Annotated in this window: 91 protein-coding genes and 4 tRNA genes (2 of these 95 only partly in view); 50 read left to right on the top strand and 45 right to left on the bottom strand. The window is 57.4% G+C overall.

Annotated elements, in window-relative coordinates:
- Positions 1-104, bottom strand: the start of a protein-coding gene (pfkB, locus tag BT119_RS24565; protein ID WP_003430696.1) for a 1-phosphofructokinase. It extends 838 nt beyond the left edge of the window; only the first 104 of its 942 coding nucleotides appear in the window; its start codon is at positions 102-104; the stop codon falls past the left edge of the window.
- Positions 104-2,974 carry a phosphoenolpyruvate--protein phosphotransferase gene (gene ptsP / locus BT119_RS24560; RefSeq protein WP_003430698.1) on the bottom strand — a complete coding sequence of 957 codons (2,871 nt, stop codon included), beginning with the start codon at positions 2,972-2,974 and terminating at the stop codon, positions 104-106. Before ptsP ends, pfkB begins: the two co-directional genes overlap by 1 nt.
- 354 nt (positions 2,975-3,328) lie before the next feature.
- Between ptsP and cra the strand changes: the two genes are divergently transcribed.
- Positions 3,329-4,324 (top strand): catabolite repressor/activator, encoded by a 996-nt coding sequence (gene cra, locus BT119_RS24555; RefSeq protein WP_003371318.1) that lies wholly within the window; start codon positions 3,329-3,331, stop codon positions 4,322-4,324.
- Positions 4,321-5,121: a TatD family hydrolase gene (locus BT119_RS24550; protein ID WP_003371316.1), complete on the top strand. Its 801-nt coding sequence runs from the start codon at positions 4,321-4,323 to the stop codon at positions 5,119-5,121. Before cra ends, BT119_RS24550 begins: the two co-directional genes overlap by 4 nt.
- Before the next feature lie 34 nt (positions 5,122-5,155).
- Here the strand turns inward: BT119_RS24550 and ampE are convergent, their stop codons facing one another.
- From ampE to BT119_RS24535, 3 genes are all read right to left on the bottom strand, one after another.
- A complete protein-coding gene (gene ampE, locus BT119_RS24545; RefSeq protein WP_003371314.1) occupies positions 5,156-5,992 on the bottom strand; it encodes a regulatory signaling modulator protein AmpE in 837 nt (278 codons plus the stop codon).
- Positions 5,993-6,007: 15 nt separating this feature from the next.
- A complete protein-coding gene (ampD, locus tag BT119_RS24540; RefSeq protein ID WP_072367067.1) occupies positions 6,008-6,556 on the bottom strand; it encodes a 1,6-anhydro-N-acetylmuramyl-L-alanine amidase AmpD in 549 nt (182 codons plus the stop codon).
- A 222-nt stretch (positions 6,557-6,778) separates the two neighbouring features.
- Positions 6,779-9,019 carry a DUF1631 domain-containing protein gene (locus BT119_RS24535; protein ID WP_044310143.1) on the bottom strand — a complete coding sequence of 747 codons (2,241 nt, stop codon included), beginning with the start codon at positions 9,017-9,019 and terminating at the stop codon, positions 6,779-6,781.
- Positions 9,020-9,371: 352 nt separating this feature from the next.
- On the opposite strand from BT119_RS24535, the gene nadC reads away from it, so the two are divergent.
- Positions 9,372-10,220, top strand: a complete 849-nt coding sequence (gene nadC, locus BT119_RS24530) for a carboxylating nicotinate-nucleotide diphosphorylase (RefSeq protein WP_044310142.1) — start codon at positions 9,372-9,374, stop codon at positions 10,218-10,220.
- A gap of 47 nt (positions 10,221-10,267) precedes the next feature.
- Positions 10,268-11,344: a TIGR00266 family protein gene (locus BT119_RS24525; RefSeq protein ID WP_044310141.1), complete on the top strand. Its 1,077-nt coding sequence runs from the start codon at positions 10,268-10,270 to the stop codon at positions 11,342-11,344.
- A gap of 224 nt (positions 11,345-11,568) precedes the next feature.
- Here BT119_RS24525 and BT119_RS24520 read toward each other — a convergent pair whose 3' ends face one another.
- The 13 genes from BT119_RS24520 to BT119_RS24460 all read right to left on the bottom strand — a co-directional run bounded on the left by BT119_RS24520 (position 11,569) and on the right by BT119_RS24460 (position 23,124).
- Entirely contained in the window at positions 11,569-12,147 is a 579-nt protein-coding gene (locus BT119_RS24520) for a TerD family protein (protein WP_003371304.1), read from the bottom strand.
- Positions 12,148-12,184: 37 nt separating this feature from the next.
- Positions 12,185-12,760, bottom strand: coding sequence for a TerD family protein (locus BT119_RS24515; RefSeq protein ID WP_003371302.1), 576 nt, complete (start codon positions 12,758-12,760; stop codon positions 12,185-12,187).
- Between the two features lie 27 nt (positions 12,761-12,787).
- Positions 12,788-13,822, bottom strand: coding sequence for a TerC/Alx family metal homeostasis membrane protein (locus BT119_RS24510; protein WP_072367066.1), 1,035 nt, complete (start codon positions 13,820-13,822; stop codon positions 12,788-12,790).
- Positions 13,823-13,848: 26 nt separating this feature from the next.
- On the bottom strand, positions 13,849-14,298 hold the full coding sequence (locus tag BT119_RS24505; protein WP_003371299.1) for a tellurite resistance TerB family protein: 450 nt from the start codon (positions 14,296-14,298) through the stop codon (positions 13,849-13,851).
- A gap of 50 nt (positions 14,299-14,348) precedes the next feature.
- Complete coding sequence (locus tag BT119_RS24500) at positions 14,349-15,560, bottom strand: TerD family protein (RefSeq protein WP_072367065.1); 1,212 nt, start codon at positions 15,558-15,560, stop codon at positions 14,349-14,351.
- Positions 15,557-16,150: a TerD family protein gene (locus BT119_RS24495; RefSeq protein ID WP_002552034.1), complete on the bottom strand. Its 594-nt coding sequence runs from the start codon at positions 16,148-16,150 to the stop codon at positions 15,557-15,559. Before BT119_RS24495 ends, BT119_RS24500 begins: the two co-directional genes overlap by 4 nt.
- A gap of 46 nt (positions 16,151-16,196) precedes the next feature.
- Positions 16,197-16,943 (bottom strand): HAD-IB family hydrolase, encoded by a 747-nt coding sequence (locus BT119_RS24490; RefSeq protein ID WP_003371292.1) that lies wholly within the window; start codon positions 16,941-16,943, stop codon positions 16,197-16,199.
- Complete coding sequence (locus BT119_RS24485; protein WP_072367064.1) at positions 16,944-17,894, bottom strand: HpcH/HpaI aldolase/citrate lyase family protein; 951 nt, start codon at positions 17,892-17,894, stop codon at positions 16,944-16,946.
- Positions 17,894-18,988 carry a cysteine protease StiP family protein gene (locus tag BT119_RS24480; RefSeq protein WP_072367063.1) on the bottom strand — a complete coding sequence of 365 codons (1,095 nt, stop codon included), beginning with the start codon at positions 18,986-18,988 and terminating at the stop codon, positions 17,894-17,896. The genes BT119_RS24485 and BT119_RS24480 overlap by 1 nt, the downstream gene beginning before the upstream one ends.
- A complete protein-coding gene (locus tag BT119_RS24475; RefSeq protein WP_054082227.1) occupies positions 18,981-19,739 on the bottom strand; it encodes an HAD family hydrolase in 759 nt (252 codons plus the stop codon). Before BT119_RS24475 ends, BT119_RS24480 begins: the two co-directional genes overlap by 8 nt.
- Complete coding sequence (locus BT119_RS24470) at positions 19,732-20,865, bottom strand: phosphoribosyltransferase domain-containing protein (RefSeq protein ID WP_072367062.1); 1,134 nt, start codon at positions 20,863-20,865, stop codon at positions 19,732-19,734. Before BT119_RS24470 ends, BT119_RS24475 begins: the two co-directional genes overlap by 8 nt.
- Positions 20,866-20,931: 66 nt before the next feature.
- On the bottom strand, positions 20,932-22,071 hold the full coding sequence (locus BT119_RS24465) for a trypsin-like peptidase domain-containing protein (protein WP_072367061.1): 1,140 nt from the start codon (positions 22,069-22,071) through the stop codon (positions 20,932-20,934).
- Between the two features lie 54 nt (positions 22,072-22,125).
- A complete protein-coding gene (locus BT119_RS24460) occupies positions 22,126-23,124 on the bottom strand; it encodes an ATP-grasp domain-containing protein (RefSeq protein ID WP_072367060.1) in 999 nt (332 codons plus the stop codon).
- Positions 23,125-23,243: 119 nt separating this feature from the next.
- On the opposite strand from BT119_RS24460, the gene BT119_RS24455 reads away from it, so the two are divergent.
- The gene (locus tag BT119_RS24455; RefSeq protein WP_003317774.1) at positions 23,244-23,789 is read left to right on the top strand and encodes a DUF1523 family protein; all 546 of its coding nucleotides are present in this window, start codon (positions 23,244-23,246) and stop codon (positions 23,787-23,789) included.
- A 49-nt stretch (positions 23,790-23,838) separates the two neighbouring features.
- Here the strand turns inward: BT119_RS24455 and BT119_RS24450 are convergent, their stop codons facing one another.
- The 3 genes from BT119_RS24450 to BT119_RS24440 form a co-directional block, all read right to left on the bottom strand.
- Complete coding sequence (locus tag BT119_RS24450; RefSeq protein ID WP_072367059.1) at positions 23,839-25,125, bottom strand: lipopolysaccharide biosynthesis protein; 1,287 nt, start codon at positions 25,123-25,125, stop codon at positions 23,839-23,841.
- 111 nt (positions 25,126-25,236) lie between these two features.
- Positions 25,237-26,541 carry an O-antigen ligase family protein gene (locus tag BT119_RS24445; protein ID WP_072367058.1) on the bottom strand — a complete coding sequence of 435 codons (1,305 nt, stop codon included), beginning with the start codon at positions 26,539-26,541 and terminating at the stop codon, positions 25,237-25,239.
- Between the two features lie 162 nt (positions 26,542-26,703).
- The gene (locus BT119_RS24440) at positions 26,704-27,099 is read right to left on the bottom strand and encodes a pilin (protein ID WP_046719960.1); all 396 of its coding nucleotides are present in this window, start codon (positions 27,097-27,099) and stop codon (positions 26,704-26,706) included.
- Between the two features lie 225 nt (positions 27,100-27,324).
- Here BT119_RS24440 and pilB point away from each other — a divergent pair, with 225 nt between their 5' ends.
- From pilB to yacG, 5 genes are read left to right on the top strand one after another with little or no spacing between them, the layout of a single operon-like run.
- Entirely contained in the window at positions 27,325-29,019 is a 1,695-nt protein-coding gene (gene pilB, locus BT119_RS24435; RefSeq protein ID WP_072367057.1) for a type IV-A pilus assembly ATPase PilB, read from the top strand.
- Positions 29,020-29,021: 2 nt separating this feature from the next.
- Positions 29,022-30,239, top strand: a complete 1,218-nt coding sequence (locus tag BT119_RS24430) for a type II secretion system F family protein (RefSeq protein ID WP_016981137.1) — start codon at positions 29,022-29,024, stop codon at positions 30,237-30,239.
- 1 nt (position 30,240) lies between these two features.
- On the top strand, positions 30,241-31,113 hold the full coding sequence (locus tag BT119_RS24425; protein ID WP_072367056.1) for a prepilin peptidase: 873 nt from the start codon (positions 30,241-30,243) through the stop codon (positions 31,111-31,113).
- Complete coding sequence (coaE, locus tag BT119_RS24420) at positions 31,110-31,733, top strand: dephospho-CoA kinase (protein ID WP_072367055.1); 624 nt, start codon at positions 31,110-31,112, stop codon at positions 31,731-31,733. The genes BT119_RS24425 and coaE overlap by 4 nt, the downstream gene beginning before the upstream one ends.
- Positions 31,730-31,939 (top strand): DNA gyrase inhibitor YacG, encoded by a 210-nt coding sequence (gene yacG, locus BT119_RS24415; RefSeq protein WP_002552020.1) that lies wholly within the window; start codon positions 31,730-31,732, stop codon positions 31,937-31,939. The genes coaE and yacG overlap by 4 nt, the downstream gene beginning before the upstream one ends.
- Before the next feature lie 465 nt (positions 31,940-32,404).
- Here the strand turns inward: yacG and BT119_RS26410 are convergent, their stop codons facing one another.
- The 5 genes from BT119_RS26410 to BT119_RS24215 form a co-directional block, all read right to left on the bottom strand.
- Complete coding sequence (locus BT119_RS26410) at positions 32,405-48,259, bottom strand: calcium-binding protein (protein WP_083553803.1); 15,855 nt, start codon at positions 48,257-48,259, stop codon at positions 32,405-32,407.
- A complete protein-coding gene (locus tag BT119_RS24230) occupies positions 48,256-48,714 on the bottom strand; it encodes a hypothetical protein (RefSeq protein WP_083553802.1) in 459 nt (152 codons plus the stop codon). The genes BT119_RS26410 and BT119_RS24230 overlap by 4 nt, the downstream gene beginning before the upstream one ends.
- 78 nt (positions 48,715-48,792) lie before the next feature.
- A complete protein-coding gene (locus BT119_RS24225) occupies positions 48,793-50,214 on the bottom strand; it encodes an HlyD family type I secretion periplasmic adaptor subunit (protein ID WP_072367053.1) in 1,422 nt (473 codons plus the stop codon).
- A complete protein-coding gene (locus BT119_RS24220) occupies positions 50,207-52,369 on the bottom strand; it encodes a type I secretion system permease/ATPase (protein ID WP_072367052.1) in 2,163 nt (720 codons plus the stop codon). The genes BT119_RS24225 and BT119_RS24220 overlap by 8 nt, the downstream gene beginning before the upstream one ends.
- Before the next feature lie 146 nt (positions 52,370-52,515).
- On the bottom strand, positions 52,516-53,922 hold the full coding sequence (locus tag BT119_RS24215) for a TolC family outer membrane protein (protein ID WP_072367051.1): 1,407 nt from the start codon (positions 53,920-53,922) through the stop codon (positions 52,516-52,518).
- Positions 53,923-54,110: 188 nt separating this feature from the next.
- On the opposite strand from BT119_RS24215, the gene BT119_RS24210 reads away from it, so the two are divergent.
- The 12 genes from BT119_RS24210 (at position 54,111) to BT119_RS24145 (ending at position 66,038) form a co-directional block, all read left to right on the top strand.
- On the top strand, positions 54,111-54,740 hold the full coding sequence (locus tag BT119_RS24210; RefSeq protein WP_003430735.1) for a DUF1780 domain-containing protein: 630 nt from the start codon (positions 54,111-54,113) through the stop codon (positions 54,738-54,740).
- Positions 54,737-55,270 carry an MOSC domain-containing protein gene (locus tag BT119_RS24205; protein WP_003430737.1) on the top strand — a complete coding sequence of 178 codons (534 nt, stop codon included), beginning with the start codon at positions 54,737-54,739 and terminating at the stop codon, positions 55,268-55,270. The genes BT119_RS24210 and BT119_RS24205 overlap by 4 nt, the downstream gene beginning before the upstream one ends.
- Positions 55,271-55,486: 216 nt before the next feature.
- Entirely contained in the window at positions 55,487-56,785 is a 1,299-nt protein-coding gene (locus BT119_RS24195; RefSeq protein ID WP_003430739.1) for an NAD(P)/FAD-dependent oxidoreductase, read from the top strand.
- Between the two features lie 535 nt (positions 56,786-57,320).
- Complete coding sequence (locus BT119_RS24185) at positions 57,321-58,538, top strand: methyl-accepting chemotaxis protein (protein WP_072367048.1); 1,218 nt, start codon at positions 57,321-57,323, stop codon at positions 58,536-58,538.
- Between the two features lie 9 nt (positions 58,539-58,547).
- A complete protein-coding gene (locus BT119_RS24180) occupies positions 58,548-58,916 on the top strand; it encodes a response regulator (protein WP_002553206.1) in 369 nt (122 codons plus the stop codon).
- Positions 58,917-58,939: 23 nt separating this feature from the next.
- Positions 58,940-59,230 (top strand): STAS domain-containing protein, encoded by a 291-nt coding sequence (locus BT119_RS24175; RefSeq protein ID WP_003371244.1) that lies wholly within the window; start codon positions 58,940-58,942, stop codon positions 59,228-59,230.
- A 46-nt stretch (positions 59,231-59,276) separates the two neighbouring features.
- Positions 59,277-61,388 (top strand): chemotaxis protein CheA, encoded by a 2,112-nt coding sequence (locus BT119_RS24170; protein ID WP_058416302.1) that lies wholly within the window; start codon positions 59,277-59,279, stop codon positions 61,386-61,388.
- Between the two features lie 30 nt (positions 61,389-61,418).
- Positions 61,419-63,074, top strand: coding sequence for a methyl-accepting chemotaxis protein (locus BT119_RS24165; protein ID WP_072367047.1), 1,656 nt, complete (start codon positions 61,419-61,421; stop codon positions 63,072-63,074).
- Positions 63,075-63,110: 36 nt separating this feature from the next.
- Positions 63,111-63,650: a chemotaxis protein CheW gene (locus BT119_RS24160; protein WP_005745466.1), complete on the top strand. Its 540-nt coding sequence runs from the start codon at positions 63,111-63,113 to the stop codon at positions 63,648-63,650.
- A gap of 9 nt (positions 63,651-63,659) precedes the next feature.
- Positions 63,660-64,469, top strand: coding sequence for a CheR family methyltransferase (locus tag BT119_RS24155; protein ID WP_054082220.1), 810 nt, complete (start codon positions 63,660-63,662; stop codon positions 64,467-64,469).
- A complete protein-coding gene (gene cheD, locus BT119_RS24150; RefSeq protein WP_003371235.1) occupies positions 64,466-64,999 on the top strand; it encodes a chemoreceptor glutamine deamidase CheD in 534 nt (177 codons plus the stop codon). Before BT119_RS24155 ends, cheD begins: the two co-directional genes overlap by 4 nt.
- Positions 64,962-66,038, top strand: a complete 1,077-nt coding sequence (locus tag BT119_RS24145) for a protein-glutamate methylesterase/protein-glutamine glutaminase (protein ID WP_003430751.1) — start codon at positions 64,962-64,964, stop codon at positions 66,036-66,038. Before cheD ends, BT119_RS24145 begins: the two co-directional genes overlap by 38 nt.
- 94 nt (positions 66,039-66,132) lie before the next feature.
- Here the strand turns inward: BT119_RS24145 and BT119_RS24140 are convergent, their stop codons facing one another.
- From BT119_RS24140 to BT119_RS24130, 3 genes are all read right to left on the bottom strand, one after another.
- Positions 66,133-66,936 (bottom strand): type III secretion system effector phosphothreonine lyase, encoded by an 804-nt coding sequence (locus BT119_RS24140; protein WP_058416301.1) that lies wholly within the window; start codon positions 66,934-66,936, stop codon positions 66,133-66,135.
- Positions 66,937-67,101: 165 nt separating this feature from the next.
- A complete protein-coding gene (locus BT119_RS27320) occupies positions 67,102-68,379 on the bottom strand; it encodes a cellulase family glycosylhydrolase (RefSeq protein ID WP_371857188.1) in 1,278 nt (425 codons plus the stop codon).
- A gap of 114 nt (positions 68,380-68,493) precedes the next feature.
- Positions 68,494-70,599: an NUDIX hydrolase gene (locus tag BT119_RS24130; protein WP_175550607.1), complete on the bottom strand. Its 2,106-nt coding sequence runs from the start codon at positions 70,597-70,599 to the stop codon at positions 68,494-68,496.
- A 704-nt stretch (positions 70,600-71,303) separates the two neighbouring features.
- Here BT119_RS24130 and BT119_RS24120 point away from each other — a divergent pair.
- The 10 genes from BT119_RS24120 to BT119_RS24075 all read left to right on the top strand — a co-directional run bounded on the left by BT119_RS24120 (position 71,304) and on the right by BT119_RS24075 (position 79,203).
- Positions 71,304-72,317, top strand: coding sequence for a LacI family DNA-binding transcriptional regulator (locus tag BT119_RS24120; RefSeq protein WP_072367044.1), 1,014 nt, complete (start codon positions 71,304-71,306; stop codon positions 72,315-72,317).
- Between the two features lie 258 nt (positions 72,318-72,575).
- Positions 72,576-73,520 carry a substrate-binding domain-containing protein gene (locus tag BT119_RS24115; protein WP_072367043.1) on the top strand — a complete coding sequence of 315 codons (945 nt, stop codon included), beginning with the start codon at positions 72,576-72,578 and terminating at the stop codon, positions 73,518-73,520.
- A gap of 10 nt (positions 73,521-73,530) precedes the next feature.
- The gene (locus tag BT119_RS24110; protein ID WP_003371222.1) at positions 73,531-74,307 is read left to right on the top strand and encodes an ATP-binding cassette domain-containing protein; all 777 of its coding nucleotides are present in this window, start codon (positions 73,531-73,533) and stop codon (positions 74,305-74,307) included.
- 14 nt (positions 74,308-74,321) lie between these two features.
- Entirely contained in the window at positions 74,322-75,341 is a 1,020-nt protein-coding gene (locus BT119_RS24105; protein WP_003371220.1) for an ABC transporter permease, read from the top strand.
- Complete coding sequence (locus tag BT119_RS24100; protein ID WP_044310429.1) at positions 75,338-76,453, top strand: phosphotriesterase family protein; 1,116 nt, start codon at positions 75,338-75,340, stop codon at positions 76,451-76,453. The genes BT119_RS24105 and BT119_RS24100 overlap by 4 nt, the downstream gene beginning before the upstream one ends.
- Positions 76,450-77,205 carry a glutamine amidotransferase gene (locus BT119_RS24095; RefSeq protein ID WP_046719969.1) on the top strand — a complete coding sequence of 252 codons (756 nt, stop codon included), beginning with the start codon at positions 76,450-76,452 and terminating at the stop codon, positions 77,203-77,205. Before BT119_RS24100 ends, BT119_RS24095 begins: the two co-directional genes overlap by 4 nt.
- A gap of 12 nt (positions 77,206-77,217) precedes the next feature.
- Positions 77,218-78,348, top strand: coding sequence for a M20 family metallopeptidase (locus tag BT119_RS24090; protein WP_072367042.1), 1,131 nt, complete (start codon positions 77,218-77,220; stop codon positions 78,346-78,348).
- Between the two features lie 187 nt (positions 78,349-78,535).
- Positions 78,536-78,751, top strand: a complete 216-nt coding sequence (locus tag BT119_RS24085; RefSeq protein ID WP_003371213.1) for a hypothetical protein — start codon at positions 78,536-78,538, stop codon at positions 78,749-78,751.
- Positions 78,752-78,815: 64 nt separating this feature from the next.
- Positions 78,816-79,007 carry a hypothetical protein gene (locus BT119_RS24080; RefSeq protein ID WP_003430765.1) on the top strand — a complete coding sequence of 64 codons (192 nt, stop codon included), beginning with the start codon at positions 78,816-78,818 and terminating at the stop codon, positions 79,005-79,007.
- A gap of 4 nt (positions 79,008-79,011) precedes the next feature.
- Complete coding sequence (locus BT119_RS24075; protein WP_241690125.1) at positions 79,012-79,203, top strand: hypothetical protein; 192 nt, start codon at positions 79,012-79,014, stop codon at positions 79,201-79,203.
- A 22-nt stretch (positions 79,204-79,225) separates the two neighbouring features.
- On the opposite strand, the gene BT119_RS24070 is transcribed toward BT119_RS24075, so the two are convergent.
- Positions 79,226-80,839 carry an ATP-binding response regulator gene (locus BT119_RS24070; protein WP_003371205.1) on the bottom strand — a complete coding sequence of 538 codons (1,614 nt, stop codon included), beginning with the start codon at positions 80,837-80,839 and terminating at the stop codon, positions 79,226-79,228.
- 249 nt (positions 80,840-81,088) lie between these two features.
- On the opposite strand from BT119_RS24070, the gene BT119_RS24065 reads away from it, so the two are divergent.
- Complete coding sequence (locus tag BT119_RS24065; RefSeq protein ID WP_003430766.1) at positions 81,089-81,712, top strand: response regulator; 624 nt, start codon at positions 81,089-81,091, stop codon at positions 81,710-81,712.
- Between the two features lie 15 nt (positions 81,713-81,727).
- On the opposite strand, the gene BT119_RS24060 is transcribed toward BT119_RS24065, so the two are convergent.
- From BT119_RS24060 to BT119_RS24050, 3 genes are read right to left on the bottom strand one after another with little or no spacing between them, the layout of a single operon-like run.
- On the bottom strand, positions 81,728-83,089 hold the full coding sequence (locus BT119_RS24060) for a TolC family protein (protein WP_003430767.1): 1,362 nt from the start codon (positions 83,087-83,089) through the stop codon (positions 81,728-81,730).
- Positions 83,089-85,239: a peptidase domain-containing ABC transporter gene (locus BT119_RS24055; protein WP_072367040.1), complete on the bottom strand. Its 2,151-nt coding sequence runs from the start codon at positions 85,237-85,239 to the stop codon at positions 83,089-83,091. Before BT119_RS24055 ends, BT119_RS24060 begins: the two co-directional genes overlap by 1 nt.
- A complete protein-coding gene (locus BT119_RS24050) occupies positions 85,236-86,492 on the bottom strand; it encodes an HlyD family secretion protein (protein WP_003371197.1) in 1,257 nt (418 codons plus the stop codon). Before BT119_RS24050 ends, BT119_RS24055 begins: the two co-directional genes overlap by 4 nt.
- Positions 86,493-86,849: 357 nt before the next feature.
- Here BT119_RS24050 and BT119_RS24045 point away from each other — a divergent pair, with 357 nt between their 5' ends.
- From BT119_RS24045 to BT119_RS24035, 3 genes are all read left to right on the top strand, one after another.
- Positions 86,850-87,074 carry a hypothetical protein gene (locus BT119_RS24045; protein ID WP_024662187.1) on the top strand — a complete coding sequence of 75 codons (225 nt, stop codon included), beginning with the start codon at positions 86,850-86,852 and terminating at the stop codon, positions 87,072-87,074.
- Positions 87,075-87,472: 398 nt separating this feature from the next.
- The gene (locus BT119_RS24040; RefSeq protein ID WP_161429463.1) at positions 87,473-89,089 is read left to right on the top strand and encodes an ATP-binding response regulator; all 1,617 of its coding nucleotides are present in this window, start codon (positions 87,473-87,475) and stop codon (positions 89,087-89,089) included.
- 225 nt (positions 89,090-89,314) lie between these two features.
- Positions 89,315-89,821, top strand: coding sequence for a hypothetical protein (locus BT119_RS24035; protein ID WP_003371192.1), 507 nt, complete (start codon positions 89,315-89,317; stop codon positions 89,819-89,821).
- A gap of 56 nt (positions 89,822-89,877) precedes the next feature.
- On the opposite strand, the gene BT119_RS24030 is transcribed toward BT119_RS24035, so the two are convergent.
- Together BT119_RS24030 and BT119_RS24025 are read right to left on the bottom strand one after the other, a co-directional pair.
- Complete coding sequence (locus BT119_RS24030) at positions 89,878-90,378, bottom strand: hypothetical protein (protein WP_024662189.1); 501 nt, start codon at positions 90,376-90,378, stop codon at positions 89,878-89,880.
- A 284-nt stretch (positions 90,379-90,662) separates the two neighbouring features.
- Positions 90,663-91,931, bottom strand: coding sequence for an OmpP1/FadL family transporter (locus tag BT119_RS24025; RefSeq protein WP_058396831.1), 1,269 nt, complete (start codon positions 91,929-91,931; stop codon positions 90,663-90,665).
- Between the two features lie 427 nt (positions 91,932-92,358).
- Between BT119_RS24025 and BT119_RS24020 the strand changes: the two genes are divergently transcribed.
- From BT119_RS24020 to BT119_RS24010, 3 genes are all read left to right on the top strand, one after another.
- Positions 92,359-95,274, top strand: coding sequence for an autotransporter family protein (locus BT119_RS24020; protein ID WP_164989753.1), 2,916 nt, complete (start codon positions 92,359-92,361; stop codon positions 95,272-95,274).
- Between the two features lie 450 nt (positions 95,275-95,724).
- Entirely contained in the window at positions 95,725-96,252 is a 528-nt protein-coding gene (locus tag BT119_RS24015; RefSeq protein WP_003371185.1) for a hypothetical protein, read from the top strand.
- A gap of 14 nt (positions 96,253-96,266) precedes the next feature.
- Positions 96,267-96,710 (top strand): DUF421 domain-containing protein, encoded by a 444-nt coding sequence (locus BT119_RS24010; RefSeq protein WP_003371183.1) that lies wholly within the window; start codon positions 96,267-96,269, stop codon positions 96,708-96,710.
- Between the two features lie 49 nt (positions 96,711-96,759).
- Here the strand turns inward: BT119_RS24010 and BT119_RS24005 are convergent, their stop codons facing one another.
- The 3 genes from BT119_RS24005 to BT119_RS23995 form a co-directional block, all read right to left on the bottom strand.
- On the bottom strand, positions 96,760-97,431 hold the full coding sequence (locus BT119_RS24005) for a haloacid dehalogenase type II (protein ID WP_003430778.1): 672 nt from the start codon (positions 97,429-97,431) through the stop codon (positions 96,760-96,762).
- A 103-nt stretch (positions 97,432-97,534) separates the two neighbouring features.
- Positions 97,535-97,690, bottom strand: coding sequence for a hypothetical protein (locus BT119_RS24000; RefSeq protein WP_003317799.1), 156 nt, complete (start codon positions 97,688-97,690; stop codon positions 97,535-97,537).
- Positions 97,691-97,846: 156 nt separating this feature from the next.
- Positions 97,847-98,767: a LysR family transcriptional regulator gene (locus BT119_RS23995; protein WP_044310439.1), complete on the bottom strand. Its 921-nt coding sequence runs from the start codon at positions 98,765-98,767 to the stop codon at positions 97,847-97,849.
- Between the two features lie 131 nt (positions 98,768-98,898).
- Between BT119_RS23995 and BT119_RS23990 the strand changes: the two genes are divergently transcribed.
- The 3 genes from BT119_RS23990 to BT119_RS23980 are packed head-to-tail and all read left to right on the top strand — an operon-like array spanning position 98,899 to position 101,056.
- Positions 98,899-99,393, top strand: coding sequence for a YagU family protein (locus tag BT119_RS23990; RefSeq protein WP_003371176.1), 495 nt, complete (start codon positions 98,899-98,901; stop codon positions 99,391-99,393).
- A gap of 56 nt (positions 99,394-99,449) precedes the next feature.
- The gene (locus BT119_RS23985) at positions 99,450-100,019 is read left to right on the top strand and encodes a cupin domain-containing protein (RefSeq protein ID WP_003371174.1); all 570 of its coding nucleotides are present in this window, start codon (positions 99,450-99,452) and stop codon (positions 100,017-100,019) included.
- Positions 100,020-100,039: 20 nt separating this feature from the next.
- On the top strand, positions 100,040-101,056 hold the full coding sequence (locus BT119_RS23980; protein ID WP_054082213.1) for an SMP-30/gluconolactonase/LRE family protein: 1,017 nt from the start codon (positions 100,040-100,042) through the stop codon (positions 101,054-101,056).
- A gap of 81 nt (positions 101,057-101,137) precedes the next feature.
- Here BT119_RS23980 and BT119_RS23975 read toward each other — a convergent pair whose 3' ends face one another.
- Positions 101,138-102,715: a carbohydrate porin gene (locus BT119_RS23975; RefSeq protein ID WP_032609082.1), complete on the bottom strand. Its 1,578-nt coding sequence runs from the start codon at positions 102,713-102,715 to the stop codon at positions 101,138-101,140.
- Positions 102,716-102,882: 167 nt separating this feature from the next.
- Between BT119_RS23975 and BT119_RS23970 the strand changes: the two genes are divergently transcribed.
- From BT119_RS23970 to BT119_RS23940, 7 genes are all read left to right on the top strand, one after another.
- Positions 102,883-104,157: an ABC transporter substrate-binding protein gene (locus BT119_RS23970; protein WP_054082212.1), complete on the top strand. Its 1,275-nt coding sequence runs from the start codon at positions 102,883-102,885 to the stop codon at positions 104,155-104,157.
- A gap of 21 nt (positions 104,158-104,178) precedes the next feature.
- A complete protein-coding gene (locus tag BT119_RS23965) occupies positions 104,179-105,141 on the top strand; it encodes a carbohydrate ABC transporter permease (protein WP_003430789.1) in 963 nt (320 codons plus the stop codon).
- Complete coding sequence (locus BT119_RS23960; protein ID WP_003430791.1) at positions 105,138-105,980, top strand: carbohydrate ABC transporter permease; 843 nt, start codon at positions 105,138-105,140, stop codon at positions 105,978-105,980. The genes BT119_RS23965 and BT119_RS23960 overlap by 4 nt, the downstream gene beginning before the upstream one ends.
- 27 nt (positions 105,981-106,007) lie before the next feature.
- On the top strand, positions 106,008-107,153 hold the full coding sequence (locus tag BT119_RS23955; RefSeq protein WP_275087169.1) for an ABC transporter ATP-binding protein: 1,146 nt from the start codon (positions 106,008-106,010) through the stop codon (positions 107,151-107,153).
- On the top strand, positions 107,150-108,664 hold the full coding sequence (locus BT119_RS23950) for a glycoside hydrolase family 32 protein (protein ID WP_175550606.1): 1,515 nt from the start codon (positions 107,150-107,152) through the stop codon (positions 108,662-108,664). The genes BT119_RS23955 and BT119_RS23950 overlap by 4 nt, the downstream gene beginning before the upstream one ends.
- Before the next feature lie 67 nt (positions 108,665-108,731).
- Positions 108,732-109,724 carry a LacI family DNA-binding transcriptional regulator gene (locus BT119_RS23945; protein WP_003371156.1) on the top strand — a complete coding sequence of 331 codons (993 nt, stop codon included), beginning with the start codon at positions 108,732-108,734 and terminating at the stop codon, positions 109,722-109,724.
- Between the two features lie 403 nt (positions 109,725-110,127).
- On the top strand, positions 110,128-111,747 hold the full coding sequence (locus BT119_RS23940; RefSeq protein ID WP_042930956.1) for a methyl-accepting chemotaxis protein: 1,620 nt from the start codon (positions 110,128-110,130) through the stop codon (positions 111,745-111,747).
- Between the two features lie 142 nt (positions 111,748-111,889).
- Here BT119_RS23940 and trpC read toward each other — a convergent pair whose 3' ends face one another.
- The gene (gene trpC / locus BT119_RS23935) at positions 111,890-112,690 is read right to left on the bottom strand and encodes an indole-3-glycerol phosphate synthase TrpC (protein ID WP_054082209.1); all 801 of its coding nucleotides are present in this window, start codon (positions 112,688-112,690) and stop codon (positions 111,890-111,892) included.
- 647 nt (positions 112,691-113,337) lie between these two features.
- On the opposite strand from trpC, the gene BT119_RS23925 reads away from it, so the two are divergent.
- On the top strand, positions 113,338-114,237 hold the full coding sequence (locus BT119_RS23925; RefSeq protein WP_072367035.1) for a DMT family transporter: 900 nt from the start codon (positions 113,338-113,340) through the stop codon (positions 114,235-114,237).
- Between the two features lie 268 nt (positions 114,238-114,505).
- On the opposite strand, the gene BT119_RS23920 is transcribed toward BT119_RS23925, so the two are convergent.
- From BT119_RS23920 to clpB, 5 genes are all read right to left on the bottom strand, one after another.
- Positions 114,506-114,582 (bottom strand) — tRNA-Pro (locus BT119_RS23920).
- A 97-nt stretch (positions 114,583-114,679) separates the two neighbouring features.
- A tRNA-Lys gene (locus BT119_RS23915) sits at positions 114,680-114,755 on the bottom strand.
- A gap of 5 nt (positions 114,756-114,760) precedes the next feature.
- Positions 114,761-114,837 (bottom strand) — tRNA-Pro (locus tag BT119_RS23910).
- Between the two features lie 29 nt (positions 114,838-114,866).
- Positions 114,867-114,942, bottom strand: a tRNA-Asn gene (locus tag BT119_RS23905).
- Positions 114,943-115,236: 294 nt separating this feature from the next.
- Positions 115,237-115,343, bottom strand: the 3' portion of a protein-coding gene (gene clpB / locus BT119_RS23900; protein WP_072367034.1) for an ATP-dependent chaperone ClpB. 2,458 nt of this gene lie beyond the right edge of the window; 107 of the gene's 2,565 nt are visible here — the last part of the coding sequence; the start codon falls outside the window, past its right edge; its stop codon occupies positions 115,237-115,239.

Genomic DNA, 115,343 nt, shown 5'->3' with positions numbered 1-115,343 from the left:
GTGAGCATCGCCGTGCTGCGGTTGACCTGGCCCAGCTCCAACTGCCCCAACTGTACAGTCAGGTCCAGCGCCGGGTTCATGGTCAGGGTAAGAATCTTCGCCATTACACAGCCTCCACAAGCGCGCGGACTTCAGCGGCGCTGCCCGCCGTCAGCGCATTTTGCGCCAGTTGCTGAGCGCTGCTCAGGGTCAGTTCACGTACGCAGGCCTTGACCTCGCCAATGCTGCGCGCCGAAACACTCAATTCATCCACGCCCAGACCGACCAGAATCGGCACGGCCAGCGGGTCTGCAGCCAGCTCACCGCACACGCCCACCCATTTGCCGTTGGCATGCGCAGCGCGCACGGTCATGTCGATCAGTTGCAGCACCGACGGGTGCAGGCCGTCAGCCTGGGCCGACAGCGTCGGGTGGCCGCGGTCGATGGCCATGGTGTATTGCGTCAGGTCATTGGTGCCGATGCTGAAGAAGTCCACTTCCTTCGCCAGCACCGGAGCGATCAGCGCCGCCGATGGCACCTCGATCATGATCCCCAGTTGCAGGTCGCTGACCGGAATTTCCTCGCGCAGGCGCTGGGTCATGTCCCGCGCCTGACGCCACTCTTCAAGCGTGCCAATCATCGGGAACATGATGCGCAGCGGGCCGCTGTCTGCCGAACGCAACAGGGCGCGAAGCTGGCTTTCCATGACGTCAGGGCGCTGCAGGGTAAGACGGATACCGCGGACGCCGAGGAACGGGTTTTCCTCTTTGGCGATCGGCCAGTAAGGCAGCGGCTTGTCGCCACCGACGTCCAGCGTACGCACCACCAGCGGACGCCCGCCCAGATCGGTCAGCACGCGGCGGTATTCAGCTTCCTGCGTAGCTTCATCGGGCGCCTGGGAATGCGCCATGAACAGCAGTTCGGTACGCAGCAGGCCGACGCCTTCCGCGCCCTGCTCCACGGCGGCCGGTGTGCCGGTGCTGTCGCCGATATTGGCGAAGACTTCGACAGCATGACCATCGCGCGTCACGGCGGGCTCCATGCGTGCTTCGGCTGCCGCCTTGAGACGCTGCTCACGCGCGTCACGGTCCTGAACTGCGCGCTGCAGAGTCGCCTCGTCAGGCGCGACGGTCAGCCGTCCGCGCTGGCTGTCGAGCAGCAGTACGGTGCCCGGCTTGAGCAGCAACACTTCATCACCAGCCCCTACCAGTGCAGGAATGCCCAGCGCACGCGCCACGATGGCGCTGTGCGCGGTGGCACCGCCACGTGCGGTAAGAATACCGGCGACCTGCGCCGGGTCGAGACGGGCAACGTCGGACGGGCCGACTTCGTCCATCACCAGAATGTAGGGTTCGTCCGGGGCCGCAACGGTTTCGACGCCACAGATCTGCGCCAGTACGCGGCGACCGACGTCACGCAGGTCTGCGGCGCGCTCGGCCAGCAACGCGTCCTGTAGCTGTTCCTGCTGAACGGCAGCGGTCTCGATGACCGTGGCCCACGCAGCCGCCGCGCTTTCGTCGTTATTGAGGCGCACCTCGACTTCGTTGGTCAGTTCCGGGTCTTCGAGCATCTCCTGGTGGGTGATGAAGATTTCCCGGATGGCCTTTGATTTGCTGCGCTGAATGAGATTTTCGATATCGCTGCGTACTTCGCCAATCGCCTTGTGCAAGCGCTCGCGCTCGGCAGCCACCGACTCACCCCGCTGGGGATAATCGAAGCTTTGCAGCACTTGAATATGCGCCGGCCCCATGGCAATGCCCGGTGAAGCAGAAACGGCCTGCAACACGCTGCCTGCTGGCGGAGCGCTGAGCGGTTTGGCAGCCGCCGGGGCCGGCGCTGGCGCAGCCTCGGTCTGCGAGACAGCAGGCAAGGGTTCGACTTCCTCGCCCAGACCTTGCTCAACGGCAGCGATCAGGGCTGGCAACGCGTCGTCGGCGATGCTCGGCTCGGCAATGAATTCCAGCGTCTGACCACGGCGCGCACCGAGGCTGAGCAGCTTGCTCAGGCTCTTGGCCGACACGGCGGCTTCGCCGGTTTCCAGCACACGCATACGGATCTCGCCGTCAAACTCCTTGGCCAGCTGCGCCAGTATCTTCGCCGGGCGAGCGTGCAGGCCATGGGCGTTGGCCAGCTGAATCTGCCGGGTCGGCCACTCGGCGGGCAGTTCGCCGCCGAGCGCTTCCAGCACGGCGCGACTGTTCGTGGCGTGACCCAACTCGTGGCCACGGCCTTCGATCAGCAACAGACACAGACGCTCGAGCAGCGCCTGATGCGCCTCACCGAGGCTGGCCAGGCAGAACAGACCGGTCAGCGGCTGACCCAGGTAGCGCATGGGTTTGTCGGGGGTGACGAACGCCAGACCGGGACGCTTGACGGTTTGCTCGCTGTGCAGCCACCAGAGGCCATCACCCAGCGACAACGCTTCCACTTGCTGGAGCACAGCGGCAAAACCGTTACTCACGCAGTCGGCCTTGCGCAACAGGCGTGCGCCGCGCCAGACCAGTTCTTCGAAATCGTCGGCCGAAACGCCGAGGCTGATCATCTGGGCGTCGAGTGCCAGTTCCTGCGGAGCGCCCTGCAATAGCTTGAGCAGGTCTTCCGGGGTCTTCGCTTCGCGCAGCGCCTGGCCGAGGTCCTCTTCACCCAGTGCGCGCGTCAGCAGTTGCAGCAAACGCAAGTGCTCGTCGGATTTGGCAGCGATACCAATCGCCAGGTAAACCATTTGTCCGTCGCCCCAGTCCACCCCTTCGGGGAACTGCATCAGACGCACACCGGTGGTGAACACCAGGTCGCGGGTTTCGGGTGTACCGTGTGGGATGGCGATGCCCTGACCGAGAAAGGTCGAGCCTTGCTGCTCACGGTTCATCAGCCCGGTGAGGTAGCCCTCGGCAACCAGACCATCAGCGACCAGGTGGTCGGCAATCAGCTTAAGTGCGGCAGTTTTATCCACAGCCGACTGGGCCATGGATATTTGCTCCAGAGTGAGTTCGAGCATTGCCTTGACTCCTGTGCAGCGCCAAGGCGCCACCTGATTCTTGTTTTAATGACGATCACGTGATCGACAGCTTAGGGGGATGAGGGTGATATCTTTCCGAGCATCGTATCGGACATCACTTTCATCTCGATTGCAGCAGACAACAGGCGTGCTGAATCGTTTAATCTAGAATTGCCCGGCACGTTACTCGATTCTGCGGATTCATTGAAGCCCGGACGGCGCGATCACTGTGGGACAATTCCCAAAATACGTGAAGTACTTGGGAATTTCCTACGGTCTGGTGTAAAGATCAGCGCCATGAAAAAAATAACTCGATTGTCCTGAGCCGCGTACCTAATAAAAGGAAATTCCGGGGTGAAACTGAGCGATATCGCACGTCTGGCAGGTGTTTCTGTCACTACGGCCAGTTACGTGATCAATGGCAAGGCCGAAAAACAGCGCATCAGTCCGGCAACGGTCGAGCGTGTCAAAGCCGTGGTCGAGCAGCACGACTTCCGACCCAACCCGCAAGCGGCGGGCCTGCGCAGCCGTCATAGCAAGACACTGGGCTTCATCCTGCCCGACCTGGAAAACCCCAGCTATGCACGCATTGCCAAATTGCTCGAGCAAGGCGCGCGCAGCCTCGGTTATCAATTGCTGATCGCCAGCTCCGATGACGACCCCGCCAGCGAACTGCAACTGTTGCAGCTATTCCGCGCCCGCCGTTGCGACGCGCTGCTGGTGGCCAGCTGCCTGCCGACCGGTGACGACAGTTACCGGGAATTGCAGCTCAAGGGCACGCCGATCATCGCCATCGACCGGGAAATGAATCCCGAGTTTTTCTGCTCGGTGGTCAGCGATGACCATGACGCCTGCCAGCAACTGACCCACAGCCTCCTGCAAACCCGACCGCGACATATCGCCCTGATCGGCGCACGCCCTGAACTGAGCATCAGTCGCGCGCGTGCAGCCGGCTTCGAACATGCACTCGACGGGTTTACCGGCGCCACCATCATCGAGCACGGCGAAGCGTTCAGCCGCCAGTGTGGTCAGCGTTTGATGACCGAACTGCTACAGCGCCAGGGACATTTTCCGGACGCGTTGATCACAACGTCTTATGTGCTGCTGCAAGGCGTGTTCGATGTGCTGCAAAGTCAGGTGCTGCAATCGCCTCCACTGCATCTGGGCACCTTCGGCGATACGCAGTTGCTCGATTTTCTGCCGTTGCCCGTCAACGCCATGGCCCAGCAACACCAGTTGATCGCCGACAAGGCCCTGCAACTGGCGCTGGCCGCTATCGAGAAAGACGATTACCAGCCCGGCGTGCACGCGATTGCCAGGGCTTTCAAGCAACGTATTCACGAGGCGTGACTGTGACGCTGATCGATACCCATACCCATCTGGATTTTCCGGATTTCGATGCCGACCGCGCTCAGGTTCTGGACAACTGTCTGACGCTCGGCGTTGAGCGCATGGTGGTGCTCGGGGTGTATCAGCGTAACTGGCAGCGGCTCTGGGAACTGACCGAAGCCAACCCCGCCCTGCACGCAGCGTTCGGCATGCATCCGGTGTACATCGATGAGCACCGTACCGAACACCTGACCGAGCTGGGCGACTGGCTGACGCGCCTGAAAGGCCATCCGCAGTTATGTGCGGTGGGTGAGATCGGTCTGGATTATTACGTAGAGCGCCCGGACAAGGCGCGTCAGCAGACGCTCTTTGACGCGCAATTGCAGCTGGCAGCGGACTTCAACCTGCCCGCCTTGCTGCACGTGCGCCGCAGCCATGCCGATGTGATCTCGACGCTCAAGCGCCACAAACCAAAACGCAGCGGCATCATTCACGCCTTTGCCGGCAGCCGCGAAGAGGCACGCGAATACATCAAACTGGGGTTCAAACTGGGTCTGGGCGGAGCGGCGACCTGGCCGCAGGCACTGCGCATGCATCGGGTCATCGCCGAACTGCCGCTGGACAGCGTCGTGCTGGAAACCGACTCACCGGACATGGCGCCCGCCATGCATCCCTACCAGCGCAACAGCCCGCAGCACTTGCCCGACATTTGCGAGGCCATCGCGGAGCTGATGAAGATCAGCCCCCAGCGACTGGCCCAAGCGAGTACGGACAACGCCTGCGAACTGTTCGACTGGCCTCGCCTGTCACACACCTGATGTCACCTGCCTGACCCGTGCGGCCAGGATCGGATCAGAGCAGAAGGGTCCACAGCGCAAACCCTGCGTACCAGACCACCGCAGCACGTACCAGCAGCTCCCAGAGCATGTCGAGGCCGGTGACGCCCTGCGCGCCCATCATCGGCGGCGGAACCTCGCTGGCGGCGCAGCCAACGCGCGTAATCAGTTGTGCAGCGCTGATGTTCCAGTTCAGCAGTTCATGCAGCATCACCCGGGTGACCGCCACAAAATTGCCGACCAATGCGAAGCTGGCGGCGAGCAACCTGACCGGTACCCAGTCAAAGGCATGGCGCAACTGCCCTGCACGCTCGACCAGTGCTGGAGTCTTGCCGTGCTCGGCAGCAAGTGCCAATAGCCTGTAGGCCAACGCAGCCACCGGGCCGAGTACGAAGTACCAGAAAATCACGGCGAAGAAACTCTGAAACGCCTGCCAGAGCAGGTAGCCCTGCACACCCTGCAGCAATTGCTCGCTGTTGTCCGCCTGCACGCCCATGTCGCGCTCGGCCACGTGCACTGCAGCCTGCGCATCGCCGCGTCGGCAGGCATCACGAAACGGCCCGAGCACCGCGACCAGATCCACCCGGCCAAGGCTGTAGATCAACACCAGCAGGTGAATGGGCAGAACCAGCCAGCCATAGGCTACCGAGCCGATGATGGTCAGCGCCAGTTGCAGGATCAGCACGGGCACGAGCACCAGCAGCGCCAGCATCAACCAGGGACGTGTCGAGGTCCGCGGGCTGGCCTCGAGCTTTGCCAGTTCTTTCAGCCACGGCCCGTCACGCTGAACGCGCTGACGCAGGGCAGAAAACTTTTCGATAAGAACGGCCAGCAGTAGCACCAGAAAACTCATTGTTCGTCCCTCACATCAATCCAGCAAAGCCGCTCGAAACCTGGCCCAGTCAAAACAGGGCCCAGGATCAGTCTTGCGTCCCGGCGCCACGTCACTGTGACCACAGATACGCTCGGGGGTGATCGCCTCGAATGCCTGGCGCAACTGTCGCGTCAGGTCGATCAGCGCGTCGTATTGCGCATCGGTGAAAGGCTGGTCATCCGTCCCCTCCAGTTCGATGCCGACAGAAAAGTCATTACACCCTTCCCGGCCCTGAAAACAGGAAACGCCGGCGTGCCACGCACGATCAAGACAAGAGACGAACTGAATGACCTCGCCATCACGTTCAATCAGAAAATGCGCTGAAACGCGCAGATCGGCAATCCCCACAAAGTAGGGATGCTCGTCGGTGTCGAGCCGGTTCTGAAAGAAAGCCTGCACCTTGCCGGTCTTGAATTGCGCTGGCGGCAGGCTGATGTTGTGGATCACCAGCAGCGAGATTTCGCCTTCGGGTCGCGCATTGAAGTTGGGCGAGGGGCAATGCTGCACGCCGTCGCACCAGCCGCTTGCGGAGTCCAGTTGCATGAATGCTCCTTGAACGGGGGTAAATAAGTAGCGCTGATTATGCCCGTGACAGCAGCTGACGTGGGGGTTAGGGTACGGATCCGCGATGTAGGAAACACGCCGTAGATGCAGGGATCTGTGACGGAGCGTCACTGGCACGTGCCGACGCGAGGCGTCGGCACGCTGGTCAATCGGCTGCCTGACGATCAGCAGCGCAGACGAACGATAGCTTTAATCAGTCAATCAGGCGCCCTTGAGGTTGCGCAGGTTGCTGATGACGGACTCCAGAGCCCGATCGAAGAGTAGCGCGTCGTCGAGAATACGCACCGCACCGCGACGAAATTCGACGGCAAGGCCGGTGCGGGTCTTTTCCAGAACCTTCATGCCGGTACGATTGACGAACACATAACGTCCGGTAGGCTCGACAATCGCGGTCAACTTGCAACGCAGCTTGTGCTCTTCATCTTCCTGAATCTCGACCCAGCAACCGACCCGCAACTTGTCGACCATCTGCAGGCCTGCATCGTCGTCGGGTAGCTGAACCACCGGTTCATTGAGCATCTGCTCTTCAGGAGTAATCAGAACGATTTCCTCGACCACCGCCATCATCGGCGGGCCTTCGACGGCCAGGCCGTCTGCCTGAACGGTATCGCCCTCGCCTTCCTGCAAGCGCGAGAAGTGCTGGAAAGCCTGGACATGCAGCGACTCCAGCTGGCTGAAGAATTCGCTGGTGGCAAACGGGTCGAACGCGGCGCTGGTCAAGCCATCACGCAGCGACTTGAGCAGTCCCGGAACCAGCTCCAGCAAGCGCTGCAGAGCCTGCGGGTCGTCGTGCAGCTCGACGCTCCAGATCAACTCGTCCATGGTCTCCAGCCCGGCCTGCCACTCGCTGGACTCTTCGCCATGCTTGAGACAGGTCAACAGCAGGACCTTGCTCCAGGCCTCCTGCAACAGCCGCACAACCACCTCGGGCAAGGTTTTGCCCAATAGGCGCTGATTCAGTTCATGCTGCACCTGCTGCCTGGCCAATTCGGCTCGGGCGCGCCCTTCTTCGGCATCGCGGGTGCGCTGCTCGAGCAACTCGCTGCGGCGACGCTCGTCACTGGTGAAGGCCAGAAAATCCGCCAGCAACTCGGAAAAAATTGCCGGGTCATCGACAAAATCATTGAGCAGGCGCTGCACGATCTGCTCGACACGCTGATACAGCGAGTCGCGCTGATAGTCGTCACGACCGCCCCAGCCCAATGCGGCAGTGGCAATTTCGTTAAGCAGGCGACGGGCAGGATGACTGCCGCGGCTGAAGAAGCTTTTGTCGATGACCGCCACTTTGAGCATCGGAATCTGCAGACGCCCGATCAAAGCACGCAATGAAGGCGTCAGGTTGCGGTCATCGAGAATGAACTCGAACAGCATGGCGATCAGGTTGATGACGTCCTCGTCACCGACACCGACGATTCTGGATTTGCCGGTCTTGACGTTGACTCGCGTCAGCAGTTGTTCCAACTGATTGCGCAGGTCGAAATCGTCTGAAGTGTCCTGCGACGGCACATATTGCTGCAGGTGAGACAGCAGGCGCAGCAGGTCCCGGCTGGAAATCGGACGCACTTCGGCGTTGGGCTCATGACGCGGCGCGAGATTACCGCGCACGTGCAGAAGCAGTTCCTGCAAGGCCGAGAAGACCTCCTGCACACCCTTGTCGAGCTTGTCGGCGGCTTCGTTCAGGGCAGGGTCGGACATCTCGGAGACACGACTTCTGGGCGCCGCCCTGTCGGATGAACGACGGGCCGGCAATGCTTTCATGTTCGGTAATACACCTGTGGCAATCAGCAACTGATTGGCTTCGCTGTACAGGTCGTCCGTATTGGCCAGGACATACTTCTCGAACAGTTTGAGAATGATCAGTTTGACCTTGATCTCGACGCCAAGGCTACGCCCGGCGTCCAGAAAGAACCTGCACAGCATCGCCGGCCCCAGGGGGTTGGAGTCTTCGGCAATGGCTTGCGGAATGAGCACGTTCAGGCGTGCAGTGAGCTGCCCCAGAGCGAGGGCGTCACGGCTCATGACCTTGCTGACCATAGCGTCCACGGCCACGGTCTTCTCGAGATCGTCGTTGTGCACCAGCGACAGCTTGTCGAAGGACACAGGGGCCGGAAGCACAGGCTCCTGAATCTGATACTGGCCCAGGACCAGAAAGGACTCGTAGAACTTGTCGAGGAAGCCACGTTCTATGCTTTTGCGCTTGAGGCGCAGGTCACGCATGGCTTCAAAAAAGATGTTCTGCTCAGTGTTGCTGCGGGCGCGGTCAGCCATTTCGAACAGCGTATCGTCGGCGTTATCGAACAACGCCTGCAATGCATCCTTGAGCTGCTGGGCCGCCTTGTCGCGAACCTGCAACAACACAACGGGTAACCGGGCCAACGGAGTACCCGCCCCCTGCAAAGGGAACGATTTGCTCAACGGCACTACTTTTTCGTCGTTTGGCATTACACCCCCTGACAGGAAACAACCTGAACCCCATCACAAACGTGGCTTGTTACCCTCGCACTGTGAAGCGACCCCCTTGGCCTTGCACAACGTCAAACTCATGGCGTCAATTACAAGTCGGATTATCTTTCAAAACTTGTCATCAACGCCAGTGAGACTTTCTTTCACTCTCGCGAATGAAGCGGCAAGGCATTCATGTGCAGCGATAGACCGCGATATTCGCTTTCCATCGCAAACGAATTTGCCAAACCGACCAACTGCACGTTTACAGGGGTAACACCCTGGCATGGCGCAGGTGGGTAAGCGGGATGCGGTGCCTTATACTCGAACGACTTTGCTACTGGAGCCCGCTATGCCGAATTTACGAATTGCCGACCTGACCGCCGAGATCGAGGCCAATGTGCGTCGCGCATTGCTGGAGGATGTCGGCAGCGGCGATATCACCGCCCAATTGATTCCGGCAGAACGGCTGGCCAAGGCCACTATCATTTCCCGCGATGCAGCGGTGATCGCCGGTACTGCCTGGGTCGATGCGGTCTTCCGGCAACTGGACCCGCGCGTCGCCGTGCACTGGCAAGTGACCGATGGCGACCGTGTCAGTCCCAATCAGGCGCTGTTTCACCTTGAAGGCCCGGCCCGCTCGCTGTTGACCGGCGAACGCAGCGCGCTCAATTTTCTGCAGATGCTCTCGGGAGTGGCCACCCGGGCGCAGTACTTCGCGGACATGGTCGCGGGCACTCAGGTCAAACTGCTGGATACCCGCAAGACCCTGCCGGGCCTGCGCCTGGCGCAGAAATACGCGGTCACCTGCGGCGGCTGTCATAACCATCGCATCGGGCTGTACGACGCGTTTCTGATCAAGGAAAACCATATCGCAGCCTGTGGCGGCATCGCTCAGGCAATAGAAGCGGCGCACCGAATTGCCCCCGGCAAGCCTGTTGAAGTCGAGGTGGAAAGCCTGAGTGAGCTCAGGCAGGCGCTGGACGCAGGCGCCGACATCATCATGCTCGATGAATTGAGCCTTGATGACATGCGCGAGGCTGTGCGCCTTACCGCAGGCCGTGCCAGCCTTGAAGCCAGCGGCGGCATCAATGACGACACCCTGCGGGTGATTGCAGAAACGGGTGTCGATTACATTTCCATCGGTGCGATGACCAAGGACGTGAAAGCCGTGGACCTGTCCATGCGCCTGAGCCTCTGACGCATCGCGCACAGCCAACTGTCACTATTCGCTCGGGAGTAGACGCTTTGGAACAATGGTTTGTGATGAACGCGGGCAAGCAACTCGGCCCGATGGACGCGGATGCTGCGCGGCTGATTGCCCGTGAGTCGCCCGGCGCGTGGTGCTGGAAGCAGGGCATGCCGGACTGGCAGCCGATCTATCAGGTGCCGCAGGTGCGCGCCATGAAGAAGGACGGGGTGACGCCTTTTCCTGATCCGACGCCGGACATGATCCAGCCCAGGCCGTCCGCGCTGCCGGCGCAGGCAACCCCGACACCCGCGCCGGCCTCTGTGCCCGCCAGACGCCCTTCGTTTACGCCCGACCCGAACGCCTCGGGCGGCTATGGCCTGGCGCAGACCACCGATGGCGTGGACTTCAAGCTGTACGGCACGGAAACCCAGTTCATCGAACTGGAGCTTGACCCTGGCGAAAGCGCCGTCGCCGAAGCCGGAGCGATGATGTACAAGACCTGCGACGTGCAGATGGAGACCATCTTCGGCGACGGCAGCAATCAATCGTCCGGGCTGCTGGGTTCGCTGTTCGGTGCAGGCAAGCGCATGCTGACCGGCGAGAGCCTGTTCACTACGGTGTTTTCGCAACAGGGTTCAGGCAAGGGCCGCGTGGCGTTTGCAGCGCCCTACCCCGGCACGATACTGCCGCTCAACCTGCGCGACTTCGGCGGCAGGCTGATCTGTCAGAAAGACAGTTTTCTGGCTGGCGCCAAGGGCGTCTCCATCGGTATCCAGTTCCAGAAGAAAATCCTCACCGGCCTGTTCGGGGGCGAAGGTTTCATCCTGCAAAAGCTGGAAGGTGACGGCTGGGTGTTCGTGCACATGGGCGGCACGGTGCGCAAGATCGAACTGGCGGCAGGCGAAGCGCTGGACGTCGACACCGGCTGCCTGGCAGCCATGACCCAGACCGTCGATTACGATATCCGCACGGTCGGTGGCGGCATCAAGTCGATGCTGTTCGGCGGCGAAGGGGTTTTCTTCGCCAGACTGACCGGCCCCGGCACAGTATGGCTGCAAAGCCTGCCCTTCTCCCGACTGGCCGGGCGCATGCTGGCCGCTGGACCATCGGGTGTGGGCAGAAGCGAACGTTAACTTCAGCACTACGTTATTGGACCGAAGACTGTGCTGCGCACTTGCAACTATCGTGCGGCGCTCTGCGTCGCATGCATTTCCGGACGCTCCGCGTCCTCTTGACGACGCAGAGCGACGCGACATGCATTCCCACGCTGGAGCGTGCGGAACGATAGCGGTAATCAGCACCCAATAAAAAACCCCCGCCATCGCTGGCGGGGGTTTTTATTGGGCGCTGCTCGGGTTTAGCCGATTGCCACGCCGTGAGCTTCTGCCAACGGCTTCAGACCGCCGGCAAAGCCCTGGCCAATGGCCTTGAACTTGAACTCTTCGCCATTGCGATACAACTCGCCGAAGATCATCGCGGTTTCGGTCGATGCATCTTCCGACAGGTCGTAACGAGCAACTTCCTTGCCGTCAGCCTTGTTCACAACGCGGATGTAAGCGTTGGAAACCTGGCCAAAGCTTTGCTTGCGCTCTTCAGCGGAATGGATGGTAACCGCGAAAACCAGCTTCTTCACTGCTGCTGCCAGGCCAGTGAGCTTGACCGTTACCGACTCGTCATCGCCTTCGCCAGCGCCTGAACGGTTATCGCCCAGGTGCTCGACCGAACCATCAGCCGACTTCTTGTTGTTGTAGAAAATGAAGCTGCTGTCGTCCAGCACTTTGCCATTTTCGCCAACGATGAAGATCGAAGCATCCAGGTCGAACTCGGTGCCATCGGTCACACGCGGATCCCAGCCCAGGCCCACGGTGATTTCTGTCAGGCCAGGAGCCTCTTTGGACAGGGAAACGTTGCCGCCTTTACTCAGACTTACTGCCATGTTCTTGATCCTTTCCAGAAAAGTGGTTGGGCGTGAATCAGAAATTCATGCCGAAAGAGTTGGCTACGGCTTTCAGTCCACCGGCAAAACCGCTACCCACGGCGCGGAACTTCCACTCGCCATTGTTGCGGTACAGTTCGGCGAAAATCATCGCGGTTTCAGTGGAAGCGTCTTCTGCCAGGTCGTAGCGAACAACTTCAGAACCTGACTGCTCATTCAATACGCGAATGAACGAGCCACCCACCTGACCGAAGTTCTGCTTGCGGCTGTCTGCGTCGTGAATGGTCACGACGAAAACAACTTTCTCCACATCGGCAGGGACACGGGCCAGATCGACCTTGAGGACTTCGTCATCGCCGTCGCCAGCACCGGTACGGTTGTCACCGGTGTGCTCGACAGAACCGTCGGCGCTCTTGAGCTGGTTGTAGAAAATGAAGTCAGCTTCACTGCGGACCTTGCCATTGGCGGCCAACAGGAATGCGCTGGCGTCCAGGTCGAAATCCTGTCCGTCAGTGGCTCGCGGATCCCAGCCCAGACCGATCAATACGTTGGTCAGGGTAGGGTCGGTTTTCGACAGCGAAAGGTTGCCACCTTTTTGCAGAGTCAAAGCCATGATTCGTTTATCTCCTTTATCCAGTGTTTACGCTTTTTCTTCCGCGGATTCGTCTTTGCCCGGGAAGAGCAGGCTTGCAACGATACCGATGATCAATACGACGACCACAACCAGCAGGCTGGTGTTGGCGCTGATCTCGTAACCGTGATGGAACAGGTGGTTGGTTGCATTCAGGCCCAGTTTGACGGCGATGAAGAACAGCAAGGCGATAACCGCTTTCTCCAGGTGCACCAGGTAGCGCTTGAGGGCTTCCAGAACGAAGTACAGGGTACGCAGACCGAGAATCGCGAACAGCATGGCCGAGAATACGATCAGCGGCTCGCGGCTCACGGCGATGATTGCAGGCACGGAGTCGAACGCGAACAGCACGTCGGAGATTTCCGCCACAACCAGACACAGGAACAGCGGGGTCGCGAACAGAGCGCCTTTGGCCGCCAGCGTGATACCGGCGTTTTCAGGCTTTTTGACTTCCTGCTCGAGAACCGAGCGACGAACGAAGAAGTTGCTGCCGTGCAGTTTTGGCCACACCGGGAACAGCTTCTTGGCGAAGCGATAAGCCATGTGTTGCGAGTAGTCGACTTCTTCGTCGTCGTCATCGGCCGCCCTGAGCATCATGATGGCTGTCCAGGCAACGATGACCGCAAACACCACTTCGACCCATGGACCCAGCGCCAGAAGGCCGGTACCAATGGCGACGAAGATGCCGCGGAAGACGATGGCACCGATGATGCCCCAGTACAGAACGCGGTGACGCAGGCCATCCGGAATCTTGAACCAGGAGAACAACGCCATGAACACGAACAGGTTGTCGACGCTCAACACTTTTTCCAGCGCGTAACCGGTCACGAACAGCGTGGCGACTTCAGAGCCGTGCTGGACATACAGGAAACCGGCGAAGGCCAGCGAAATGGCGACCCAGAAAATCGACCACGCCGAGGCTTGCGCGAGGGTGATTGGCTTGTTTCCACGGTGGGAGAACATGTCGATAGCCATGGCCGTAACGGCCAGACCGACGAAAACCGCCATCGTGAGTGGAGGGAAGCCTAGAGAGGTGCTTTCCATTTAACTGCGTTCCTTAGGGTAAAAAATTACAGGTCGAAATCGGACGGGTTGAGGCCAAGCTCTCGACAGATCGTGCGGCAGACTTCCCGCTCTTTCTCATCGAAGCTGCCATCGGCGCCGCCGATAGCACAGCAGACGCGCACCAGCAAACGGGCTGCATCTTCTTTCTTTTTGATCTTGCCGATGGTTTTCAAGGCCTCGGCACGACCAATTTCAAAATCGAACTCGAACTTTGAGCAGGCTTCCTGGAAGCCCTGGATGACGTCCTTCATGTCGAAAACTTTCAGTTCCTGAGAGTTCTGAATGAAGCCGGCCATTTTCTGCTTTTCACTGGAGCTGATATCACCGTCTGCGGCCGATACCAGAGCACAGCCGGAAACCACAGCCTCCATGAATTCGCGATTCTTGAACTTCGAGACTTCCGAAGCCAGCTTGTCGCGAGCAGCTGTTGCGTTTGTTTTCAACCAGTCCAGCATGTCTATCTCCCATGAGGCGGCACAGCCAGCCCAGAAATACCACGGTATGTTTACTTGGAACCTGCAGCCCAGCGCATGCCCCATCCGTAGGCTTTATCCATGTTGCTGTGGCCGTTATGGAAATCCACACGACGCGTCACCTTGACCGCACCGTTGTCATTTTCCAGCAGGGCAATGGCACACATGCCCTGGCGACCGCCCTCTTCATTGAGGCGAACCTCGATGGGCGGCTGGCCCGGCGTGTGAATGGTGACGACCCCGTCGGTTTCCTTCCAGTTCGGCGCACCTTCATAGATGAACGCGTAGACCAGAATGCGACGGATCTTGCTCCAGTGCGCGCCATTGATATGCAGCCACTCACCGTCGCTGATCGAGCCGGTACGGTCATCGCCCATCAACTTGATGAACGGCTCGGTGTTGAGCGAACCGAACGAGTTGCCCAGCGCCTGAACAGCGCCTTTGAGACCGTCCTGCATTTCGAAGAGGCAGCCTACATCAAGGTCGATGGCATTGCTCTTCTTCATAGAGAAGAAGCCACCGCCCTTGCTGTCGTTACGACGGTTCCAGTTCAGGTTGACCCGAATCTCACCGAAACCGGCACTGGATTTTTCCAGACTGATCGAAGCACGGGTCTTGTCGAGCGTAATCTTGCTCAGACTGACGGTCGACTTGGGCACAGGCGCTGGAACAGGTGCAGGTGCAGGTGCAGGTGCAGGTGCAGGTGCAGGTGCAGGTGCAGGTGCAGGCTGATCCTGCGGCGCGGCGACTTCAACGCCGAAGTTTTTTGCCAATGGCTCAAGGCCGCCAGCAAAACCCTGGGCCACGCAACGGAACTTCCATGCCCCCTGACGCAGGTAGAACTCGCCCAGAATCAACGCGGTTTCTTTCATGCCGCTGGTAGGGATATCGGCTTCGATACCACCGGTGATGTTCAAGGCCAGGCGCGACACGCTGCCAAAACTGGCCTTGTTCTCATAGATGGTCGCCGTCAGGGCCACCTTCTCGATGACCGAGTCCAGACGGCTCGGATCAAGACTGAACACTGCGCGTCCGGCTGACGCTTCCGTCTGCTGCAGCGCACCGCCGTTCACGCTTTTCTGGCCGTAGAAACACATGTCCTGATCGCCACGGACCTTGCCGGAACCGGTCAGCAGGAACGCAGACACATCGATATCCGCATCCGCGAGCGGAGAGTAAATAACTTCCACCGTCAGCGGGCCGGCAGCGACCGGCGCGTTGGCGCCCGGAACAAGTTGGGTCATGCGCGTACAGCCCCGATCGCCAGCTCGACCAGATCATCTGCAGTACGGCCATTGGTGACCTGCCCTACTGCGGTGAAATCCCAACCTGCAGGGGTGCGCGCCAGATAGGACATCACCACGCCGGTGTGCTGACCTTTTTCGGACAGATCAAAGCGGCCCAATTCGTTACGGCTGCCCAGGTCGACAATACGGCAGTAGGCGTTGGCGACTTTTTCGAAATTCTGACCGGTGAACGAGTTGACGGTGAACACCAGGTATTTGACCGTGGCAGGCAGTTTTTCCAGATCGACGCTGATGGTTTCATCGTCGCCCGCGCCTTCGCCGGTACGGTTGTCACCCGAATGCTGAATGGCACCGTCACGCGATTGCAACTGGCGGAACCAGACCAGATCGAGGGGCTTTTTGTCGGCGTCGAGCATGATGCACGAGGCATCCAGGTCGATATCGCCGCCGCCACCACCGAGCAATTTACCGAAGAAACCACTGGCTTTTTCAGGGTCCCATCCAAGTCCCATGCTGACTTTCTTGAGGCCTGTACCAGCAGTTTTCTCGAGTGAGATCGTCTGGTTCTTTGCCAAAGTGAGTGCCATTTTTCGCTCCATGTGACGTTGGATTTCGGATAAAAGTGTTACAGCCTTACCGTGTTGGCCCGTCTTTGCCATCAGGATTGTGTAACTTGGCGTTAACGGGGCCTTTATAGCGGCCTCGACGCCACGTCGGATGGAACAAACGCCAGTGCGCATCCTGAGCAGCGGCGAGCAATTCGTGGTCACCTCGGGTGTCGCCCCAGGCGCGAACCCGGAACTGGGTCAATGGCCCGTAAACGCTCTCCAGGCGTGCAACTTTCGAGTCGCAACGGCAGTTGCTTCCTTCGATCAAGCCGGTCAGCTTGCCGTCGATCACTTCCAGATTGGTACCGATCAGCTCTACTTTCAGGCGATCAGCAAAAGGTTGCAGGACCATAGCAGGCGATGCTGAACAAAGCGTGACAATGGCACCCTTCTCGATTTCAGCGGCAATGGACTCCAGCGCGGCAGGACGCATCAGGCGTTTCCAGTGCGACTGGCAGAACGCTTCAGCCTTCTGCTGCAGCCACTGCACTTCGACGCCACTGAGGAAGGCCTTGATCAGGCGGCCTTTCAGTTCGTCGCGGGTCACGCGCTTGGCAAGAAAGCCGATGCTCGGCAATACCAGCCGTGCCATACGCACAGAGAAGGCTCGTTGCCCAAAGGCGAACTTGAGAAACGGCACGAAGCTGTCGTGTCGGGTGATGGTCCCGTCAAAATCGAAAACCGCCAACAGGCGTTGTTCAACTTCGATTTCAAGGTCGGGTCCTGCTGGTTCAAGATCGGGTTCTACGGTTTCAAGGTCAGGTTCTATCATCTAGCTAACTGCCTCAGCGAGTCGAATGCTGGCATCCATGATCGAAGCGGGTGCGGATAACACTCCATGCCATTTGGCGCGCTCCATGATGTGGGTTGCCCATTTATAGTGGGTAGCCGGTTCACACATCGCGTCGTTGTACTTGAACACTGCGGGGGCCACAGAGTTCAAAATCATCCGGGCGGAGTTGATGTCCTCCAGACTGACGCGTAGCGCATTCTGAATGATATTGACCTGCGAGGGGTGAATTGCCGTTTTACCGACCAATCCATTGGTAATATCCAGCGCCAGCTCATGCTCCAGAATGTCCGGAGTAGCCAGTTGCTCGAACACCGGAGCGGTAAGCGCAAAGCCCTGCGAACCCATGACACCCGCCAGCATGGGGATGACATACCCCATCGGCGTCGAATACAGGGTCATGGCCGGATTACGGCGCAGCCCCAGGCAGCCCATCAGGTCATTGCCCCCGATGCGCAACGCAATGATCCGCTCGCACAGACTGGCCTTCAAGGCTTCCCCCAGCTCGACCATCGCTGTCGGATTGAACACTTCAGGGGTTTCCAGTGTAGGCATCAACGCCAGCGCCGGGTTGGTGACGGCCTGCTCCCAGTTCGTCAGACTTTTCAGCGAGAGCTTGGGAACAACGAAACCGTCGACGTGCGCCATCAGCGGCCAGTCGTTGAGAATTCGCGCCATCGCAGCGTCTCTTGGACGCACGAACAGCAGCGGACCGTCGGCCGGACGACCGCCACGATCGCGGATACGGGTGAGTACCTGACGAAGATTGAGTAACGCCGTGTCGACATCGGTCAGTGCTACGGCGTCTTCCAGACAGACGACCAGCGAACGCAGCTCGGGAATCTTTTCACCGAACACCACGTCGACAATGTCGTCCCGGGTCGCGGGCATGTACAGCGTTGCCCCCAGCGCATAAGGCGAGAATAAGGCCATTAGCTCAGACTCCGAATGATGGTCACAGCCCGATAGGGCCCCAGGAGATCGCCGACTTCTTCGACGGGAATCCCCGCTTTTTCGGTCAGGTGCAACAGCAATTGCACGTCGCTGTCAGCCAGGTTGCGCACCAGTACATGATCCGGCACGCGGCGCATGACCGCTCTGGTGGCTTCGGCAATGCCCGGCTTGATGCGATTGAAGTTATTGATCCCGAAGCGCTCGGCCAGACGGTCAACCACCTGTAATGCGGCGGCCTTGAGTTCGGTTCGCTGAGGCAGCGTCCAGGGTGTCAGTGTGAGCGTAGAACCGTTTTGACGACGCTGGCTGTCGATCTGTTCAATAAAAGACTGCGTGACGTCGTGGTCCCGCAACTGCTCGTACACCACGCAACCGTGCAGCCCGCCGTCCGTCGGCCAGATAGAGCGCGACACCAGACCGGACACCGTGGCACCGAGAATGCCGGACGGAATCACCCAGTCCTCTGCCGACGCTGCCAGCCAGGCACTGCCGCACGGATCGGCCAGCACCACCAGCCGTGGCTGATCCGGAAAGCGCGTATCGCCCGCCAGACTGCGACGGATCTCCCCCGAAATCGCGCCCTTGCCGGTCCAGCCGTCGACGAACACGATGTTCTGCGCGCCGTGGGCCTGAATAATGGCTTCAAGCGCCACCGTATCAATGCCGCGATCACGGACGATACTGATGCCGTAGTGGTGCGCTTCGCAGCCCAGATCGATCAGCGCCCGTCGCAACAGCACACCCAGCGGCAGACCGGCGCGCACGAACGACACCAGAATGATTTCAGCGCCTGTGCAATCGCGGTCAAGCGCCTGGGCCAGAGCCTGTACATCTTCGGCCATGCGCGCGCCGTTCTGCTTGAGCGCCCGCTCATACAGCGCCTTGTGAGCGGCGCTGGGCGCTGACTCCTCGCTGATCATTTCCGAATAGTGCTTCTGTCGCGTCTGAATCAGGCGCTCCTTCTCCTCGACGCTGGTGGTCTGCATCGCCACGCCGCGCAACAGAAAATGCACGTCGTCGTGCAGGTAACTGCCACTACCGACCGTATCGAGCCCGTGAACGGGATCACTCATGCGCGGCTCCGACAAACATTTTCGCCAACTGACTGCGGGCAGGCGTCGCCCACCAGTGGCACTCTTCCATGAAACCCAGATCGGTAATGCTGTCGCCAAAACCGAGCACCGGGCGTTCGCCATTGATCGCCTTGTCGCGTCGCAGCCACTCCTGAACCGCGTAACGCTTGGCCAGCCCTTCGGGCAGAAAGGCCAGATTGTTGCCGTTACCATGAATATGCATGCCGTCGAGCAAGCCACGCGCCTGCACTTCGGCCAGCACTTTGCCGAGGATGCTGTCATCGCTCTCGTTGTGCTTGGTCACGACGTAATGGAACAACTGCGCCTCTTCGACCACCCAGCCGCGCAATGAAAACCCCAGCTCCTGACCGATCGCCAGTGTCGTCGCCGACAGCTCATGCAGACGCGACTGGTAACTGGTCAGGGTCTGTTTCATCTGTTCGTTCCAGTCATGGTCCAGCCGTCCCATGACATCGAGCATCACGCCACCATGGGAGCAGATCGCACCTGCGGTGAACGGCAGTTTGACCCGGCTGTAGGCCTCGACACTGCGCGCCGTCACCGGCACCACATCGGAATGCGCCAGCAGCCAGTGCGCGAACGACTTCTGCACATTGGTCATGTAGCCATTGGCATTACCAGAGATGTCCAGCGTTGCGACGTGCTTTTCAATGTCAGCCGGCGTTTTGCGCGCGGTCTGGAACAGGGTGTCGTCCAGATCGACGAAGATCAACGGGCGGTCGTTACTCATCGCAGATGACCTCGGCGTTCAGTGCTTCGATCAACTCGGCAGGCACCGCCTGCCTTGGGGTTTCGGTACAGATCAGCACCCGGTCGAACTGACCCGGCCGCACGTTGTAGAGGAAGTTGGGAATGCCCAGGCCATAGTTGTCGGAGAACGACAGCGCATGGCCGATGGCGTGACCGAGTGCGATCGGTGAACGGCTGGTGGAGCTGAAGTGCACGTCGGCTCCGGCCTTCTCCAGACGCTCGGCGAGCAGGAACGGACGCCAGACGAATTCGCTGGTGCCAACCACCAGAATGCGCTCGCCCTTTTTGACGGTAATACCGGGTGCCAGCGTATCGGCCACCGAGAGCACACCCATGCGTCCCCAATCGTTGGCGGTGACCAGCGGCCAGTCACCCATGGCAACGGTGCCGACTTCCGGCATCTCAGGCAGCGGCGCGCTTAAGTCTTCATCGAAGAAGTAAGAGCCTTGCAGCAGCGAAACCTGTTCTGCCACTGCGCCCATCGAGGTACTGACCGCGCCCGCCGACCAGTCGGTGAGCACACAGGTCACCACCCGCTCGATTTTGCTCAAGCCGGCGTCAACCAACGCTTGATGCAGGTTGATGAAGGTCTTGCCTGTGGACGCCTCGTCATCGACCAGCACCAGCGAACGGGCACCGAGCATCATCTCGCGTAACGCCGGATCGACGGGCAGGTGGATCAGATGAGCGCTGGCGTGGCTGTGCTCTTCTTCAAAGCGGGCAAACAGCGCGCTGCCGGTCGGATGGCGCGTGCTGACCATGTACAAGGCATCCGGGCGCGTTGCGCTATAGGCACGGTGTACGCCGGCACCAAGGCCGACAGCCGTTTCGGCCATGCCGATGACCAGCACCGGGCCGGGCAGGTCTGCGGGGATCTTGTGCGCCAGGTCCTGAAAACTTTTCAGCATCACGCCTGGACGCGCAGGGATATGGCGCCCCAAGACTCGGGACACGAAGAGAAACGCGCGCTTGGGGTTACGCCGCTCGGCGAAGCCGAACAGTGAATCCGGAGCGATGGTCGACGAATCGACGCTGACATCGAGGCGACCACGAAGCAGATCAGCACGAAGCTTTGTAGGGTTGGAAAAAGCTGCGCTGCTGTCCATCGATAAATTCCTGATTAGCGGGGCCGCAGCCCCTGACGCCTGCAGACCAGCCAGGCAACACCGGCTTCACTGGCGAGAGGCTTCAACAAGCCATAACGACGACTGAGCGGTGCGTGAGATTTCTGTGGTGGTGTACGACCTTTCCGGGCGGGCATGCGCAGCGTCGATGCGGCACGCCTGCAGGAAGGCCAGCAACAGTGCGGACTTCACGGCGAAGTTCATGTTTTGTCCGTCCGGTACGGTTGAGGTCACCATGCCAATCACCGCGCCCCCGTTGTCGAATAACGGGCTGCCACTGGACCCCGGCTGTATCGGTGCCGTGAACTGAAACAGGCTGGCATCGTTGTGCAGACCGAACAGACCGGAGATCCCGCCCTGAGTCACCTGCAACCCGCCACCTGAAATGGACGCCAGTGGATAGCCCAAAACCGCTACGGTATCACCCGGCTCACAGCCCTGCCCGTCCCGGAATGTAACCGGAGACAACAGCGGTGCGCCCTGCACGCGCAGCAGCGCAATGTCGTTGCGACGGTCGATGACCACCGGCTCGGCCTTGTAACGGCCTTCCAGTGAAGTGATATAGAACACGCCCATGTCTTCGATGACATGCGCACAGGTCATGACGTGCGCCGGGCCGACCACGAACGCCGTGCCGGTCGCCGACTCATGCCGTGGCCCACCACCCGAACCCGCAGACGGGCGGCGCGGATGGCGATCATCCACGTCCAGTCCGATCTTGCGCCCGAACGCCGACAGTCCATACGCCGAGCCTTCGCTCAGCGCGCGGAATTTCCATTGCTCATTGCGCTTGTAGAACTCGCCGATGATGATCGCCGCTTCGCCGTTATCGCGCAGGTCCAGGCGGTGCTCGATATCGCCATCCACTTTGAGGTGCAGGCTGGCAATATCGCGGATCGGCCCCATGGCGGCGTAGACGTAGACCATCAGCAGCACGCGATCACTGCCCTTCGGCAACCTGTCCAGCCATAACGTGCAGCCAACATCCTGAGGGCCGCCGCTCCACTCCATCCAGCCTTGTTCCTGATGCAGCAACGCTGGGTCGCCCATCGGCTGGCGCTTATCGTTGACCGCCAGCAAGGCGACCGCTGCGTACTCACCAAAAACCGAAGACTTACCGCTCTCCAGGCTCCAGGAGCAGTGGGCGTTAGCTAAAGCAGTGTTTGCACCTGGCGCAAGAAGCTTCATGCCCGATCCTCCCTGATAAGAGCGATTAGTGATAGCAAAAATCTATTATTACGATCAAACCGAGGCCCGTACAGCGACCGTGATGGCCTTGACGCGGATATCTTCGAGCCAATGTGTTTCCGGTTCTTTCAAGCCGAGACGCCGGGCCGCAAAAATACCCGGCAGGTTGATGCCGGTTTCACGGGTGTAACCAATGCCACCTGAATAACGCGGGTTGATTTCCAGCAAGCGCGGCTTGCCATCCGCGTCGTCGCGGGTCTGCACATTGATCAGCCCGTCGCAAGCAAAATGCTCCGCCGCACGTACCGCCAGCTTTACCGCTTCGCTGTCACGCTCGAAAGTCTGATTGAGCCCCACCTTGCGCCGCCCGACAAAGGCGACCGCCTTGCCGTGCTCGCAAACCATGTCTACCGAACACTCACTGCCCGGCATATACGGCATGAGCAGCATGTCCGGCACGTCATCAGCCTGACGATAAGCATTAAGGTACGCCTGAAAGGTCGTCTCACGCGCGTCGGGGTTGGCGAAACAACGAAAATCGTCAACGTCGGTCTTGAAGCGCCAGAAGCCGCGCCCGTAAATCCCGACCACCGGCTTGATACACACCTCGCCAGACACCACCAACGCATCGTAAGCCGCCTGCAACTCCTCGGCATTGCTGACGGCAATCCCCGGAATACACGCCAGCCCCGCCGCTTCGGCCGCCGCCGTGAAACGACTCTTGTCATCGACATCCATGAAGGTCTGCAGGGACGTTCCGCCGGTAACGAGGTCCAACCCCTCAGCGACAAAACGCGCACGCTGCGCTTCGTAAAAGCTGCCTATACGCCCGGCGACAATAATCTTGACGCCCAGCGAGCGAGCAGTCTGCAGCACCCAGTCGATACGCTCGTCGTTATCGACCGGCTCTTGCAGCGCCACATCGGCCTGCCCGGTGATTTCGGAGCGCTGCTGGCGATGCGAAGCGATGATCTGCACCGACGCAGGCAGCGCATCGCGCGCACCCATGATCACTTCACGCTGGCTGGATTGCCCTTCAAGGAACCAAATCATGTCAATCTCCGGGAGACAACGCCGTCAGCAACGGCCTTGTCGAATTTTGTAATAACTGTTTTGCTTCGAAATGTTCGGATTAGGGCAAAGTCACGCAATTTTAAACAGAGGACGCTGGTATGAAGTGGCTGAGAAGGTCGATTTGGCTTGTGGTATTCGTTGCACTGGGGATCGGCGCATTAAGCCTCTACTACGTCCTGCCGCGCCATGATGTCGTGATGATCACCGGCGTGGAAGTCAAAAGAATGGACGCCGACGGCGTCATCAACGCCGAAAACCCGGCAGACGGCCCGACCCGCGACGTGTACTTCATCAACACCGAAGACCCGGACAGCAAGAAAGTCGTGGTCTACCGCAACGAAGACACCGGCTGGAGCTTCCCGTGGTACTTCAAATTCGACTCCGCCGACATCCAGGCCAAAGCCCAGGGCTACTCGCGCGATTCCCAGCAACTGGCTTTGATCCGTTACTACGGCTGGCGGATAACGATCCTGTCGATGTTTCCCAACGTGACAGAGGTTGAGGCGGTGACGAGTCGTGATCAGCCGTTTCCGATTTTTAATACGATCTTTTTTGTGGTGGTGGGGTTGCTGGTGGTGATGGTTGTGGTTGGGGTTAGGAGGAGGTTTAAAGGGCGGGCGCGGGTTGATGGGGTGGTGCGTTAACACTGGGCTTTGAGCTCTGGCTCTCGACGGATGGCTTCCGGTGAGAGCCTTAGTGAGCGGAAGTGTCGGGCTTCACTGCGAGGATACCGCCCAACAGCAGGCAGATCGTAAGTATTGCTTCTGAAGAAACGGTTGCCCATGCAGCCCCCATGGCTCCATGTAGTGGTACAAGCCACGCATTAAGGCACACGTTCGCGAATAACGAAAATGCCGCACTGATCAGAAAGAAACGCTCTTGATGAGTTGCAACTGCGCATTGCGTAAGAACAAAATTTGGGAGAGCAAAGAACAATGAAATCGACAACCAACCCATGATGGGCTGTGTTTCGTCCACATAAGCGCTACCAAAAAGCAGGCCTACTCCCCAGCCGCCTGATATCCAGCCACCGCCTGCCAGCAACGCACCAATCGCAAAAGCGATCAGGATCGCCTTGCGGCTGAAATTAACGCTACCTTCCGGCGTCTCCGCCAGATGCCGCATGCGCCGGAATATCACTAGCGCTACAGGAGTAGCAAGCAGCATGACGCCGTCAATCAACCGGCAAGCAACGGCGTAGGAGCCTACTTGCGGGACATAACCCAGCACGCTATGCAAAATGACGATGTCTACGCGGTGGTAGATTGTTGTAAGCAGGTCTAGCAACAGAAAAACGAACGCACTGCGGTAAGCCCACACGGGCAACATCAGCGGTGCTTTGATCAGCATAGGCAACTCTCGCCGAAACCAAACAAACGTCAATAACAGGCCAAGCCCCCAGGCAGAGAAGATAGCGACCGGTGTCAGGCCGAAGATGGCAATGCTGGACAGGATCATCAGCGCGCTCAGACTTCGAGAGCAAACCTGAAAGAAAGCATCCTTGGAAAACTCTCCAGCGCCTTTTAGCCATGACGATAACCATGTAACCAGCGTAATTGCGCTGAAACAGAACACTGCAGCAGCCAGCGCGAAACCATCTATCCAGCGAGAAGCCAGGCAGGCGAGCAGCATTAACATCAGGCTGCTGATTACAAGATGCAATAACGCCTGGCGCGGCAGCGTTTGATTCAACGCCTTCAGGGCTGCCGTAGGAGAGGCTCGCTCACGTAAAAAAAGGGTTTTAAGTCCCGCGTCCTGAATCAATGCAAGAAACATAGCGAGAACATAAATGTAGGTGTAAGCGCCAAAGGCGTCTGGCCCCATGCTTCTCGCCAGGAGAACTGAGATCCCAAGCGACATTGCAGCGCCGTAAATCGTTGACATCCACTGAACGATCAGAGGACTGCCTTTCCTCAACAGAGAAAATACCGAGAAATTCGATGGAGTTTCAGTGCCCTGTAAAGGCATCTTTGCAGCCATTGAATACTCCGAAAGAAAAAATTTTATCCACAACTCACCAAGACGAGTCTCTGCTTACTCGTCTCAGGATCAGGCTACCTCACGCACAAAATGCTAGCACAAGTGTTGTCGTCATCTCGCGGGGGGATCCGCAATAACTCCCTGCATCCAAAAACGTGGAAGATATCGCCCACCGAAATCCTCACTAAATTGCTGTCTGCGTGTGTCCATGTCGGGTACGTCGCGAACAATGGTGTAGAGAATCATGCCCGTCGCAAGCGTCAGGCAAAGCAACCATGCACGACTGAGCGCAATACTGGCCGGACGGGGGGCTATTTGCCATTCATGCAACGCCAGCAGCCAGCCTATAATGATCGCCAGCCAAAGTTGTGAATACGGCATAACGATCACGCCATCAACCATTGACTGGGTAAGGGCACCAATAAGACTGGCGAACAGGCACAGGCGCATCAGGTCTACAGGCTCAAGGGACAGCGCATGCTTACGCACTAGAACAGCGGTGGCGCTCAGCCCATATAACGCCAGACCTGCCACGCATAACGTCGAGGGAATCCCCCACTCACAGGCCCATTGCAGAATGGCCTGATGTGGGTGCGCCGCCACGGCATTCCATATATCAGCGAAATGCATGGGGCCGAAGCCCAATAGCGGGCGCTCTTTGATCATTGCCCATGCTTGTTGCCAGAGGATTTCCCGTGCGGACAGTGACGTGGTCAGGCGGTCGCCGGCAAAATTGCTGACTTCGATACCCAACAGGCCTGGTAGCACGCTGAATAGCAGAGTAAATAGCAGAAGCCCGGCCGTAGCAGCAGCGAGTTGCCAGCCTGACCAGCGTCGCCCTGCGTGCCCCAGGCAAAACATTAAGGCAACTGCAACCCCCATACCCAGCCATGTCCCGCGAGTCCCTCCACTGATCGCGATCATCCACCAGAGACTGGTCAGGCAGAACAAGCCGATCTTGATCGAGCGCCGTGTAGAGGTCAGTAGTAGCGGCAGTACAAGTAAGGGCAAAGTGAAGGTCTGAAATTGGCCGTAAAAACGCTTGTTGGAAAAGCCGTCGAGTAGCAGGTCGGTGTCGAGGGTTGGGGCGGAGCTGAGGAATGCTGCTGTGGAGGCGGATAGAAACTGGATTGTTTTAACAGTGCAGATAAAGATGACGAAGCCTATGAAGGCGCGATCCAATTGGGTACCGTAAACGTTTCTTTGCAAAGCGAATGCGCAGCCGATACCGCAAGAAAGCAGCAGGACGGACAGTTCAGTTAACGCCCAAAGGGGACGGTGGGACATGAAACTGGAGACGAACCCCATCACCACAACACTAAAAAAAAACAACTTTACTTGGGACGACACAGTGCAGAAACTTAACTGTTTAGCCGAATACTTTAATAACAAAAAAAGCGATGAAAAACCAATCAAAAATTGTGCAACTCTCTGGGAATCATGTCCGGAAAATCCATAAAAACATGAACTGAATATCAATATAGCACAGCAGTAGAGAAAAAAAATCATGGAATCCCACTAAAACGCTTTGACAAAAAAGGCGCCATAAGCGCCTTTCTCATTGCCGTATGCAAGTTATTAAGAGGCTGCCCCTGAACATCCACTAGGTGCAGCTGAGACCGGCACAACGACGCATCCCCATGTCACACTACCACCAACGGTTGTTGCAGCAGGGAAGGTTGGTGTAAGCCTAACTGTCACAGCTGGAGTCGCCTTGTTAGCTGAAAGAACACCAGCCCCAGTGCAGCCAGCAATCGCACTAGCACCCGTACCACATACATCTGCGGCAGCCGAGCCATTGGAGTAGTTCTCTGCTACCGCCAACTTGGCGGAATCCAAGCTAGCGAGCAGAGCAGAGGCCTGCGCGCGCAAGGTGTAGTTTTGATAGGAAGGAATGGCCACAGCAGCCAGAATACCGATGATCGCAACAACGATCATCAACTCGATCAACGTGAAACCTTTTTGTGTTTGCATGCGTACTTCTCCAGGCGTCAATAAGGTAGTGCCTTGACTCCGGTCAAGCATAGCCCGTGCCAATATCGAGCAAGGCGCTACCTACCGCTTCAAATCGGGTCTTTCACGACTGGGCGTTATCAGAAACGAGCAGAAACTGACAATTTTTGTCATATGGCTCACTGCCAATTGGCAGCATCGCCTGACTAAGCTATAACCCTCACATTGTCTGTGTCTGGTGGCTATATGTCTGATGCTGTCCTCACCGGTTTGGCCAAACAATTGGTCTTGGCCGAGCTGCTTACCGAAACCGCTGCGCAACAAGCTTATCAGCAGGCGCGCCGCGACAAGGTTTCACTGGTAAGTTATCTGGTCCAGAACAAACTGGTCAAAAGCCTGACGCTGGCAGAAATGGCCTCTGATCAGTTCGGCGTACCTTTCATGGACCTTGCCAGCCTGGACAAGGAAAGCCAGCCCAAGGGGCTGGTCAGTGAAAAGCTGATTCGTCAGCACCATGCACTGCCGCTATGGCGACGTGGTAATAAGCTGTTTATAGGCATCTCAGACCCTACCAACCACCAGGCAGTCACTGACATACAGTTCAGTACCGGCCTGAACACTGAAGCGATTCTGGTTGAAGATGACAAGCTGACCATTGCCATAGACCGTTTTTTTGACACTGAAAGTGGCCTTGGGGAACTGGCGGATATCGACCTTGGCCTGGACATTGAGCCTGCAAGTGACAAGGAAACCTCCCTGGCCACTCAGAGTGATGCCGATGATGCTCCAGTGGTGCGCTTCGTCAACAAAATGCTGATGGATGCAATACGCCTAGGGTCATCCGACCTGCACTTTGAACCTTACGAAAAGATCTTTCGCGTGCGCCTGCGCACCGACGGTATTTTGCATGAAGTGGCCAAACCACCGATTCATCTGGCCAACCGAATTGCTGCGCGACTGAAAGTTATGGCCAGCCTCGATATCTCGGAACGACGAAAACCGCAGGACGGCAGGGTCAAGCTGCGAGTGTCAAAAAACAAAGCGATCGACTTCCGCATGAACACACTGCCAACACTGTGGGGCGAGAAGATCGTGATGCGGATTCTCGATCCGACCAGCGCACAGATGGGCATTGACGCATTGGGCTATGAACCGGACCAAAAAGCTTTGTATATGGAAGCCTTGAAACAACCCCAAGGCATGATTCTTGTGACCGGCCCCACCGGCTCGGGTAAAACCGTTTCGCTATATACCGGCCTGAACATTCTCAACACCGTGGACATCAACATTTCCACTGCTGAAGACCCAGTAGAAATCAATCTGGAAGGCATCAATCAGGTCAACGTCAACCCGCGTCAGGGACTGGACTTTTCTCAAGCCTTGCGCGCATTCCTGCGTCAAGATCCCGACGTAATCATGGTCGGCGAGATACGAGACCTGGAAACAGCCGAAATCGCCATTAAAGCCTCGCAGACCGGCCACATGGTGTTATCTACTCTGCATACTAACAGCGCTGCAGAAACTCTGACTCGCTTGCATCATATGGGTGTCGCAGCGTTCAACATCGCTACGGCGATTAACCTCATCATTGCCCAGCGGCTGGCGCGCAAGCTATGCAGCCATTGCAAGAAAGAGCTCGACATACCCCGGGAAACGCTCATCCAGGAGGGGTTTCCAGAGGAGAAGATCGGTACGTTTAAAATCTATGGCCCAGTAGGGTGTGAGCATTGCAACGGCGGCTACAGGGGCAGGGTCGGCATTTACGAAGTAGTCAAGAAAACACCAGAACTGGAACGCATCATCATGGAAGAAGGCAATTCGCTGGAGATTTCCAGGCAGATGCGCAAGGACGGCTTCAATGATTTGAGGACCTCCGGGCTGTCGAAGGCCATGCAAGGTATTACCAGCCTTGAAGAAGTCAACCGCGTGACAAAGGATTAAGCATGGCCAGCAAGGCAGTTAAAGTCAGTGTTTACACATGGGAAGGTGTGGACAAGAAAGGCGGCAAACTCAGTGGCGAAGTGAGCGGGCACAATCTTGCGCTCGTAAAGGCTCAGTTGCGCAAGCAAGGTATCAACTTCACCAAGGTACGTAAAAAGCCCGTTTCGATCTTTGGCAAAGGCAAGAAGATCAAGCCGCTGGACATCGCATTCTTTTCCCGGCAGATGGCGACCATGATGAAGGCAGGTGTGCCGCTTCTGCAGTCATTTGACATCATTGCCGAGGGTGCAGAAAACCCGAACATGCGTGCACTGGTTGGCTCACTGAAGCAGGAGGTGTCGGCAGGGAACAGCTTTGCGACTGCTCTGCGACAGAAACCGGAATACTTCGATGACCTGTTTTGTAATCTGGTCGATGCGGGCGAGCAAGCAGGTGCGCTCGAAAGTCTGCTGGACCGCGTGGCGAGCTACAAGGAAAAGACGGAAAGGCTAAAGGCCAAAATCAAGAAGGCGATGACTTATCCTACCGCAGTATTAATTGTCGCCTTTATCGTGTCAGGCATTTTGCTTATTAAGGTCGTGCCGCAGTTTCAGTCTGTTTTCGCAGGGTTTAACGCGGAACTGCCAGCATTCACATTGATGGTCATTGCGCTTTCGGAAGTCGTTCAGCAGTGGTGGCTGGCAATAGTGGCACTGTTTTTTATCAGCTTTTTCATGTTCAAGCGGGCATACAAACAGTCTCAGAAGTTTCGTGACAGTCTCGACCGCTTTCTTCTGAAAGTCCCCATTATCGGACCGCTGATTTTCAAGTCGTCCGTCGCGCGCTATGCACGCACCCTTGCGACGACCTTTGCAGCAGGCGTCCCACTGGTCGAGGCACTGGACTCGGTCGCCGGAGCCACCGGTAACGTCGTGTTCAGGAACGCGGTCAATCAGGTCAAACAGGATGTTTCCACTGGCATGCAACTGAATTTCTCGATGCGATCCACAGGCGTATTTCCAAGTCTGGCGATACAAATGACAGCCATCGGGGAAGAGTCCGGTGCGCTTGACGCTATGCTCGATAAAGTCGCTACCTACTATGAAGAGGAAGTCGACAATATGGTCGACAACATGACCAGTCTGATGGAGCCTATGATCATGGCGGTGCTGGGAGTGATCGTCGGCGGCCTTGTGATTGCCATGTATCTCCCCATCTTCAAACTCGGAAGCGTTGTCTGAAATGCCCCTCCTCGATTTCCTGGCCAGCTCACCGCTGGCCTTCGTCATTACCTGCTGCTTACTCGGCCTCATCATCGGAAGCTTCCTCAACGTAGTCGTCTACCGCCTCCCCAAAATGATGGAGCGCGACTGGAAAGCCCAATCCCGTGAAATGCTCGGCCTGCCCGCCGAACCCGATCAGCCCGCCTTCAACCTGAACCGCCCTCGCTCCAGCTGCCCGCACTGCGCGCACAAAATCCGCCCGTGGGAAAACCTGCCGGTCATCAGCTATCTGCTGCTGCGCGGTAAATGCTCACAATGCAAAGCCCCCATCAGCAAACGCTACCCATTGGTAGAGCTGACCTGCGCAGTGTTGTCGGCCTACGTCGCCTGGCATTTCGGTTTCGGCTGGCAAACGGCGGCGATGCTGGTGTTGAGCTGGGGCCTGCTGGCGATGAGTCTGATCGACGCCGATCACCAGCTGTTACCTGACTCTCTGGTGCTGCCACTGCTGTGGCTGGGCCTCATCGTCAACGCTTTCGGGCTGTTCACCTCGCTGAACGATGCGCTTTGGGGCGCGGTGGCCGGTTATCTGGCGCTGTGGTCGGTGTTCTGGCTGTTCAAGCTGGTGACCGGCAAGGAAGGCATGGGTTATGGCGACTTCAAGTTGCTGGCCATGCTTGGCGCATGGGGCGGCTGGCAGATTCTGCCGTTGACCATCCTGCTGTCATCGCTGGTGGGTGCGGTGCTTGGGGTGATCATGATGCGCGTGCGCAGGGTTGAAAGTGGTATGCCGATCCCCTTTGGTCCTTATCTGGCCATTGCGGGGTGGATCGCTTTGCTCTGGGGTGGTCAAATAACCGACTCTTACATGCAGTTTGCCGGTTTCAGATGACTCACCCTGATCAAAAACCCTGGATTCTTGGCCTGACTGGCGGCATTGGTAGCGGTAAAAGTGCAGCGGCACAGTGCTTTACCAACCTTGGCATCGACACCGTGGATGCCGACCATGCCGCCCGCTGGGTGGTCGAGCCGGGGCGTCCAGCGCTGGAGCAGATAGCCGCGCACTTCGGTAAAGGCGTATTGCAGGCCAGCGGCGAGCTGAATCGCGGCGTGCTGCGCAAGCTGATCTTTGAAAACCCGGAGCAGCGACGTTGGCTGGAAGCGCTGCTGCATCCGTTGATCAATCAGGAAATCGTCAGCCATCTGGCCAGGGCCAAATCGCCGTATGCCATTCTGGTTTCGCCGCTGCTGATCGAATCCGGACAATACCGCATGGTGCAGCGCCTGCTGGTGATTGATACTCCGGCGCATCTGCAAATAGAACGCACCATGCTGCGCGACAGTTCCAGCCAGGATCAGGTCGAAGCCATTCTAAAGGTGCAGATCCAGCGCGAAGATCGTTTGCGTCATGCCGACGATGTGCTGGTCAACGACCGCGATCACGCCTGGCTGAACAGCGAAGTTGCGCGACTGCACCATTTTTATCTTACTTTGCGTGGAGGCCAATCATGAGCCAACCAATGACCGTCCAATGCCCAACCTGCGATGCCCCGGTGGAATGGAGCGCCGCCAGCCCGAGCCGCCCGTTTTGCTCCGAGCGCTGCAAACTGATCGACCTGGGAGCCTGGGCTTCTGAAGAGCATGCGATTCCGGTGAGCCCGGATGCTGAGGATGAATTGTTCTCGGGTGATCTGGAGGCTCCGCACCGGGGGCATTGATGCCCTCAATGCGAAGGCAACTCTGCTTCTGCCAAACGGGCGCCGGAGTGACCGGGGCGGAGATCCGCATTGCTCACAAAAGGCGATCACACAGCCGCCTGATTCCAAGCGGCTGTGATGCCCCACCACCAGAGACACTATTTTTTCTTGACCTTGTTCAGTTCCGCCAGTGGATCGCCACAACTCGACCGTTGACAGGGCTGAGCCGGCACGGGATCTGCCCCTGTAACCGTAAAGTCCCCTCGACGCGCGCCTTCTGTTGCGCACTTGTCACACCAGATCTCAGACACAACATCGTATCCATTAACGTTTCCCACTTGCATAAATCCCTCCTTGATTTCCAAAAACCGAATAAGTCAGCGCATTGCGCAACTCTATTACCCAGATCGATCTGAGTACGACTACCACTAAATCAGTCAGAAAAAGAGATGCATCGATAACCGATACACCTCTTTCCCACCTACCTTACTGCCAGTTTGCAGCCAGCACAGCATCTAACTGAGTTTGCTGTGCGGCAGTCAGATTCCGCTCGGCCCCTGCATCAACTCCGAAAGACGCCATTTTGTCGACCAGGCTTTGCACTTGGCTATCCAGCAGCGTTTTGCCGTCGGCAGTTTTGAACTGATCCACCTGATAGTCATTAGCTGCGTACCAATTGCTCACCAGCACCTTATCGTTGGTATCGATGATACTGACTTCCAGGTCGCTGCCACTGCGACGGAACCAGAGGTCTTCAAGGCTTACATCAGTACCGAATTGCAGCACGTCGGTGCCACTGCTGACGTCGTAGTTGTTGATAACGTCTCGCCCTGAGCCGATGCTGATCTCGTAGATGTCACTGCCATCGCCCCCGATAAGGCTATCGTTGCCAGTACCGCCGTTAAGTACATCATTGCCCGACCCGCCATAGAGAGTGTCGTTGCCCGCTTCTCCATACAACCTGTCGTTCCCCTCTTCGCCATACAGCATATCGATCCCTTTGCCGCCGTAGAGGCTGTCCTTGCCAGCGCCACCGGAAACAGTATCGTCGCCGTCGCCAGCGTTGATGACATCGTCACTCGCGTAACCGCGAAGTGTCTGGTCAGATGAGTTTCCAAGCAGTACTTGTGATTTGATGGTCGACTGACTCCATAGGGTGCCATCAGCGAACTGCAGTTGATCGATCTGATATCCGCTGGTTGCGTCCTCAGCGAAGTGATTCATCACGCGCAGATTATCGGTTGTACCGTTAACGCGAATGAGCAGATCACTGCTGTCCCGAGTGATACTGACATCACTGACATTCAGGTCGGCAAGTTTTACGGTATCAAGTTTTCCGACACGGGCTTCATTGGCATAGTAGATCGTGTCCTGGCCAGCGCCTTTGCCAAACAGATATGTATCATCTCCGTCACCACCGTTCAGTTGATCATTACCGGCACCGCCATCCAGAACATCATTGCCATCTCCGCCGTAGAGCGTGTCATTGCCGGCCCCACCTTGCAGCAAGTCGTTACCAGCGTCACCGTTAAGCGTGTCAGCACCCGCACCGCCGGACAAAGTATCGTTGCCGCTACCACCGTTCACAGTATCGTCGCCAGCACCGGCGCTGATAACGTCATTGCCAGAGGTACCCGATAACGTTTCATCACTATCCGAGCCTTGAAGTACCTGAGATTTGATTTGCGTCTGGTCCCAGACGCTGCCATCGGCAAAAACGAGACGGTCGATCTGATAACCTCCAGCCGCGTCGCTCTGGAAGTGATAAACCACTCGCAAGCTATCGGTACTGCCTAACACACGGATGATGAGATCATTACCGTCACGGCGCACGCTGACATCGGAAGCATTCAGATCGGTAAGTTTGATCGTGTCCAGCTTGCCTTCGCGATTTTCATAGGCGTAGTAAATCGTGTCTTGCCCGGCGCCCTTACCGAACAGATAAGTGTCGTCACCCTCGCCACCGTCCAGTTGATCGTTGCCAGCGCCGCCGTCCAGGGAGTCGTTACCCACACCACCGCTGAGGCTGTCATTCCCTGCGCCGCCGAGCAACACATCATTGCCCTCGCCACCGTTCAACGTATCGGCTCCGGCATTGCCTGTCAGAGTGTCATTACCAGCAGCGCCATTGATGACGTCATCACCTGCTCCCGCATCGATAACATCGTTGCCGCTGGTGCCCGACAATGTTTCGTCCGCATCGCTACCCTGCAGAACCTGGTTCTTGATGGCGGACTGATCCCAGAAACTTCCATCGGCGAACTGAATGCGATCAATCTGATAGCCATAAGTCGCATCATTGGTGAAGTGGCTCATCACACGGAGGCTGTCAGTACTGCCTAATACGAGAATGAGTAGGTCACTTCCGTCGCGGCGCACACTGACGTCTACTGCATTAAGGTCAGTAAGCTTCACGGTATCGAGCTTGCCGATACGGCTTTCGTAGGCGTAGTAGACCGTATCCTGACCAGCGCCTCTGGCAAAGAGATAGGTGTCATCACCATCACCGCCATCAAGACGGTCGTTACCGGCGCCGCCATCAAGGATGTCGTTACCGAGGCCACCGTTCAGGGTGTCATTGCCCATACCACCTAGCAACAGATCGTCACCGGCCTCGCCATTGAGAGTGTCTGCACCTTTGCTGCCTGACAACGTATCGTCGCCACTGCCACCATTGACGGTATCGTCTCCCGCACCTGCGTCAATACTGTCGCTAATGGCTGTGCCCGCCAACGTCTCGTCGGCATCCGTTCCCTGTAGAACCGCAGATTTGATCGACGCCTGATTCCAGCTATTGCCGTCGGCAAACTGGATTCGATCAACCTGGTAACCATAAGTCGCATCATTGGTGAAGTGAGCTACCACTCGCAGGCTATCGGTGGTACCCAGTACACGAATGAGCAAATCATTACCGTCACGGCGCACACTTACGTCCGCAGCATTCAAGTCGATCAACTTCACCGTATCGAGCTTGTCGGCACGACCTTCGTAGGCGTAGTAAATACTGTCCTGGCCCGAACCTTTACCGAACAGGTAAGTATCGTCACCGTTGCCGCCGTCCAGCATGTCATTACCAGCACCGCCGTCCAGTTGGTCGTTACCGTTACCGCCGTAGAGAGAGTCCTTACCGTCGCCGCCATTCAATACATCGTTGCCATCCTCGCCATTCAACGTGTCGGCACCGCTGCCACCGGAGAGAGTATCGTTGCCGCTTCCCCCATTGACCGAATCGTCGCCCGCTGCCGCATAGATGACGTCATCACTGCCGGTGCCCGACAGCGTTTCGTCAGCCTCAGTACCTTGCAACACCTGCGCCTTGATTGCGGTCTGATCCCAGAAGCCGCCGTCCGCGAACGCAATTCTGTCTATCTGATAGCCAGCTGTTGCATCGCCCATAAAGTGATAAACAACTCGCAGAGTATCGGTCGTGCCAAGAATGCGGATGACCAGGTCATAGCCGTCACGAGCAACACTTACATCAGCAGCATTGAGATCAACCAGTTTGACTTGATCAACCTTGCCCGCACGACTTTCGTTGGCGTAGTAGATGGTGTCCTGACCCGAGCCCTTGCCGAACAGGTAGGTATCGTCACCCGCACCGCCATCGAGACGATCATTGCCGGCACCGCCATCAAGTACGTCATTACCACTGCCGCCTGCGAGGCTGTCATTTCCAGCGCCGCCATTGAGGTAATCATCACCTTCATCGCCATTGAGCGAGTCGGCACCGTCGCCACCCAACAACCGGTCCTGCCCGGCGCCGCCATACAACGTATCGTCATCGGCGCCACCATCGATCAGATCGTCGCTCGCGAAACCCGTCAGAACCTGAGCAGCATCACTGCTTGTTAGCACCTGCGCCTTGATGGCAGACTGATCCCAATTGCTGCCATCGGCGAATTCGATCCGGTCGATCTGATAGCCGGCGGTGGCGTCACTCATGAAGTGATACATCACACGTAGTGTATCGGTCGTGCCGTTGATACGGATTACGAGGTCATAGCCGTCACGCACCACACTGACATCGGCAGCATTGAGGCCAACCAGCTTGACCTGATCGACCTTACCTACACGGTTTTCGTTCGCATAGTAAATGGTGTCCTGGCCCGCGCCTTTACCGAACAGGTAAGTATCGTCACCGGCTCCGCCATCCAAACGGTCATTCCCGGCACCTCCATCTAGCACATCGTTGCCAGCACCACCGTTGAGGATGTCGTTGCCCGACCCGCCTTGCAGCAGATCGCTACCCTCTTCACCACTCAACGTATCAGCTCCGGAGCCACCCATCAGAGTGTCATTGCCAGCAGCACCGTTTATTGTGTCGTCCCCACCGCCCGCGTCGATCAAGTCATCGGTAGCGTACCCTGCCAGGTACTGGTCCACATCACTCCCCAGCATGACCTGGGTCTTGATTGTGTCCTGCCCCCAAGTGCTGCCATCGGCAAACTGGATGCGATCAATCTGATAACCGGAAGTGGCATCGCCCATGAAGTGATACATGACCCGCAGGGTATCGGTCGTGCCATTGACCCGAACTACCAGGTCGTAGCCATCTCGCGAAACACTGACGTCCGAAACGCCGAGACCGACCAACTGAATCGTATCGACCTTGCCTGCACGGGTTTCATTGACGTAGTAAAGGGTGTCTTGCCCAGATCCTTTACCGAACAGATAGGTATCGTCACCGGCTCCGCCATCAAGACGATCATTCCCGGCACCACCATCAAGCACGTCGTCACCCGAACCGCCGGTGAGGGTGTCATTACCCGATCCGCCTTGCAGCAGATCGTTACCATCATCGCCATTCAAGGTATCGGCACCTGACCCACCGACGAGTTTATCGTTGCCAGCGGCACCGACGATTGTGTCGTCCCCGGCACCGCCGTCGATCAGATCGTCAGTACCGTAGCCCGCCAGGTACTGGTCGGCGTCACTGCCTTGCAATACTTGAGACTTGATCGCTTCCTGATCCCAGGCGCTGCCATCTGCGAACTGGATGCGGTCAATCTGATAGCCCGATGTTGCATCACCTGCAAAGTGATAAACCACGCGCAAACTGTCGGTAGTACCGTTGACCCGAATAACCAGATCACTGCCATCTCGTGAAACACTTATATCTGCTGAACCCAAGCCAACAAGCTGGATCGTATCAACCTTGCCTGCGCGGGTTTCATTGGCATAGTAGATGGTGTCCTGGCCTGATCCTTTGCCGAACAGGTAAGTATCGTCACCCGCACCACCATCCAGACGATCGTTACCAGCACCACCGTCTAGCAAATCATTGCCTGCACCACCGTTCAGGATGTCGTTACCCGTTCCTCCATCGAGCACATCGTTGCCCGCGCCACCATTAAGGGTGTCATTGCCCGATCCGCCTTGCACAAGATCGTCGCCGTCATCGCCATTGACGGCATCATCCCCTGAATTACCAAAAAGCTTATCGTTGCCAGCAGCACCGTAAACAGTATCGTCTCCGGCACCGGCCTCGATCAGATCATCAGTGCCGTAACCTTCGAGATATTGATCAGCATCAGTGCCTTGCAGTGCGAGAGACTTGATGGTTTCCTGCCCCCAGATGTTTCCATCGGCGAACTGGATGCGGTCAATCTGATACCCCGATGTCGCGTCGCTCAGGAAGTGATATACCACTCTGAGGCTATCGGTAGTGCCGTTGACCCGGAGGACCAAATCATAGCCGGCTCGCGAGATACTTATATCTCCTACATTGAGGCCGACCAGTTGGATCGTGTCTACCTTGTCTGTTCGAGCCTCATTGGCGTAGTAAATAACGTCCTGACCTGACCCTTTGCCAAAGAGATAAATATCGTCTCCAGCGCCGCCATCCAGACGATCGTTACCAGCCCCACCATCCAGTACGTCGTTCCCGGCACCACCGTTGAGAACATCGCTACCTGATCCGCCATTGACCAAATCGTTACCATCGTCACCATTCAGCGTGTCGGAGCCGGTGCCGCCGGACAGAGTGTCATTGCCGGCAGCCCCATTGAGTGTGTCATCTCCACCGCCCCCCGCGATCACATCGTCGCTGGCAAAACCAGTCAATGTTTCATCAGCATTGCTGGATTGCATTACAAGGGCATTTATCCCCGCCAGGTTTAATACATCACCGTCGGCAAACTGGATCTGGTTGATCTGGTAGCCATAGGTAGAATCGTTGGTAAAGTGATTGCTGACTCGAAGGGTGTCCGTCGTACCTTTAACTCTGATCAACAGATCGTTGCTTTCCCGAACGATAGTTACATCACCACTGTTCAGCCCTACCAGCTTGACGATGTCAGCTCGGGTCGAAACAGGGTCATAGGCCAAAACAGTATCCTGGCCCGAACCTTTCCCAAAGACATAGGTGTCATTGCCATAACCGCCATCCAGACGATCATTACCCGCACCGCCCTCTAGTATGTCATCGCCGCCATTACCATAAAGCGAATCGTGCCCCGTCCCACCGGTCAGCGTTTCATTTGCTTCTGTGCCCGTAATGGTCAAAGAGCTCACCGGTACAACGGTGGAGAGATTGGCGTTGAGATCGTCCTTGTTCCAAACGACTCCATCCGCAAACTGTATCTGATCAATGCCATAACCGTAGATCGCGCTGGCGTAGAAGTGCCAGCTGACGCGAAGGGTTTCGCCGCTGTCCTTGATCTGGATAACCAGATCATCCGACTCACGACGTATCACTACGTCAGAAACATTCAGCCCCTCAAGACGAATGACATCCAGCTTGCCGACCGTGGTGTCGTTATAGGCGTAATTACTGATGGTGTCCTGGCCCGAGCCTTTGCGGAACACATAGGTGTCGGAGCCGAAACCACCGTCCAGCGAATCATTGCCGCTGCCTCCATCAAGTAGATCATTGCCGTAGCCGCCACTTAACGTGTCACTGCTTGTGCCGCCCAACAGCGTGTCGTCGCCATCCTCACCATAGAGCGTATCCTTGCCGTCGCCGCCGTCGAGAATGTCATCTCCCTGGCGACCACTAAGCACGTCGTTACCAGACTGCCCGAACAGACTGTCAGCCGAGTCGTAACCCGAAACAGTGTCATCACCTTCAGAGCCCGACAGCATTGCTGACCTGATCTGCGCATTGGTCAGCACCGAACCGTCTGCAAACTGCACCTGATCAATGCCATAGCCATAGTTGGCATAGGGATAGAAGTGCGAGCTGACACGCAAGGTTTCGCCACTGTCCTTGATCTGGATAATCAGGTCATCAGACTCGCGGCGCATCGCCACATCAGACGCATTCAGGCCTTCCAGGCGAATCACATCCAGCTTGCCAACCGTGGTGTCGTTGTAGGAGTAGTTGTTGATGGTGTCCTGGCCCGAGCCTTTGCGGAACACATAAGTGTCGGAACCATAGCCACCGTCCAGCGAATCGTTACCGGCTCCGCCATCAAGGGTGTCGTTACCGTCGCCACCACTAAGGGTGTCTCGGCCATCGCCACCTTTGAGGGTATCGTCACCTTGCAGGCCGTAGAGCAAATCGTTGCCCGACAGACCCAACAGATTATCGGCAGAGTCGTAACCCGAAATGGACTCATCTCCTTCGGTGCCAGTCAGCAGCGCCGTCCTGATCTGCGCATTGGTCAGCACCGACCCATCTGCGAACTGCACTTGGTCAATGCCGTAGCCATAGGTCGCATTGGCATAGAAGTGCGAGCCAACACGCAGGGTTTCGCCGCTATCTTTGATCTGAATAACCAGATCATCCGACTCACGACGCATCACAACATCCGAAGCGTTCAGCCCTTCCAGACGAATAACATCCAGCTTATCGACTGTGGTGTCGTTGTAGGCGTAGTTGCTAATGGAGTCTTGGCCGGAGCCCTTGCGGAACACATAAGTATCGGAGCCGAAACCACCGTCCAGCGAATCATTGCCGCTGCCGCCATCCAGAAGATCGTTACCATAGCCGCCACTCAGCGTGTCATTGCCTGAACCGCCCAATAACGTATCGTTTCCTTCCTCACCGTAAAGCGTGTCCTTGCCGTCACCACCATCAAGAACGTCATCGCCTTGGCGACCGTAAAGCATGTCGTTGCCAGACAATCCAAGAAGCCTATCAGCCGAGTCGTAGCCCACTACGCTTTCATCGACGTCAGTACCGGTCAGCAATGCTGTCTTGATTTGCGCACTGGTCAGCACCGAGCCATCCGCAAACTGCACCTGATCGATGCCATATCCATAGGCTGCATTGGCATAGAAGTGCGAGCTGACGCGCAAGGTTTCACCGCTGTCTTTGATCTGGATCACCAGATCATCCGACTCACGACGCATCACTACGTCAGAAGTATTCAGTCCCTCCAGACGGATCACGTCCAGCTTATCGACGGTGGTGTCGTTGTAGGCGTAGTTGTTGATGGTGTCCTGGCCCGAGCCTTTGCGGAACACATAGGTGTCGGAACCATAACCCCCGTCCAGCGAGTCATTGCCGCTACCGCCATCGAGAAGGTCATTGCCGTAACCGCCGCTCAGCGTGTCATTACCTGCACCGCCTGACAGCGTGTCGTTACCGTCTTCGCCATAGAGCGTGTCCTTGCCATCGCCACCGTCAAGGAGATCGTCGCCTTGACGACCATAAAGAACATCGTTTCCAGACAGTCCGGACAGACTGTCCGCCGAGTCGTAGCCCACTATCGTTTCATCGACTTCAGTGCCTGTCAGCAAAGTTGTCTTGATTTGCGCACTGGTCAGCACCGAGCCATCTGCAAACTGCACCTGATCAATGCCATAGCCATAAAGAACGTTGGTTGAGAAGTGCGAGCTGACGCGAAGGATTTCGTCTGTGCCTTTGATCTGGATAACCAGATCATCGGACTCACGCCGTATCAGAACATCCGAAGCGTTCAGCCCTTCAAGGCGGATCACATCCAGCTTATCGACCGTTGTGTCGTTGTAGGCATAATTGCTGATAGTGTCCTGGCCCGCGCCCCTGCGGAATACGTAAGTGTCTGAGCCGAATCCACCATCCAGCGAGTCGTTGCCACTGCCGCCGTCCAGAGTGTCGCTGCCATAACCGCCACTCAGCGTGTCATTACCTGCACCGCCCAACAACGTGTCGTTGCCTTCCTCTCCATTAAGAGTGTCCTTGCCGCGGCCACCTTCAAGCAGGTCGTTGCCAGCCCGACCAGCGAGGGTGTCATTACCGTCTCCGCCGGACAAGCGGTCTTCGCTCGCGTAGCCTGTGATGCTGTCGTCGCTCTCTGCGCCTATCAGCAATGCCGCTGTGATCTGCGCTTGGTCCCAAACGATGCCATTGGCGAACTGCAACTGATTGATCGCATATCCATAGCTCTGGTCTGCGTAGAAGTGCGAATTGACCCTTATTGTTTCGCCCGTCTGATTGATCTGAATAACCAGGTCATCAGACTCGCGGCGAATACTGACATCCTCTGAGGTCAGCCCCTCAAGCCGAATAACATCGAGTTTGTCGACAGTGGTGTCGTTGTAGGCATAGTTACTGATGGTATCTCGGCCATAGCCCTTGCCGAACACATACGTGTCGGAGCCTTTTCCGCCATCGAGCGTATCGTTACCGGTCCCCCCATCAAGAACATCGTTGCCAGCGCCGCCACTAAGCGAATCGTTTCCTGCGCCGCCCAGCAGCGTGTCGTTTCCGTCCTCACCATTGAGCGTATCCTTGCCATCGCCCCCGTCTAGTACGTCATCGCCGCCGCGACCGCTTAAAATGTCATTGCCGGCCAAGCCTGCCAGTTTATCGTCGCTGGCATAACCCGTGATGCTGTCGTCACTTTCAGTACCGATCAACAAGGCAGCCGTAATCTGCGCCTCGTCCCAAAGGGTGCCATCGGCAAATTGCAGCTGGTTGATTGCATAACCGTAGGACTGATCCACGGTAAAATGCGAACTGATACGCAGCGTCTCGCCCGTCTGACGAATCTGAATAAGCAAGTCATCGGATTCACGACGAATACTTACATCGCTGGTATTCAGTCCCTCCAGACGAACGACGTCCAGCTTGTTGGCTGTGAGGTCGTTATAGGAGTAGTTGCTGATGGTGTCCTGCCCAGAACCCTTTCGGTAAATATAAGTATCCGAGCCCTTGCCACCCTCCAACGAATCATTACCAGCACCTCCATCGAGGGTATCGTTGCCCGCGCCACCGTTAAGGGTATCGTTGCCGAGACCACCGAGCAGGGTGTCATCACCGTCCTCACCGTTGAGCGTATCGCGGCCTTCACCACCACTGAGAAGATCATCGCCAGCACGACCATTGAGCACATCGTCACCCTCAAGCCCTGCCAGCTCATCGGCAGTGGCATAACCGATAATACTGTCGCTGCCTTCCGTGCCTATCAAAAGCGCCGAAGTGATTTTGGCCTGGTCCCAGACTGTACCGTCAGCAAACTGAAACTGATTGATTGCATAACCATACGTTTGATCAACTGCGAAATGTGAACTGACCCGCAGAATTTCGCCCGTCTGACGAATCTGAATGACAAGATCGTCAGACTCGCGGCGAATACTGACGTCTTCAGCGGTCAACCCTTCCAGGCGCACCACATCCAGTTTGTTCGGCATGTTCTCGTTGTAGGCATAGTTGTAGACAATGTCCTGCCCCGACCCCTTTCGGAAGATATAAGTGTCCGAGCCTTTACCGCCCTCAAGCGAATCGTTGCCCGTGCCACCGTCGAGAGTGTCGTTACCTTCGCCACCGGAGAGAATGTCATTGCCTGCTCCGCCCAATAGGGAATCATCGCCAGCCTCTCCGTTGAGACTATCTTTGCCGTCGCCACCATCAAGCAGATCATTGCCATTGCGGCCGTTGAGTGTGTCATTGCCCGCCAGCCCCAAGAGCGTGTCGGCAGTGTCGTAGCCCGTGATAGTGTCGTTGCCGTCGGTACCATCAAGAAGCGCAGCAGTGATGCTTGCGCGATCCCAGACAGTGCCATCGGCAAACTTCAACTGATCGATGGCATAACTCCAACTGCCGGATTCAGAGGTGAAATGCGAACGGATTCGCAAAGACTCGCCGGTCTGACGAATCTGCACAATCAGGTCGTCGGACTCCCGGCGCAGGCTGACGTCATCACCGTTCAGGCCATCGAGACGTACAATGTCGAGTTTGTTGGCGGTTGTATCGTTGTAACTGGAGTTATCAATTGCGTCGGAGCCAGAGCCTTTAGCAAAGATATAGGTGTCCGACCCTTTACCACCTTCCAGTGTGTCGTTTCCAGTACCGCCATCCAGCAGGTCGTCCCCGTTACCACCGGCCAGGCTGTCGTTGTCGGCACCGCCGAGCAACGTATCTGCACCGTCTTCGCCATATAAAGTGTCGCGCCCTGCACCTCCGCGAAGGGTGTCACTACCAAGGCCGCCAGAAAGCGTGTCGTTGCCTGCCAATCCTTCAAGAGTATCGTCAGTGTCGTAACCGGTGAGCGTGTCATTGAACTCGCCCCCCGTCAGTAACGAAGCCTTGATCTGATCTACACCCCAGACAGTACCGTCAGCAAACTGCAGTTGATCGATGGCGTAGTTGTAGTAACTGCTGGAAGGAGAGAAATGCGAGGAAACACGCAGGGTATCGCCGGTTTCCTTGATCTGGATAATCAGATCACTGTATTCCCGACGCAGGCTGATATCGCTCAGGTTAAGCCCTTCAAGACGAATGACGTCTTGCTTGCCAACCGTGCCCTCGTTGTACACGCCGTTGCTGATGCTGTCCTGGCCAGAGCCTTTACGGAAAACGTAGGTGTCAGAACCATAACCACCGTCAAGGCTGTCGTTGCCAGAACCACCATCCAGCACGTCATCGCCATAGCCGCCACTGAGCGAGTCATTACCTGCGCGCCCCAGCAATGTGTCATTGCCATCCTCGCCGTATAAAGTGTCCGAGCCATTGCCCCCGTCGAGCACATCATCGCCTGCACGACCACTCAGCGAATCGTTTCCATCCTGGCCAAAGAGGCTATCTGCTGTGGCATAACCAGTGAGAGTGTCGGCCTCTTCCGATGGCAGAACAACGGCAGCTTTGATCTGTGCACCATCCCACACGGAGCCGTCGGCGAATTTCAGTTGATCAATCGCGTAGGCGGTGACGCCATCCTGGCTGAAATGCGAACGCACAGTCAGGGTGTCACCTGTTGCCTTGATCTGAATGACAAGATCGTCACCCGACCGAGAAAAGCGCAGGTCGGCCGGATTCAAGCCATCCAGCTGAATGACATCAACCTTATCGGCAGCTGTTTCGCCGTAAGAGTTGTTGTTGATGCTGTCCTGACCATACCCTTTTGCAAAGCGGTAAGTGTCAGAACCGCGACCGCCATCAAGCGTATCGTTGCCAGTGCCACCATCAAGGATGTCGTTACCATCAGCGCCATAGAGAGTATCGCTACCGGCGTTGCCAGCCAGCAAATCGTTCCCTTCCTCGCCATACAGGTAGTCTGAGCCGGAACCACCGCTCAATGTGTCCTGGCCAATACCGCCATACAAGGTGTCGCTGCCTTCATCGCCATTCAGAACATCGTTACCGGCAAGGCCATTGAGGACGTCATCCCCCATACCACCAACAATACGGTCATCGGATGCATAGCCGGTGAGAGCATCATTACCGTCAGTGAAGGTAAAGGCCGCCATGCTCTTGATTTGCTCAACGTCCCACTGAGTGCCGTCAGCAAATCGAATCTGCTCTACGGTATAAGGCGTGTCGCCGTCATTCTGGAAGTAGCCGGAAATCGTTACCTTGTCCGTGGAATTTTTAAGGGACAAGACCAGATCATTATATGAACGGGTAACAATGATATCGGTCGGAAGAATGTTCGTCGCGAACTCGATAACATCTGTCTTTCCGGCACTCGAATCGTAGTTATTGATCGAGTCCTGACCCCAGCCACGGTTGAAACGATAGACATCAGAACCATCACCGGCCGTGAGGTAATCGTTACCCGTACCGCCATCCAGTTGATCGTTGCCTGAATCGCCGTACAGAGTGTCGTTGCCCGCATCACCTAGCAGTGTGTCATTGCCCTCGCCACCAGTCAGGTAGTCCACGCCATCGCCACCGGATAACTGATCAATGCCGGAACCGCCGTAAAGATAGTCATTTCCAGCATCGCCGAGCAGAGTATCGTCGCCACTCTCACCCGAGAGACTGTCTGCACCGACTCCGCCCTGAAGAGTATCGTTACCCCCCTGACCATTAAGACTGTCATCGCCTGAACCGCCGCTCAGAACGTCGTCGGTGGCGTAACCCCAAACATTGTCATTGCCATCTGTGGTGATAATTGACAGGGCTTTGATCTGATCCAGATTCCATGTCGTGCCATCGGCAAAACGGATCTGCTCCAACGCATAAGGAGTAACACCGTCATTCTGGAAATAGCCAGAAATCGTGATTCTGTCAGCAGAGTCTTTCAGCGACAGGATCAGGTCAGTGTATGAACGAGTGACGATGACATTGGCCGGAAGAATATCCGCCGCGAACTCGATAGCATCTGTCTTTCCAGCACTCGAATCGTAGTTATTGATCGAGTCCTGGCCCCAGCCACGACTGAAACGATAGACATCAGAACCATCACCGGCCGTGAGGTAGTCGTTGCCAGTACCGCCATCCAGTTGATCGTTACCTGAATCACCGTAAAGAGTGTCGTTACCTGCATCACCTAGCAGTGTGTCATTGCCCTCGCCACCAGTCAGGTAGTCCGCGCCCTCCCCCCCAGACAACTGGTCGGTGCCAGAACCGCCGTATAGGTAGTCATTCCCGGAATCGCCGAGCAGAGTGTCGTCGCCGCTTTCACCCGAGAGGCTGTCAGCTCCGGCTCCGCCCTGAAGGATGTCGTTGCCTGCCTGACCATACAGGCTGTCATCGCCCAGACCACCATTCAGGGTGTCATCAGTCGCGTAGCCCCAGACATTGTCATTGCCATCTGTAGTGACAACCGCCATGATTTTGGCTTGGTCTAGGGTCCAAGTGGTGCCATTAGCAAAGCGGATTTGCTCCAATACATACGGGGTAATGCCGTCATTCTGGAAATACCCATAAATAGTAATTTTGTCAGACGAGTTCTTTAGCGAAAGAACTAAATCGGTATATGCGCGAGTAACAACTATGTCTACAGGAAGAATATCTGCAGCAAACTCAATAACATCGAGCTTTCCCGCGCTTGAGTCATAATTATTTATCGAGTCCTGCCCCCAGCCACGACTAAAACGATAACTGTCAGAACCAGCCCCCCCATCAAGTTGATCATTACCCCGCCCGCCCTCAATGAAGTCATCACCCAAACCACCAGAAATGGTGTCATTACCAATTTCACCTATGAGTACATCATTACCGCCAGCACCACTCAGGTAGTCAGAGCCGTCACCGCCATTTAATACATCATTGCGTTCCCCGCCATAAAGAGAGTCATTACCCGCCTTACCAAAAATATAGGCTTTTTCCAACTGAACCTGCAATGAGTCGTTAGTGCTAGAACCTATAAACAGACCCGAGAGCTCCAGTGCAAGAAGCTTTTGCTCAGACTGTGTGAGAGACTCATAATACGAATTAAACTCAGCCGCTAACTCGGTGGGCATCTCGCGTCCCAACGATGTCCCCATAAGCTCAACCAAATCAACTAAAGCGTCAACTTTAGAAAGTAGAAACTTACTATCAATCAGCTCAAAAACCTTACTATAATCTAAATACTCCAAATCTTCAGACAGATCCACGGCGCCGTAGTAGGATTTTAGTCGTGTCTGCAACAACAACCCTTGATAGACCGAATCGAGAAGCTCAGAGTATGATTCATTCAGAAGCGCTACCTGAGTAGAGTTTAATAAAAAGTCTTTTTCAGTCAAAGTTATCACTTGACCGCCAAGCAACAACCCTAGTGACTTAGAAGTATTAATACTGCCTACAGTCAAGCTAACTGAAGAGTTTTTCGACGCATCCGTAGATGAAGAAAAATCAAAAAAAACCTGACCATTAAAAATCTCCAGTATGGAGATGCGCTCAAAAATTCTCATCTGCTCCAGCTGTTCAGAAGTAGGAGTTGAATCTTTTGAGCCGCCGCTTCCTCCTTCGCCACCACCATTTCCCGAATCGACGACACCCTCTTTAATATTCCATGAGTACTCAAACTTAAAGCTATTATTACCTACAACCAGATCTCCAATACGCTCTTTGAACGTATCAAAACTTGACGTCGCACTCCAAGCACTTAACAGATCATCCAACATGGACAGTTGCTGCGCCCGCGTACTTGCCTTTGAGTACGCCTCAAGTAACTGGTAAAGCCCTTGACTCATGGTTGCGGCAGCCGCCAAGTCCCTAACTGCACCCGAACCTGACATATTCACTAGTTGCGCAGCGGAATCGCTAACGTAGCTATCTGCAAACTCACTGTAAAATGGATTTGAAACCAGATCCAAATTTGCCGCCGAGCTTTGGTTACCATTTAACTTACCAACATGACCATCTTCATAAGTAAACTTTCCGATAGCTGAAATTACGTTACCGTTTTGGATCTCATTGGAGGCACTTGCTTCTAAACTTATAGACTTAACATTTAGCTCTTTAAGGCTTTTAAGCTCACCTATCTGAGAAATACCATCTTGATTAAAATCCTGCCACACCTTAACACTATCAAAAAGAGTATCTTCCCTATCGAAAACACCATCTTTATTTGAATCCAAGTCTGAAAGCGCGTCAAAGCCATTTACAGCCTTGGTTCCGTCCGCCTTTATTGTATCTACGCCAAATAGTTCTGCGCCACTGCCAATCAGACCATCTTCATCTTTATCCAATACTAAAAAGCCATCATCCTTACCTACCCAGCCAGTACCAGTTTTTAACCCATCACCGTTAAAATCAAACTTCACGCCTGCTGCAACGCTAACTGTTTCTATTCCATCGTTATCAAGATCGAGTGCAAGGGGGTCACCTCGGGGTACAAAATTTCGGGCTGAAGAAAACTTTCCGTTCACCGCGTCAAATATCGGATCCAGCCATCTCCTTTTGGATATCTCCTCTGCTGACCAATCAATACCTGCTTCAAGCATCTTTGCAAAACCAAACTTCATAAGCTCGGTTTTAAAACCTTGACGCTTGAGATACTCCTGAAGTGTCTGGTTATTTTGCATAGAGTCAAAGACTCGATCCAAACCAGTTCTCTCGGTGATTTTCTCAAGCAAAAAAGTTGCAGCACCTACGCCAGCGGCTTTTGAAAGCTCTTCTGCCACTTTATAGTAAGCGCTTTCCCTGGTAGCAGGATCAACGGCATCTTGAGCAATACCATACCACGTTATTGCGCTATCAACCTTGTCATATATGTAAGTCGCGACACCAGCCTTTTTTAAAACCGCCGTTGGCACATTCATACAACACTTCCTTTTTCGTAATTAAATGCCGCAATCAAAAAATCCCGGACAGACCAAACCCACCCACCCAACAGTAAACAAGGTACCAATATAGAAAAAAATTGATGAAAATCGGAAAATGGTTTTTTTGCCACTCCAATCCCGACCACGCCAAGAACCACAAAGCTGAAAAATAAAAAGACGAACACTCTAACAAACAAATACATAACATCTGACAGTCTAACTTCACTTACCCAACCTTCAGTTTTTTCCGAGAACAGTATGATCCAGACTGTATGACAAAAGGTCGACCAAAAAAAACCCATAACACTATAGGTGGAAATCCGAGCATCCAAAACAAGAAAAAAAAAGGAGTATATACGGCTAACGCCACCGCCTAAGCCCGCTAAGTCATCAACAAAAAAATAGAGAGAGGCGCCACCAATAGCATAAATCGTCAGACCTAAAAGAAACATCATCCCTCCTTAAGCACATCTACAAACAGAAACATTCAGACAAACCACTCAACAATATTAAAAAATGAATCTACAGCTCTAGCGCTCCCTCAAACTCTCCAACGCATGCTGCTGCAACGGACTCAAAAAATACTCAATCACCCGCCGCTTATTGGTCTTCACTTCCGCCGTCACTGCCATGCCCGGTGACAACTTGATGTCCACACCATTCACATTCAGCGTGTTGCTGTTTAGGCGGATCTTGCTGCTGTAAATCAACCCGCGCTTTTCATCTTCGATGGCGTCGTTGGAGACGCTGATGACTTCGCCTTCGATCGTGCCGTACTTGGTGAAGGTGAAAGTCTCGACCTTGACGGTAACGGGCTGACCGGCGCGGACGAAACCGACGTCCTTGTTTTCCAGCATGGCTTCCACTTCCACCGGCTGGCCGTCGGGGACCAATACCATCAGCGGTTGCGCGGGGGTGACAACACCGCCGACGGTATGCACGGCCAGTTGCTGGACGGTGCCGTCTACGGGTGCTTCGAGGGTCGTGAGGTCTTCCTGATAGCGGGCCTTGGTCAGGTCCTGATTGAAAGATGCGATCTTTTGATCGGCTTGCTGCAGCAAGTCGAGCATGGCGCGGCGGGTCTGGGCGACTACGCCTTCGCGACGGCGTTCTGCTTCCTGGCGGGCGGCGGTGGATTGCAGAACGCTGGCTTGCTGTACGCTCAGTTGGCGTTCCAGGTCCAAGCGAGCCTGCTCCTTTTCCAGATAAGCGTGGCGGGCGATGTACTGCTTTTTCAGCAGGTTTTCATAGTCGCTGGCCAATTTGGTGGCGATGGGCAGGGTTTTCTGCAGGCTCGTGACTTGAATACGCGCCGCCTGAATGTCTGCCTGACGTTGCTGAATCTCGGCATCGACCAGGTCAAGGCTGCTGCGGTACTCCTGATACTGGCCCTGCAGCCAGCGCTCAGCCGCCAGCACATGCATCGGGTCGGCATCAACAATGGTGCCAGTCAGATCCCGAGGCGGTTTGCGCTGGTTGATTGCATCGAGCATGGCGGCCGCTCGGGCACTGTCGATACGTGCAGCCAGCAAATCACTGCGGACGCGTCCGACATCAGCATCGGCTGATGTGGAATCCAGCTCCAGAAGCAACTGACCGGCCTTGACCGATTGCCCGTCATGCACATGAATCGCCTTGACCACCGCCGTTTCACTGGACTGAATGGTTTTGGTCTTGCCGCTGGGGATGATCTTGCCGCTGGCGGTGGCGACTACATCAATCTTGCCCAGACAGGCCCACAGCAGCGCCAGTGCCGCGAACGCCATGATCGCCCACATGAAAATGCGCGGTGCGGGGTGGCTGGGTTTGTCCTGCAACTCCAGCGCGGCGGGCAGAAACTGCACTTCATGCGCCAGGCGCTTGGGCGCGTCCATTTCTCGACGCTGTCGCCAGGATTGCCGCCAGACACGGCGATAGCGTTGTAACAGTCCGCTGGATTCGGCGTTAGACATGGCTGCCTCCTTGCTGCAGGCGATGGAGGCGCGAGTAGTGACCGGCTTGATGCGTCAGCAATTCGGCATGAGTGCCCTGCTCTACAATTTGCCCGCGATCCACGACGACGATGCGGTTGGCATCGCGAACGGCAGACAGCCGATGCGCGATGATGATTACCGTGCGCCCCTTGCAAATGGCCTGCATGTTCTGCTGAACAATGCGCTCGGACTCATAGTCCAGCGCACTGGTGGCCTCGTCGAAAATCAGGATGCGCGGGTTGCCCATCAGCGCGCGGGCGATGGCGATACGTTGGCGCTGACCACCGGATAACGACGCGCCGTGCTCGCCGACCATCGTGTCGTAGCCTTCCGGCAGCTCAAGGATGAAATCGTGGGCGCCTGCCAGTTTGGCCATTTGCATCACGGCTTCCAAAGGCGCTCCGGCATCACTCAAGGCGATGTTTTCGCGGATGCTGCGGTTGAACAGCATGTTGTCCTGCAGCACCACGCCGATCTGGCGGCGCAGGGAAGAGACGTCTGCCAGCGCCAGATCCATGCCGTCGACCAGCACCCGACCGCGCTCTGGTACATAGAGGCGCTGTAACAGACGCGTCAGTGTGCTTTTGCCAGAGCCGGAGCGCCCCACCACACCGATGACCTGGCCTGGCGTGATAACCAGATTGATGCCACGCAGGATCTCCGAGCCATCCGGACGATAGCGAAAATGCACCTGGTCGAACTCTATGCGCCCCTTGATCGGCGGCAATGCACTGCGGTTGACTTGCGAGAGTTCGTTGCGGGTATTGAGGATGTCGCCCAGACGCTGAACCGACACACCGGTCTGCTGGAAGTTGGTCCACAGCTGCGCAAGGCGCATGATCGGTTGGGCAACACGCCCGGCGAGCATGTTGAATGCAATCAACTGGCCGACCGAAAGTTGGCCGTCGATTACCAGGCGCGCACCGAACCACAAAGTTGCGACAGTCACCAGTTTGCCAATCAGAGAGACACTTTCGTTGGCAATGGTCGACAGGTTCTGAGTTTTGAATCCGGCAGCGACATAGCCCGCCAACTGGTTATCCCACTTGCGAATGGCTTGAGGCTCCACTGCCATCGATTTAAGGGTGTCGATGCCGTTAACCGTTTCGACCAGAAACGCCTGATTCTCAGCACCTCGGGCAAAACTGTCGTTAAGGCGTTTGCGCAACACAGGAGTAATGAGCACCGACACCAGAATGTAGAGCGGCAGGGACAACAGCACGATCAAGGTCAGCCAGCCGCTGTAGTAGAACATCACCGCAATGAACACCACCGAGAACAGCACATCCAGCAACAGGGTGATGGCATTGCCGGTCAGGAAGTTGCGGATGTTTTCCAGTTCTCTCACCCGTGCTACCGAATCGCCCACGCGGCGTGCCTGGAAGTACGATAGCGGCAACGTGATCAAGTGACGAAACAGCTTCGAACCCAGCTCTACGTCGATGCGGCTGGCGGTGTGTGCGAACACATAGGTGCGCAAGCCAGACAAGGCCGACTCGAACAGCATCACACCGGCAAGGCCGATGGCGATAACGTCGAGGGTGGTCAATCCGTGATGGACAAGTACCTTGTCCATCACTACCTGGAAGAACAGCGGTGTGATCAGCGAGAAAATTTGCAGGACGAAGGAAACCAGCATCACTTCGCCCAGCAACTTCCGGTACTTGACGATGGCAGGAATGAACCAGGTGAAATCGAAACTTGAAGACTCGCCCGGCGTTCCGGCCTCCGAGCGAATGAGCAGTAACTGGCCTGTCCAACGCTCCTGCAAGGCCTCGAAAGTAACAACCTCGGGGCGTTGAGAAAGAGGGTCGTGGATGAGCGCCTTGCCTTGATCAAGACGCGCAATGATAAAGAATCCACCGTTATTGTCCGCTGCTATCGCGGGAAGTGGTGTACGGTCCAAACGCTCGGTGGTGGTCCTCGCAGCCTTGGCTTTCAAGCCGAGTTTACGGGCCGCCAGTAACAGGCTGTCCTGCGACAGATACTGGTCAGGGCTGCCAAACTCATGGGCAAGTTGCTCTGGCGAGGCGGCCACCTGATGGAAGCGCGCAAGCATAACCAGCGAAGCCAGTCCGGTGTCGAGGCGAGGGGCATTATCAGGCGTCTGAGCGCCTATTTCCGAATCATTCATAGCGCTTCCCTGCCGACATGCCACTGGTAGGCAAATCTGATCAATTTGCTAAATAATGGCAACAGGCCATCCGTGATGCGCGTCACACTTTTAGAATTTAATGCACCCGGATTGCAACTGTTCAGCTACGCACTCAAAAAATGCATCTAAAGACCCGGCGGTAAAAAGTCCTTGGCCGGGTCGTAGTCCTGCTTTAGATAGATCGCCAGCGCCCTAAGATCATCAGGGCTCAGCGTACCCGCTGCCTGTTTAAGCTTGAGGTTGTCGAGAATGTAGTCATACCGGGCATTGTTGTAATCACGAACTGCGGCATACAACTGACGCTGGGCATTGAGTACGTCGGCGATGTTGCGCGACCCCACATCAACGCCGACCTGATTGGCTTCCACGGATTTCTGACCGGAAACGATGCTTTGGCGTCGGGCTGCAATCTGCTCTATGCCCGTATTGATGCCGCGAAACGCATTACGCGTATTCAGCACCACTTCGCGGCGGCGGTCTTCCTGTTCGTCCTGGCTCTGATAAAGACGCTCGGTGGACTCCTTGATCTGGGAGTTGGTCATTCCGCCCGAGTAAAGAGGGATATTGAGTTCAATGCCGATGCTGCTTTGGGCAACATTGTCGCGATAGCCGTTAGCACCGAAGTCAGTCGGGTTGCTGTAGCCAAAGCTGTCGTTATCACCTTTGCGATAAGAAGCAACAGCGTCAACCGTGGGGGCATGCCCGGCTTTACGCTGATTAAGTGTTTGCTCGGCAGCACTAACTGCACGCTCGCTGGCTTGCAGCTCAAGATTCTGCCGCACGGCAACGTCGACCCAGGCTCGGGCGTCATTGGGTACGGGAGCCTCAACCGGCATCTGGTGCCTCATGCCTGCAATTGACGTGTAGCTGTGCTTGGTCAGGCGTTCCAGCGCTTCATAGGCATCATCTACTTTTCGCTGCACCAGTTGCCGGTTGGCGCGAGCATTGTCATAGGCGGCCTGGGCGTCATACACGTCAGTGATGCTTGAAGCACCGTCTTCCAGTCGGCCCTGAGCCTGATCGCGCTGACGCAACAGCGCAGCCTCTTCCGCCTGAGCGGCTGCGAAAGCGTCCAGTTGGCGCAGTGTTTCGAAGTAGGCCTGGGCAGCAGTCAGCAGCAGGTTTTGCTCTTTGGCGGACAGCTCAAGCTCCGCCTGATCCACGCTCGATTGCGCAGCCTTCAATTGAAACCAGCGATCAATGCGGAACAACGGCTGACTGAGATTCGCACGAAACGTTGTGCCACTTCGCTCACGGCTCAAGGAAGGCTCGTCCCGCTCCAGACGGGTAACTTCAGACGTTGCCCCGGCGGTGAGATTCGGCAGCAGGCCTGCCCGAGCCTGAGGCACGGCTTCGCGTTGCGCGTTATAGGCATGACGTGCGGCAGACAATTGCGCATCGTTAAGTGATGCTGCCTGATAAACACTCAGTAAGTCAGCATGCTGTTGAGCTTGCTCTCGAGCGAACACAGTTTCGCCGCACGCACAGGCGCAGGTCAGGATCACCAGAACGAGCGGGGGAAAGGGATTCATCTACGTTCCATGCGAAAAGAATTCCTGAGTGCCATTAAATTGGCTTGTCATGAGTTCGGCGTAAACGAAGAAAGCTTTAGTCGGCTGAAAGGTTTTTTCGCTGACGCTCAAGGTCCAAGCGAAAAACTACCGAAAACACCTCAGTCTTTGTTTATCACCTTCACATTTGGGCGGTAAGCTAGCGCCCTATGGATGACTCAGACTACCTACGCCTGTTGACGATCCAGGCCGAACAAGCCAACGCCTTTCTTTCCAATGCGCGGAAGTGGGAGCGTGAGCGCTGGGTTTGTCAGCGCCTGTTGCAGGGGCTGAACATTGCGCATCGCAATGAGGACTTCACGCCTGCCACTCAGGAGCCGCCGGATGTGCTGTTTCGTGACGGGCGTTTCGAGGTGTTTTTCGTGCTGGACGAGGGGCGGCGTCTCAATGACGAGTGGCGTGAGGAGCTGGCGCGACGACGTAGCGCTTTTTCGTTGAGCCAACTGGTACGTCGGGAGGCCAAGCCCAAGCGGATTCCCGCCTCTGAACTGCTGCACCGACTTGCCCCTACCCTGCGCAAGAAATCCACCAATTATCGCGAACGCGGCATCGACTTGGGCGGGCTGGATATCATCGCCTTCGCCAGCCTCAAGCGCGAGGTGCTGGACCTCAACAGTCACTTTCCACCACCGACCGAATACCTGCGTCAGGGCTGGCGCTCGTTGTCGCTGGTGGGGCCGACCTTCGCTCGGGTATTGTTCGCGCATCCCGGCGCTCCGGATTTTCTGCGTACCAATCTGGGGCGCAGTGTCGTTTTCGATGTTGGAATCAGTTTATGAGCCCCTTGCAGGAACTGCTGGCCGATGTGCCTCAACAAGGTCGCGTGCGCTGGATAGGCGTGCGTCCGCAATCGCGGGTCGAGATGATCGAGCTGGATGCCGTGGAAGCGCGTCGCGAAGCGGGTCTGACCGGCGATCACTCGCGGCCCGGCCCGCGCAATGCGCGGCAGGTGACGCTGATCCAGTGGGAACATCTGGCGGTGGTTGGCTCGTTGCTGAACCGCGCGGCGGATAACCCCATCGTGCCGCAGGATTTGCGGCGCAATCTGGTGATCAGTGGCATCAACCTGTTCAGCCTGAAGAATCGACGCTTCCGGATCGGTCAGGCGATATTCGAAACCACCGGCTGGTGTCAGCCGTGTGCGCGACTTGAGCAGCGCCTTGGTCACGGGACGTTCCAGGCGGTGCGTGGGCATGGCGGAATCACTGCGCGAGTGTTACAAAGCGGCATCATCCGCCTGGACGATGTGTTGCAGGTCGAGCCGCTGGAAATCACTGATCCCTGGCCCCCTGCCCGTCAGCACGCTTGAGACAACGCATAAATTGAGCAGCCACCTGAACCCGGAACCGCAAAGGTGTGTCGAAGAGTACCTTCAGGCACACCGGGATCCAGTCGAGCGCAGGCCGCTCCTGAACCGGACAGTGTGGTGATGAACCCTTTATTGAGCCTTCTGACGCTATGAGCTGCCTTGCGCTCGCGAAGATCGAGCTCCCCCCGAATTCCTTAAACCTTCCGAGTAATCCTTATGACGCATCGTATTGTTATCGTTGGCGGAGGCGCTGGCGGTCTGGAGCTGGCTACCAGTCTGGGCAAGACCCTGGGCAAGAAAGGCACGGCCAGTGTCACGCTGGTTGATGCCAACCTGACGCATATCTGGAAACCGCTGTTGCACGAAGTGGCTGCCGGTTCGCTCAACTCGTATGAGGACGAGTTGAACTACGTGGCTCAGGCCAAGTGGAACAACTTTCAGTTTCAACTCGGGCGCATGACCGGTCTGGACCGCGCCAGCCGCCAGATTCATCTGGCCGAGACGCTGGATGAAAACGGCGCAGAACTGGTTCCGGCACGCAGCCTGGGTTACGACTCGCTGGTCATCGCCGTGGGCAGCACCACCAACGACTTCGGCACCAAGGGCGCGGCAGAACACTGCCTGTTTCTCGACAGCCGCAAACAGGCCGAGCGCTTTCACCAGCAACTGCTCAACCACTACCTGCGCGCCCACGCCGGCCAAGCCGACAGCGCACAGGAAATCACCGTGGCCATCGTGGGTGCCGGTGCAACCGGTGTCGAGCTGGCGGCAGAACTGCACAACGCGGCGCATGAGCTGGCGGCTTACGGGCTGGGCCAGATCAAGCCGGAAAACCTGCGCATCACGGTGATCGAAGCCGGGCCACGGGTGTTGCCCGCGCTGCCTGAGCGCATCGGCGCGCCGGTGCACAAGACGCTGGAAAAACTCGGTGTGACGGTGCTGACCAATGCGGCAGTCAGTGAAGTGACGGCTGATGGTTTGATCACTGCTACCGGGCAGGTCATTCCGGCGAGCTTGAAGGTCTGGGCGGCAGGTATCCGTGCCCCGGCCTTCCTGCAGGAACTGGATGGCCTGGAAAGCAACCGGATCAATCAGTTGCAAGTGCTGCCGACGCTGCAAACCACCCGTGACGAAAATATCTTCGCCTTCGGTGACTGCGCGGCCTGCCCGCAAAAAGGCACCGACCGCAACGTCCCGCCGCGCGCTCAGGCCGCCCACCAGCAGGCGTCCTTGCTGGTCAAATCGCTGCGCTTACGGATCGAAGGCAAGACGTTGCCTGAGTACACCTACAAGGACTACGGCTCGCTGATCTCGCTGTCGAGCTTCTCGGCGGTCGGCAATCTGATGGGTAACCTGATGGGCAGCGTGATGCTTGAAGGCTGGCTGGCGCGCATGTTCTATGTATCGCTGTACCGCATGCACCAGATGGCGCTGTACGGCACCTTCCGTACCTTGATGCTGATGCTGGGCAGCAAGATCGGCAAAGGCACCGAACCGCGGATGAAGCTGCACTAAGGTACGCCAGACGAGAGGCGTACGGGAGAACGCCGCCGTGCCCGTGCTTCGCGTGGGCATGCCGTTCTGGACGCTCTGCGTTCGCTCTTGACTGTACGGCGCAGCGTAGAACTTGCGACGCAGAGCGTCGTGAACTGCATTCCCACGCTGGAGCGTGAGGAACGATCATCTCACTATCGTGCGGCGCTCTGCGTCGCATGCCATTCCGGACGTTCCGCGTCCTGTTGCGACGCAGAGCGTCGTGAACTGCATTCCCACGCTGGAGCGTGCGGAACGATCATCTCACTATCGTGCGGCGCTCTGCGTCGCATGCCGTTCCGGACGCTCTGCGTCCTCTCCTAAGTGAATCCGGCTGTTCTGCCAACGCGTTTGCTGCGCCGACTTGCGGTGCCCCGAATACCCGCTATTTTTAACAGGATCGGGTTGTGCGCCAAGCAATCGGACGGAAGGCTCTCGTACTGGTATCAAGTTTGTCTGCGGCGCGCAGATAACCATTGAGTCGTGTACAACGCTGCACTGTTCAGGGATCGAACCCATGATGTCGAATCAATTCAGTAGCACTCCTGCGCAACGTCATCCGCGTTTCATCTGGTTCTCACTCATTCCCGTCGTCCCCGCCATTGCCTGGATTCTCTCTCAGTTCGGCATGGGCACCGACAATCTGGTGGCTTGCGCTGCATTGCTGGTGATCGGTTTCGGCGCTTGTGCCTGGTCTGCCCGCTCACAGCAGAACGAAGTGCGCCACGCAGTGGCTCAGGCGCTGGACCATCATCAGGCACATAGCGCTCAAAGCAGCGCCATGGCCTCCAGCGCCCAGTTCAATGAAATCCTCCTTGGTGCCATGCCGATCTGGGCCAAGCAGGTCGAGAGCTCGCGCCAGCAGACCGAAACCGCCATCGTCGAGCTGAGCACGCGTTTCATGGGCATTTCCGAGCGCCTGCAGGAAACCGTGCAGGCGTCGCAGCACGCTGCCGGTGAACTGGACGGTCAGAACGCCGACGGTGCGCTGAAAGTGTTGTCGCAGAGCGACAGCGAACTAAGCCGGGTAATCGACTCGCTCAAATCCACCCAGGCCAGCCGCGACCAGACGCTCTCCCAGGTCCGCAGCCTCACCGCCTACACCGGCGAATTACGCACCATGGCCGCCGACGTTGCAGCGATTGCCGCACAGACCAACCTGCTGGCCCTCAACGCGGCCATCGAGGCGGCGCGTGCCGGTGAAGCGGGCCGTGGCTTTGCCGTGGTGGCCGACGCGGTGCGCAGCCTGTCGAGCAAGTCCAGCGAAACCGGTCAGCAGATGTCCGCCAAGGTCGACATCATCAACAACGCCATCACCCAGCTGGTGCAGGCTGCATCGAGCGGCGCCGATCAGGACAGCCATTCGGTGGCCGCTTCCGAGCAAAGCATTCAGAACGTACTGGAGCGCTTCCAGAGCATCACCGGTCGCCTGGCCGAGTCCGCCGACCTGCTCAAGCAGGAGAGCTACGGGATTCGCGACGAAATGACCGAGGTTCTGGTGAACCTGCAGTTTCAGGACCGGGTCAGCCAGATTCTCGCCCACGTACGCGACAACATCGACTCGTTGCACGCGCACCTTCTGCAGGCTAGCCAATCCCCTGATGAGGCGGTCGCCATCGACGCCCGGCAATGGCTGGCGCGCATGGAGTCCACCTACGCGACCGACGAGCAACGTCGCACTCACCGAGGTGAGTCGGCAGCACAGCAGGATTCGCAGGAAATCACGTTTTTCTAGGAGTAAATCATGGCTAAGAGTGTATTGGTGGTCGACGATTCAAGCAGCGTCCGGCAAGTCGTCGGTATCGCGCTGAAGAGTGCCGGATACGACGTTATCGAAGCCTGTGACGGGAAGGATGCACTGGGCAAGCTCACCGGGCAGAAAGTGCACCTGATCATCAGCGACGTGAACATGCCGAACATGGACGGTATCACTTTCGTCAAGGAAGTGAAGAAGCTGGCCAGCTACAAGTTCACGCCCATCATCATGCTGACCACCGAATCCCAGGAATCGAAAAAGGCCGAAGGTCAGGCCGCAGGCGCCAAGGCGTGGGTCGTCAAACCGTTTCAGCCGGCACAAATGCTCGCAGCGGTTTCCAAGCTGATCCTGCCCTGAGACTCAGGCCCCTGGAGGCCAGCATGCCCACGCCAGACGAGAGCACCAACGACACTGCACGCGTGCAGATAGACGGCGAGTTGACGATCTACACCGTGACCGAACTGGCCGCCAGATTACTGCCACAGATCGGCGCTGCTGCACGCCTGGAGGTTGATCTTTCACAGGTCACCGAGATGGACGGCGCCGGCCTGCAACTGCTGGCAGTAATTCAGCGCGAAGCCGGCAAGACCGGGACTTCGCTGCACCTGACCGGGCAAAGCAAGGCGGTCAGCGAAACCTTCGAGTTATGTAATCCGGGTGTGGTGCTGTAGCGCGTCCATTTGCAGTACGGCCCAGTGATCGATCAAGGAAGTCATCGTGAGTATTAATCTCGATCAGGCACAGCAGACGTTCATCGTTGAAGCGCGTGAACTGTTGCAGGCGATGGAGGAATCCCTCCTGCAACTCGAAAGCGAGCCCGGCGACCAGGACGCGATCGGCGCGGTTTTCCGCGCAGCGCACACCATCAAAGGCTCGGCCGGACTGTTCGGGCTGACGCCTATCGTCAGTTTTACTCACATCGTCGAAGACGTGCTGGATCGTCTGCGTGAAGGCAGCGTTTCGGTAAGCGCCGAGCTGATCGCCGTGCTGCTCAAATCCGGCGATCACATGCTTGAGTTGATCGACGTGGTCGCCAGCCGTGGCGAGCAGTTGCAGCCGCCTGCTCTGGAACGCGAGGCAGCGCTGCGTCAGGCGTTGCAGGTCTTCCAGGCACCGGCCAGCGCCGGGGCCGCTGACAGCACTAGTGCGTCGGTCGTCAGTGATGATGAACAGTCAGCCGAGGTGCTCTGGCATATCTCGCTGCGCTTTGGCGTGGATGTGTTTCGCAACGGCATGGACCCACTGTCGTTCCTGCGCTACCTCAATACCCTGGGGCAGATGGTCCAGGTCACGACGGTAACCGACGGTATTCCAGCAGTTGAGGCGTGGGACCCGGAATCCTGCCACTTGGGTTTCGAGATCGATTTCCGCTCTGCTGCCGGGCACGCCGCAATCAACGAAGTCTTCGATTTCGTACGTGAAGACTGCGCCGTGGAAATCACCCCGGTGAACGAGACGCCAGACCACCTTGAGCCTACCGGCACCGAACTGGTCTCGCAGCCCGAGCACAGCCCTCTGGTGGCCAGCGGCGAACTGCTGGGCGATCAGCGCGCAGTGCCTCGTACGCCCGCAACGGCAACGGCAACCGCTGTAGAGCGCCCTTCTTCGGCCAGCGAGCAGAAAAACAAGGATGGCCGCTATGTGCGGGTCAACGCCGACAAGCTCGACGAGCTGATCAATCTGGTCGGCGAGCTGGTCATTGCCAGCGCTGGTGCCAGCCTGCTGGCCAAGTCGTGCGACAACGACCCGCTTCAGGAAGCCAGTTCCACCGTATCGGGGCTGGTCGAGCAGATTCTGGATGGCGCGCTGCACCTGCGCATGATCCCCATCGGCGATACCTTCAATCGCTTCCGCCGCGTGGTGCGCGATGTCAGCCAGGAACTGGGCAAGGACATTGACCTGATCATCAATGGTGCGGAGACCGAACTGGACAAGACCGTCGTCGAAAAGATCGGCGACCCGCTCATGCACCTGCTGCGCAATTCCATGGACCACGGCATCGAGAGCGCCGAAGCACGTCGCGCAGCAGGCAAACCGGCCAAAGGTCATTTGAGCCTCAACGCGTACCACGACTCGGGCAGCATCGTCATTGAAATCGCCGACGACGGGGCCGGACTCAACCGCGAGCGCATCCTCGACAAGGCCCAGCAACGCGGACTGGTGGCGGCCGGCGCAAGCCTCACCGATCAGGAAATCTACAACCTGATTTTCGAGCCAGGTTTTTCCACTGCCGAGGCCGTCACCAACCTTTCGGGGCGCGGTGTCGGCATGGACGTGGTCAAGCGCAACATCACCTTGCTGCGCGGCACGGTGGATCTGGACAGTCAGCCCGGTCAGGGCACCATCGTGCGCATCCGCCTGCCGCTGACGCTGGCGATCATCAACGGTTTTCTGGTCGGTATCGATCAGTCGACGTACGTGATCCCGCTGGACATGGTGCAGGAATGCATCGAGCTGGACGAACACAACCGGCAGTTGACCCGCGACAGCGGCTACCTGGACCTGCGTGGCGAAGTGCTGCCGCTGGTCTACCTGCGTGACCACTTCAATCATGAAGGCCCGGCCGCCAGGCGCCAGAACGTGGTGGTGGTGCGTTACGCAGAGCACAAGGCCGGTCTGGTGGTCGATGACCTGCTTGGCGAGTTCCAAACCGTTATCAAACCTCTGGGCAAGCTGTTCGGCGCGCTGCGCGGCATCAGCGGCTCGACGATTCTGGGCAGCGGCGCGGTGGCGTTGATTCTCGACATACCCGCCCTGCTCAACCAGATCGTACAAATGGAGGCCCGCTCGACCCAGGCGCCTCAATCCCTGTTGCCCACTTCTCGCTGACGGATTCGCAATTCCCAAGGAGTTACTTCAATGAAATGGTTCTACGATCTGAAGATTTCCACCAAGCTGATTACCTCGTTTCTGGTGGTTCTGGCGTTGACCGCGGCCATGGGAGTCTTTGCCATCATCCAGCTCGGCCAGGTCAACCAGGCCGCTCAGGACATCAAGGAAAACTGGATGCCGTCCATGCGCGCGGCTTCGGGCATGCGCTTCTTCGCCGCCAACTATCGCTTGAAGGAAAACCGCCATATTGCAGCCGACACCGCCCAGGAAAAGGCGCAGATGGAGCTTGAAGCAGCGGACTCTCGCAAACAGTTCGAAACCCGCCTGGCCACCTATGACAAGCTGGTGGTCAGTGACGAAGATCGCCAACTGTTCAATGGCGTTACCTCGACATGGGCTGCGTACCTCAAGAGCAGCAACGAGTTGTTCGACATGTCCCGTCAGGGCCTCGAAGCCCAGGCACGAGAACTGTTGAAGGGCGAGTCCAAAACGCATTTCGACGAAGTGACCAGTCAGTTGCAAAAAATGGTCGAGCTCAACGACGCCGGGGCGACTGCTGCTGGTGACAAAGGCACCACGCTGTACGAAAACGCACGCATCTCGATCGTCGTCGTGCTGGTTGCAGCCTTGTTGATCGGTCTAGGCCTGGCGCTGTTCATCGCCCGGATCATCTCCCGCCCGCTGAAAGAGGCTGCAACGGCCGCCGAGCAGCTGGCAGAGGGCAACCTCAACGCCCACATCGGCCACGGTTCCAAGGACGAGACCGGCATGGTGCTCAACGCCATGCGCAACATGGTCGGCAAGCTGTCGCACATCATCGGCGAAGTGCGTAATGCCGCCGACAACCTGGCCAGTGCCTCGGAAGAAGTCAGCGCCACCGCTCAGTCGATGAGCCAGGCCACCAGCGAGCAGGCCGCCAGCGTCGAAGAGACCAGCGCGTCGGTCGAGCAGATGAGCGCCAGCATCAACCAGAACACCGAGAACGCCAAAGTCACCGATGGCATGGCCAGCAAGGCCGCCAAGGAGGCCACCGATGGCGGCGAATCGGTGCAGCAGACCGTTGTGGCGATGAAGAAAATCGCCCAGCGCATCAGCATCATCGACGACATCGCTTACCAGACCAACCTGCTCGCCCTCAACGCTGCCATCGAAGCCGCGCGTGCCGGCGAACATGGCAAGGGGTTTGCGGTTGTGGCCGCCGAGGTGCGCAAGCTGGCCGAACGCAGCCAGGTGGCCGCGCAGGAAATCGGCGAGTTGTCGTCGAGCAGCGTGGACATGGCCGAGAAGGCCGGCAAGTTGCTGGACGAGATGGTGCCCTCGATCAACAAGACCTCCGACCTTGTGCAGGAAATCAGTGCCGCGTCGGAAGAGCAGGCAGCCGGTGTGGCGCAGATCAACACTGCCATGACCCAGCTCAACCAGGTCACCCAGCAAAACGCATCGAGCAGCGAAGAACTGGCGGCCACAGCTGAAGAAATGAGCAGCCAGGCCGAACAACTGCAACAGGCCATGAGTTTCTTCACCCTCGACGCATCGCCACGGGCCGTCGCGCAGAACGCTACGTTCGACAGCCGCAACAGCCCGAACCGTCAGCCTCCGCGCCCTCCACAGCAGGCTCCGCGCAAGGCATTTGCGCAAAGCATGTCGGGCGCCCCGGACGAATCGGAATTTACCCGTTTCTGATTGCCGGCTTCGATAGAGACTCCAGGGGAGAACGACATGGGCTCATTGGTCACGACTCGGCAGACCGCAGCGACGGTCGAAGAAGAGGCGCAGTACCTGACTTTCATGCTCGGTGGCGAGATGTTCGCCATCGGCATTCTGGGCATCAAGGAAATCATCGAGTACGGCAGCCTGACGGTGGTGCCGATGATGCCCGCCTTCGTACGCGGGGTGATCAATCTGCGCGGCGCGGTGGTGCCGGTGGTCGATCTGTCGGCGCGCTTCGGGCGGCAGAACTCGGATATCACTCGGCGTTCGTGCGTGATCATCATCGAGGCCAACAGCGAGGACGGCCAGCCGCAGGACATCGGTCTGCTGGTCGACAATGTCTCGGCGGTGCTGGAGATTCCGGCGTCGCAGATCGAGCCGCCGCCGAACTTCGGTGCGCGAATTCGCGCCGACTTCATCAGCGGCATGGCCAAGGTCGACGGCAAGTTCGTGATCGTTCTTGAGGTCGACCGCGTGTTGTCCATCGATGAAATGTCCAGCCTTGCCGAGGCAAGCCAGTCGCTGCCGCCCGACGTCGATGCGACGTGAGGTCTGCACATGCCTGATACAGCGTCGCTCACCGATCGCGAATTCGGCCAGTTCCAGAACTGGCTGTACAACGCTGCGGGCATCAAACTGACGCTGGCCAAGAAAGCGCTGGTCGCCGGCCGCCTGTTCAAGCGTCTCAAGCATTACGAGCTGGACAACTATGGCGAGTATTTCAAGCTGATCATGAACGATCAGCGCAACGGCGAGCTGCAAGTGGCGCTAGACCTGCTGACCACCAACGAAACGTATTTCTTCCGCGAACCCAAGCACTTCGATTTTCTGCGTCAGCAGGTGCTGCCCAAGGTCACGCACGGCAAAATGTTCCGTATCTGGAGCGCTGCCAGTTCGTCTGGCGAAGAGCCCTACAGCCTGGCCATGACCCTGGCCGAACAACTGGGCACAACCTCTTGGGAAGTGGTCGGTTCGGACATCAGTACCCGCGTGCTGAGCAAGGCGCGCAGCGGTCACTACCCCATGGAACGCACCGAGACGTTACCGCAACCTTTGCTGTTCAAATACTGTCTGAAAGGCATAGGTCGCCAGGAAGGGACCTTCCTGATCGACAAGTCGTTGCGCAGCCGGGTCAGTTTCGTGCAGGTCAATCTCAATGACACCCTGCCGGATCTGGGCGAGTTCGACGTAATCTTCCTGCGCAACGTGATGATTTATTTCGATCAGGAAACCAAAAGCAAAGTGGTGGCGCGGTTGATCCCGCGTCTCAAGCCAGGAGGCTATTTCATCATCAGCCACTCAGAAAGCCTGAACGGTGTAAATGACATGTTGAAAATGGTCTCCCCTTCGATTTACCGCAAACCATGAACACGCCTGTCGGTGTAGCCGAAATAGTGCTGGGGCCTGGCGAAGTGGTCTTTCAGACCCGGCCGACTCGCCTGCGCACGTTGCTGGGTTCATGCGTGGCGATTACCTTCTGGCACCCGTGGCGGCGTATTGGCGGCATGTGCCACTTCATGTTGCCCGGGCGCATACGCAGGCATCAGCCACTGGACGGCAGGTACGCTGACGAAGCGATGGAAATACTCATTCGCCATGCGCTGGCCAATGGCACCCTGCCGGAGGAATATCAGGTCAAACTGTTTGGCGGCGGCGAAATGTTTCCAGCTCATCGCCATGACCCGCACATGCAGAACGTCGCTGACAGCAACGTTCATGCGGCGCTTGCGCTGGCCGAACAGCACCGCTTGAAGCTGATGGCTCAGGATCTGGGCAGCACCGGCCATCGCAGCATCATCTTCGACCTGTGGGACGGAAACGTATGGGTCAGGCACCAACCAATGGAAGCAATGGAAAAAGATGCCAAACAAAAAAATCAGCGTACTGCTGGTCGATGATTCGGCCGTGGTACGCCAGGTGCTGGTGGCCATTCTCAACGACACCCCCGATATTCACGTGATGGGTGCGGCGTCAGACCCGATATTCGCCATGAGCAAGCTCGCTCAGGAATGGCCGGACGTCATTGTGCTGGACGTGGAAATGCCGCGCATGGACGGCATCACCTTTCTCAAGAAGATCATGAGCGAGCGGCCAACACCGGTGGTGATCTGCTCGTCGCTGACCCAGAAAGGCGCGGAAACCTCATTGCAGGCGCTGTCTGCCGGGGCGGTGGAAATCATCACCAAACCCACCACCGGATTGAAGAACTTCCTCATCGATTCGGCTGCCGAGCTGGTTGCAGCAGTACGCGCAGCAGCCAACTCCAACGTCAGGAACCTCGGCAAGCGCACCGCCGCCCCAGTGCTGACCCCGGCCAGCAAACTGACCGCCGATGCCATTTTGCCGGCTGCCAGCGGCCATGCCATGGCACAGACCACTGAACGCATCGTCGCCATCGGCACCTCGACAGGCGGTACACAGGCACTTGAAGCGGTTCTGACGGCCCTGCCCCGCGTCTGTCCCGGCATGGTCATCGTCCAGCACATGCCGGAAAAATTCACCGCATCGTTCGCCGAACGCCTGAACAGCCTGAGTCAGATCGAGGTGCGCGAGGCCAGAAACAACGACCGCATCCTGCCCGGCCTCGCGTTGATCGCCCCCGGCGGCAAACACATGATGGTCACGCGCAGCGGCGCCTACTACCACGTCCAGGTCATCGACGGCCCGCTGGTCAACCGCCATCGTCCTTCGGTGGACGTGCTGTTCCGTTCGGTGGCCAAATTCGCCGGCAAGAACGCCACCGGCATCATCATGACTGGCATGGGCGACGACGGCGCACGCGGGCTCAAGGAAATGCTCGACGCCGGCAGCGCGACAGTGGCTCAGGACGAAGCCAGCTGCGTGGTATTCGGCATGCCCAAGGAAGCGATCAAACTGAACGCGGCGCAGCGGATCATCCCGTTGCAGGAGATTCATCAGGTGATCCTGCACCGGTGAACCCGAAGCTGTCGCCGTGCAACCAGCGTTTCTTTCGACACTCACATTTCACTGTAGAAACCCCGGGCGCACGGCAGCGCTCAGAAAAACAGCCTTATCGGGCCCACGATGGTGTCAGCAAAGCCTGATGGCCAGCGCTGGACCTGGATGACCCTGAAGCCCCGTCAGAGAATGAGACCAACTGGAAAAAAGGCTCTGCCTCCAGGTTCCTGTGCTGATTGGAAGTCCCTGATCGGTTGCTTTTATGCTCATTGCGGTAAGACGCATAGCTCCAGTGCCCAGGGGAGACATCGGAGTCCGGGCGATGGCTGCTCTGCCTCACACCGGCGGCGCTCAACTCCTGTTCGATACTGCTGATCATCCCCCTCATTTTGCCCATGTACTCTGGGCTGTAGGTGTTATCTGCACGGTCAGGCTTGGCGTAGATTGTGAACTGAGCGCCCAGCGCCACACGCTGCTTTGCCGCCGGCATCTCTGCCTGCAGGCACTTCATGTCAGTCACTTTCCACGAGTCCACCGGGCTGTCGCTCGCCTGCAGTATTTTGCCTATCGCATTGAATGCGTTCGGTACATCCTCAGGCGCCACGCTGAGGTGGATCTTGTCTCCGGCAAACTCCCCCTTGCAGTTCGGCTCCAGGCGATCCATATGGATGAACACTTCAGACCCCGTCATCTTGAAATGATTGGCGGCAGTCCAGCCACCGTGATTTTCGCCCAGCGCGCTTTGCGCGACGTCATAAGTGGGGGCACGGTGATTAACGGCAAAACGTGTCTGTGTGTTGGCACGCACTTCGCTCTGATTCAAATGGCGCAATTCTGCACCTGCATCCTTCTTCACAGTCGGCTGGGCAATTGCCGTATTGAGTTTTAAATTGAAGGCGGGTCTGTTGATAGGCATAGCTTTTATACCTGCTACTTATCGGTCATGAAAAAAGGGGGTTGCGCAGATAGCGCAGCCTCTGCGCAACCTCTCCAACTCGCCGCTCTGCACTGGTCGTTGACGACCTCGCAGATAGCTGCCCGCTGAGTGGTCAACAGGCACATCAGGTTCCATGAAACAGGATCAGGAAAACTGATCGCCTTTCGAGAAACCGACATCGTGTTTGATCTTGCCGTTCTCGAACTGGTCCATCCATGGCAGCACATCGGCACCGGCCGCTTTCAGGGCGCCCATGTTGTCTTTCACGGCTTGGTTGGCGCCGTCGCGCTGTTCGAAGTTACCGCCTCCGGTCCAGTTGGCGTTACCGACTTCACCGATTTGCGGCTTGAAGCCCGCGCTCGTAAGCGCCTTGATCTCCGATGACAGACGCGAGGAGGCATCGGCACCGCTGGCGTACTCATGGATGCTGCCGATCAGGCCAGGGTTGTTGCTGCCGTTGGCGGCTTTCAACTGATCAGCGTATTTGACCAGTCCGCTTTCCCCGCCGGCTGTCAGACCACCACCCCAATTGCTGTCCTCCACCACGATGTCGCCTTTGTAACCTGCGTCGCGGGCTGACTTGATCAGCGTGCTCTGCATATCGGCCCAACCTTGAGTGGCACTCTTGCCGCCCTCATTGAACGTATCGAGTACAAAACTCGGATGGTTTCCAAGGGCAGATACTACGTTTTTGACATCGTCGGCGGCTTGTCGGAGCTTGTCGCCGGACAAGACGTTGCCACCACCGCCATTGGCGTTGTCACGAAACGTAAACTGAATCCTGACCCCTTGTTTGTCGCCGGCATCGACCATCGCCTTGAGCTTGGCCATTTGCGCCGGGTCATTGATCTGGTCATGGGTCATCTGGATACGAAGTGTTTCCCCTCCGGCATTTTTCACGTCTTCGACCATTTTTTGCGCTGCCTCAGGAGACGCAATTCGGTCAGGAACCGTATTCGCGCCGCCATGAGAACCCAAGCCAGTGTTATTGAACGGTTGGGTTTGATTTGACTGCTCAGACAGTCCTGAGTCTGGCGTCGAACTGGCAGCGCCGCCGGGAGAAGCAGAAGCTCGACCTGGCCCGGACGAAGCGGGGGACGGGTTCTCGGAAGGGTTATTTGCAGAAGAGTTACTTGCGGAAGAATCACCGAGCAAGCGTTTCAGCAGCGCCTGAATCAGCGTCGTCAACGCCTCGATCAAGTCACTTTGATCGCCCCCTCCTGCTCGTCCATTCCCGGTGGGGGCGGTTGTCGGCGCGCCATTCCCCCAACTCACCGTGTTCGGCGCGCGCCAGGTACTTTCCGGAGGAAGAAAGTGCACGGCATTGCTCGACGATTTACCTGAATAGTCCGGACTCGGAGCCTGGTTGCCCGATGAAACAGGGGACCACCCCGGGCTGTTGTTGCTTACAGAGGTATTCATACTCATTTCATTACTCCTTTTTGTGGAGGTAACGCGTTTGGGTGAACGGGTTTTTGTGCAGGGCTTCAGAAATCCTCTTTATCGTCTGTCAGCGCTCAAGCAGAGGGAGATTCATTAAAAGGGGCCCTTTAGATAAGCCCGCTCTGCGTCTCGCAAGATGGCAATATCCACGGCGTTGGGTAGCAGTCTTTTGGCCTCGGTAATGTTTGCCAGCTTGACGCTTTGAGATTCAAAGCCCATATCGGACGGTGTTCCATCGATCCGTTTGGCAAGGTAATAACGAGTTCGGGATGTTGTTCGGTCGTAGTCACCGATGAAGCCGTGGAACTTCACCAGAAGCCCCGTCTCTTCGTAGACTTCCTTGAGTGCATTGGTCCTCAAGTTCAAACCGGCTTCCTGCTTTCCCTTGGGAAAAGCGTGCGTTGCGCCGAACGGGTGATTGGTCGGCTCGGTGATCCACACCCTGCCGTCGGGCTCAAAAATGATCGCTCCACTGGCGGGAGCAAGGTGCTGGGAACGCTTAAATTCCGGCTCTGTGAAGTTGACCGCCCGGGTTGTAAATCGGCGCCAGCCATCCATTGTGTTGGGGGGCGTAAATGATCTGAACGGCAGGTTGTTCATGCTGCCACGGACAGCGCTGTGGGGTACAAAAACGGCTGTGGCGTATCGATCACGCCACGTATCCAAAGCGCTGGGAGACGTGGGATTTTTAACAGTGACAACATTGCCGCGCTCGTTCTTTTGGCGATGAATATAAGGAAGCGTCTGCTTCATATCGACCAGCCACTTCTTCCGACTGATCAGTCTTTTACCGAGCTCAATGCGTTCGCTGTGATTGCCAGGACCGTGCTCTGCGCAAAGTGCGGCAATACGCGCATCCGGTATTTTTTCTATCGCTGCAATACCCTCGCGGATGTCATTACGCTCGATGTTCCGAAAGACACGACTGGACGAATTGTCTTCACGAGACAGCATCGTGACCAGTTCCATGGGCGTGGTACCAAACTGATTACCCTTGTGCTCCCCTTGGGCGCGGAAGACCAGCGCGCCGCCAAGGTCGATGCGCACAGGTTTGTTACGGTGATTGAAGATGACATTGTCCCCCGTCAGACCGATGACATCCCAGTTCGCCAGCCAGGCATCCACAGCAAAGCCGCACTTCAACTGGCTATTTTTTGCCAGCGTATCGAGGTCTTTGGGGTTCCCTACTATCAGTTTTGAAATCAGTGCGGGCTTGCCTTTGCGGGACGCCAGCTCTATGTCAGGAACATCGATTCCTGCGGCACGGTACAGCCTGGAGGCAAGCACCTCGTTTCGAAGCCTATTGGCAGACGGGTTGGTTTTCACATACCACTTAACGCCATTGGGCGCTTGAAACAATCCACCTGGATTAGAGCCCTTGGCGCCAGAGAGTTGTTTCCATTTGTCAGTCTCGACGAGAGAGAATTCACCTCCCCTCTTGGACCGTCCTAAAACCGTCATGTCGACGACAATGAACTCACCGCTCCGGCGAGCCTGCGTAATTTCGTACCGGTTGGTGATATCCAGAATGACTTCATGTTCACTCTTGCAGGCCACCGATAACGGCAACCGGCTCTCACTGAGTGTCACCCCCTTCGCACCACTGTGGTTGAGCGCGGGAACGGCAGGCATCGCTTTCAGTACAAAAAGAACCGGTGTTTCTTTTTTCCTGTTCGCGTTCACCAGCGCAAAGCCTTGCGAAACGGCTGACACTGTCGAGGCACTGGCCACCCCGGTCGCGGTGTAAACGCCTTTAACCACGCGCAGGCCGTGAATAAGACCATGGGCTATTTCACGACTGCGGTAACCCTTGGAGGTATTCAGTAACAGCGACGCAGTCTCATCATCCAGAGATATCCCCCGATAAAGCACTTTAGGGTGATCCGACTCGGCCAACTCAATGGAGTAGCGCGGTATGGCGGCCCTCAGGTCGGCAAATTCTTCTTCGGTTGTTTCAGAGGCCGTGTACTTCTGCAGCAGTCGCATGAACTCTTTGCCGTCTATCGAATCCAGTACGCTGTCCTGCCGCCCCGCCAAACGACACTCTTCTACAGTATTGAATTGCTCCACTGGAACTCCCTTGCCTCGCCCTCGCGAAACAAAGTTGGGCACTTTATTACTGACAGGCCCCAGTGCCGAGGTACTTTGAGCGTTTGAAAACCCAAGGTGACTGAAATTGTGTTTTACGGGATTTATCATTAAGCCCTCCTGAACGTTCGTCTTGGGACACGCGATGAACATTCGTCCCTGGAATGACAGGCATCAGGACCGTTATCAGACTTGAATGCCATCACCGATACTCACAAGGCAAATAGCCATTTTTCGGGTTGATCCACTCATGGATAACGCCTACTGATAATGAACAGCCCCCAGAAAGCAGCCAGTTGCTATCACCGAGAAAATATTGAAAATAAGCAGAACTTATAATTGGCTGAACGGCATTCATCGCAAACACTCATCGCCCGCAGTTACTGGAAAATTGAGTAAATGAGTGTCGCAGTGTGCTGTGCGGTTCCATTAAGCAAACAAGCGGGCTTCTTCAATGGAGAACCATCACTGTAAGTGATCGACATTCGTGGCGAATGTCTTAAAGCCAATGCAATGAATACCTAAGCTACTTGCGTGACCGTAGTGTGTGAAGTGATCAGACATAAGTCATGCGACAACATATACATAATGCGCCATATTCAGTGACGCACTAAAAGCTCCAGACCGCACACATTTGCCCGAGCAGAGCGTGTCGCCAACGTGCAAAAGGTTAACGAGATCTGGCCGACCAACGCCCCACATGGATTTTTTCGACGTCACCCGCAGAGAAAATCGTCGGGCTGTTCGGGCACGCATGAGAAGATACCGGCACCTCACGTCAATGCTTCGTTTTTCAGGTATAAAATCCGACCGCCATGACCAGACCCGTAACACTTCAGGATGTCGCCAACCATGCCGGCCTTTCCAAGGCTGCGGTGTCGCGCTACCTGAATCGAAGTATCAGCCTGCCGCCGGAAACCGCGAAACGTATCGACACAGCGATCAAGGCGCTGGACTACCGGGGCAACAGTCTGGCCCGACGCCTGAGCAAAGGCGGCAGTGAGACCATCGGTCTGGTGCTGCCGGACATCGCCAACCCGTTTTTTGCCGAGCTGGCAGACGCGGCCGAGGAAGAGGCGTCCGCCAACGGGTATAACCTGGTGCTGTGTGTCACCCGCAACCTGCTTGAACGTGAAAGCACCTTTGTGCGCTGGCTGGATTCACGTAACGTCGATGGCTTGCTACTGGTCAGCAACCGTCCGGACGACGGCACGCTGGCCAGTCAGTTGGCGAGCTACCGCAATATCATTCTGCTCGACGAAGACGTTCCCGGCACCTCGCAGCCCAAAGTGTTCGCCGACAACCATCAGGGTGGTCGCCTGGCGACTGACTATCTGATCCGCCATGGCCATCGACGCATCGCTCATGTGTCCGGGCCGTCGGCCTTGATGAGTGCCCGCGAGCGCTATGCCGGCTACCGGGAAGCGCTGGCGCTGGCGGGCATCGCAGAGGTGCCGGAATACCTGTGCTTTGGGGATTACAGCCGTGAGTTCGGGCGTATCGCAACCGCTCAGTTGCTCACCCTGCCCCACCCTCCGGAGGCGATTTTCGCCGCCAGTGACTTCATCGCTCTGGGCGTGCTCGATGTCCTGCGTGAGCGCAATATCAGCGTGCCCGGTGCCATGTCGCTGGTGGGTTTCGATGACGCCGTGTACGCCAGTCTGCTGACCCCACCGCTGTGTACCATCCGCCAGTCCTCCAGGGAGCTTGGCCGTCTCGGCGTGGCGCAATTGCTGCAGCGCATGGCGGGCGGCGACTGTACACAGGACGTCGTGCGCGTACCCGTAGAGTTGGTCTGCCGGGGCACGGTAGCAACGCGCAGTGACTGATTGCGGGGCAACCAGTAACACCCGGCCTTAAATCGGTGCACTGCCATCGGCATCCTGAAAAGCCGATGATTGCGGAAAACTGTGGCGCATCAAGGACGTACGGTGACTGGCCGGGATCGTGAAAAAAATGGCACACAATCTGCTTTCTCCAGTTCTCAAACCTGAAGACAAAGCTCATTTGTCTTTTTTTTGAAACGGTTGGTAAACCGGTTTACCGATCTGATTTGCCACACCGGCAAACAGACTAGGAGGATGGCAATGCTGCGTTTTAGCAAGCGTTTCACCCTGACCCTCGGCGCTGTTCTGGCCTTGGCGTTGTCACCCATTATTCAGGCCCAGACCGGCAAACGTCTGGCTCTGGTACAGGTCAACCAGCAGGCGCTGTATTTCACCCAGATTACCCAGGGCGCACAGGCTGCGGCGAAAGCTGCCGGAGCAGAGCTGGTGGTGTTCAACGCCAACGACAATCCGGCAGCCCAGAACGACGCCATCGAGGCCTATATTCAGGACAAGGTCGACGCCATTCTGGTCTGCGCCATCGACGTCAACGGTATCAAACCTGCGGTCACCGCAGCTGCGCAGGCGGGAATCCCGGTGGTGGCAATCGACGCTGTGATTAATGGCGACAATGCCGTACAGGTCGGCGTGGATAACCGCGAGGCAGCCCGACAGATCGGCCAGTACACCGGCGAATACATCAACCGCGAACTGGCGGGCAAAGCCAGCATCGGCGTGGTCGGAGCCCTCGGCTCTTATGTACAGAATCTGCGTCTGGACGGTTTCCGCGAGGGCCTGGCAAAGACCGCCAGCCAGGCGAAGATCGTCAATACCGTCGACGGTAACAATGTGCAGGACACCGCCCAGGCGGCGGCGGAAAACCTGCTGACCGCCAACCCTGATCTGCAGATCATTTATGCCACTGGCGAACCCGCCCTGATTGGCTCGGTTGCCGCGAGCATGTCGCAAGGTGCGGGCGAGCGGGTCAGGATTTTCGGGTGGGACCTGTCCTCTCAGGCAGTGCAGGGTCTGGATGACGGCTCTGTCGCGGTGGTGGTGCAACAGAACACGCAGGCCATGGGCAAGACGGCGGTGGAGTCGGCACTGGCACTGTTGTCCGGAAAAACCGTGGCTCGCGAACAGAGTATTCCCGTCACGCTGGTGACCAAAGCCAACCTGGCAGCCTATCGCGCCGAACTCAAATAAGGGGCTCAGCATGCAGACGCCTGGCGAAGTGCCTCGGGTACAGATGAGTGCCATCACTAAACACTATGGCTCGATAGCCTCGTTACGCGGTGTCGATCTGCTGTTGCAGCCCGGTGAAGTGCTGGGGCTGGTGGGCGACAACGGCGCAGGCAAATCCACGCTGACCAAGATTCTGTCAGGTGCGGAGTTACCCACCAGCGGACGAATCGCCATCGATGGCGAGGAAGTCAGTTTCAGCGGTCCGGCAGATGCACAGCGCTGCCATATCCAGATGGTGTATCAGGACCTGTCGCTGTGTGACACCGTCGATGTGGCCGGAAACCTCTTCATGGGCCGCGAACCGATGCGCCGCGTGCTCGGCGTGCCGTTGCTCGATGAGACGCGCATGCACCGCGAAGCACGGCAGATTCTTGAAGCATTGGGCATCACCATTCCGGATACCCGCGCGCAGGTACGACACCTTTCCGGTGGCCAGCGCCAGGCCGTTGCGATTGCCCGCGCGGCCGCCTTCGGGCCTAAGGTTCTGATCATGGACGAGCCCACCGCTGCCCTCGCGGTAGCCGAAGTCGAAGCGGTGCTGGAGTTGATTCGTACCATCAGCCGCCAAGGCGTCAGCGTGATTCTGATCACCCACAGGTTGCAGGACCTGTTTCTGGTCTGTGACCGCCTCATGGTGATGTATGACGGCGCCAATCTGGCCGAGCGAAGGATCGCCGACACCGACCTCAACGAGGTCGTCGAACTCATCGTCGGGCACAAATTCACTGCCCGCTCCGCTAGCGCCTGAAAGGATATGACGCCATGAAAACGCTCGATCTCACGCGCCAACGCATTCTGCCGCAGTCGCTGTTCAAGCGCCTGCTGCACGACTTTCCCGGCGTGGTCAGCATCGGCCTGTTTTTCGCCCTGTGCTTTGTGCTGTTCGCGCTGGTGACCGATAACTTTTTAAGCGGTGCCAACCTGCTCAACGTTATCCGGCAAAACGCGCCGTTACTGATTGTCGCGGTGGCGATGACGCTGGTGGTCACCACCGGCGGCATCGACCTGTCCGTTGGCTCGACCCTGGCGCTGGTCGGTGCGCTGGCAGCCATGGCACTCAATGCCTGGCATTTGCCCTGGCCGCTGGTTCTGCTCGGCGGGCTTGCCGTCGGCGCGATGATCGGGGCGCTGAACGGCTACTTCATCGCCTACGCGGGCATCCCGGCCTTTATCGTCACCCTGGCCACCCTGACCATTATTCGTGGCCTGGCGATGCTGCTGACGCAAGGCTATTCGATCCCCGTTCCACGCGAGGAAGCAGCGTTTCTGGCCTTGGGTCGCGGCTGGTTTCTCGGCGTGCCGCTGACCGCCTGGCTGGCCTTGCTGGTCACACTGGGCGGGGTGTTGGTGCTCGGCAAAATGCGCTTTGGCCGCTACCTCACGGGTATCGGTGCCAACGCTGAAAGCGTGCGCCGTGCCGGGGTGAATCATCGCGGGGTGCTGCTGCGGGTCTACATGCTCAGTGGCATGGCGGCCGCCCTGGCCGGCATGATCGTCACGGCCAGGTTGGGCAGTGGCTCCTCGAATCAGGGCGAAGGTTTCGAACTGGAAGTGATTGCCGCCGTGGTCCTCGGCAGCACCAGCCTGTTCGGTGGCTTCGGCACGATTGTCGGCACACTGTTGGGGGTACTGACCATGGCAGCGATCAAGAACGGGCTGATTCTGGCCCACGTCTCACCGTTCTACACGCAAATCGCCACGGGCCTGATCGTACTGCTGGCGATCTGGCTGAACACACGCATTCTACGTACCGGCCGCCCACTCGGGAGGGCTGGAGCATGAGCCTGTTTCGTCATCCTTCCCCCCTTCCACTCGGCGTCGACAGCGGCCATGCCATGACGGTGCTGGGGCCAATGCCAGTCGAGCGCCTTGGCGTCACTTTGATGCACGAACACATTCTGCTCGACGCATCGGGCAAATGGGTCGCACCCAGTTGCTGCGGCGAACGGCACCTGGCCGAGCGCCCGGTGAGCATCGAACTGCTCGGCGAGCTGCACATGAACCCGCTGGTCAGCCGCGACAATTGTCAGTTGTTCGATGTCGACCTCGCGTGCGAAGAACTGCTGAAGTACCGGGCGCTGGGCGGGGAAACGGTGGTCGATCCGACCAATCTGGGCATCGGTCGCGACCCGCAGGCCTTGCAGCGGATTTCCCGTCTGACCGGCTTGAATATCATCATGGGTGCCGGTTTCTATCTGGAACCCTCGCACCCGCATTACGTGCACGAACGCTCGGTTGAACAACTGGCGGAGCAGATCATTCATGACGTGGGCGGCGGTGAAGAGAAGCCCGAGGTGATTGCCGGCCTGATCGGCGAGATTGGTGTTTCTGCCGCGTTCACGGCTGACGAAGAAAAATCACTGCGCGCCGCAGCCCGTGCAAGTGCTGCGACCGGCGTGCCGCTCTCGGTGCACCTGCCTGGCTGGGAGCGCCTCGGCCACCGGGTACTGGACATCGTTGAGGCTGAAGGCGCCGACCTGCGCCATACGGTGCTGTGCCACATGAACCCGAGCCACAGCGACCCTGCGTATCAGCATGCGCTGGCGGCACGCGGCGCGTTTCTGGAATACGACATGATCGGCATGGGTTACTACTTCGCCGACGAGCACGCGCAGTCGCCCAGCGATGAAGAAAACGCGCGGGCCATCGTCGCCCTGATCGAGCACGGCTTCGGCTCGCAGGTGCTGTTGTCTCAGGACGTTTTTCTGAAAACCATGCTGACTCGCTATGGCGGCCATGGTTATGGCTACCTGCTGAAACACTTTGTCCCGCGCCTGCGCCGCCATGGCGTTACCGGTGAACAACTCGAAAACCTTTTGATCGACAACCCGCGCCGGGTCTTCCAGCGCGGCTTCCAGGCTCCTTTTTCATCGCAGAGGAATGCAACGTCATGAAACAGTCCGTATTGCTGGCTGGCGAATCATGGGTCAGCACGTCAACCCACATCAAGGGCTTCGATCAGTTCGACAGCGTCACCGCGCACAATGGCGCACGGCGTTTGCTTGCGGCGATGGCAGACAGCGACTATCAGATCACGCAGATGTGCGCCGATCAGGCACAGATCGACTTTCCGGCCACGGTTGAAGCACTCAGTCAGTATCAGGCGGTGATCCTCTCCGACATCGGTGCCAATACCCTGCTGCTGCACCCGGACACCTGGCTGCGTGGCAAGCGTACGCCCAACCGCCTCAAAGCCCTTCGCGAATACGTCTTGCAGGGCGGTGCATTGATGATGGTCGGCGGCTACTTCAGCTTTCAAGGCATCAACGGCGGCGCGCGCTACCGCGGAACGCCTGTCGAGGACGTCTTGCCTGTGCGCTGCCTGCCTTACGACGATCGTGTCGAAGTGCCGGAAGGCTTTCTGCCGCAGATCGACAGCGATCACCCGATACTGCAAGGCCTGGGCGGCGAATGGCCGTACCTGCTTGGCTACAACGAAGTTGAGTTGCATCCCGAAGCTCAATTGCTGGCCACCGTCGAAGGCTCTCGGCACCCGCTGCTTGCCGCGCGCGAAGTCGGTGCCGGACGCTCTCTGGCCTGGACCAGCGACCTTTCCGAACACTGGCTGCCGGAAGCTTTTCTCGACTGGGAAGGCTATCGCCGCTTCTGGATCAACAGCCTCGACTGGCTGACCCGCCGTACCTGACCGGAGGCTCCGATGCTCGATGACCCGATAGCCCTGACCCGTGCACTGTTAGCGTTCCAGACCCTCAACCCGCCGGGCGACGAGGAAGCGTGTGCGGCTTTTCTTGCCGAGCAGCTGAGCCGCCACGGTTTTGTCTGCGAGCTGCAGCGTTTCGGTGAGCGCCGTTTCAATCTGGTCGCCTGGCTTGAGGGCGACGGCCCCGGCAAACCGCTGGGGTTCACCGGCCACCTGGATACCGTACCGCTCGGCAATGCCACCTGGAGTCACTCGCCGTTTGCCGGTGAGATTGCCGACGGCCGGATGTACGGGCGAGGATCCAGCGACATGAAAGCGGGCATTGCCGCCTTCATCGTGGCCTGCCAGCGCAGCCGTGATTCCATTCGACGCGGGCCCGGCGTTCGCCTGATACTCACCGGCGGAGAGGAAACCGGCTGTGACGGCGCCAAGGCACTGTGCAGTGACGCGCCCCACTTGCTCGGTGAACTGGGCGCACTGCTGATCGGAGAGCCGACGGCCAACTACCCGATACTCGGGCACAAAGGCGCGTTATGGCTGCGCTGCGCCAGCCATGGCCTGACGGCCCACGGCGCCATGCCGGAAGAAGGCGTGAACGCTATCTATCTGGCCGCCGAACACATTGGCCGCGCGCAGACCTTTGAAGTAGGCCCTGCACATCCACTCATGCGCAAGCCGACGCTGAACGTCGGCACCATCAGCGGCGGCCTGAACATCAACTCGGTGCCGGACTACGCAGCGTTCACCCTGGACCTGCGCACTGCACCGAATCTGGACCACGATGAAATTCGCGGACGGCTGGCGGCCCACCTGGGCAGCAGCGCGGAGTTGAGCACCCTGATTGATCTGCCTGGTATTTGTGCCAGCCCCGACGAGCCTTGGGTGCAACAGGTTTTTGCACGCTGCCAGGCCTTGCATGACGCTCCCCTGAAGGAAAAGGCAGTGCCCTACTTTACCGATGCTGCCGTGCTGCTCCCCGCCATCGGCTATCCGCCCACCCTTATTCTCGGCCCGGGGGAGCCCGCTATGGCGCACAAGGTCGATGAGTATTGTGAAGTCGACAAACTTCACCAATGCGTCGAGTTGTATGCCGGATTGATCGAAGACTGGACAGCCCTGCACGTGTGATGCGGAGCGTTGCGCAACTCTGCCAGTGCGTGCCGTTTAGCACACCTGCACTATTTGATTTAACTGCGCACTCGTTGAGTATTGTCGCTGCCTTTAGCGCGAAACAGGCTGTGCCTGAACAGCCTTGACGAGCATCGGCTTACTTACCCGTCAGGTAGTAACTGACTCCATAAAAAGGTAATGATCCATGAATAAAGAATTGATGATGCGCGAACTCAACGAGCAGGAAATGTCGCAGATCAACGGTGGCATGAGCACCGGCGAAGGCGTTGCGGCCATTGGTGTGGTGGTGGCGGCTACCGCTCTGGCACCTGCGACTGCGGTCGGTGCCGGAGTGATACTGGCCGGTGTGGCAGCTGTCAGCGCTTTTGATGCGTTCCAAAGCTACCAGATGGCGCAATAACACGTTTTGTCATGCTGCGTGAACACTGTGCTACAGGCACTTATGCAGTACTTAGGAGAACCCTATGACATCCGATCGTTATAAGGTATTTGGGAAAGCCGTCAATTCGTCATTACTGTTCTGGCTCACAGCGGTTTCTTTTCTGATCGCCGCCAGCCTGGACTTTCAATGGAGCTACATTGGATTCGCCGGCATGTTTGCAGCTGTCGCTGTTGGCGGCCTCAGTGAAAACGCTCATAGCGACCAGGAGAGTTGACATGATGTCCCGGCCCCTAGAAACCATTAACACTCATGAACTGACAGATGCCGAATTGCAGCGGGTGTCCGGTGGTGCTGATTTCACCATCATGCCGGTACCCGGTGTTGGCGTGATCAAGCCTGATCCGATCTGCGTCTATCCATTCCCTGACGTGCCTCCACCGTCAGACATTCGTGGGCCATTCATTGGTTGATGCCCTGTGTGCCCTGGCCAGATCAGGGCACATTCACCCGCCTCTCGCGAACCGACAACAGGTTCAGGCGCAATTCCGATGGTCGCAGCGGCTTGGACAGTACGGACACTTCCGCGCCATGCAACGATTCAAGAACGACGTCCATCTCTCGCCCGGTGACGATGAGTGCCGGTACGTCCCAGCCTCGGGCAGCCCTTATGCTTTCGATGCAATCAAGGCCGTTGGCCGTCGTACCCAGATCATAATCGGCGACGATGATGTCGCAATTGGTAGTCAGGCCCTCGGCTGAAAGCGCGGTCTGGACTTCGCACCCCCATCGCTCCAACAATGCGGCGGTGGCCATCAGCACGTTGCGGTCGTCTTCCACCAGACAGATCCTGACGCCTTTTAGCAGGCTGTCGCCCAATGGTTTTCTGCGCACAGGCTGTACCGGAGCACTCACTTCTTCAAGTCCGTGAATGGTCACCGTGGTGCCGCGGTTGACCCGCGAATCGATAGTGATCTGTACTTCCAGAATCTGACTGAGTCGCTTGACGATGGACAACCCCAGCCCTACGCCTTCCACGTCCTTGTCGCGCACATGCCGGATGCGGTAAAACTCGTCGCAGACTTTGGGCAGATGCTCCGCCGCAATGCCACGCCCCTGATCGTGCACGCTGATCGACAAGCCACCGTTGCGGCGACGCACACCGATCAGCACCGGGTGCTCGGGGGCATATTTGAGTGCATTGGACAGAATGTTCTGCACCATCGTGGCAAGCAATGTGGCATCGACTCTGACCCAGCGTCGACAAGGCCTGACTCTCAACTCCACGCCGGCCCATCGGGCAGCCGCCGTATTTTGCTGCACGATTTCATTGAGCATGTCGCCCAGATTGACCACGTCCGACTTGGCCGACACCTTGCCGCTGTCCAGCGTGTAGATATCCAGAATCGATCGAAACAACTGCGAAAGGTTGTGCAGGGAACGATCGATGTTGTCGACCAGTTGCCGCTCGTATTCGCCAAGCGGGCTGGCGCGCAGGCACGCAGTGAACATGCCGATGGAGTGAATGGGCTGGCGCAGATCATGGCTCGCCTGAGCGAGAAAACGCTCTTTTTCACGGTTGGCGACAGTCGCCTGCTCTGACGCCTGCCGAGCCCTTACCAACAAAATGTGAGCGTAGCCGGGCACCAGAATTGTGACAGCGATCAGCATCAGCACCACAAATGGTTGCGCCTGCCAGTAAGGCGTCAATTGATAGATGATCAATATCGCCAGCAGCGCGAGCGAGGCTGCAATCGCCAGATAACGCGAGCCGAAGCGCATACCGTTACCCAGGGTCACCCAGACCATCACACTGAAAATCGGCAGCGTTGCTTCACCACCCACGACCAGGCCGACGGAAATTGCGGTGTAGTCATGCACCATCCCGAAGACACGGCGCACCGGAAACACACCCGGGTAAGTGATGATGTGCTGGCGCAGAATCAGAGACACCACCAGAAAGGCGACGTAATAGAGAATGATCGGTTGATACTTCGCTACATCGAGCCCAGGCAGAAACCCCACCAGCGACACATAGATAATCGCGCAGGTTGCCACGATCAGCCTCAGCGTTGCCTGATCCCGTTCAGCGTTTTTCCGGTCGTCCATCAACGCACCTCGATTTACTGCGAACTCATACCGCTTGGGATCGTGCGCAGTACAGGCTTGTGGTGTGCCATTTTGCACGGCAACTTAATTACACTTCCGTCGCCACCATCATCTGATTGGCGTCCTGCAAACCGGCCTTTCCAGAGTGTCGCGGCAGCGCGTAAATAATGACTCTAATTTTGTATCACAGGCGATACATATTGTTGCTATCGAGTATGATAACCCGACTAAAAATTCGGAAGCAGAGGCATGGCGTGCAGAATCATAGTGGCTGACGACCACCCCTTATTTCGCGAAGGCATGTTGCGCACCATCGAACGTCTACTGCCAGAAGCACTCATTGAGCAAGCCGGCAATTTCAATGAAGTGCTGACGCTGGCGCGCTCCGGTGACGAAGTTGACACACTGATTCTCGACCTGCGCTTTCCCGGTCTGGAGTCGATGCACACCATCGCTGAACTGCGCAATGAGTTCCGACGCACCTCGATCATCGTGGTCTCGATGATCGATGATCCGGAGACCATCTCCCAAGTCATGTTGAACGGCGCTGATGGCTTTATCGGCAAGAACATCGACCCGCAGGAAATAACCGACTCCATCGTCGCTATCCGTCAGGGCGAAGTCGTCGTCAAGTACAAGTCTGAAGGATCAATTTTCAACGAATCGGCCGTTAATGCGCTAAGCCCTCTTACTGCCCGTCAGAAACAAGTACTTGGCCTGGTGGCTGCCGGTAAAACCAACAAGGAAATCGCCAAGGATCTGGGTATCTCGCCTTTCACTGTGCGTATACATGTGTCTAGCCTGCTCAAGGTGCTGGGCGTGTCCACCCGAGCGGCCGCCGCAGCGCAATTCTCCAGCCTGGCGATCAAGTAAGTGCTTGAAAAACGTTCAGTCGTCGATGTTCAGACTGCCAAGGTCAGATGCCAGTTGCAGCTTGGCGTTATGCCAGTTGACCAACGATTCCACACGTTTCTGAGTCGCTGAGGCCAGATCATTCTGCGAGCGCAGAAGCTCGAGAATACTGCCCACCCCGGCTTTGTAACGCCCTTGGGCAATTTCATAAGACTTGCTCGCACTCTCGACAAACAGACGACTGATGGCCAGTGCCCGGGTTCTGGATTCCAGCGCCTGCTGACTCTTCCAGACGCTCAACGCAATACTGTTTTCAACCTCATGCAACGCCTGTTCGCGAGCAGCGCTTTCGTAACTGGCAGCCTTCGCCCTGCGCCGATTGAGAAAGCCATCGAAAATCGGAACCGTGATTTGCACACCGATTGTCCAGGTGTCTATCTCCTGACGGGTGGAAACCTGCTCGATGGGCGTATCCTGGCGACTGTAGTTACTGAACAGCGAGATGGACGGTCGGCTCTGAGCTTTCGCCTCATCAACTCTTGCCTGACTCGCCGCCCAGTCCGCACGGGCTTTTTCTATAGAAGGATGCAGCGCCCTGGCCTGCTCCATCAATGCATTGACGTCCCCCAGAAATGCTACGTCCTCACTGCCCGGCTCATCCAACGCAACCAGTTTGAGCGGGGCACCGGGTGATAACCCGAGCTGGCTGGCCAATTCGCCGCGCGCCGCTGCCAGGTCGCCTTCCGCCATCACTCGATCCAGCTGCGCTTCGGCAAAATCGGATTGTGCCTGCAGACGATCAGTCTGCTCACCGGCGCCAGCACGGTATTTCGCGTCAGCAGCTTTCAAGCTGTTGTCGGCAAGACGTTCTGCACTGACTTTGGCCTGCAACAGCGCGGTGTTGGCCTGCACCTGGTAAAAGACTCTGGCGGTGGCAAGCATCGACTTCTGCACTTCCTCAATGCGGCTGCTACTGGCGGCGTTCAATAATTGCCGGGCACTTTCGACTTTTGCGGCGCGAAGACCGAAGTCAAATAGCACCCAGCTCATGTTCACGCCGTAGATGCTGGTACTGGCGTTCAGTCTTGAATTGGCTTCGGAGAACCCCGGATAACGCGTGGTCTTACCGGCCCGGCCTTTTTGAAACTGCCCTTCCACGGTCGGGTAGTAGGCCGAATGCTCGGCGTCCATCTCCGCTTGACGCGCCAGCTCGGTCAGCCACGCTTCACGCAACTTGGGATCGGCACACAACGCGACAGACACCGCCGTCGCGAGGTTCAGGGTATCGGGAAGCCGACTGGAACCAGGGCACGCCGGTACGCGGTTATCCGCCATGCACAGCGACGCCAGCAACATACCGGCGACGCTCGACAAGGCCCATTTGCCGACACGGCGCATCACGGCTCGGAGCCCTGCGCTGAAGGCTCTCCGAGCACGGGGCCGTCGTAGGCAATTCGACCATTGGCCAGCGCCACGACCCGATCCGCCGATCGAATGGTTTCCGGTCGGTGGGCGACAATGATCCGGGTGATGTTCAGCGTCTCAAGCGCCTGATTGACCGCCGCTTCGCGAGTAATGTCCAGATGGCTGGTCGCTTCATCGAGAAACAGCAACTGCGGTCTTTTATAAAGCGCCCGGGCCAGCAATACCCGCTGCTTCTGACCGCCGGACAATACAGTCCCCATGTCACCCACCAGCGTGTTGTAGCCCATCGGCATCTGGGCGATGTCATCGTGGACAGCGGCCAGCCGTGCACACTGCTCAATCCATTGCTGGTCGGCACTGGTCTCGAAAAAGCTGATGTTGTCGCCAATCGACCCGGCGAACAGCACATCATCCTGAAGTACCGTGCCGGTCAGGCGCCGCAGCCTGCTGACATGATCAGGCCCGACCGGCTGTCCATCCAGCAGAACACTACCGGCGCTGGGTGCCAGGATGCCGAGCATGACGTTGAGCAAAGTGCTTTTGCCGCCACCCGACGGACCGACGATGGCGACCGACTCGCCAGCGCGAACATGGATCGACACACCATCCAGCACGTAAGGTTCGTACTCGGAATAGCGAAAGCGTACATCACGTACTTCAAGGCTGGGCACGTTCTCACTGCTGGCGTCATCCGACCCATCCAGTCCCGAAACCGGCTCGGCGTCCTGCAGCACAATGTCGGACAAGCGCTCACCATGCAGGCGCAGCATGATCACGTCGACGATCTTGTCGATCAGCGCGGCGACGCGGCCGTTGAACTGCTCTTTGTACGAGTTGAATGCAATCAGCATCCCGGCACTGAACTGCCCCTCCAGCACCAGCGTGGCGCCCAGCCAGATCACAATGATCGTCACCAGCCCGAACAGTACGCCGTTGAAGGTGCGATAAGCCAGTTGCAGTTTCTGGGGGTGCAAGCCGGCGTTGATTTCCTCCACCAGCAAGGCGCTCCAGGCGCTGCAACGCTGCTCAGGACGATTGAAAAGCTTGATGGTGCGCACGCCGCGCACGCTTTCCAGAAAGTGTGATTGTTGACGAGCCGCATGGACCAGCTGATTCTCGCTGGCACGCCGCAACGGCCCGAACCATGCCCAGCGCGCCAAGGCATAAATCACCATCGCCACCACGGCTACCAACGCCAGTTTAGGGCTGTAAGCGATCATCAGTCCCAGCGTAATGACCGTCATCAGCCCGTCGAGTATGGCTTCAATGAACGACGTGGTGACTGTCTGCTGGATCGACTTCAGAGAGCCGAAGCGCGAGACGATATCGCCAAGATGGCGGCGCTCGAAAAACGCTACTGGCAAACGCAGCAGATGAGTGAACACATTAATCTGCCACTGCGCACCGAGCATTGTACTCAGGTACATAAGCGCCCACCCACGGGCCAGCGCAACGGTATGCTGCACGATCAACAGAATGCCGAAGCCGATGGCCAGCACCGCCAGCAGATCCAGATCAGCGCTGACCAGCACCTTGTCGATCACGGTCTGCATGAAAAACGGGCTGAGAATAGTGCACAGCTCCAGCGCCAGTGCCAACAGCAGCACGTGGGTGAGCACCCGGCCAAACCCGTGCACTCGCCCCAGCAACTTGCGCAACGAAATCGGCGGCCGGGCAGCCACTGGCTGGAAATCACTCTCGGGCCACACCTCCAGCGCCACGCCGGTAAAGGCCGCCGACACCTCATCCAGCGACAGCTTGCACAGGCCACGCGCAGGATCGTGCAGCACAACGCCGTACGCCGTAACCTCCCTGAGCACCACGAAGTGATTAAAGTTCCAGTGCAGCACACAAGGCAGTTGCAGTTGACCCAGCGCATTCAGTTCAACGCGCAATGCCCGGCTGCCAAGCCCGAGTTGCGCGGCCATGCTGATCAGTTGCTTGAGGTTCACGCCTTTCATCGACGGCGAAAGGCGCTTACGCAGAGAAAAAAGGTCGCTGTGCTGTCCATGGTAACGGGCAATCATGGCCATGCACGCCAGACCGCATTCAGTGGCTTCGGTCTGCAACACCACCGGCAGTTTGGTTCCAACCCCGAAAGTGAACGCATTTTTGAGGTTCAAAGGCGTTTTCCTATTCCGCGCAAAGGCTCGAGCAGCCACTCATAGAGCGGCAGCTTTTCCTGCATGATGTCGGCGTCAAGCTGCATGCCGGAGCGCAAGCGCTCGCGTTTGCCCTGACCCTCGATGACTTGTGACGCCAGCGCGACCGTGACCCGATAGAAAGGGCCTTGCTCGCGCATCTGCTCGGAAACATTGCCCAGCGTCATGACTTCCTCAGCAGGCAATGCAGTACGTGAAATCGACGACACCCTGCCCGGCTGCAGGCCGAAGCGCTGATAGGGATAGGCTTGGTAACGCAACATCACGGTATCGCCAGCGCGCACGAAGCCCACCGAGCGACTGGGCAGATACAACTCCGCGTGCAGCTTTGCATTGGCAGGCACGATGCTCAGGAGCGGCCGCGCACTGTCGACCCGTGAGCCGTTGGAGACCGCGATGGCGGTTGCCTCACCGGCCGTTGGTGCAGTAATCAGGACCTCCCGTTTGGTTTCACTTTCGACCAACTGGTCCTGATTCTCGGCCAGCCTGCGTTGCAGATCGGCCAGTTGCTTGCTGTGGTTGAACGGCAACTCGACCAGCTCCGCGCGCAGCCTGGTGCTTTCGGCGCGCACTGTCAGCAGCGAGCGATTCAGCTCTTCACCACGCAGGCGCATGTCCAGCACGGCGTCTTCTTTTTCCTGAAGCTGATCACGAGACACATAATCCTGGCGTTGCAGGTTGGCGTAGCGTTCGGCAATCCCTTTGGTTAACGCCAGCCGCTGACGCGCCAGGTCGATTTGCGCGAGTATTTTCTGCTGTTCGGTTTCCAACGCTTCGACTTGACGCTTTTTGCCTTCCAACTCCTGCTGATGCAGGGCCAGGGTCTTGTCGATCTCCTGAGTCAGGCTTTCCTGACGTCGTTTGATCGAGAGGCTGATCGCCCGTTGCGCACCGCCCGCTTCGCCGTTTTGCGTATCGCTGGACAACGCCATCAACACAGCGTCGGCATTCACCGGCTGCCCTTCGCTGATGCCCAGGTTGTTGACCACCCCGGCTTGCGGCGCATAAATCCTGATCAGACCTTTTTCAGGCAGCACCACACCGCTCGCCGCCGTACGTTTGGTGTATGTAGCGAAAGTCAGAAACAGCCCCATGCAGATGCAGAACAGTAGCGCGACGGCGGCTGCCAGGCGCATCGATACCGGGCTGATCAACAAGACCGTACCCAGCGTGCTGCGCTTCTGAGCGGCGAGCGCTTCAGGTCGAAAGAGCATAAATATGCATCGCGTCGATCATCAGGAATGCGCCATAAGAAACCACAGGGCTCGACAGTATTTAAAGAGAGGGGCGAATAGAAGCCGGACAGTTTCATATAGCCGTCACATGAGTAACGGGCAAACCCTTCACCGACCGACTGAACGTCACCGTATTTAAAGCGCGACGTATTAAAGCGTTGGCGACCGACCACCTCAATAGCACACATGAACTAGTCGCCAAAAGACAGCGGCACAGATAGCTCATGTGTACTATTGCTACTCGCGTCAGGGGATGATTTTAATAACGCTCTCTGCCGTAGGTCGCTGCTACGGAAGACTTGACTTTTCAATGACCCGCTTAGAGGAAATGACGCGATGACTCAAGCAATTAACCCAAAAAAAGCACACGAAACGCTTCATACCGGTCAGGCAGTTCGACTGTTGAACGAGGCAGAGCTGGACTGCGTGGGAGGCGGTATTGAGTTCAGTGCTTTTGGTTATACCTTCGCAGGCGGCGAGTCGTTTGCCCCCGGCTATAACTACGCCTCTATCACCAACTCGCGCGGTATTCCAATTTATTACACCACCTGGCAGAACTGATAAGGCCATCGCATGCAAGTGACAGGACCCGGACTGCCTCCGGGTTCCGTACTCACGAACATCTAAAGCCTGCGTTATACAGCGCGCCGACATTGCCAGGTTCTGGACGAAACGCCGGCGCGAAGGTCAGGCAAGGCAAAAGCAGTCGCGCAGCGGCCGAGGTCGCGTTCGACGCTACGTGATGTAAAGAGCATGCTGACTGGACGCGCATCCCACCCCGTTTCTTTAACGCAACGTCCCCAAGCGCACCCACTTTTCGTACAGAGCCTGCCCCCTTTTCTTTTATACAATATCTGTGTACCGCCATCGACGCGCTGAACACATGACGTGCCTCTCAGCAGTACTGGACTGACCAGGAAAACGTGATGTCGATTCTCTCCCGATGCAGAGACCTGGAAATGATCCAGGCGTTGTTGCGCATGGCAGTGATTGCCACCTCTGCACTGTACGCATTGATCATGCACGCACTGGACGACATGTCCGGCAGCCGAATGTGGGTCATTCTCGGCTATTGCCTGGGCTTCGCCATCGTTGGTATCGGGCTTATCTGGCGTATTGCAGTACGGCCCGGTGTGTCTACCCGGCGCAGAATGTTCGCGCTGGTCGTCGATAACATGGCCGGGATCGTCACAATCACTGTGGGTGGCGAACCGATGCTGCCGGTTTACTCGGTAATGCTCAGCATGACGGTGGGGTATGGCATGCGTTACGGGCGCAATTACCTGTTGCTGGCGACCGGCTTTGCCTTGTCGTCTTTGTGCCTGATCATCCAGCTCACCCCTTTCCTTCAAGAGCATCCCGCCGTTGCGGTGATGATGATCCTGACCATGCTGGTGCTGCCGTCGTTCGTTTACTTCCTGCTCTCGCGATTGCACATCGCACTGAATGAAACCCAGGCGGCCAATGAGGCGAAATCAAGGTTTCTTGCCGAGGCCAGCCATGACCTGCGGCAACCGATTCACTCCATCAGCCTGTTTACTGCCTGTCTGCGCGACGCTTCATTGGGCACAGACGAGCGCCGCCTGGTCGATAACATCGACCGGGCACTCAGCGCTGTAGAACAGCTTTTCCGCTCTCTGCTGGATATCTATACCCTCAATCAGGGAGAAGTGAGTCCACGCCTCGAGACGATTGATGTGGACGCATTAATCAATGGCCTGGTCAGCCAGAACAGTGAGGCGGCCAGCTGGGCCGGTGTCGAAATCCGCGTGCGCCCGTGCCGGCAACAGATACGCAGCGACCCTGCGCTGCTTCGCACCCTGCTGCAAAACCTTATCTCGAACGCCTTTAAATATGCCCCCGGCAAACCCCTGCTTATTGCTTGCAGACCCCGCAAGGGGACGTTGGACATCGGCGTCTACGACATGGGCCGCGGTATTTCGGAAAAGCATCTCCCTCATTTGTGCAACGAGTTTTATCGCGTCCGCGAAGAGCGTGATCAGGACATTGAAGGCGTAGGGCTTGGGCTAAGTATCGTCAAACGCATCGCCGGTCTGCTGAAGCTGCACATCCGGATTGGTTCGCGCCTGGATAAAGGCACTGCGGTTGTCATCAGCGGGCTACCGATTGTGGCGGCACGGCAAATCGCGCACGCTCCGGACATCGACTGGAACAAACACCTGTTGGGCGGTTTACGTGTTCTGCTGATCGAGGATAATTACAACGTGCTGCAGGCCACCGCGATGCTGCTGCGCAAATGGGGCTGCGACGTCCAGACCGCTTCCGCCACCCCTCAAGCGAGCGTCGATTGCGATCTGGTCGTTACCGACTTCGACCTAGACCGAAGCGCCACAGGCGCAGACTGCATTAGCTACCTCAGCCAACTGCATGGCCGCCGGATACCTGCAATCGTCATCACTGGCCACGAGATTCAGCATGTACAGCAATCGCTGAATGACCCACAGATACCGGTTCTGTCCAAACCGGTACGGCCTGCGGAGTTACGTTCACTGCTCCTGAGTTTCAAGATGGACTTGATACAGACGACACGTCGCGCGTCTCTTACCGGGTCATGAGTGCGACAGTCAGCCAACAGCGCACGTTAGTTTGATTACAACGGCGTTATAGTTCGCTAGTACACCTGTACTATAGTGAATACTTACGCCGTTAGCCTAAGCTAAGAAAGAAATGACTTCATTATATATAGACGCTGAAAAGCTTGTCACCGCAAGGCTTTTTCGCACGTTTCTGTCTGTCTATAAAAACTTTCAACAACTGATTTACCATCAGGGGCATTCGGCATGGGCAATTATTATTCACTGGCGCGGCTAAAAGGTTTAGCGGTTGCGATAACAGTCATGGCCGCTTTAACGGCCTGTTCGACGGGGGGCAGTAACCCTCTTGGCGGGCTGGATGCGTTGACGGGTGAGCCTAAGTTTGAGCCTGACTATATAAAAGCCAATATCATTCCCAAAAAATCGACCAAATCTCAAATCCGGGCGAAATTTGGTGCTCCTAATTCGGCGGAAGATGATGTCGGCGACAACTCCGCACAGTGGTCATACGAGCGTGGCGAATCAGGCGTGGCAATGCTGAAGAAAATGGCCTACAAGTACAGTTACAAGTACGGCGCCGGAACGTCGAACTCAGTATTGGCGCAGGCAGATGGTCACTTGGGAGATGCCGAAGATGTGATGGATGACGTCAGTACCGTCACAGGAACGAAGAGTACGGGTATGAAGAAGGTGATCAACAGGATAGTCATACTTTTCAACGGCGAGACGGTCGACCGGTTCTATACATACTGACCGCTCAGCAATAAGTGTGAAGCCGGTAATGCTGCGATTACCGGCGGTTCAGCCTGTCATTTTTGAAGCGTAAACTCGGCCTTGTCGAAAGACAGCCAGCAGGAATCGTTGTCGGTCCATTTTGACTCGCTGGTGCCGAGAACACCCTTCATCAGAATCTTGTCGCCTTTCTTTAATCCGCTGATCTTCTTCTTGTTCACCAGCAGATCATCGCGGGTCAGCCCTTGACCGGTGCATTTGGGGTTCTTGGGGTCGGTGAAGATGATCGCAATCTGATTCTGACCGATGGCTGTTCCTGTCTTGGTAATGCGCTGCACAATGCCAGGGATGATCAGCGTGTTAGCGTCCCACTTTTCCTTGGCAGTGACCTCATTGGTTTCCCAGTCGTTCCAGATTTCCGTCAATGTCGTTTGCTTGGCAGTTGTCAGCCCCCGAAGATCCCCGCTCAGCAAATCTCCGGTCTGATCAAAGACCCCGTTTGTCACCGACATGGCCTGATCAAGCCCCGCGCATCCTGACAAGGCCAGAACTAACGGAAACAAGGCTGCACTTTTCATTCACATACTCCGCCGACTGATCGATGCAGGAGTTACCCACGCATCCATTATTTAAGTAACCACGACATGCACATCGCACGGGACTGTATCTACGACCTGAGGGCGTATCAATAGTACAGATGCGCTATACGGCGTACTGTTTTTGATCACAGAAACAAGCCATCAAATTTTTATGTCACCCCCGCAAAAACCTGGACCTTCCTCGAGCCGGTCCAGGCTAACTGACAGGCATTAGAACAACGCCCGGAAAATTTAACCGGGCGTTATGAGAGTCTCTTTCAGGATCAGAATCTATACGTCGCCCCAATACCGTATAAACTCGCACGGCTTTTGTACGTCGCACTGTAACTGCCCAGTGCATTGGCGCGACTGACATCGACACTTTCTTCCTGAAGATACGAATAGGCGACATCCAGGCTCAGTTGTGGCGTGACGTCATAACCCGCCCCTACGCTGAAGACCTCGCGATCCCCGGTCGGCGTACGGGGTGAACGCCCGGTATTACCGGTCGGCGACTGATCGATAATCACGCCCGCACGCAACACCCACTGCGGATCCAGCCGATACGCAGTACCGAGCGCGTAAGCCCATGTATCGTGCCAGTTCAGGCCTTCCTGAATGGAGCCGGTCAGTGCCGAGGCCAGCGTGCCGCCTTGCGCGGCCGAGACCGGTTGATTGCGCAGGCTCAAGTCCTGCATGCTGCTCCAGCCTGTCCAGGTCGCACTGGCGTAAAGTGTCCAGGCGTCACTAAGCGCCTGAGTCACTGAAAAATCGTAAGACTCCGGCGTGGCCACTTTCAACGTACAGTCGTAACGGTTGCTCGCAAGCAACTGCGGCGGCGTTCCTGCGCCGGTGGAAACTTGCGTGTGACAGCCCAGCTTGTAATCGACCTTGGAATGGTAGGTCAGGCCTACGCGGGTGGAGTCGGTTGCGTTGAATAACACGCCGATATTGAAGCCCACGGCCGTGTCATCACCTGAAACCTTGACACGGGTGTCAGCAATGGCCGGATTAAGCGTGATGTCTGATTCAAGCGTTCCGGCAATTCGATTGAACGTCGGACCGAAGCCAATCGACAGCCTGTTATTGAAGGCGTAGCTGATGGTGGGTTGTAACGTCACCACCTTGATCTCGCTTTTGCTGGCGAACATGCGCCCCTGAAAACTGCTTTCATAATCGGTGGACAAACCGAAGGGTGCGTAGAGCCCCAGGCCGAACGCCCAGTGCTCATCGATTTTCCGGGTGTAAAAACCGAACGGCACCGTGCTGAAGGGTACCATATTGCCATCATTACTCCCTTGTGAACGACCGGCGGCATGGCTGATGTCAGTGGATGCGTCCACGAACGCGGCCCCCATGGTGATTTGGCTGTTGTCCAGCCGCGCCATACCTGCCGGATTACCGTACACCGTGCTGGCGTCCTCAGCCATCGATGCACGGCCAGCCTGACCGCTGCCCATACCGGCGATACTTTGCTCGGTACGGGCGAAGCCGCCAGCAAGAAGTTGAGTGGATGCCAATACAGCGGCAAGGCCAAGTGTAGTTTTCAACAGGGTCATTTTAATCTGCGGCCGTTGTGATTTATAAGCGTCCATGGCGAATTTGCAACTGTCAACGTTACCCGAGGCCACGCCGATTTCTAACGTTTCAATAAAACCGCGCGATGATAAGAGTCGCCGACACCTACTTCCATAGTACAGATGAGCTATTGAATAACTGCCTGCCTGTTGATCGGAACTTATATAATCAGTCACAGGCCGCCGCTAGTACATCCGTGCTATATCCACTGCACCCTCCCCTCCTGATACTCCCGTTGTTGGCAACCCGCCGAACGGAAACGCTTAAGCCCTCGGGGCTGGCAGCCACCCTGGTGGCTTTTATGGAGTATCTGGAGTCGCTATGAACCCCCTATTCAGAATATCCCCTCTTGCTTTTGCAATTACTCTCGCACTGCTTCCAGAGGCTCAGGCCGTTGACTATGTGCTCACTAATGGTCAGGAAACCTTTAACAGCGACCGTTTGATCGATGGCGCGATCGACGTCAATGCAACTGACGGCAACACTTCTACCCTGACAATCAACAGCGGCGCAACCGTGACCAGCGAAGGCGGCAGCATCGTTGGCCAGGCCAGCAGAACCGGCGTCAATATGGCTCAGGCCAATGTTGTGGTTGAAGGGGCAGGTTCGCGCTGGGTGGTGCCTCGCACCTCATTCGTGCTCGGTAACTCGATCGTTGTCGGTGGTGTCGGCCAGGGCGATCTGACGGTCCGTAACGGAGGGCAGGTGTCGGTTCGGGATCTGGATATGGGTGAAGTTTTCGGGTCCCGTTCCAACGCATTTTCGAACGCGACGCTGTCGGTGAGTGGTCAGAACTCCCTGGTCGATGCGGTCAACATCCAGGCTGGCGGAGTGTTTGTCTATCGCTCGAGCATCACGGCCAATGACGGCGGCAAAATCAACAGCCAGCAGGTCGACATAGACTCCGTCGTCAAGCTTTCAGGCGCAGGAACCCGCTGGGACAACAGCGGCTCCTTTGTGAACAGAAACGACCTGACCCTCGAGAACGGCGCAGTACTGACGAGTAACGAGCTGCGACTGGGGTCGGCCGTTATCAACCAAAGCAATCAGGTCAATGTTACCGGACAGGGTACCCGTCTCGACGTGCAATCGCTGACGCTCGGCACCAACGTTGTCCGTACTTACCTGTCGCTGGCCGACGGTGCCGAACTGAGCGCCACTAACGGTATGCTCATCAGCTTCGTGAACGACAGCAACTCGGCGACGCGCGGCACGTTTACCATCGGCGGCCCGGTCGCGGTGGACCCTGACCGTACCGATGTTGATTCCATGACTGCAGGAGCAGCTCTGGCGGCAGGCCGACTGAACCCGCAAACCGCCGTCAGCTTTGGCACCGGCAACGGTTCCCTGGCGTTCAACCATACTGACACCGATCTGCAGTTCGCCAACACGCTGAATGGTACGGGTCGAGTGTATGCATTCAGCGGCAATACCACGCTGAGCGGCGACACCTCGGGATTGGCCGGTAGCGTCGTTGTGCGCGGCGGGCGACTGGTGTTGGCGGGGAACGTCGACCAAGTCAATCAGCGCGGCAACACAGCCACCACCCAAAGCGTTTCGCGGTTTAACGTAGGTAACGGCACACTGGTGGTCAACGGCATTGCGGGCCGCACTGAGTTCGGGACTTACACAAACAGCGCTCAGGTACTGGACGGAGGTATTCTGGCCGGTGTCGGTCAGGTGGGCAGCACCCAGGTCGCCTCCGGCGGTACGCTGTCGCCAGGAGAAAGCGCCATAGGTGCGCTGGCGATACAAGGCAACCTCGAGATGGCCGCCGGTTCACGCTACGCCGCAGACATCGCGGGCGACGGCAGCGCAGACCGGATCAACGTGAGCGGCACCGCAACCCTGCGCGGTACGCAAGTCAACGTGACCGCGCTGGATCCCGCGCAGAGCTATCAGAGCGGCAGAACCTACACGCTGCTCTCCGCCCAGGGCGGTTTGGTCGACGGCGCCGCCGCAGGCACTGCCTATGCCCAGGCACTTACCAACTCGGCGTTCCTGAATGTCGGGCTGCAACGCACAGCCAATGACCTTAACCTCACCATTGAACAAAAAAGCGTAGAACCTACGCCAACTCCAGAACCGACTCCAGAGCCGACTCCAACTCCGGAGCCTACACCTGAACCAACACCAACACCTGAGCCGACTCCAACACCTGAGCCAGAGCCGACCCCCGCGCCAACACCGGGTATCTTTCAAACGGTCATGCTGACCCAGAATCAGTTCAATACAGCGGGTGCGCTCAGCGTGCTGGAGCAAAGCGGCGAACCGCTGCGCCTCTATAACAATCTGTTGATTCTGGATGCCGAAAGCGCGCGTAATGCTGCCGATCAGCTGTCCGGCGACACGCTCGCCAGTACCTCGACCGCCCTGATCGCCAACAGCCAGGTGGTGTCCGGAGTACTGGGGACTCGTGTGCGTAATCTTCTCGATACCGGGACATTGCGGATGCCAGCCATGGCACTCAATCTGATGCCAACCACTCCACCCGCCGAAAGCGGTGCCTGGGTGCAACCATTCGGCAACTGGACCAAAACAAGCAGCAACAATGGCGCAGGCGGTCTGCATCAAAGCACAGGTGGCCTGCTGTTCGGTGCGGACGGCAGCTTCACCCCGGATTGGCGCGGCGGCGTCTACGCTGGCTATAGCCGCTCGAAGTTCGACGCCGATGATCGCGATGCCGACGGCCACAGCGACAACTATCATCTTGGCCTGTACACCGGAGCCCAGATCGATGCACTGCGCCTCAGTGCCGACGTCGGCTACACCTGGCACAAGCTGGAGAGCGAGCGGAATGTGGCCTTCGCCGGATTCAGTGATCACTTGACTGGCAAACGCGACGCGAAATCGTTGCAGGCCAGTGGTGAAGCGGCCTACCGCATACCGCTTGGCAGCGTGGCTCTGGAACCTTTCGCCGGGCTTTCCTATGTTCGCTACGACGCCAAAGATCTGCACGAAAAAGGTGGGCCAGCCGCGCTAGACGTGTCCAGCGACAAGCAGAATACCGTCTTCTCGACGCTCGGCCTGCGCGCATCGACGAACACCCGAGTGGCCAACCTCGATACCCAGGTCTACGGCTCACTGGGATGGCGACGCGCCTTTGGTGATCTGGATCCGCGAAACGAGCAGAGCTTTGCCGGCGGTCCAAACTTCGAAGTGCAAGGCGTAGCTCAAAACCGCGACACCGCCTTGACCGAAGTCGGCGCGAAGCTGCGATTGAACCGTCAGACCGATCTGGGCTTGTCTTACCAGGGGCAGTTCGGCACTGACACTCGTTTCCACTCGGTGAATGCCGGCGTGACGGTCCGCTTCTGATCGTAATTGCAGCATCGGGCTGGATAACCATTTGCACAGGCTCGCCTGGAGTGGCATCCAGCCCGAATTCATTGGAAGGCATTTACATAGTGCGATCCCGAATCCACTCCGCGTTATCGTCCTACGCGCCGATCAACGACTAACGCAAGACACTCGAACCGCCCCTTCATCGCCCTCCTGTCGGCATTCGCTCGGCTAACGTTCAAACCGTGCTCCAGGCCATCAGATTACCTGCGAGTGATGCGGCCATTTATCTCAAACAACACGACTGTTACAGGCAAGCGCTCAATCACATGCGGTGAATCGCATCTACGCCATTACGCCAGAGCTTCTGGCAGTCACTCACCAGGAACGTCAAAACCATGGCAAGGACTTAAACCGTTCTGGACAGCGGGCCGGTTGGAAGCGTAATAAGGTGCCTACAAAATTTCCCTAATGGACAGCACGTTAATGGCACTACGCGGTGATGAGGCGGACGACCATGAGTTCCGCAGCCGGTCATATCCCGTCGAGGAAGATATGGCGCAGCAGCGTCGAGTCTGGCGCTTTGAGCGCATCGGTTGGGCTGGCCTGATTGTGCTGATAGTGCTGACCCTCGCCGGCTTGTTTTCCAAAGGGCCATTGAGCCAGGTGGAGCCCGAAACGGCAGATGGCAAACTGCAGGTGAGCTACGAGCGTTTCAGCCGCAACGGCAGTCAGGACGATATGATTGTCACGTCCAAAGGCGCCCCCTCCGAAATGCGTTATCTGGTCGTCGGCAGTGGACTGCTCGAAGGCGTGTCGATCGAGAACCTCAACCCCCAGCCCGCGCCCCTTCACAGCGAAGGCCGTGATCTGGTTATTCCGATGCAGGCCGACAAGGACGGTCTGGCCACCTTGTACCTGACTGTTCGCAGTAACGGGGTGGGACTGTACCGAGGGCAAATGCATATGCTGGGTGGCGAAACGCTGCCGATGCCCAGGTTTATCTACCCGTAGAGAGAACGCGATTTATGGATGCAGTGCTCAGAGCAGCAGCGATTTATTTTGTATTGATGGTCTTGTTTCGTATTGCCGGACGCCGCTCTCTTACCGACCTCACCACCTTCGATTTCGTCTTGTTGCTGATCATTGGCGAGGCCACTCAGCAGGCGCTGCTGGGCGATGATTTTTCGGTGACTAACGCGATACTGATCATCTCCACCCTTATCGCCATAGACGTCGGCTTTTCCCTGGCCAAACGCCGATCAAAGCGGTTGGCAAAGTTTCTGGATGGCGGCCCCACGGTCATTGTGGAAGACGGCAAGCCACTGACCCAACGAATGAGAGAGGCGCGTATCAGTGAATCCGATGTGATGGAGGCAGCACGAACCACGCAAGGGATAGTGGAGATGAAGGACATCAGGTACGCGATCATCGAAAGGAACGGGGAGATATCGGTCATACCCTTCAAGTGAAGGTCTGCAAGTGATCAGGGATGGCTGCAGGCCGACTCCCGAATCAGTGCTAAAACGGACCTGCGCAGAGTTTCATGGCGACATCCTGAACATCTTTACCGATCAAGTCAGGCTGGGTGCCGAGCGGGTTGAGCACCTTCCCCGGGCGCTCGACAAACGCGGTGCGACACCCGGCCTGGGCAGCCCCGGCGATGTCCCAGGCGTGCGCTGCGACCATGATCATCTGATCCGTAGCGATGCCCAAGCGCTGTGCGACCATTTGGTAGGTTGCTGCGGCTGGCTTGAATTGACTGATTTCGCTGCCTGCCATGATGTGCTCGAAGCAGTCGGTCAATCCTGCAAATTCGAGCTGTTGCTGCAGCGCCTCCAGCGCGCCATTGCTCAGGGCAATGAGCACAAACCCGTAGTCCTTCAATAACTGCAGTGCCTGATGAACGTCCTTATGCGCAGGAAGAGATTTGATGCCTGCGGCCAGGGCCTGGCACTGATCGTCGCCCACGTCCACCTTGTGCCGTGCGGCAACCATTCTCAAAGCGCCCTGCGCCAGATCACCAAACGCCTGATACTGGCCGGTTATGGTGTTGGTCATCCAGCACTCTTGCAGTGTCAGGAACCATTCGGTGCGCACACGGCTATCGCCGAATAGTCCCTCGAAGAAAGCGTCGAGCGCGGCCAGATCCAGCAGCGTCTCGTTTACGTCAAAAATGATGTGTTTGAGCATGCTATAGGCCCCTGTTGCCTGCCTGAAGTGATGGCATCGAATGCGCCACCTGGCGGTGCTGACATCAGCCAGCACCGCCAAAGGTCACGATCAGGTCACTGGCTTACGCCTGCTCTTCCTGCTCGTCATCATCGTGCTTGAGTGCCGGCTTCATCCCCGGCTGAGGCGCGTGCTCGGCATTCGGCGCGATTTCTTCGCCGTGGTTCTTTTTCTCTTGCTGGACTTTTTTGTCGTGGGCAACGTTACGTGGATCGGTCATGGGAATTCCTTGATTGGCAGAGGATTCGAACACCCATCGACGTGATGCATTGTTTGAGCGCCGGGGCAAGATTTGGAGTCAGGGCGTAGCCAGGCGTTCAGTGCATTTGAACCGGCACGCGAATAGCGGGTTGGGACCTGAGTTCAGGTGACGGGGTCACGACTCCGCAGACGACAGCGTGAACGCTGGCGACTGAACCAGCTCCATGATCACTTCGCGCAAGGACTGCGCACACGGAGACAGCTCGCGATACGCCAGCGCCAGCACATAGGCAACAGGTGTGCCTGGGCCCGTAAGCTCGCGACAGGCCAGCCGCCCAGGCTGACGTCGGGCATAGCGCTGCGGCATGAGCGCCACACCCATGCCTCCGGCGACCAGCGCGGCGGTGGTCTGCATCTGGCGAGGCTGTTGCACGACCCGAGGAGTAAAGCCAGCGTTGGCGCAGGCCAGCAGAATGTGCGAGTGCATGCCCGGACCATGATGCGGGGCGAACAGAATCCAGGGTTGGTCTGCCAGCGCCGCAAGACCGATAGACGTCTGCTCGGCCAAAGGATGATCCTGCGGCAGCACCGCAACCATGCGATCCTCGAACAGCGGCTCGATATGGATATTGCCCGGGTCTATGACCGGTAACACCAGAATGCCGACGTCCAGCCGGTCGTTGCGCAGGCCTTCAAGTTGCTCGGGAGGGGTGGCCTCCTGCAGTTGAATATCGACGTTCGGGTTCGCGGCCTGATAGCGACGCAGCAGCGCCGGCAGCAAACCATCGACCACGCTGTCGACAAAGCCCAGGCGAATCGTGCCGAGCATGCCTGCCGCCGAGCGACGTGCCATTTCACAGGCCCGTTCGGCCTGCAACAGCGTTTGCCGCGCCTCGGCCAAAAACACGACGCCCGCAGCGGTCAATTGCGTGGAGCGCGTACTGCGCAGCAACAACTGCACGCCCAGGCATTCTTCCAGACGACGAATCGCAACGCTCAGGGGCGGCTGTGACATGTTCAAGCGCTGCGCGGCCTTGCGAAAATTCAAGGTTTCAGCGACCACCACGTACTGGCGCATCAATTTCAAATCAATCATCTGATATTTTTTTAGTATCAATGAGCTATCAAATTAGTATGTTACAAATAAATGAGCGTTGCACATACTTCATGGTAAACGGCTAGAGCGAGATCGCTCACAGCCTGGTCTATCGAAGAAGGGGCGCTGATTTGAACACGCGAGCGTATGGTGTCGCCGCACTGGCCGGCTTTGTTGGAGGCAATGTTTCCAGTTTCATCAAATGGGGTACAGAGATCCCCTTCCCGCCTCGCACGCCGGACCGCCCGGTCCCGCCCGTGGAGATGCTTGATTCGCTGGGCATCAACGCTCAGCAGCTGACTTATGTGTATTCAGAGCATGTGGTGAATTACGGCAGTGCCCTGGTCCACCATGGCTTTTCCATCTTCTTCGCCATGTTCTATTGCCTGCTTGTACTCCGGTATCCGCGCGCCGCCCTGTGGCAGGGTCTGGGTTTCGGCCTGTTGGTGACCCTGGGGTTTCACGGCGTCATCCTGCCTGCGTTCCATTGGGCACCGCCGCTGTGGGAGCTGCCTGCCTCGGAGTTGTTATCTGAAACGTTCGGGCACTTGCTGTGGATGTGGGTGATCGAAGTCATACGGCGGGATTTGCAGCAGCGCTGGCTGCCTCACACCCGACCGGCCTGAGTAGCGCGCTGTCTTGCGACAGACACACGGAATTTCCCTGTAAACGGAGTGACCCGATGAACTCTCTATACACCCTGGCTCTGGCCTGCGCCGCCTGCACGGGCATGGCGAGTGCCAATGCCGACGTGCAATCGGTGCCGAAAGAGTCTGCGCAAATGACTCACAGTAACGGTCAACTGCAACCACCTGTTTCATATGCCACGCTGTGGGCTGACGAAAACGGTGCCACGCATGTGGGCCACTGCCGCCTGGAAGGCCTGGAGTTCAAAAGCTATGCCCCGCCAGCCGCGCCGCAATGGGTCGGCGTCTCCCCTGACGATATCGAAAGCATCGCCTACGCGGTGCTGCCGGTGGGATACGTCGGCAACTGGCACCACGCGCCGGGGCCACAATGGGTCGTCACCCTGCAGGGGCAATGGTCGGTGGAGACCACCGATGGCAGTGTGCTGGTGCAAGGACCGGGAGAGATGCAGTTCAATGCCGACACCCGGTCCCGGCCGCGTCCGGATGACGAACGTGTAGGCCACCTGACGCGCACCGTGGGTGATCAACCCAATGTTCAACTGATCATCAAACTTAAACCGGGTGCGGCTGACAAACGTACCAACGGCAGCTGTGCCTACTGATCGCATACGGACCTGAACCTATGAAACCGACCCGTAAAAATCGCTTTCTGCGCCCCTCCTCATGGCTATTGGGCAGTGCGCTCCTGGCTGCGGGTTCAGCAGGCGCAACCGACGCCGTCGCCCCTGTCCGGCAAGTCGTTATCGACCCGGCCTTCAGCCAACTGGTTGCCCCACAGGCCCACGTCGAGCTGCTCACCGATCAGGCGAAGTGGGCAGAAGGCCCGCTGTGCCTGGCCGATGGCCGTTTGATCTGGAGTGACATCAAGGCCAACAAGGTCAGCAGCTGGCAGGCAAAGGATGGCGTGTCCACCTGGCTGGAAAAAGCCGACTTTCAAAATGGGCATACGCTCGACGGCCAGGGCCGTGTGGTGGCGGCCTCCCATGGCAAGCGCGGCATCGTGCGGCAGGAGCCCAATGGTGAGTGGCGTACATTGGTCGACACCTACCAGGGCAAACGGCTGAACAGTCCGAACGATGTAGTGGCGGATAAAAGCGGCGCTCTCTGGTTTTCCGATCCCACCTTCGGGGTGTTGAGCAAAAGCGAGGGCTATGGCGGCAAGCCTGAGCAAGGCGGCGAGTTCATCTATCGCTACGTACCCGACACCGGGCAGATCACCCGTCTCGACACTCCCGAAGTCCACTCGCCCAACGGCCTGGCCTTCTCGCCGGATCAGCAGCTGCTTTATGTGGCCGACTCACAAATGGCCCACGACTTCACCAACAAGAAGCTGGCACATCGCATCATGGTCTATCAGGTGCGCGACGGTCGCTTGATCAACGGCAAGGTGTTCGCTGACATCCAGCCCGGCATCCCTGACGGGATCAAAGTCGACGCGCTTGGCAACCTGTGGAGCAGCAGCAAGGAAGGTATTCAGGTATTTTCCGCAGCAGGCAAGCCACTCGGAAAACTGCTGGTCGCGGCTGCCGATACCAGCAACCTGACGTTCTGCTCCAGCGAGCAGGCAAGCTGGGCGTACATTACCGCTGCCAACAAGGTGCTCAGGGTGCAGGTGATGAAGAGCGTAGCGGGTCAGTAGGACGAACTGTCCCGATGCTCATCGGGTAGCCGTAAACCGATTCAAAGCCCGGCACACGGTGCCGGGCTTTACCTGCAGAGCCTAGAACCAGGTCTCCATCTGGATGCCGAACTGCCAAACACCACCGGAGTTGAAATCACTTTTGCCGAAGTTGCCGGTCGTGCTGTAGCGGTCCAGATCCGAAGACCAGTTCATGAGGCTTGCGAACACTCGCAGTTCGGGGCGTGTGAGCAGGTCACCCATGTCCGGCTTGAAGGTCGGCGCAACCGTAAACTTCCAGAAGTTACCGTCAACCGCATTGCGTTGCAGATAGCCTTTGGGGTCGAGGTCCATGGTTTGCCAACTCAGCTCGTAGGCCATCTCGAAGTTGCTGTTGATCTCGTTGGCCAGGCGCATGTTCAGCGTGAGCCAGCGGTAATCGTCGCCTTTGACGTAGCGGTCTTTGCTCTGTTCGGCCAGCAGGCTCGGGCCGATGCGCCATCCCGGCGCGATAGGTGTCTCGCCATACATGGCCAGACGCACTGCGCGGGCGTCGTCGATCAGTTCGCCATCCGCGCCAATGTCCTTGACCTGCGCACCCAGGCCCTGCCCATAGAGCAACGCCGTCTTGAAGAAGCCTTCCCGACCGAAAAAGTCCTTCTGGTGATTGGCCAACATGGTGTGCAGGCCTGAATCTGCGGGCGCAAAACCGGCTTGATTGGTGCGCGTACCGACGTCGTTTTTCTTTGCACCAATGGCGTTGAACATCCACTGCCACTGACCATTGTCGAAGAATTGGTTGGAGGTCAGGATATAGCTTTCCACATCGGCATCGACGCCGCCCTCACTGAAATCTCCGTAGTTACGTCCGATCAGGGAATAGTTCGAGCGCCAGTCCTTGGTCATCTGCACATCGTAGATACCGCCACCGGTCCCAGCCAGAAAGACCACGTCCGAGTCCAGCCAGTGGATATCGAAATTATCCCTGTCGAAGCGCTTGCCGGCCCACAGCGTGGCGTTTTCGAACACTGAATTCCCCTTGAAGGCGGCAATGTGGTCGAGTTCGGTAAATACCTGACGCACGTTCAGGCTGCTTTCGGTGGCCGTCCAGTCGTTATAGCTTTCAACGCCGTCGGCGATGGAGACGGTGAACTTGGAGCGCGTGCCGTTCTGCGCGTAGATCTCTTTCGACAGATCGAAGCGCATGTAGGTGTCGTCTTCGTTACCCAGGCGCCCGACCGCACCACCGACTGAACCTGCGGGGGTTGTATAAGGCCCACCGCGACCGCCGCCCAAACCGTCGTTGATCAACAGACCGGAGCGAGCGTAGCCCTTGAAGCTGAACCCGTCGGTGAGGTGTCCGGCACTGCCTGGCTTCTCCATGCTTTGCTGGCGGGCTTCGAGTTTTGCCACGCGATCATCCAGAGCCGGCTGTGAATTGGCCGCAACGGTGGACGCAGAAGTGGGTGCGGCAGGCTGCGCAACGGGGGTCGAGAGTTTGAGTTGCTGAAGCTCCCTGGCGAGCGCCTGGGTTTGCTGTTCGGCAGCGGCTGCACGTTTTTCCGCAGCGCTGGCACGGGCTTCGAATGCGGCCATCCGCTCTTCCAGAGTCGCGGCCTGAGAGACGGTTGTCGAGGTGCCGAGTACCCCTGCGAGTAGCCATCTTGATGCGTTCTGCATGTGGACTTCCTGTTTTGTTTTTATTGTTTTCGTGACGTTGGCCGAGCCTTTTTCCTTCAGCACAAAATTGTGCAAATCGGAGAAAAAAGGGTGCCACATCGAAAATACGCTGTTACATTGACGATGTTAACGTTAACTTTTATAAAAACAAAAATAAAGAGGGCTCTATGAAACAGCTGAAATCTCTTCTTCCCGCCGCGCTGCTCACCCTGTCCGCCGGGTTTTCTGCGCTGTCGAACGCAGCCGATCTGACGATCTCGTGCGGGGCCGTCGGCGCTGAATTGCAACTGTGCAAGGAGGCAGTCGATAGCTGGTCAAAACAGACCGGCAACAACGTTCAGGTGGTTTCCACGCCTAACTCTGCAACCGAGCGCCTGTCGTTCTACCAGCAGATCCTCAGCGCCCAGTCCACCGACATCGACATCATTCAAATCGACATGGTGTGGCCGGGGATGCTCGCCAAACACCTGACGGATCTGCGCGAACTGCTTCCGGCAAATGCGACACAAGGCTATTTCCAGGCACAGGTGGACAACGCCACCGTCGACGGCCGGCTGGTGTCGATGCCCTGGTTTACCGACTCGGGGCTGCTGTATTACCGCAAGGATCTGCTCGACAAGTACCAGCAGCCGGTCCCCCAGACCTGGGAGGACATGACCGCTACCGCCAAAAAAGTGCAAAAAGCCGAACGCGATGCGGGGAATGCCACTATGTGGGGCTACGTGTTCCAGGGGCGCGCCTATGAAGGCCTGACGTGCAACGCCCTGGAATGGATCAGCAGCCAGCCGGACGGCGGACTGGTCAACCCGCGCGGAGACATCGTGGTCAACAGCCAGGCCTCACGAGTCGCGCTGACCCTGGCAAAAAGCTGGATCGGCGAGATCTCCCCGCCCGGCGTCCTTAACTACACCGAGGAAGAAGGCCGTGGCGTATTCCAGTCGGGAAATGCGCTGTTCATGCGCAACTGGCCTTACGTCTGGGCCTTGGTGCAAAGCAAGGACAGCGCGATAAAAGACAAGGTCGGCGTCGCGCCCCTGCCCAGTGGCGGCGCGAACGGCACCCACGCTTCAACGCTCGGGGGCTGGGGCCTGGCGGTTTCGCGCTACAGCCGCAACCCCAAACTGGCGGCAGAACTGGTTGCCTACCTGACCAGCGCCCAGCAGCAAAAACAGCGTGCCCTGGCAGGTGCCTACAACCCAGTCATCGAGTCCCTGTATGCCGACCCCGAGTTGCTCGCGGCGATGCCTTACTACCCGCAGTTGCACAGCATCCTCAGCAATGGGGTCATGCGCCCCGCCGCGATCACGGCCAACGGCTACCCACGCGTCTCCAACGCATTCTTCGATCGGGTGCATAGCGTGCTGGCGGGCGATATTCCGGTCGATCAGGCACTGGTCGAACTGGAACGCGAACTGACCCGCATCAAACGCCGGAACTGGTAAGCCACACGTAAGGAAATCAACATGCCCGTCTCTTCTACCGACTTCCCTGGAGACGACGAACTCGTCACCCGGGAAACGCCTGTACAACGTCGCAGGCTACGCGCCGCCTGGCTGTTTCTGACGCCGATGCTGGTGTGCCTGGTCCTGGTGGCGGCCTGGCCGTTGCTGCGCACATTCTGGTTCAGCCTGACCGATGCCGATCTGTCGGATACCGGCAGTGGCTCATTCGTGGGCCTGAGCAATTATCTGCTCTACGACGGCGTCATCTGGTCTGGCGTGCTGGTCGATCCGCAATGGTGGAACGCGGTGCGCAACACCCTGCATTTCACCGTGGTGTCGGTCGGGCTGGAAATGGTCCTGGGACTGATGGTGGCGTTGCTGTTGAACGTCAAGTTCACCGGCCGCGCGCTGGTCCGTGCGTTGATTCTGATCCCTTGGGCGATTCCGACCATCGTCTCGGCGAAGATCTGGTCGTGGATGCTCAATGACCAGTTCGGCATCATCAACCATATGATGCTGAGCCTGGGCCTGATCGATGCGCCGCTGGCCTGGACGGCAGATGCGGACCTGTCGATGTGGGCAGTGATCATCGTCGACGTCTGGAAGACCGTGCCCTTTGTCACCCTGCTGATGCTCGCAGCACTGCAGATGCTGCCAAGCGATTGCTACGAAGCCGCCCGGGTCGACGGCATTCATCCGGTGCGGGTGTTCTGGCGAGTCACCTTGCCGTTGCTGATGCCCGCCTTGTTGGTCGCCGCGATCTTTCGCATTCTCGATTCGTTGCGGGTCTTCGACGTCATCTACGTCCTGACCTCCAACTCTTCGAGCACCATGAGCATGTCGGTCTATGCCCGCCAGCACCTGGTGGAGTTCCAGGACGTCGGCTACGGCAGCGCCGCCTCCACCCTGTTGTTTCTGGTCGTGGCAGTGATTGCCATGCTTTATCTGTACCTCGGACGTCGCCAGCTGGAGGTGCGCTCATGAACCTGCGCCCACTGAAGAAAGCGCTGCTGCGCCTGGCCTTCTGGGGCCTGGTCGGGGTCGTGCTGCTGTACGCGATCTTCCCTTTCTATTACGCCATCCTGACCTCGCTGAAACCGTCCAGTGCCTTGTTTGAAGTGAGCTACTGGATCACCGAAGCCGACTTCTCCAATTACGCAGCGGTCCTCAGTCAGGCGTCATTCCTGCAGGCCATCGCCAACTCGCTGGTGGTTGCGCTGAGTGTGGTAGTGCTGGCGCTGTTCCTGGGCCTGACGGCGTCCTACGCCCTGGGCAGGGTCAAGTTCCGAGGCCGCGGCACGGTGCTGATGATGGTGCTCGGCGTCTCGATGTTTCCTCAGGTCGCGGTGCTGTCGGGGCTGTTTGAAGTGATCCGCGCACTGGGTCTGTACAACACCTCATGGGCACTGATCCTGAGCTACACGATTTTTACCCTGCCCTTCACCGTCTGGGTGCTGACCACGTTCATGGGGCAACTGCCGCATGAGCTGGAAGAAGCGGCAATCATGGATGGCGCATCGCCCTGGGTCACGCTCACCCGTGTGCTGTTGCCGCTGCTGTGGCCCGCGCTGGTCACGACCGGCCTGCTGGCTTTTATTGCCGCGTGGAACGAGTTCCTGTTTGCCCTGACCTTCACCCTGACAGACGCGCAACGAACGGTCCCGGTCGCCATCGCCCTGATTTCGGGTGGCAGCTCCCACGAATTGCCTTGGGGCCTCTTGATGGCGGCGTCGGTGCTGGTGACCGTCCCACTGGTGATTCTGGTGCTGATCTTCCAGCGCCGCATCGTTTCCGGCCTCACTGCCGGCGCGTTGAAAGGTTGATGCACACAACTGACAAGGAACAGCATCGTGATGAAATTGAAGCTAGCCAACATCAACAAGCAATTGGGCGGCACGCGCATTCTGCGCGATGTCAGCCTGGAGATCGCTGCGGGTGAGTTCGTTGTGTTCGTCGGCCCTTCGGGCTGCGGAAAATCGACGCTGCTGCGCTTGATCGCCGGACTGGATTCGATCTGTGCTGGCGACCTGCTGATCGACGGACGACGGGTCAATGACCTGGAACCGCGCGAGCGTGGTGTCGGTATGGTCTTTCAGTCCTACGCCCTGTACCCGCACATGAGCGTCTACGACAACATCAGTTTCGGCCTCAAGCTGGCCAAGACGGAAAAAAGCAGCCTGCGCGAACGCGTGCTGAAAACCGCGCAGATCCTGCAACTGGACAAACTGCTGCAGCGCAAGCCCCGGGAATTGTCCGGCGGGCAGCGTCAGCGCGTGGCCATGGGCAGAGCCATGGCGCGGGAACCGGACATCCTGTTGTTCGATGAACCGCTTTCCAACCTGGACGCCTCGCTGCGGGTCCAGATGCGCAACGAAATCGCACGGCTCCACAAGCGGCTGGGCTCGACGATGATCTACGTCACCCACGATCAGGTCGAGGCGATGACCCTGGCGGACAAGATTGTCGTGCTCAACGGCGGTCAGGTCGAACAGGTCGGCTCACCACGCGAACTCTACGAACGCCCTGCCAGCCTTTTCGTCGCCGGTTTTCTGGGCTCGCCGAGAATGAATTTTCTGCCCGTGAGCTTGCAGGCACCGGGTCGCAACAGCCTGATCGACATCCCGGCACTGGGTATGAAATCCCTGCCCTTCGACAGCTCGAATCTGACTGAGGATGCGCAACTGACCCTGGGTGTTCGCCCGGAGCACATCACCCTCAATGCTGCGAACAACGGCGTTGGCGTCACGGTATCCGGTGTCGAATACCTGGGCAGCGAGGTCTATGTGCATCTGGCTACCGGGGCGAGCGAGCCCTTGATTTGTCGCTGCGATGCCAAGGCCGGCTGGCAGGCAGGCGATCAGGTCGCGCTGCAATTCGACGACAGCAACCTGCACCTGTTCGACGCAGATGGCCTGGCCCTGAAGCGCCACACAGACGCCAGTCAACACCTGACACCCGGCACCACACCGCACCTCGTACAAGCAGGCACCCTATGAGTTTTTCTGCAAATGCCATGAACAAGCCGATGTCTCCCGCCCTCGAGCGCGCGCGCCATGCGCTGGAAGAGGGTCTGTCGCAGCTCGTCCACGATTATCGCCCCGGTTACCACCTGGCCCCGCCTGCGGGCTGGATGAATGACCCTAACGGGGTGGTGTTCTTTCGTGGCGAATATCACGTGTTCTATCAGCACCACCCGTTCGACGCGAAATGGGGCCCGATGTACTGGGGCCATGCAAAGAGTGCCGATCTGGTCCATTGGCAGCACCTGCCCATTGCCCTGGCACCCGGTGATGACTTCGACCGGGACGGCTGTTTTTCCGGCAGTGCAGTGGTACATGACGACACCCTGGCGCTGATCTACACCGGGCACACGTGGCTGGGTGACGTGGGCGACGAGCGTTTCATCCGTCAGGTGCAGTGCCTGGCCACCAGTAGCGACGGCATCAGCTTCATCAAACACGGCGCCGTTATCGACACCCCGCCGCAAGACGGGATGATTCATTTCCGTGACCCGAAAGTCTGGCGACAGGATGGCCACTGGTACCTGATTGCCGGCGCACGCCTGGGCGACAAACCGCTGCTGCCGCTCTATCGATCCAGGGACCTGCACGCGTGGGACTTCGTCAGTTATGTGTCCACAGGCGGCGAAGGCGACGGCTATATGTGGGAATGCCCGGACCTGTTTGGCCTCAATGAACGCGACGTACTGCTTTACTCCCCCCAGGGCATGCCGGCGCAGCGCTACGAGCGACTGAACAGGTTTCACACCGGCTATCGAGTGGGCCAGGTCGACAGTCAATGGCAGTTCACCGGCGGGCCTTTTATCGAGCTGGACAGCGGTCACGATTTCTATGCGGCGCAGACGCTGGTGGCTGCCGATGGCAGGCGTCTGCTGTGGGCCTGGATCGACATGTGGGAAAGCCCGACCCCAACCGAGGCACATCACTGGCGCGGCATGCTGGGCCTGCCGCGAGAACTTGAAGTACGCGCCGATCGCCTGTGCGTGCAGCCCGCGCGCGAGCTGACAGCGTTGCGCAACGCGTCACTGCCAGGCACCCCCTGGTGGAGCGAAGCGGGTAGCCAATGGCTGGCCGACATACACGGCGACATGCTCGAAATCCACGTGCACCTGGACCTGCTCGACTGCATCGAAGGTCACCTGGGTGTGGCCTTGCGTTGCAGTGAGGATGGCAAGGAGCAGACGCTGCTTTACTACGATGCGTCGCTGAAAGGTTTGATACTCGACCGTACTCAGTCGGGCACCCACGTCAGCGGTCAGCGCAGTGTAGCGATAGATCCACAACAGAATCAGCTTGAACTGCGGATCTTCCTTGATCGCTCGTCCATCGAGGTGTTCGAGCAAAACGGCAGTTTCAGCTTCAGCAGCCGTCTTTATCCACAGACCGACAGCCTGGGGGTAAAGCTTATTGCCAACGGAACCGGAGGCCGGGTCTGCATCGCCGACGCATGGCAACTCGCCTCGGGCTACCTGTCGGTAAATCATTGAAGTCGCGAAAAAAATCAGGTCTCTGTAGCATGATAATCATCAGTCAACCCGACAGGCTCCGCTTCGCATGACCTCAGTTAAAGACGTTGCAAAACTGGCCGGTGTGTCTCTGATGACGGTGTCTCGGGCGCTCAATGATCCGGGAAAACTGAGCCCGGAGACTTATCAGCGAGTGCGCAACGCGATCGATGAGCTTCAATTCGTACCCAGCCTGTCGGCTCGCAGGATTCGCGGCGACAACCTGCAGACCCGAACCATCGGCGTATTTGCCCTGGACACCGCAACGACGCCGTTTGCGGTCGAGCTGCTGCTGTCGATCGAACAGACCGCGCAGCAGGCAGGCTGGAACGTATTTATCCTCAACCTGCTAAGCAATCCGCCCACTGACCAGAACATTGACCTGATGCTGTCGCACCGCCCCGACGGGTTGATCTTCAGCGCCATGGGGTTACGCAAAGTGAGTATCCCCCAGCGCCTGAAGAGCAAGCCGCTGGTGCTCGCCAACTGCGTAGCCGACGACAGCAGCCTGGTCAGTTATGTGCCAGACGACGAAACGGGTCAGTACCGCGCCTTGAACCACGCGTTCAGCAAGGGCTATCGACGCCCGCTGTTCATAAACCTGCCAAAACAGAGCCTGGCCTGGGAAATCCGCCAAGCGGGTATGTTGCGTGCCTGCGAGGCATTCGGCCTGACTCGCGACGAACTCTTGCAGTACAACCTGTCCGAACACGATGCCTACTGGGAAACCGCCGCTATCCTTGCACGGCACATGATAGATGGGCGTCCGCAGTTCGACATTCTGATCTGCGGCAATGACCGCATTGCCTTTTGTGCCTACCAGTTGCTGCTGGGCCAAGGCCTGAAAATCCCCGGCGATGTTGCCGTACTGGGTTATGACAACATGATCGGCATCGCCGAGCTGTTCATTCCTGCGCTGACCACGGTGCAACTGCCGTATTACGAGATCGGTCGCAACGCCGCCCGGCACCTGATTGAAAGCCTTGAAGTGTCGGGCTCCCAGCCGGTGGACTGCCCGCTGGTGATCAGAGAATCGTTATGAAGTCTTGCGCGGGATAGCTCACGCAGCAAGTCGTCACGGGACCCTCCAGACAAAAGCGACTGCTCTTGAGCCCTGATTTACACCCCTGAAACGCTGACCGTATTAAATGGTTACGATTGAGAGGGGTAAGAGCGCCTGGCTGTCCGGCCACTCTAAAAAGATAGCTTTTCTCTTACTTTTCAAGCGCCTACTGATTGCACGCTCAAGACAAGCGAGTTGTACACCCTCTGACTTACATGAATCCCGCCCCAAAAAAGCGCACTAAACAAATTAAAGAACAAAACCGTGCGCAACTAATGCACGAACTAATCCAGAAACCAAACCCGACCCCCTCAAGTAATATTTCTGGTAGCCGATAGTTCTAAAGCCGTGAAAAATCAATTCTACAAGGAGGTCAGTGACAATGAGAAACTTGAAAGTATCTGCGCGCGCAGCACTCAGCTTTATGTTTATTGCACTCTTATTGGTCGCCTTGGGTGGTATTTCAGTATGGAAAATGGGAGAAATCCGCGAGACGGCCAGAGACATTGAAAACGATGCATTGGCCAGCGTGGTGGTTGCAGACCGAATCAATGCCACGATGCTGCGCCTGCGCCTGGAAGTCCGCAGAATGCTGTCCCAGACCAATCCGCAGGACATGGCCACCACGTCCGGCATGATCGCTTCGCTGAGTGAGGAGTTGAAAAAGCAGGTAGCCCTTTACGCCCCTTTTGTCGCCAGCGATAAAGAAGGACAACTGTTCAAAGCCGTGTCGGAAAACACCGATAAAGCACTGGTTGCATTCGACCAGGTGATTGCACTTATCCGTCAAAACGCAACCACTGAAGCGCTGGCCTACCTGAGTTCAAACGTGACGCCTGTTACCCGTCTTCTCGACGACGCTGTGAACGGGCTTGTTCAAATGAACATTGACGAGGCGGCAAACTCAGGAAAAGAATCCGAGGATTCGTATCAAAGCGGCTTAACGTTTGTGATCTTCATTATTGCAGCCGCGACGCTGGCGACGATTGTGCTGGCCGTGCTGTTCACCAAAAGTATCGTCACGCCGTTGCGCGACATGCTGCGTGTCAACGACACCATCGCCAAGGGTGATCTGCGCAGCGTGATTACCGTCACGGGCAAAGACGAATTTTCCGACCTGATGCGCTCTACCCAGGTCATGCAAAACAATCTGCGCGATACGATCAAGCTGATCGGTGATTCATCCACTCAACTGGCATCCGCCGCTGAAGAAATGAACGCAGTCACCGAGGAGTCGAGCAAAGGTTTGCTGCGCCAGAATAACGAAATTGATCAGGCAGCCACCGCCGTTAACCAGATGACCGCTGCGGTCGATGAGGTGGCGCGTAATGCTGCCGCTGCATCGGATGCAGCCAAAGCCTCTGATCAGTCAACCCGCACCGGCGCAGCACGGGTTACCAGTACGGTCGACGCCATCGAGAAACTGAGCAAGACCGTGCAGAGCACCAGTGTCGATGTAGAGCGTCTGGCCGTGCAATCCAAGGACATCAGCAAGGTATTGGAAGTCATTCGTACGATTGCGGAACAAACCAATCTCCTGGCCTTGAACGCAGCTATCGAAGCCGCCCGGGCAGGTGAGCAGGGACGCGGTTTCGCGGTGGTGGCTGATGAGGTCAGAGCGCTGGCCCATCGTACCCAGACCTCGACTCAGGAAATCGAGAAAATGATTGGCGACATCCTCACGGGCACTGCACAGGCCACCAAGGCCATGAGTGAAAGTTGCGATCAGGCCGGTGGCACACTCACCATCGCTCATGAAGCCGGAGCAGCACTGACCCTGATCGCGAAAGCAATCAATGAAATCAACGAAATGAACCTGATGATTGCGACCGCATCGGAGCAGCAGGCGCAGGTCGCACGTTCGGTCGACGGCAACCTGATGAGTATTCGCGATCTTTCCATCCAGAGTGCAACGGGGGCCAATCAGACAGCGGCGGCCAGTGCCGAGCTCTCAGTGCTTGCTGTAGACATGAATAAGCTGGTGGCCAGGTTTTCGCTCTAAGGGTTTTCTACTGCTTCAGGTCGTGATGCTGTGGATACTGATTCCACAGCATTCAGGGCCAATCAACTGCATACGTCTGGACAAGTGCAGGACGGTCAGAGGAGCGCATTAACGCCCCTCTGAGCCGTGAGTTTCCTACGCGTCAGTCAGCACTGCCGGTCAGCAGTGTTCTTGTGGCCGCAGTAACATCCTCTTTGCGCATCAGACTTTCGCCGACCAGAAAGGTAGTAATGCCGGATTTTTTGAGTCGCAGGCAATCGTTATGGTTGCCGATGCCACTTTCACCGACCAGCAGTTTGCCTGCGGGCACCATGGATGCCAGTCGCTCGCTTGTGCCGAGGTCTACTTCGAAGGTATGCAGGTTGCGATTATTGACGCCGAGCAGCGGAGAAGACAGTTTGAGCGCACGCTCCATTTCATGTTCGTTATGCACTTCCACCAGAACGTCCATCCCCAGCGTCATGGCGGCATCTTCAAGTTCGGCGGCGAGGTCGTCACTCAATGAGGCCATGATCAGCAATATGCAATCCGCGCCCCAGGCACGTGCCTCATATACCTGATAAGTGTCAAACATGAAGTCTTTTCGTAACACAGGAAGGGCGCAAGCGTTTCGCGCATCGATGAGAAACTGCGGGGAACCCTGGAAGCTGGGCGTGTCGGTCAGAACGGATAAACAGGCGGCCCCACCGGTTTCATAAGCCTTCGCCAGTTCGGGCGGGTTGAAGTCTTCGCGAATCAGGCCTTTTGATGGACTTGCTTTCTTTATTTCTGCAATGAGCCCCAACAGACCCTGCTGTTCTTTTGCTTTCAGTGCTTTATAAAAACCGCGGGGACTGGACTGTTCGAGGGCACGCTGCTTGATGCGACTTAATGGTACGTTAGTTTTTGCCGCCTCTATCTCTTGAAGCTTGTAATGTTTTATTTTATTTAGAATATCACTCATGGCAGTCACTCATATTAGCGGGTAATCTATTGAATTAAGCCCTGTAGCGCCTCGACGTACGCATGCTCATTATCGCCCTCTGGCAATATTTAAACGAGCGTACATTCACTGATCGAGAAACAACAATTAAATTTAATTTATCCACCTTTAAACACATTATCGCGTTAATATATCATGATCGTCCATAATGTAAACCCGGGTAACACGGTCTCTGTAACGTACATCAACAACTGAACCCAGACGATTAAGATGGCGAAACAATATCAACTTTCCGGCACAGCCTGGCGATTTACCTGGGCGAGTCCACGCCTCGGCTGTTACTACTGGCAAGCCTGCTGATCGGCGCACCGGCAAACCTGAAGTATCTGCTGGTCAATCGGCTGATTCGCAGCCCCAGTAAGCTGGAACTGCTTTCCGTGGTCGTGCGCCAACGTCTTGCTCGCACTGCTTTTGACGCTCGTGTCAGGCGTCAAGGATTATCTGCTTTATGGGTTGCTGCCGCATTCGACAACTTTTCAGGCCTTGACCTGGTTTATCTAACTCGCCGAACATTGCCCGATGATTGCCAAGGCCAGCGTGGATCTGCAGGCCACCCGCAATCGCTTCACTCCTCTCAAACGACAAACCAGCGACAGGGAACGTCATCAATGCAATCCAATTTCAGCAAGGGCGTTATCTTTGCGCTCTCCGCCGCCGCACTGAACGCAACCATTGGTGTGCTAAGCAAGGTACTCATGAGCAATGGCTTCACCTCCAGCAGCGTTGCCGTCATCAAAACGATACTGGGGTGCATCCTGCTCTCGATCGTGCTGCGCTTCCTCAAGCGTCCGACATCAGCCGCCAAATGGAGCCAGGCCGCGATCTGCGCGTTCCTCGGTATTTTCGTGCTGTTCCATTTCGAAACGTCCGCCTACCGACATTACGCTGCGGCGGGTGTCGTGGTCGTACTCATGGCCAGTGCCTCAATCTCGTCGATCATTCTGGGGCGCCTGTTACTGAAGGATGCCATCACTGCAAATGCAACCGTGGGGGCCGCACTGGCCATCTCAGGAATTGCAGTGATCTTCGGCGCTGATTTGCAACAGGGCTTCACTCTGGAAGGTGCAGCCCTGGCCTCGATCGCAGGCTGTGGCTACGGAGCGTTTTCAGTTGCCATGAAAAAAATGGGCGTTTCGGGGGGCCTGCATTTCACTCGTCAACTGCTCTTCTTCGGCAGCCTGTACCTGCTGATGCCGGCCGCCGCCGATGGTTTCGTGATCGGCGAGCTGTCATCAATGGCTATTGCCGCACTGCTGGCGCTGGCCGCCCTGCCGACCATCCTCGGCTTTTTCTGCACGACCAAGGCCATTGAGTACCTCAAGCCATCCCAAGTGCAAGCGCTTGAACTCACCGAACCGCTGTTTGCGGCATTGCTGGCATTTGTAGCCCTCAATGAAGTACCGCGCGAAAGCCTCTATCCGGGAGGGGCCCTGATCATCGCTGGTTTGTGCTTCTCCAACGAACTGATACGCCTGGGTCAAAAAGCGCCGACGCGCGCCAGTCAGTAAGGCAGGCAGCGGCCTGTCAGTTGCGAGCACGTTGATTCCAGTACCCGATGTCATGCGTGAGGCCCCGTACAAGCATTCGCTCGGTACGGGGCGCTCCAGACATCGCAGAGCTTGCAGGTGCCCTATTTCGCATCAGGCGGCTGCTCAAAGCGGTCTCACCTGAAAATGCACCCAACAAAAAAGGCGTCCCGAAGGACGCCTTTTCTGTTGGACTCAAAACGACTGTTCTTGAGTCCTGATCTTCAACCCTGATACAGCTGGGCGAAAATGGTCGGGGTAAGGGGATTCGAACTCCTGACATCCTGCTCCCAAAGCAGGCGCGCTACCGGACTGCGCTATACCCCGATGATGCTAAAAAACACCTCCGAGGAGGCGTTTTCTATTTGGGTGACGCTTGTGGCGTCACTCCCTAAGATCCAGCCAGATACAAACTGACCAAAAATGGTGGGTCGTGTGGGATTCGAACCTACGACCAATTGGTTAAAAGCCAACTGCTCTACCAACTGAGCTAACGACCCAAATATGGTCGGGGTAAGGGGATTCGAACTCCTGACATCCTGCTCCCAAAGCAGGCGCGCTACCGGACTGCGCTATACCCCGACTGAAACTGCATTGAACCTTGCGAAATCTGGCTCCACGACCTGGACTCGAACCAGGGACCCAGTGATTAACAGTCACTTGCTCTACCAACTGAGCTATCGCGGAACTATCGATTTCAGATTCAACTTTACAACCTGTCGCCTTGAAACCAGCTTGCTGTTAACTCGTTGATTTCAATCTCATCGACCTTTCCGCTTCGTTTGTATCGTTGCGTTCACGTCTCTGAGGCGCGCTATTCTACAATTTTAAAAACACCTGTCAACCCTATAAATTGCTTTTTAAGACAATGATTTGCGATTTTTTTTCAGATCGCCTCTCGGGCCTGATTCTACTGCTGACCATGCCTCAAAAAAAGGCCCTCGGTTCGAGGGCCCTTCTATAGAGCGTTAACGAGCGCTGTCAGACAAACGTGATCTCGTCGTCGACCACCTTGCCGGTGATAGTCGTACCGGGCATGAAGCTGCCCGAGAGGATCATCTGCGCCAGCGGGTTCTCGATCCAGCGCT

It is taken from the genome of Pseudomonas sp. NFACC10-1, from assembly GCF_900119195.1.
Lineage (GTDB): Bacteria > Pseudomonadota > Gammaproteobacteria > Pseudomonadales > Pseudomonadaceae > Aquipseudomonas > Aquipseudomonas cerasi.
This window is presented reverse-complemented; position numbering and strand designations above follow the sequence as displayed.

What these genes read in the sequence shown, in the direction of transcription:
- ptsP (WP_003430698.1), bottom strand. Translation starts at nt 2,974, where the DNA reads ATGCTCGAACTCACTCTGGAGCAAATATCCATGGCCCAGTCGGCTGTG.
- ampE (WP_003371314.1), bottom strand. Translation starts at nt 5,992, where the DNA reads ATGAGTTTTCTGGTGCTACTGCTGGCCGTTCTTATCGAAAAGTTTTCT.
- ampD (WP_072367067.1), bottom strand. Translation starts at nt 6,556, where the DNA reads ATGCAACTGGACTCCGCAAGCGGCTGGTGCGACGGCGTGCAGCATTGC.
- BT119_RS24535 (WP_044310143.1), bottom strand. Translation starts at nt 9,019, where the DNA reads ATGCCAAACGACGAAAAAGTAGTGCCGTTGAGCAAATCGTTCCCTTTG.
- nadC (WP_044310142.1), top strand. Translation starts at nt 9,372, where the DNA reads ATGCCGAATTTACGAATTGCCGACCTGACCGCCGAGATCGAGGCCAAT.
- BT119_RS24520 (WP_003371304.1), bottom strand. Translation starts at nt 12,147, where the DNA reads ATGGCAGTAAGTCTGAGTAAAGGCGGCAACGTTTCCCTGTCCAAAGAG.
- BT119_RS24515 (WP_003371302.1), bottom strand. Translation starts at nt 12,760, where the DNA reads ATGGCTTTGACTCTGCAAAAAGGTGGCAACCTTTCGCTGTCGAAAACC.
- BT119_RS24510 (WP_072367066.1), bottom strand. Translation starts at nt 13,822, where the DNA reads ATGGAAAGCACCTCTCTAGGCTTCCCTCCACTCACGATGGCGGTTTTC.
- BT119_RS24505 (WP_003371299.1), bottom strand. Translation starts at nt 14,298, where the DNA reads ATGCTGGACTGGTTGAAAACAAACGCAACAGCTGCTCGCGACAAGCTG.
- BT119_RS24500 (WP_072367065.1), bottom strand. Translation starts at nt 15,560, where the DNA reads ATGACCCAACTTGTTCCGGGCGCCAACGCGCCGGTCGCTGCCGGCCCG.
- BT119_RS24495 (WP_002552034.1), bottom strand. Translation starts at nt 16,150, where the DNA reads ATGGCACTCACTTTGGCAAAGAACCAGACGATCTCACTCGAGAAAACT.
- BT119_RS24490 (WP_003371292.1), bottom strand. Translation starts at nt 16,943, where the DNA reads ATGATAGAACCTGACCTTGAAACCGTAGAACCCGATCTTGAACCAGCA.
- BT119_RS24485 (WP_072367064.1), bottom strand. Translation starts at nt 17,894, where the DNA reads ATGGCCTTATTCTCGCCTTATGCGCTGGGGGCAACGCTGTACATGCCC.
- BT119_RS24480 (WP_072367063.1), bottom strand. Translation starts at nt 18,988, where the DNA reads ATGAGTGATCCCGTTCACGGGCTCGATACGGTCGGTAGTGGCAGTTAC.
- BT119_RS24475 (WP_054082227.1), bottom strand. Translation starts at nt 19,739, where the DNA reads ATGAGTAACGACCGCCCGTTGATCTTCGTCGATCTGGACGACACCCTG.
- BT119_RS24470 (WP_072367062.1), bottom strand. Translation starts at nt 20,865, where the DNA reads ATGGACAGCAGCGCAGCTTTTTCCAACCCTACAAAGCTTCGTGCTGAT.
- BT119_RS24465 (WP_072367061.1), bottom strand. Translation starts at nt 22,071, where the DNA reads ATGAAGCTTCTTGCGCCAGGTGCAAACACTGCTTTAGCTAACGCCCAC.
- BT119_RS24460 (WP_072367060.1), bottom strand. Translation starts at nt 23,124, where the DNA reads ATGATTTGGTTCCTTGAAGGGCAATCCAGCCAGCGTGAAGTGATCATG.
- BT119_RS24455 (WP_003317774.1), top strand. Translation starts at nt 23,244, where the DNA reads ATGAAGTGGCTGAGAAGGTCGATTTGGCTTGTGGTATTCGTTGCACTG.
- BT119_RS24450 (WP_072367059.1), bottom strand. Translation starts at nt 25,125, where the DNA reads ATGGCTGCAAAGATGCCTTTACAGGGCACTGAAACTCCATCGAATTTC.
- BT119_RS24440 (WP_046719960.1), bottom strand. Translation starts at nt 27,099, where the DNA reads ATGCAAACACAAAAAGGTTTCACGTTGATCGAGTTGATGATCGTTGTT.
- pilB (WP_072367057.1), top strand. Translation starts at nt 27,325, where the DNA reads ATGTCTGATGCTGTCCTCACCGGTTTGGCCAAACAATTGGTCTTGGCC.
- BT119_RS24430 (WP_016981137.1), top strand. Translation starts at nt 29,022, where the DNA reads ATGGCCAGCAAGGCAGTTAAAGTCAGTGTTTACACATGGGAAGGTGTG.
- BT119_RS24425 (WP_072367056.1), top strand. Translation starts at nt 30,241, where the DNA reads ATGCCCCTCCTCGATTTCCTGGCCAGCTCACCGCTGGCCTTCGTCATT.
- coaE (WP_072367055.1), top strand. Translation starts at nt 31,110, where the DNA reads ATGACTCACCCTGATCAAAAACCCTGGATTCTTGGCCTGACTGGCGGC.
- yacG (WP_002552020.1), top strand. Translation starts at nt 31,730, where the DNA reads ATGAGCCAACCAATGACCGTCCAATGCCCAACCTGCGATGCCCCGGTG.
- BT119_RS26410 (WP_083553803.1), bottom strand. Translation starts at nt 48,259, where the DNA reads ATGAATGTGCCAACGGCGGTTTTAAAAAAGGCTGGTGTCGCGACTTAC.
- BT119_RS24230 (WP_083553802.1), bottom strand. Translation starts at nt 48,714, where the DNA reads ATGTTTCTTTTAGGTCTGACGATTTATGCTATTGGTGGCGCCTCTCTC.
- BT119_RS24225 (WP_072367053.1), bottom strand. Translation starts at nt 50,214, where the DNA reads ATGTCTAACGCCGAATCCAGCGGACTGTTACAACGCTATCGCCGTGTC.
- BT119_RS24220 (WP_072367052.1), bottom strand. Translation starts at nt 52,369, where the DNA reads ATGAATGATTCGGAAATAGGCGCTCAGACGCCTGATAATGCCCCTCGC.
- BT119_RS24215 (WP_072367051.1), bottom strand. Translation starts at nt 53,922, where the DNA reads ATGAATCCCTTTCCCCCGCTCGTTCTGGTGATCCTGACCTGCGCCTGT.
- BT119_RS24210 (WP_003430735.1), top strand. Translation starts at nt 54,111, where the DNA reads ATGGATGACTCAGACTACCTACGCCTGTTGACGATCCAGGCCGAACAA.
- BT119_RS24205 (WP_003430737.1), top strand. Translation starts at nt 54,737, where the DNA reads ATGAGCCCCTTGCAGGAACTGCTGGCCGATGTGCCTCAACAAGGTCGC.
- BT119_RS24195 (WP_003430739.1), top strand. Translation starts at nt 55,487, where the DNA reads ATGACGCATCGTATTGTTATCGTTGGCGGAGGCGCTGGCGGTCTGGAG.
- BT119_RS24185 (WP_072367048.1), top strand. Translation starts at nt 57,321, where the DNA reads ATGATGTCGAATCAATTCAGTAGCACTCCTGCGCAACGTCATCCGCGT.
- BT119_RS24180 (WP_002553206.1), top strand. Translation starts at nt 58,548, where the DNA reads ATGGCTAAGAGTGTATTGGTGGTCGACGATTCAAGCAGCGTCCGGCAA.
- BT119_RS24175 (WP_003371244.1), top strand. Translation starts at nt 58,940, where the DNA reads ATGCCCACGCCAGACGAGAGCACCAACGACACTGCACGCGTGCAGATA.
- BT119_RS24165 (WP_072367047.1), top strand. Translation starts at nt 61,419, where the DNA reads ATGAAATGGTTCTACGATCTGAAGATTTCCACCAAGCTGATTACCTCG.
- BT119_RS24160 (WP_005745466.1), top strand. Translation starts at nt 63,111, where the DNA reads ATGGGCTCATTGGTCACGACTCGGCAGACCGCAGCGACGGTCGAAGAA.
- BT119_RS24155 (WP_054082220.1), top strand. Translation starts at nt 63,660, where the DNA reads ATGCCTGATACAGCGTCGCTCACCGATCGCGAATTCGGCCAGTTCCAG.
- cheD (WP_003371235.1), top strand. Translation starts at nt 64,466, where the DNA reads ATGAACACGCCTGTCGGTGTAGCCGAAATAGTGCTGGGGCCTGGCGAA.
- BT119_RS24145 (WP_003430751.1), top strand. Translation starts at nt 64,962, where the DNA reads ATGCCAAACAAAAAAATCAGCGTACTGCTGGTCGATGATTCGGCCGTG.
- BT119_RS24140 (WP_058416301.1), bottom strand. Translation starts at nt 66,936, where the DNA reads ATGCCTATCAACAGACCCGCCTTCAATTTAAAACTCAATACGGCAATT.
- BT119_RS27320 (WP_371857188.1), bottom strand. Translation starts at nt 68,379, where the DNA reads ATGAATACCTCTGTAAGCAACAACAGCCCGGGGTGGTCCCCTGTTTCA.
- BT119_RS24130 (WP_175550607.1), bottom strand. Translation starts at nt 70,599, where the DNA reads ATGATAAATCCCGTAAAACACAATTTCAGTCACCTTGGGTTTTCAAAC.
- BT119_RS24120 (WP_072367044.1), top strand. Translation starts at nt 71,304, where the DNA reads ATGACCAGACCCGTAACACTTCAGGATGTCGCCAACCATGCCGGCCTT.
- BT119_RS24115 (WP_072367043.1), top strand. Translation starts at nt 72,576, where the DNA reads ATGCTGCGTTTTAGCAAGCGTTTCACCCTGACCCTCGGCGCTGTTCTG.
- BT119_RS24110 (WP_003371222.1), top strand. Translation starts at nt 73,531, where the DNA reads ATGCAGACGCCTGGCGAAGTGCCTCGGGTACAGATGAGTGCCATCACT.
- BT119_RS24105 (WP_003371220.1), top strand. Translation starts at nt 74,322, where the DNA reads ATGAAAACGCTCGATCTCACGCGCCAACGCATTCTGCCGCAGTCGCTG.
- BT119_RS24100 (WP_044310429.1), top strand. Translation starts at nt 75,338, where the DNA reads ATGAGCCTGTTTCGTCATCCTTCCCCCCTTCCACTCGGCGTCGACAGC.
- BT119_RS24095 (WP_046719969.1), top strand. Translation starts at nt 76,450, where the DNA reads ATGAAACAGTCCGTATTGCTGGCTGGCGAATCATGGGTCAGCACGTCA.
- BT119_RS24090 (WP_072367042.1), top strand. Translation starts at nt 77,218, where the DNA reads ATGCTCGATGACCCGATAGCCCTGACCCGTGCACTGTTAGCGTTCCAG.
- BT119_RS24085 (WP_003371213.1), top strand. Translation starts at nt 78,536, where the DNA reads ATGAATAAAGAATTGATGATGCGCGAACTCAACGAGCAGGAAATGTCG.
- BT119_RS24080 (WP_003430765.1), top strand. Translation starts at nt 78,816, where the DNA reads ATGACATCCGATCGTTATAAGGTATTTGGGAAAGCCGTCAATTCGTCA.
- BT119_RS24075 (WP_241690125.1), top strand. Translation starts at nt 79,012, where the DNA reads ATGTCCCGGCCCCTAGAAACCATTAACACTCATGAACTGACAGATGCC.
- BT119_RS24070 (WP_003371205.1), bottom strand. Translation starts at nt 80,839, where the DNA reads ATGGACGACCGGAAAAACGCTGAACGGGATCAGGCAACGCTGAGGCTG.
- BT119_RS24065 (WP_003430766.1), top strand. Translation starts at nt 81,089, where the DNA reads ATGGCGTGCAGAATCATAGTGGCTGACGACCACCCCTTATTTCGCGAA.
- BT119_RS24060 (WP_003430767.1), bottom strand. Translation starts at nt 83,089, where the DNA reads ATGCGCCGTGTCGGCAAATGGGCCTTGTCGAGCGTCGCCGGTATGTTG.
- BT119_RS24050 (WP_003371197.1), bottom strand. Translation starts at nt 86,492, where the DNA reads ATGCTCTTTCGACCTGAAGCGCTCGCCGCTCAGAAGCGCAGCACGCTG.
- BT119_RS24045 (WP_024662187.1), top strand. Translation starts at nt 86,850, where the DNA reads ATGACTCAAGCAATTAACCCAAAAAAAGCACACGAAACGCTTCATACC.
- BT119_RS24040 (WP_161429463.1), top strand. Translation starts at nt 87,473, where the DNA reads ATGATCCAGGCGTTGTTGCGCATGGCAGTGATTGCCACCTCTGCACTG.
- BT119_RS24035 (WP_003371192.1), top strand. Translation starts at nt 89,315, where the DNA reads ATGGGCAATTATTATTCACTGGCGCGGCTAAAAGGTTTAGCGGTTGCG.
- BT119_RS24030 (WP_024662189.1), bottom strand. Translation starts at nt 90,378, where the DNA reads ATGAAAAGTGCAGCCTTGTTTCCGTTAGTTCTGGCCTTGTCAGGATGC.
- BT119_RS24015 (WP_003371185.1), top strand. Translation starts at nt 95,725, where the DNA reads ATGGCACTACGCGGTGATGAGGCGGACGACCATGAGTTCCGCAGCCGG.
- BT119_RS24010 (WP_003371183.1), top strand. Translation starts at nt 96,267, where the DNA reads ATGGATGCAGTGCTCAGAGCAGCAGCGATTTATTTTGTATTGATGGTC.
- BT119_RS24005 (WP_003430778.1), bottom strand. Translation starts at nt 97,431, where the DNA reads ATGCTCAAACACATCATTTTTGACGTAAACGAGACGCTGCTGGATCTG.
- BT119_RS24000 (WP_003317799.1), bottom strand. Translation starts at nt 97,690, where the DNA reads ATGACCGATCCACGTAACGTTGCCCACGACAAAAAAGTCCAGCAAGAG.
- BT119_RS23995 (WP_044310439.1), bottom strand. Translation starts at nt 98,767, where the DNA reads ATGATTGATTTGAAATTGATGCGCCAGTACGTGGTGGTCGCTGAAACC.
- BT119_RS23985 (WP_003371174.1), top strand. Translation starts at nt 99,450, where the DNA reads ATGAACTCTCTATACACCCTGGCTCTGGCCTGCGCCGCCTGCACGGGC.
- BT119_RS23980 (WP_054082213.1), top strand. Translation starts at nt 100,040, where the DNA reads ATGAAACCGACCCGTAAAAATCGCTTTCTGCGCCCCTCCTCATGGCTA.
- BT119_RS23975 (WP_032609082.1), bottom strand. Translation starts at nt 102,715, where the DNA reads ATGCAGAACGCATCAAGATGGCTACTCGCAGGGGTACTCGGCACCTCG.
- BT119_RS23970 (WP_054082212.1), top strand. Translation starts at nt 102,883, where the DNA reads ATGAAACAGCTGAAATCTCTTCTTCCCGCCGCGCTGCTCACCCTGTCC.
- BT119_RS23965 (WP_003430789.1), top strand. Translation starts at nt 104,179, where the DNA reads ATGCCCGTCTCTTCTACCGACTTCCCTGGAGACGACGAACTCGTCACC.
- BT119_RS23960 (WP_003430791.1), top strand. Translation starts at nt 105,138, where the DNA reads ATGAACCTGCGCCCACTGAAGAAAGCGCTGCTGCGCCTGGCCTTCTGG.
- BT119_RS23950 (WP_175550606.1), top strand. Translation starts at nt 107,150, where the DNA reads ATGAGTTTTTCTGCAAATGCCATGAACAAGCCGATGTCTCCCGCCCTC.
- BT119_RS23945 (WP_003371156.1), top strand. Translation starts at nt 108,732, where the DNA reads ATGACCTCAGTTAAAGACGTTGCAAAACTGGCCGGTGTGTCTCTGATG.
- BT119_RS23940 (WP_042930956.1), top strand. Translation starts at nt 110,128, where the DNA reads ATGAGAAACTTGAAAGTATCTGCGCGCGCAGCACTCAGCTTTATGTTT.
- trpC (WP_054082209.1), bottom strand. Translation starts at nt 112,690, where the DNA reads ATGAGTGATATTCTAAATAAAATAAAACATTACAAGCTTCAAGAGATA.
- BT119_RS23925 (WP_072367035.1), top strand. Translation starts at nt 113,338, where the DNA reads ATGCAATCCAATTTCAGCAAGGGCGTTATCTTTGCGCTCTCCGCCGCC.